The following is an 86,470-nucleotide window of genomic DNA, read 5'->3' as shown; positions in this document are numbered from 1 at the left end:
TTTTCAACTCAGCGTTGCTGAGTCTTTTCTTGCTGCCTAGTCTAAACTCCAGTATCTCTCCTAGCGCTGAAACTCATTCACCTACCCTCAAGCCATCAGAGGATATAGATGAGAACTCTGCACCAGCAGATTTGGAGAATTGGGAGTTAACCCCAGATGAACTGGCAAAACGCTTACAACGTAAACCACGTTCACTTCTAGAGATATGGTACACAAAACCTGCTGAATTTCCTCAATGGTCACAAAAACGAGATCCTGATGGCATAGCTTGGGAACGCAGTGACAGGAAAAAAGGGCGTTCTTGGTTATTTATTCCAGTTCTAGAATCCAAACAAGAATAATTAAGTCTGAATCTCTGTTCGCAAGCGCAAAATCTGATTGAAAAAATTTGCTCCTCAGAACCATCTCGTCGGGTAGGAGGTGGACGAAAAAATGTTTCTGGGCGTTATCCCAGTCGAAGATGAGAGTCACTATTCAATTTGAGTCTCATCGCGTCGAACTTCCTACTATCTACAAATTTGAGCATGATGAGGAAGTTTTAGAGTTTTACGACCAACCCCCTCTAATCAAGTTGGACTATCAAGGGAAGAATGGGCTAAATCTAGGAGTTTTGCACACACCAGACTTTTTTGTAATTAGAAACGATTGTGTTGGGTGGGAGGAATGTAAAAAATTTACCCTAGTGAAGCAGCTATTAGCTAAACCAGGATGTTTTCGTGACAAAAAAGTTCGCGTTGCCCTTAAAGCAGCACGAAGGGAAATCGGTTTGGAACCATAAGCTTGCTATTGTGACAAAGTTATGTGTAAAATCACAGAGCCCTTACACAGCCTATATTATTAAATGGACGTAACTGGATTCGAACCAGTGACCTCTACGATGTCAACGTAGCGCTCTAACCAACTGAGCTATACGTCCTTAACCACACGAATAATAAACATAGCATATATTTTACAGCAACGCAAATATTACTGTAAAATTGAGCATAAACACGATGCTGCTGGTCTTATCACAACCTATTTGAAGCAAATATCTATTGTTTGAGCCTGTTTTGTGCCGATAACAGTAGTGTTTGTGCTTCTGCGTAGGCTGTTGTCCCTGATTTGATGGTTTTCAGCTGATTGATAATGCCTTGTATTTGACCTTTTAGCTGCTGAGAGTCTGAGGGAGGTGCAGTGATTAAACTTTGAATTTGCTCATTGGCTTGTTGTAGGGATGTTTTTGACTCAATTTCAGCTTGCAGTCGAGTTTCAATAATTCCTAAGTTGGTTTGGTATGTCGCTAGCAACTTCTGCGCTTCTAGATAACCTGGTTCTTCTACACGAATTCTTTGCAGTTGCTCAATTGCTGTTGACCACAATTTGGCAATTTGTCTCCACTGTGTATCTGTATGCGGTGGATTTTGGGATGCTTGAGCAGCGGCTAGGGCAAATTCTTTAGCACCCTCAATTAACCTACCACTATGAGGATCAACAACACTCTGGAGTTTTCCTTGGTAGAACGCTAACAATTTCTGTGCTTCTAAATACCGAGGATTTTCTAAAGGAACTTGGTTAATGCGGTTAACGGCCTGTTGCCATAATTGAGATGCTGTTTGGGGTTGTTGTTGCTTGGCTTTCTCCGCAGCCAAATCAAATTCTTGGGCGGCGGTGATGAAATTACCAATACGTGCATTTTCAAAATCACGTTTATAGGCTTTGAGTTTGCTTTGTGCAGTTTTTGCGGCTAATGTTCCTTGGGGAATTTCTGCGAGTTGGTCAATTCCTTCTTGCCAAGAGGCGATCGCCTGTTCTCTATCTTTGGTACTATTAGCCTGCTCATACTGCTGTTTTGCAGCTTTTAGTATCTGTTCGCCTTGATTGAATGGTGTAAAAGCATTTTGGTCTTGAAAAACAATGGCATCTATCCGTGCTACCCGCTGACGAGCTGTTTCAAATTCATCTAGAGTAAACCTCCAACTGCAACCAAATAAACCACAATAAGCCTGAGGATAGTATCCTAAAAACCAAACTGGTAATTTTTCCAGATTTTTTTTTGCTGCTTGAACTTTCTTTGCACCCCGATTAATATCAGCAGGGCTAGTAGCTTTATTCACTAATTGGTCTGCTTGCTCAAGGTTATCAATTACTCCTCGATAGTGATAATCCATACTCATGTAGCTAGGCAATAGTAAAATTGGTATGGTTTTAGCTACAGGCCAACGAATCATGGGATAAGGCAAGTTAATGATCCATAATATCCCGGCTGAACTGCTTACGAGGATGGTTGCCCATTTTATTTTGGCAAAAATACCAGGTGGTTGATTCGCTCGTGCAGCTTGCTTAAGAGTACTCTCACTAAATTGCGGATATATATCTATAACTGTATCGCGCAGTTCATCTAACCCAGCAGGAGAGCCTTGTTGCGATCGCAGTTTTTTTAGTCGTTTAATGACAATTTCCTGCTCAATTTTACCCACTTGGTCATTACCACTGCATTTTTGAACTTCATCATGCAAAATTTGCCAAGCTTTTTTATTAAGACAATACATAGATATTATCTGTAACTTATAAATTTATTGTTCCCATTTTCCACGAAAAAAATATACTACTAGTATGTATACAAAAAATCTCTTAGACTCTTATCTCATAAGGTAATTTGCATTGTTTATACTTAGACTTTAAATCTGTTATACGTAAGTAATAAATTATGCTTATGTGTTAATTATAGGTTTTCAATAAAACTAGATATTTAAAAGCTGTAGAAAGTATTGTTAAAATTTATAAGGTTAATAAGAAAATATTTGCTGAATAATGACCACTGCTTTAATTACTGGTGCTTCTAGTGGTATTGGCAAAGCCTTTGCCCAAGAATTAGCTGCACGCAAGATAAATCTTGTGCTTGTTTCTCGTTCTGAAGAAAAACTACATCAGCTAGCAAAACAACTACAAGAGCAATATCAAATTCAAGTAGATGTGATAGTCAAAGACTTAACTGAAACTGATGCATCAGATGTTGTTTTTGATGCGACTAAGACAAAAAAGTTAACAATTGATTTATTAATCAATAATGCTGGCTTTGGTGACTATGGTGACTTTGCCGAAAGAGACAGAGAACGACAAATCAAAATCGTACAACTCAACATTTTGGCGTTAGTAGATTTAACGCATAAATTTTTGCCTTTAATGCGGCAACGTCGTTCCGGTAGCATTATTAATGTATCATCAATTACGGCATTTCAACCAATACCATATCTTTCTGTATATGCAGCGAGTAAAGCTTTTATTCTCAGCTTCAGTGAAGCACTGTGGGCAGAAAATCGTTTCTATGGTGTGCGTGTCTTAGTCACTTGTCCTGGGCCCATAGAAACTAACTTTTTTACCGAAGCTAACTTTCCTGCAACTTTGCTAGGAAATGTAGACAAAGCTTATTCTTCTAAAGAAGTTGTTTATCAATCATTACAAGCACTAGAGAATGGTCAGCCAACACTGATAATGGGTGACATTACTACTCAAATCAGAAGTACATTAGCTCGATTAGTACCACGAAAAATTCTTTTGAGTCTCTTGGCAAAACAGTTTAAAAATTAAAAATTATTGAAGTAAGTTAGAAGATAAATATACATTGCTTAGTTCAATATCAAAACTATTTTCTTGACTAATCTTATGCTAATTCACAAAATATTTGCGACAAATGTAGTTTGGATTGAGGTAAATTCACCTAGTGTTCGGGAGGCATAATCCAACGCCAAAACATACGATTTTATTAGATTTTACTGCGTTCTAGCCAACCTACTCATCCATAACATTCTTTTTGCAAATCGGTATCACTCATCGACAATATCATATTACAACTTATTTAGACACATCCTCGAGAGAGATGAACTTAAGCAAGCGGAAGTGTAAATTAATTTTGGTGTGTCGAATAACTGCTTTCTATGGAGGTTTAGCATTTGGCTAAACCTTTTTTGTGGTCATCAAGAAATGCCATATCAGTTCAAAGAATCTTTGTATACTGCCTATTGGATGATGAATCATTAAGTTCTGAAAGTTAAATTATTCTAATAGATTCTACTTCTACTTTAGGGCTTGGGTTCATACCAAGCCTTTTTTGTATATAAATTCTATTTGATTTGCAAACAACAAGAAACTCAGATACTGGATTTCTTGCAAATCATAGGTACGCGTTTCGTAGTAAGGACTTCAGTCCTTATTAGAGGACTAAAGTCCTCACTACAGACCTTTAATTATTTACACCATTCTACTTAACTATAGATAGAGGAACTTAAGTAAGAGACTATTTAAACTAACAAGATATGGTAAACTCTTGGTATGTATGGGCTTGGCTAACAGTCAAGCCTCTTTTGTAAAAAAATATATGCCTTACATAATCAATAATAATTATAAAAATATATGTTTCACTAATTAAAAGAAACAATTTTATCTTTTTAGACTCTTGATTGATGGTAGAAAATATATACTCTGGAACAAAAACCAGGGTATTTTTTGTATAAAAAAAGGATTTTGAGGAGAGATAAATTAATATTCATAAAATAACATCTCACCAGAGTATGAATAAAACTATTATAGATATTCATGTTATGCTAGCTTTGTATAATTTTATGTATGTGCAATATTAAATATCAGTTTTTAAAGGATTTGTACATAACTTTAAGGTAGATGAATTAATATTCAATTAGATATAAATTGTCTAGATATGGTAAACACCTGGTATATACAAAGGCTTGGCTCTTGTCCAAGCCTTTTTCATCAAGATAACGCAATTAAGCAAGCGTTATGCGTGGTAAGGTTTAACGACCTTATGGCCTATGAAAAACTACAAGTGAAAAACATGGTTAGAAGCGGAATGCAGGGAGCATCAATAGAACTTATATTTACTCTGCAATATTAACTAAAGTTTCAACTTGAGAAGAAGCTAAAGTTGGTGCTGTAAAGATACGTGAGTACAAACTTGCGGGTTGCTGACGTGCCACAACTGGTAGAACTTGACGAGCATGGGCTGCTAATTCTACTGTTTTCACATCATAAGTCTGCGTAGCCAACTTGGGATAGAAACCAATGCCGATGATGGGAATTATCAAACAAGCCGTGATTAACAATTCGCGGGGTTTGATATCGGCAATTACAGCATCTAAATGTAATTCTTCGCTTTGCTGACCGTAAAACACTTGGCGCAGCATGGATAGCAAGTAAATTGGTGTCAAAATCACGCCAACAGCTGACAACACGATGACTACAACTTTGAAGCTGGAACTGTAAACATCGCTGGAAGCAATACCGAGGAACACCATCAATTCGCCGACAAAACCACTCATTCCGGGTAAAGCCAGTGAAGCCATTGAACCAATAGTAAATACAGCGAAGGTTTTAGGCATTACTTTAGCCATACCGCCCATTTTGTCCATCATCAAGGTGTGAGTACGTTCGTAAGTTACACCAGAGAGGAAGAACAAGCTAGCAGCAATTAAACCGTGAGAAACCATCTGTAGTACTGCACCGCTAGCACCAATTTCGGTGTAGGAGGCAATGCCGATTAAGACAAATCCCATGTGGGCAATTGAAGAGTAAGCCAAGCGGCGTTTGAGATTTGTTTGGGCAAAGGCACAGCAAGCACCGTAGACAATGTTTACTACACCCAAAACTGCTAAAACGGGAGCAAAGTAAACATGGGCATTAGGTAACATTTCAACGTTGATGCGAATCAGTGCATAACCACCCATTTTTAACAACACACCAGCCAAAATCATGGAACCAGGTGCAGATGCTTCACCGTGGGCATCAGGTAGCCAAGTGTGTAAGGGGAAGATTGGCATCTTCACACCGAAGGCAATTAAGAAACCTGCATAAGTTAACAATTCAAAAGCTTTGGGGTATTGCTTCATTCCCAGAGTTGCCATGTCGAAAGTGACGGTATCTCCAGAGAATGCCATTGCAAAACCAGCTACCAAGATAAATATTGATGCGGCTGCTGTATAGAGAATAAACTTAGTCGCGGCATAACGGCGTTTTGGCCCTCCCCAGATGGCAATCAGTAAGTAAACAGGTACTAACTCGATTTCCCACATTAAGAAGAACAACAGCAAATCTTGGGCGACGAATACGCCGATCTGGGCGCTATACATCACCAACATCAGACCATAAAACAATCGCGGCTTGTTGGTAACTTTCCAAGCCGCGAAGATTGCGAGTGTGTTAATTAAGCCTGTTAACAGGAGTAAGGGCATCGATAATCCATCAACCCCTACTGACCAATTCAATCCTAACTGGGGAACCCAAGGATAGTTTTCTACGAGTTGCAGTGTGGAGTTTTGAAAATCGTAGCTATGCCAAAAAGCATAAATCATCAGGGCAAAGTCGGCGATCGCAACTCCTAGACCATACCAGCGAACGGTTTTGCCTTCTTTATCTGGGATTAAAGGGATGGCTAAGGCAGCCACCAAGGGCAATAAAATTATGGCTGACAGCCAGGGAAATTCAATAGCATTCATCACTTCTGACAATCAATTTACCTTTTTACTTTTAATTACATTATATTAAGGAATCGTTACTTTTGTAAATGTAAATTATCCCTAATTGCTATTTTTCGAGAAAATTTTAGGAATAAATACTCATTGATTCCTGTCAAAACCATTTTAATTGTAAATTTTTGCAACGTCAACAAAAAAACAATAAAAAAGGCGGCTAAAACCACCAATTTAAGCTATAGTTTCTAGGATTTTGGATAAATACCGACAATTTTACACAATTCGGTTAACAATAGACCAGACTTCCCCATCTGAGCGAACATAAGGAACGGAAATGGTCTTAAACCCAGTAATAAAAGGCTTGTAGTAGACGTGCCAATACATGGGACTGAGGTAATCAGCACAAGATTTGAGCAGGCGGATTTCTGTTGCTAGTTCCGCAGCAAGTTGATTAATGCGTTCGGCGTGAACCTGAGCGACTTCTCTGGCTTCTTCTAACTCTTGCTCTTGGGTAAGTTGTCTTGATTCTGTTTGCCAATTTTTTAATTCAGCTTGTTTGTATTGTCGCTGTATTTCCAAGGCCGCGATCGCATCGTCTATACCCTTGAGTTCTACCGACAATTGGGGATTTTCTCTGGCTTGGCGGCGATAAGCTTCAACCATTGCCGACGGTGAATCATTTTCCCTAGATAATAGATTATTAGCTGAATCATGATCGCCAGATAATACATTATCAATAGTTAGCGCCGCCCGTTCTTGCTGGAGAGCCTGAATTTGTGAGTTCAGGGTTGTGATTTCTGTATGAATTGGATTAATCATTGCGGTTTATCCTTCGTAGCTTGCACCTTGGGTATCCAGAGAAAGCGATCGCACTGTTGCTGTAATTCCTGTTGATTGCCAAGCTGATAACATGGCTGACTCTACAGATGGGGAATGCAACTTATCTACTAAAGCTAACAGTGTTGGCCCTGCACCGCTAATCACCATGCCATACGCACCAGCATTCACCGCAGCTGCATTCACAGCATTGTAACCAGGAATCAAAGCTTGACGATATGGCTGATGCAATCTATCTTGCAAAGCCGTCCTTAACCATTCTCCCTTACCAGTTTCCAAGCCGCGTAATAATAACCCTAGATGCGCTGTGTTAAAAATTGCATCTGCACGACTGACTGCGGTGGGTAGAACTTGTCGCGCTTCACTGGTGGAAAGCTCAAAATCAGGAATGGCTAGTACTGGGACGATATTTTCATTCCAGGGAATATCGCAAATCTCCCAACCATCATCACTGGTAGCAGCCAAACAACATCCCCCCAACAGTGCTGGTACTACATTATCAGGATGTCCTTCCATAGCGATCGCTAATTCCATCACTTGTAACTGAGTCAAAGGCGCACCCGCTAATTGATTCGCACCAACCAAGCCGCCGACAATGGCTGTAGCTGAACTACCCAAACCTCTCGCCAAGGGTACACCCAACTCAATCTCCATTTTTACCGATGGCGGTGTTTGCCCTATATATTGATAGCACTTGACAAAAGCCTGATAGAGCAAATTACTTTCATCGGTTTGCACCCGTTCGGCTTCTGCACCTGTGACATGAATAATCAATCCACCCTCATCTAGGCGAGTGAACTTGAATTTGTTGTACAGAGTTAAAGCTGCACCAATACAGTCAAAACCAGGCCCTAAGTTAGCTGTAGTGGCGGGAATGGTAACAGTGATACTAGAAATAACAGACATCTGCAAATACTCTCCAATCATCAACCAGCATCTCATGTAAAGGGTTGATTTGCTCATGAGTCTTGCTAATTGCGGCAAGGTATGGTTTGTAAAACAGAATATCTGAGTAAGCGATCGCTGATAAATTCTTTAACGAAGTTTCTCAATTATGTGTAAAACTGCTTTGAATGAGTTTAATTGACCGCGAACTAACTCTCGACACTAAACACGTTGCCAAGCATCTCCCAGATACTCCTCAAATGCAACAGCTACTCCAAAAAGAAGGCAGCGCTCATATATTTATTGATGAAGTGACAATATATATAGTTGCTCAAGCAATCATAGAGAAAGGGGAATTTACAGGGTGCATTCGCGGACATGAACGCTGTGGAATATGCTTTGACGAACCAATTGGATATCGTGTCAGTTGTGACGGAGATAAATTCCCACTTTATTACGCTGAAATGAAAGTAAAAGGAAACAAATACCATGTTATCCCACGCACAAAACCTGGCAGATAACTGGGACTTCACAGAGCTATGGATCGATCCCACAGCTTCACTTCCATACGTTCTGATTTTATTAAGTGACAGTTCCGGTAAAAGCTGTGTTTACGATCCAAATCAGAATTATCAATTGGTATTTTCTAGTGACACCTACGAAGAAGCAAAACTTTGGCTACTTGAAGATGAATATGAACGAGTCGAAGGAAGATTAACAGCTTCAGTTGCAGCATGACAAGCGTCTTGTTAAACTTTACCAACTTACTGTGGGTGATTTTTTGACAGGGTGAGCAATACTCACCCTACTTTCTGCTAGAAGTTCTCGAAGTTAGCGATCGCTATCAAGTTTATCTACAAGTCTTTTGCCATAAATCACGGCTGCAATAGTCACAGTATCATCTTGAATTCGATAAATAATTCGATAAGTGTATGCAAACTTTTCCCTGATGTTATCTTTACTAAATTCTGGCGCTACTCGACCTGAAAAGGGCGATTCATTCAAATGTCGAGTTACATCAAGTATTTCCTGAACCACTGTAGCAGTATAAGAAACCGAGTCACGAGATATATATGTAGCGATCGCTTCTACATCTTCTAATGCTTTTTTAGACCAGACTACTTGATCAGCCATTTGCTCAAAAGTTCTTTAGCTTCTTGTTGGCTAAGGGTTTTTTCTGTATCAGCTACTCCCAGTCCATGACGAACTTTCTCGATGACATATAGATGATACTGGATATCTTCAATTGAGCAGTCATCTGGTAGTTGCTGCAAAAGAGATTGTACTTGTGCTTTTGTGGTAATCATAGGCTATTTTAGTAATTTAGTTTTTGAGACTAGGCAATGCCTAGCCTAATGACTTTTAAAAGTTCTCGAAGTTTGCGATCGCCTGCTTCATTTTATCTACCACCTCATCTACAGGTATCGCGCCCAACTCCCCAGAAGCACGGGTACGGATACTCAAACTATTAGATTCTACTTCTTTAGCGCCTACTACCGCCATTACAGGTATTTTTTGCTTCTCAGCATTGCGGATTAATTTACCCAGGCGATCGCCACTAGTATCGACTTCGGCACGGATACCGGCAGCTACCATTTTGGCCGCTACTTGTTTGGTAAAATCTAATTGTGCTTCTCCTACTGGTAACAATCTGGCTTGCACTGGCGCTAACCACAAGGGGAAATCACCAGCGTACTCTTCAATCAAAATCCCAATTAGCCGTTCTAGGGAACCAAAAGGCGCACGGTGAATCATTACGGGACGTTGGCGAGAACCATCTTCGGCTACATATTCCAAATCAAACCGTTCTGGTAAGTTGTAATCTACTTGGACAGTTCCTAATTGCCATTCCCGTTCTAAAGCATCACTGAAGATAAAGTCTAGTTTGGGGCCATAAAACGCCGCTTCCCCAATCCCTTCAAAGTAATTCATTCCCAATTTTTCCACAGCACGACGAATCGCGCCTTCAGCTTTATCCCAAACTTCATTGGAACCGATATACTTATCACTGTTGGGATCTCGGAAACTGAGTCTAGCTTTAAAGTTCTTCAGTTGCAGACTTTTGAATACCGACAAAATCAAATCTACAACGTTGAGAAATTCGTTGTCTAGCTGTTCTGGAGTCACAAATAGGTGGGAGTCATCTACGGTAAAACCGCGTACCCTGGTTAAACCGCCTAATTCTCCTGATTGTTCGTAGCGGTAAACAGTACCAAATTCCGCAAATCTGATGGGTAATTCCCGATAGGAACGTAATTCACTCTTGTATATTTGGATGTGAAACGGACAATTCATCGGCTTGAGAACGAAGCCTTGTTCTAGTGCGGCGGCTTCCTCGTCATCCGACATCAAAGGAAACATATCTTCCTTATATTTTTGCCAGTGTCCAGAAGTCTTAAATAAATCTACTCTGGCTATATGTGGTGTCACTACAGGTAGATAACCACGTTTTAGCTGTTCCTGCTTAAGAAAATCTTCTAAGACACTCCGTAACAAAGTACCTTTGGGTGTCCACAAGGGTAAACCCGGCCCCACTTGTTCGGAAAATATAAATAATCCTAGTTCTTTACCAAGTTTACGGTGGTCACGCCGCAAGGCTTCTTCTTTACGCCGCTTATATTCAGCCAGTTGTTCTGGACTTTCCCAAGCAGTAGCATAGATGCGTTGTAATTGTGCCTTGGTTTCATCCCCGCGCCAATAAGCACCAGCCACACTTTCCAATTCAATAGCTTTAGGGTTTAATTGGCTGGTATTTTCGACGTGAGGCCCGGCGCACAAATCCCACCATTCCTCACCTAAATGGTAAATTGTGATGGGTTCTTCTTTAATATCTCCGAGGATTTCTAGTTTGTAAGGTTCTTTGATTTCCTGAATCCGTTGTTCGGCTTGTTCTCGGCTGACTTCTTCCCGAATCACCGGCAATTTGCGATTAATAATTTTCACCATCTCTTTCTTGATGGCCTTTAGATCATTTTCGCTAAATGGTTCTGGACTATCAAAGTCGTAATAAAAACCGTTTTCAATCCAGGGGCCAATTGTAACTTGCGCCTTGGGAAACAGCTTTTGTACCGCCATTGCCATCACATGGGAAGCTGTATGACGAATCTTTTTTAATTCTTCCGATTCGCTGGTGCGCGGTAAATAAATTTTTTCCGGTTGTTCTGACTGACTAAGAGATGAGTTTGGCGACATCGGCTGCTGAACCATTGGCGAAGTGATTGCAAAAAGATAATTTTAGTAGTTGATGCTAGGAAAAATCTACCCAAGGATTGGGGAATAGAGGCTAGGGGCTTTTACTCAGCACTCAGCACTTTCCTGTACTGCTTCAAATATAACGATTTTGATTACTTTAAATTAAATATTCCCGTTGAATTAATCCTGTTCTCATAAACCTTAACTGCTGAGGGTAAAATACTCAGCGCCACATTCGAGGATTATTCACCTTTGATTTAACTAGTTATCTCCAGTCAGCTACGCTAACGCAATGCCGAAAATCCTTTGGCTTCATGCTCCGTATAGCTTTTTTGTGTCCTGAAGTTTACACAAAACTTGCGCTAATCTTAACTTTAGTTTATTTCGTAGTCATTATTACAGATTTTTCGACAATCTATCCTTAGAGAGAGCATATAATAATGTTAAATATTGTAAATAACGTTAATATTAGTAGAGGAGTTAGAAATATACTTTTTATTTATGCGAGACTCAAATTTACCAGGGGCTGATCTGCTGAAAACGGTATTAGAACCTCTACTAGAGGATTTTCAGTATTGGTTTGCGCGATCGCGTGAATTGTTAGAAACCGAGCAACTATCGTTTATGAGTCACGAAGAGCAATCTGATTTTCTCTTGCGAGTTAAACAAGCGCAAAACGAAGTCAACACAGCCAAGATGTTGTTTACCGCAACCGATGGACAAGTCGGGATTGATATGAATACCTTAATGCCCTGGCATCAACTGGTAACGGAATGCTGGAATACTTCAATGAAATTTCGTCAAGCACGCGAACTGTGAGGGTTGGCTATGGCTGCTTGACCAGATCAGGCTGATTGGGACAACGAACGGTAAGACATATGTATACAAGTCGCATTGTTCGGAAAAAATCCTTAACATTATTTTTATTATCAAATAATGTATCCTATGCTACCGTAGTTTGAATAACGGTTAAATTTTTTTCCAATCTAAATATAAACGCATCTTGGTAATTAAGATAAAAGTCCTCGTTGCCATTCAAAACACCAACGAAGTACAGCGTTAAAGTATCAAATTTTAAAAATTGCTGCCCCTGGAGGAAAATCTGATGTTACACCTACTTTACATTCTTGCTTTTACAATCCTTGCTGTTATAGCCGTTGCCAACTTAATCCGCAACTTGATTATGTTTAGTTTTGATCGAGAGAGATCTTATCCATCTCAATATTCGCCTAGAGGTAATCAGGGTAATGTTGCCTATTTTTCGGCAAAAAAACAGTTTATTCCCCATCCAGAATTATTAGATAATGCAGGCAACTTAATTAAAGAGCCTCTATTAGTAATGCGTTCAGTCAACGTTGAAGATGCGCGTCAACAGCTAGATGCTCTTTATGAAGCTTCTCCAGGACAGAAAAGCGATCGTCAAGAAGAGGCTTAATATAATTTTTAGAATTCGTAGGGTAGAGATTTAGCATCGCTAAACTCCTTAAAAATTTAAAATGTCAGTATAAATGAAAGCGATCGCAATTGGTACTTAACAACCAGGCGATCGCTTTCTAATTTATGTCACCAATGGGTAAGGGTAAAATTATAAATACTAAACAATAACCATTATGAGCGATGTCTCGGTCGTCGTAGTTGTTGCGAATTAATTGGCCCGAGAATTTGATTGAGTTTACGCAGCTGTTCAGATGTACCCATACAAATTAGCGTGTCTCCCGGCATTAAAATTGTCTCCCCTGTGGGGCCACCAATTAAAATGCCATCAACTCGGCGAATGGCCAGAACTAAGGCCCCAGTTTGCGATCGCAGTCTAGCCTTGTGTAAACTTTGACCCACCACCGGACAAACATCGGAGTCAATCAAAAATTCTTCCATGTATAATTCACGACCAGCGCCAGTAATCACACCATCCATGAAATCTAATACTTGGGGTCTGAGAGCCGCCGCCGCCATGCGCTTACCCCCTGTAATATAAGGAGAAATCACAGCATCTGCACCACCGCGCTGTAATTTTTTTAGAGCTTCCTCTGTACTGGCGCGGGCGATCGCCCGAATTTTGGGATTAAGTGTTTTTGCTGAAAGTACAGTATATAAATTTTCGGCATCAGATGGTAAAGCCGCCACAATACAAGTCGCCCGGTCAATACCAACTTGCAATAGGGTATCATCCAGTGTGGCATCACCTTGAAAAGCCACATAACCGATTGCCTGTGCATCTTGCACTGATTCTAAATCAGAATCAATTATGACAAACTCCACACCTTCCGCCTGAAATTCCTTGGCAATTTGCCGACCAGTACGACTAAATCCACAAATAATATAATGTCCTGATAAGGATTCCATTAAGCGCCTTTGCTGCTGGAGACGAATACCTTGTTGAAAGTAGCCTTGAATCAGAGCTTCTGTTAATCTATTGACAATGTAACCGATATTGATTACACCCAATACAATCAAAGCTATAGTAAATAACCTGCCACGGCTACTGAGCGGGTTTATTTCGCCATATCCCACGGTAGCTAAGGTAATAACCGTCATGTAAGCTGCGTCTTCCCATGACCATCCCTCAACTAACCAATACCACAACGTACCCAAGAGGAAGACACCACCGAGGGATATCATTCCTAGCATTAACTCTTTTTGAATTTGTCGGTATTTTTTCTCAAGTGTAGAATACACAATTTTTATTTACTACTGCCCAGCCGGGGAGCATATTTAACTGTTAGCCTATAAAAAAGTATCAGATGTGATAAATAAAAAGTAATTTTTAATAATTTCTAGGAAACTAGTAAGTGAGTATAAGATTAAAGATTTATCAGGAGGCGCGGTAGTGAGCAGACAAACTCTCATTGAGGAAGTCACCATCCCCCCAAAGTCAGATTCTATGTCATCTAGCCCTTTTGACGCCGATAGCTTTAATGAAGCTGTCATGTCAACTTATGCCCGCTTTCCCTTAGCTTTAGATAGAGGTGCTGGATGCCGAGTTTGGGATACCCAGGGTAGAGAATACCTGGACTTTGTGGCGGGAATTGCCACTTGTACCTTAGGACACGCCCACCCAGCAATGGTAGAAGCAGTAACGCGGCAAATCAAAAAGCTGCATCATGTTTCTAATTTGTACTACATTCCCGAACAAGGTGAATTAGCCCAATGGATTATTCAACATTCTTGTGCCGATCGCGTATTTTTCTGCAATTCTGGAGCCGAGGCTAACGAAGCAGCCATTAAACTGGCACGCAAGTATGCCCACACAGTTTTAGACATTGACAAGCCAATTATTTTAACAGCCAATGCTAGTTTCCACGGTAGGACTTTAGCGACAGTCACCGCTACGGGACAACCGAAGTATCAAAAATACTTTGATCCTTTAGTTCCTGGTTTTGCATATGTACCATACAACGATATTAATGCCATAGAGGAAGCAATTACTGAATTAGATGAAGGTGATTATCGGGTAGCGGCAATTTTAATTGAACCGTTGCAAGGTGAAGGTGGTGTGCGTCCTGGTGATGTGGCTTACTTTCAAAAACTGCGGCAAATTTGTGATGAAACTGGCGTTTTGTTGATGTTCGACGAAGTGCAAGTGGGTATGGGACGCAGTGGTAAGTTATGGGGTTATGAACATCTGGGTGTAGAACCAGATATCTTTACCAGTGCCAAAGGTTTAGGTGGTGGTATCCCCATTGGCGCCATGATGAGTAAGAAATTCTGTGATGTCTTCCAACCAGGAGAACACGCCAGCACCTTTGGTGGTAATCCCTTTGTCTGTGGGGTGGCCCTTGCTGTCTGCCAAACTTTGGAAACAGAGAATATTGTGCAGAATGTAGAAGCTAGAGGAGAACAGTTACGCGCTGGATTAAACGCCCTCGCCGCAAAGTATCCTAACTACATTACAGAAGTCCGGGGTTGGGGTTTAATTAATGGGATGGAGTTGCAAGCAGATATTCAGCTAACCGCCGCTGATATTGTGAAAGCAGCTATTGATGAGGGTTTGTTGCTAGTACCAGCCGGGCCCAAAGTTGTCCGGTTTGTCCCACCGTTGATTGTCACAGCCGCCGAAATCGATTTGGCATTGCAAGCTGTTGACAAGGCGATCGCCTCTGTAGTCAATTAAGTCAAAAATCTACTAGGGTGCGTTTGAGATATTGGTCTTCGCGCACCTTACCTCTATTTTAGAAAGAATGTGTCAAACCAACCCAACCCCCGATATTAAAATGACGGCTTAATCGCCAACTTTCTTGCACTCCCTAGGAATTAGCGGTGATGCCATCGCTATCCTTATTAAACGGGTGGTTGGCTAATTCACTGCCAGTCCCCGTATTGGTATTGTTGTATGAGCGCACACAAGTTAAACTAACAGCTACTGAAGAACAAATAAATTCACACAACGTCAAGAGTAATTACTGAATTATACAAAGTCATCCGAAATAATTAGTGAAATTTTATGGAGTTGTCGAGACGGAAGTGATTTGAGTAACTTGGTTTTGAGCATTTAAGATTAACTCAGTCACTGCTAGATAATAAATTTCATTCCCATCATCAAAGGGGCCTCCATACAAAATTATTTTATCTTTGGTTTCTTCAGTTTTTTCAAAAGCATCTTGACTGTTGACAGCAGCTTGGACAATACTCATAGCTCTATTTCTATCGATACCGGATGTGAAATGAATATCAATAGCAAAAGATTCAGTGCTAGAAACTTTGAGGTAAACTATGCCATCAGCAAATTGATAAGGTTTCAAAATAGTACAATAAGGCTGTTGCTGAGTTTTTTTACAGATATTTTCCCATGTCGGCAAATAAGCAATGAGTTCTGGTTTAATTGGTGATTCACTAAAACTAGTATCTGTGTCAAGTGTCTGACAGCCATCGTCACAATGTGGAGGATTTGAGAGAAGTTTTGGTTGTTCGGGAGGAACCTCTGCAATTGATTTTGCTTGCTTAGGAGAAGAATGGGAAATTGGTGGTGTATCAGCTTGTGAGTTTTGGAAACAGGCCGTCAGCGTTGAGGCGAAAGCGATGATAATAACAATTCCTAGTTTTTTCATGATGTAAAAGAATTAAATGAATGAACTACAGAGGAATATATAAACTTTTTTGTTTTAGCTTCCTTCGGTTTTTATTTGAATAATTGTTTGATTTATAAATTGCAAATCAAGGAATAGATTATTAATCGTTGTCGTTAGTTCTTCTAGTTGTTTGTGAAGATTGTTGGCATTTTGTTGGTGGGTATACTTACGCATCAAAGCTTCACGAGCCAAGTCTTCACTACGTTTTTTCATAGCTAATAAGGCTATTTGATGGCAAGATGCGATTTTGTTTTGAGTTTGTTGATAATATGCTTGTAATCTTTTTTGATTGGCTTTGGCAGTATGAATATTTTCTATGATGCTTTGTTTGACTTGGTTGAGAGATTCAATAATTGGTTTTGAATCATTATCGTGATTTCCATCCAAGAGCTTGAATACACCATAAGCACCTAGTCCTACCACTGCACCAGCCGCCGTCACAGGAGCCATACCTATGCTAAATCCCGTTCCGACTGCTAGTAATCCCATATTGCCAATGGTGCTGGAAACTCCTACACCACCTGCTGCTCCTAATGCAGCTGCACCTAACGCTAGAGAGTCTCGGTTTTCTATTCCCTTTTTCGCTCCGTAAGCGGCTGTACCAGTAACGGCTCCTACAGCTAATAAATGAGGCGCACCAATACCAATAGCTGTTCCGGCGGCGGCTAGTCCCATTCCACCCACTGTTTCCGATACGACAGCACCAGCGGCTAATCCGCCACTTACGAATGCTGCTTTTTCAGCTGTCTGGAAATCTACTTTTTTGAAGTTGCGTAGTGTACTGTTCACATTTGCATGGACAATACCATTGATGCGTTTACTTAATCCCATAGTTTTGTTTTTATTACCGTGATAATACGTAAAAATGCAGTATATAATACTTTAATTTAGTCTAATTCATATATAACTGAAATCTTGATTTTTGCGTTGAAATTTTGTGTAAGATACAGCATTCCGCTATCTTAAGTTTTGAGATAACAAATTGCGCTTAACATGACTTCAGTTTTTCCTCACAAAAAAGCCAAAGCCCTCAAACCTACCAGCCGTCGCCCTGCTAAAGAACTTTGTAGCGAGTGCGGACTGTGTGATACATATTATATTCACTATGTCAAGGAAGCCTGCGCCTTTATTAATCAGCAGATAGGCGACTTAGAAGAACAGACGCATAGGCGATCGCGTGACCTCGACAACGACAATGAACTTTACTTCGGTGTGCATCAAGACATGATGGCGGCCCGGAAACAGCAGCCCATCGAAGGCGCACAATGGACGGGTATCGTTAGTAGCATTGCCATTGAAATGCTCAATCGCGGCCTAGTTGAAGGTGTGGTTTGTGTGCAGAACACCAAAGAAGACCGCTTTCAACCCATGCCTGTTATCGCCCGTACCCCAGAAGAAATACTGGCAGCAAGGGTAAATAAACCTACACTATCGCCCAACCTTTCTGTTTTGGAACAAATAGAGCGATCGGGGATGAAGCGATTATTGGTAATTGGTGTGGGTTGCCAAATTCAGGCACTTAGGGCTGTGGAAAAACAACTAGGTTTAGAAAAGTTGTATGTCTTAGGTACACCTTGCGTAGATAATGTTACCCGCGCTGGGCTGCAAAAATTCTTAGAAACCACCAGCCGATCGCCTGAGACAGTAGTACATTATGAATTCATGCAAGATTTTCGGGTGCATTTTAAACATGAAGATGGTTCCACGGAAACAGTACCATTCTTTGGTTTAAAGACGAATAAACTTAAAGACGTCTTTGCTCCTTCCTGTATGAGTTGCTTTGATTACGTCAACTCACTGGCAGATTTAGTTGTGGGTTATATGGGCGCACCCTTTGGTTGGCAGTGGATTGTAGTCAGGAATGATACAGGAAAGGAAATGTTGGACTTGGTGCAAGACCAGTTAGATACTCAGCCTGTAATGTCCCAAGGGAATCGCAAAGAAGCGGTGCAACAGAGTATTCCGGCTTACGATAAGGGTGTGACTTTACCTATGTGGGCGGCGAAACTCATGGGTGTGGTGATTGAGAGAATTGGGCCTAAGGGTTTGGAGTATGCGCGATTTTCCATTGATTCGCACTTTACGCGGAATTATTTGTATGTGAAGCGGAATCATCCACAGAAGTTGGAGGAGCATGTGCCGGAGTTTGCGAAGCGGATTGTTGGGCAGTATAAGTTACCGGAGTGAGTTTCACGCAAAGACGCAAAGGCGCAAAAGGAATTGCAAGGTCTTTGCGTCTTTTTGGATGATTTTATAAGTTGTTGACGACACGGGAAATACCGTCTTTGATGAGTAAGGCGCCAAAGTTGATGAGTAAGCCAAGGCGTTTGTTGGCAAGGATTAGATAGGTGAGTAGTTGCTTTTTATGGACTGGGTGAACTGCTTCTACGGATTTAAGTTCGATAATCACCTTACTTTCAACAATAATGTCGGCTCGAAAACCTTCTGCCAAATTTACTTGTTCATAAACCACTGGAATAGCTTGCTGTCTTGTTACCTTCAACCCCCGCTTTTCTAACTCATAAGCCAGAACAGACTCATAAACAGATTCCAACAAACCAGGCCCCAACTTCACATGAACCTTAAAGGCAGCATCCACAATCACCTTCGCTATCTCATTCTCCGTCATCTTTCTCTGCGCCTTTGCGACTTTGCGTGACACAATCTTAACTCATGTAACTTCTGACACCGCCAGCATCGCCGCCTCTAGTGCGATCGCCACATGAGTCCAGTGAGTCCCACCTTGGCAATAAACCACATAAGGCTCTCTTAAAGGCCCATCCGCCGAAAACTCCAAAGTACTCCCCTCAATAAACGTCCCCCCAGCCATCACCACCTGGCTCTCATACCCCGGTATATTATCGGGAATAGGGTCTAAATAAGAACCCACAGGTGAATGCTGTTGTATCGCCTTACAGAAAGCAATTAGCTTGGCAGCAGAACCCAACTTAATCGCCTGAATCACATCCCCACGAGGCGCCAGGGGTGCAGGATTCACCGGATAACCCAACTTATCAAACACATAACCAGTCAAATGAGTCCCCTTCATCGCCTCCCCTACCATCTGGGGAGCCAAAAATAAGCCTTGAAAAAGCAGGCGGTTTTGGTCAAAGGTCGCACCACCATAACTACCAATACCAGGAGCAGTCAAACGACAAGCAGCCGCTTCCACTAAATCAGCCCGACCGGCAACATAACCACCGGCGTTGACAATCGTCCCCCCAGGATTTTTAATCAGCGACCCCGCCATTAAATCCGCACCCACATTTGTCGGTTCTTTGGTTTCAATAAATTCGCCGTAACAGTTATCTACAAAACAGACAGTATTGGGGTTTTGTTGTTTAACTAGATGAACGATTTTTTCGATATCCGCAATTGATAAACTCGGTCGCCAGGAATAGCCGCAAGAACGTTGAATTAATACTAAACGCGTATTCTCAGCCACACTATGAGATAAGGTTTGCCAATCTATAGTTCCTTCTGGAGTTAGCTCCAATTGACGGTAATTTATGCCAAACTCAATAAGGGAACCTTGACCTTGACCCCGTAAACCAATGACTTCTTCCAGCGTATCGTAAGGAGAACCGACCACTGCTAACATCTCATCTCCAGGACGGAGAACACCAAATAAAGCACAGGCGATCGCATGAGTTCCAGAAACAAACTGTACTCGCACAGCCGCAGCTTCAGCACCCATGACTTCGGCAAAAACTTTATCTAAAGTTTCTCGTCCTAAATCATCGTGACCATAACCACTAACACCAGCAAAATGGTGTGCGCCTACACGGTGATTACGAAAGGCATCCAAGACTCTTTTCAGATTATGCTTGACCTGAGCGTCAATTCCAGAAAAAATTTCTATCAATGCCTGTTCTGCTTGTTGCAGCTGTTCCAAGCTGTTCATTAGTTCCTCTTTCAAAAAAAATTATAGATATGCGGATTTTCCAATCGCGCAGATTAGGCTGGACAATTTCAATTCGGGTTATTGCATGACAATTGCTACTTCAACTAAACTTCAAGTTAACTGGGTAAATACCCTGTTTTTCGTTTTTCTGCACATCGGCGCTCTTTTTGCCTTTGTTCCTGGTAACTTTAGCTGGGCAGCCGTTGGTGTGGGTTTGTTTCTTTATTGGGTGACAGGTGGTCTAGGTATTACCCTGGGATTTCACCGCCTGGTTACCCACCGCAGTTTTCAAACTCCCAAATGGCTGGAATATTTCTTGGTTTTTTGCGGGACATTGGCCTGTCAAGGAGGGCCAATTGAGTGGATAGGGACACATCGCATTCATCATGTACATTCTGATACCGAACCAGATCCCCATGATTCCAATAAAGGCTTCTGGTGGAGTCATATGGGTTGGTTAATTTATCATTCTCCCTCTCACGCTGACGTTCCTCGCTTCACCAAAGACATTGCAGAAGACCCAGTTTATCAGTTTTTACAGAAATATTTCATTTTGATTCAGGTGGCACTGGGTTTATTACTCATGTACCTTGGTGGCTGGCCTTTTGTGGTTTGGGGTATATTTGTTCGCATTGTCTGGGTTTACCACTGCACCTGGCTTGTAAACAGCGCCACCCACAAATTTGGTTATCGCAGCCATGATTCAGGCGATCGCTCAACTAACTGCTGGTGGGTCGCCGTGCTAGTGTTCGGTGAAGGCTGGCATAATAACCACCATGCTTTTCAATACTCAGCTCGTCACGGGCTGGAATGGTGGGAAATCGATTTAACTTGGATGACCATTCAATTGCTGCAAGTATTTGGTCTAGCGACTAATGTAAAGTTGGCCGATAAAAAGCAGTAATTTTTCAAGATATAGTCAATAGTGGATAAATTACAGAATTTGTTCACTATTGGCGAAAAAGTAATTTCTACCAACAACTAATAACCATTCACTCTCTCGGAAAATATTGACCACAGCTACTAAAAATAGTGCGCTTGTGTAGCTTAGGTTGCTATAATCCGAGACGCTAATGTTAAGAAATTTTGCGCCAAGTCGCTGTTTTCGGTGACTTGACAGTAACGCGTGTTGTTTTCCAGGTGTCCATGACTACATCAATAATCAACAGCCAAAAATTAGGCGATGACCTCGGCGATCCCAACCTGAAGTTAAAAGATATTATCAAAAGCTTGCCACGGGAATGTTTTCAAAAGAACCGTCGTAAAGCTTGGACACAAGCCTTGCTCAGTGTCTCTATGGTTGCCTTGGGCTACTATCTACTGACAATCAGTCCTTGGTTTCTCTTGCCCTTAGCTTGGATTTTTACAGGTACTGCTTTAACAGGTTTTTTTGTAATCGGCCATGATTGTGGTCACAGATCTTTTGCCAACCGTCGTTGGGTAAATGATTTGGTGGGACACATATTTATGATGCCTTTAATTTATCCGTTTCACAGTTGGCGGATTAAGCATAACTATCACCATGCTCACACCAATAAATTGGATGAGGATAATGCTTGGCATCCCATTAGAACACACGTGTTTGAAAATTGGACCCCCTTGAAACAATATGCCTTTGAAGGCTTCATGCGTAAGCGCCTATGGTGGGTAGGTTCCATTGGACATTGGGCAGTAGTGCATTTTGACTGGCGAAACTTCAAAACCAAAGACCAATCAAGTGTCAAGCTTTCGGTGGCTGTAGTAGTTGTATTTGCTGCGATCGCATTTCCTCTGTTGATTGCTACAACTGGTATTTGGGGATTTGTCAAATTTTGGCTACTCCCCTGGATGGTTTACCATTTTTGGATGAGTACCTTCACCATCGTTCACCACACCACCTCAGATGTGCCATTTGTGGCAGCAAACAAGTGGAATGAGGCTTTAGCACAGCTATTTGGTACCATTCACTGCGATTATCCCCGGTGGGTAGAAATCCTGTGCCATGATATCAATGTCCATGTTCCGCATCATATTTCTACTGCTATTCCTTCTTATAATCTGCGGATGGCTTACAGTAGCATCAAGGAAAATTGGCAGCCTTATCTACATGATGAATGTCAGTTTTCTTGGTCTTTAATGAAGCAAATTACAGACGAATGTCAATTGTACCAAACTGATATTGGTTATCAAACTTTCAACGAATATTACGCAGGAAAATAAATAGCATTGCCAGTAGTTGGCCTATGAGCGTATTTGCTGTTTGCAATATCGTTTATTATCCTGTAAATTGAATAGATTCTGGTAATTGTTTATCTAATTAAATTGTTAGGTGAATTACCAGAATTATCTTCTTGCGTATTAGTCAAAGCTGATACTAAAGATATGTCAAAAAAATCTGATTTATATCCCACAAAAGAATCCAGTGCAATCAAATACCATTGCTTTTAATAATCCTGACGACTGTAATTTGTCTGAAGAAAAAACCCAACTTCCCTTTACTCTTCAGGATTTGAAAGCTGCAATACCTGCTGAATGTTTTCAGCCTAGTGTGACCAAATCCCTATTTTACTTTTTTCGTGACATCCTGATTATCAGTGTGCTGTATGCAGTAGCACATTATCTGGATTCTTGGTATTTTTGGCCTGTTTTCTGGGTCATGCAAGGAACAATGTTTTGGGCTTTGTTCGTAGTTGGGCATGACTGCGGACATCAATCTTTTTCTAAGCATAAATGGCTCAATGATTTAATTGGACATTTATCTCACACACCGATATTAGTTCCTTATCACGGTTGGAGAATTAGCCACAGAACTCACCACAAAAATACTGGCAATCTAGATAATGATGAGAGCTGGTATCCGGTGACGGAATCACAATATAAGGAAATGCCCTTGATGCAAAAGATAGGCAGATATTATGTCTTTCTTTTGGCTTATCCTGTATATTTATTTAAACGTTCTCCGGGTAAGGAAGGCTCTCACTTTTCGCCAAGTAGCCCACTTTTTAAGCCATCTGAAAAATGGGATATCATCACCAGTACTGTACTCTGGATTGGCATGGTAGGTTTGCTGGGTTTCCTTACCTATCAATGGGGTTGGATGTGGTTACTAAAATACTACGCCATGCCTTACATTGTGTTTGTAATTTGGCTAGATTTGGTGACCTTTTTGCATCATACAGAGCAAGATATTCCTTGGTATCGTGGAGAAGATTGGACTTTTCTTAAAGGTGCAATTTCTAGTATTGATAGAGATTACGGTTTTATCAATCACATCCATCACGATATTGGTACTCATGTTGCTCACCATATCTTCCTCAATATGCCTCACTACAATTTACTAAAGGCAACTGAGGCGATTAAACCAATTATGGGTGAATATTTTCGTAAGTCTTCAGAACCTATTTGGAAATCCTTATGGCGTTCTGCTATTAGCTGTCGTTTTGTTCCGGATACAGGTAGTAAGGTTTACTACACTTCGGATCAGAAGTAGATGACTAGCAAATGAAAATCTGGTGTTATGTAGTCCGCTTGTGCGGACTTTTTTTTGTCTCACGCATTCGCCTTTAGGCGTTCCCGTTGGCGCAGCCTCTCGTAGAGATTTGCTAGTTGAGTCAGCCATAATATTGCTAATTTTTCATCAATGGGGCGATTCTCTTTTTGTTCCATATACTGGCATAAATCCAACCCCTCAATTTTCTCCATCACTAAACAATGCAATGGTGATTGGCTATTTCTCGGTAAAAAGGTAAAGTATTCTTCTGCTTTCGGTATCCCTGGATGATTTAGCTGTCTTAATACTGTGGCTTCTTGCTGAAATAGTGATACGGCTTTAGCATCATCTAAGGTCAACACTTTTAAAACTTTGAGGCTGTTATTGTGGCTAACCTCAAAAGTCTTGCCAAAACCACCTTCCCCCAACTGGCGAATAATTCGATATCGCCCTTGTAATAGTAATTCTGAACCACAGGCTTGACAGAAAAGAATATTGTCGGCGTTTTTAGGAGTCGCACAGTGAGGATTAATGCACAGGCTCATAGTTTTGGCAAGTAAAAGATTTATCTCATTCTTTATCTTGCCCTATTTGTAATTTAAAATACCTCAACAACCAAAATATCGCCTGTGATTTTAAAACCGTCCATTCCCCTGAACAATGTGTTTAACCGTGGTTAGAGTTTCCAAACTAATAAATCCCCTGCGGTGTCCTTTTTGATTAGACATACCGAGAAATACTGAGTCTCCCCGTGAAGGGTTACGCGAAAAACGCGGCGAGGTGTTTATATATGTCGAAGCGCTGTTCACACCCAAGGCAAACTGGCGACTTTCTTGATAAGATTCCGTGACAATAGAGTCAGCATGACCGCTACTATATTGATTAATCCAAGCGATCGCATCTTCTAAACTATCTACTAATTTAAAGGCTACGGTTTTTGTTAAGTAAGCGCTACCCCATTCGCCTTCTTTCACTAGATGTAAATGGGGGAATGCTTCTACTAGTTCTTCATCGCCTTTGATTTCAAAGCCTTTTTCCTTCAAGCTGTTCCACAGCACTGCTAAAGATGATGGTAAGGCTTGGCGATGAATCAGTACTTTTTCAATGGCATTTACTGGATCTGGTTCGCTTTCATGGCTATCCATAATCATCCAGCGAATCATGTCTAAACTGCTGTTGAGTGACCAGTAAAGGTAGCAGTTACCCATTGCTGATTTTAAGACTGGACAAGTTGATTGTCGCATCACCTGTTGGACTAAGGTCGAACGTCCGTAGGGTATGACTAAATTCACATACTTGTCTTGGGTGACTAAATCACGAATGGAAGCACCATGTTCGGCTGTAATTAGTTCCACACAGCCTGATGGCAAACCAACTTCCTCAATGGCGTTTTGCAAGACGTTAGCGATCGCCTCGTTGGAATGACTAGCTTCTGTACTACCCTTGAGAATAATACTATTGCCAGTTTTAATAGATAAACCAGCTGCGATCGCCCCTAAATCGGGAAATGCTTCATAAATAAACCCAATCACACCCAAAGGCATTAACTGAGTGTAACTTTGGGAATCTTCTAGTTGATAGTCAGCATTCCTCACCCGCCGCAACGGATCTGATAATTCCCCTAACCTTTGGAGAATTTCTACTGTGGTTTCTAGCCTTGTAGGAGTGAGCTTCAGCCAATCTAAAATTAACTCTGGCACAGCCATTTCTTTACTGGCTTCCAAATCCAAAGTATTGGCTTCCAAAATGTCGTCAAATGAGCCTTCCAGAGCCTCAGCCATTGCCAACACAGCGCGACTGCGGTCTGCTCCCTTGGTGAATCCCAATTTTAGGGAAGCTTGATAAGCGCGTTGAGCGCTCGTAATTGGTTCGGGGTAATCATCTAAAACTTCAACGGTCATGGAATTAACGTCTGTAGGTAAGCCAGACCATTAGTGCTGGCAAAATAGCCAACAGCACCGCCACCATCGCCCAAGCCATAATGCTGGAACTATTTGCCAATCGCAGTGCTAATGGTAACCATATAATCACTAGCACGAAAATAATGCCCAGCGCTATAGGTAGGTAGCTTTCTCCTAACCGAGTCGGCACAATATGCCAACTATTTCCCGTCCAGCGCCAAGCTCGCTTGTAGGGATAGGTGGTTGAAAGCTGTTCTAGGACATGACCATTATCTTCTACTACAAAAATTTGCTGACAGCGATCGCAACCAAATGCTTCTGTCAGGGTAATCGGAACTAATTGTCCTTTGCGACGGCAAGGACAGGGATATTCCTTATTAAAGTCAATTTTTTCTGGTTTTTGTGGTTGCACAAGCGTTCTACTGACTTGAGCGTGTTTTTCATGTTGCGTGAGCAAACCGTTTGCCCATGTCTGGGTTTTGGTTTATCTCTAATCAGCTTTTTTATCAATATCAAAGGCGATGCTAACATTGTGATGATTAGCAATGCTAGATAAAGCTAACCATTACCATTATTTTTGTCTTCTTTGAGTGCTGGCCATTTTGTTGAATAATCTACTTCTGTTCATGTGATTTAGATTTTGGGCATTTACTGTGCTGGCATAACTGGTACATTTCTAAGCTTACGTGGCGAACATTCCTAACACAAGTTTTTTGGAAAGGCTACACCTACGGGCAACAGATACCAGCAAACCCTAATTTTTTGGGGACACTACTATTAGTATCAACTTTTTACGATTAAATCAGGATTGCGGTGATATTTCATCAATCACGACATCAAGCAGTGACTCTTACTCCAGGTAGATGGCGGCTGACTTCAGTACTGAACTATGTTTTGCACCTGACAATAACCACCTTGAATCAAGTGTAGTACACCCTACAAAATAAAAAATAACCACAGACACAAAAGTTGCAGTTACAATCATTGACTTGGATGTTAGGTTCTTCGTAAGCGGGTAACGCGATTCGAACGCGCGACATTCACCTTGGCAAGGTGACGCTCTACCACTGAGCTATACCCGCATTTCTCATGTAAACTCTATGTTCTCAGATTTATTTTTGTTTGTCAACCCCTAATTTTTGAGTGCTGAGTCAATTTACCCAGCACTTGAGGATAAGCCTCAGCCTAGTTCTTCAGACTCCGCAGCTAAATTGCCTAAACTGTTACCCTGAAAGGATGCTGGCAAAGATTGGGTATTCCGGGGATATGACTCATTGAGGTTAGAGCGCAATTGCCGCATTAAACTAGCCATTTCTAGGGCATTCATGGCGTAATCCCAACCATGATTACCTTTAATACCTGCTCTTTCTAAAGCTTGCTGCATGGTATCCACTGTCAAAATGCCAAAAATCACCGGTACTCCTGTTTGAAAACTAGCGGCGGCAATGCCTTTAGATACTTCAGCAGACACATAATCAAAATGGGGCGTTTGTCCGCGAATTACTGCACCCAAACAAATTACAGCATCATAATTATGGGAAAGTGCTAGTTGACGAGCGACCAGAGGCACTTCAAAACTTCCCGGTACCCAAACATAGTCCACCTGATTACCGTGGGGGTCTGGGTCTACACCGTGACGTTTCAAGCAATCTTGACATCCCTCTAGCAGTTTGCCTGTTACCAGGTCATTGAATCGACCGATAACCACTGCTAAACGCAAAGGTTCCGTTTGTGTAAAAGTTCCCTCGAAAACTGCCATGACTGCCTCTTATCAAATATAACTCTGGCCAATATACATTTCTTCTTTAAATGCGGAAGAGCAGGAGAGCACAATTAGGTAAATAGAACAAGCAAATCTTGTTCTTGGCTCTTCTGCTCCTGTAGTCACTATGCTATTTGTCGGTATAAGAAAGCGAAATCGCCTAAACGACAAAAAAGTTTAATACACCAACTAACAGTACCAAAGCAATCCAAACTCCGGAACCCAGCCACAGGAGCTTTTTAGATTCCACCCAATTTTGGGGGGTAGCATAAGCAACAGGTACGCCAACCACCAAAACAAAGGACATGGCAACAAGAGCTATTAAAGCGAATTGGAATATTATGGTCATTTTTGCTTCTCCCAAGACAGCGCAATACTAAAAATAGAATATCCTAAAGGACGACACTAACAGTTTTTCCTTATTTGTTAAGCTAGCAGAAATCGCGTCACTATAGATAGTCAGTGATCAAAGACTATTGACTAAAGACTATGGACTTAATTCTTTGCCATACAACTGCTGATTTTGATGCTTTAGGAGCGGCAGTCGGGCTAACATGCTTACTACCAGGAAGTAAAATTGTCCTCAGTGGTGGCGCACATCCACCCGTCAGAGATTTTTTGGCGTTACATCGAGATGAGTATCCTCTGATTGAAAGACGTGCGGTGAATCCCGAAAAAATTCGTTCTATCAGAGTTGTAGATACACAACAGCGCGATCGCCTGGGTAAAGCTGCTGAGTGGTTAGATTTACCCCATTTAAAAGAGATCATAGTTTATGACCATCATTTAGGGCAAGAATTAGATATCCCAGCGACACAATCCTACATTGAATCTGTGGGAGCCACGACCACTTTAATGGTGGAACAATTACAAAAACAGCAAATTTCCCTAAATTCATCCCAAGCTACAGTTATGGCTTTGGGGATTCACGTTGATACTGGCTCGTTAACTTTTGATAGTGCCACACCACGGGATGCTTTAGCTTTGGCTTGGTTGATGCAACAAGGAGTTAGTTCGTCGGTAATTTCGACTTACCTTGACCCTGGGTTATCGCCACAATTACAGCAGTTATTAACTGAGGCGCTGGAAAATTTAGAATCTTTTGGTTTGCATGGATATACTATTGGTTGGGTAATATTAAAAACAGAAAATTTTGTCCCAGGGTTATCAAGTTTAGCGTCACAACTGGTGGAATTAACCGAAGTCGATGCCTTACTTTTAGCCAACGAATATAGCCAAGGACAGGATGATTCACGTTTATCAGTAATCGGGCGATCTCAAATTCCCGGCGTTCATCTCAATGTATTATTTGAACAGTTTGGTGGTGGTGGACATTCCCAAGCCACATCGCTGAGTTTACGGGGAGTCGATACCCAAGAAATAGTCCAACAACTCCTAGAAGGAATTAAAACCTCAATTCCCCATCCACCCACAGCCAGGGATTTGATGTCATCCCCTGTGCGGACAATTCGCCCAGATACTACCATTTCCGAAGCGCAGCGCATCTTATTACGGTATGGACACTCTGGTTTATCGGTAGTTGATACCCAAGGGCAATTAATCGGAATTATTTCTCGACGGGATATTGATATTGCTTTACATCACGGATTTAGTCATGCACCAGTTAAAGGCTACATGACGACAAACTTGAAAACAATTACACCAGATACCATCCTGCCGCAAATTGAAGCACTGATGGTGACATACGATATTGGGCGCTTACCCGTTTTAGAACAAGGGCAATTAGTGGGAATTGTCACTCGTACAGATGTGTTGCGAGAATTACATCAAGCTGATGAAGAAGGAAGATGGCGAGATGAGGAGATGGGGGAAACAGAAGTTAAGCTTCCATCTTTGGCTGAGTTACAAAATCGTCTCACACCTCAGTTGTGGCAATTACTAACTACAGCATCACAAGCAGCTGAAAAACGGGGTTGGCATTTATATTTAGTCGGCGGTGCAGTGCGGGACTTGCTGCTAGCAGAATCAGCCGCAGGTACATTAATGATTTCCGATATTGACCTGGTAGTTGATGGCTTTCATAAAACAGCAGATGTTGGGGCTGGTGTAGAATTAGCCAAAGCACTGCAAGAACTTTACCCAGCCGCGCGGTTAGAAATTCATGGGGCTTTTCAAACTGCGGCTTTATTGTGGCATAAAGACCCAGAATTAGATTCATTGTGGGTAGATATTGCCACAGCCAGAACAGAATTTTATCCTTACCCAGCCGCAAATCCGGAAGTTGAAGCTAGTTCTATTCGTCAAGATTTGTATCGTCGTGACTTTACAATTAACGCCTTAGCCTTACGCCTCACCTCTCCCCGCCCTGGAGAATTACTCGATTTCTTCGGTGGTTTACTAGATTTACAAGCCAAGCACATTCGAGTATTACACGCCAACAGCTTTATTGAAGACCCCACCCGCATTTATCGTGGTGTCAGGTTTGCTGTGCGTTTTGGCTTTGAAATTGAACCACAAACAGCAGAGTTTATCCACTATGCCATTAACAGTGGCGTTTACGATCGCACTGCCCAAACTAATACTAAAACCCCAGCCCTACAAACTCGGCTGAAGACAGAATTAAAACACATTCTAGAAGCCCGATATTGGCAAGTTGCTTTACAGTTACTCGATAACTTAGGGGCGTTAAAGTGCATTCATCCTACCCTAGAGTTAAATACAGAACTTTTACGACAATTGCGATTGTTAGAACGTTGTCTACAGCGATTTGACCCCCAATTAACTTTGATTCATTGGCAAATGCGGCTAGAAGTGTTAATTGCCAACTTAGCACCCAAATATCGAGCTAAAGTCGCTCAGAATTTGCAATTACATGAAGATGGCATCAAACGTTTACAAGACTTAGCTAAATCCCAAACTGAGGTGATGGAATTATTACCCAATTGTCAGCGTCCCAGTCAAGTAGTGAAGTTGCTCAGAAATCATGATTTACCCATGCTGATTTTAATCGCCTTACAAAGTCCGCGAAATATCAGACGGCAGATATGGCATTATTTAACAAGTTTGGCCAATGTACAGCCAATATTAAATGGTAATGATTTAAAGCAATTAGGTTATAAACCAAGCCCCCAATATCGACAAATTTTAGATGAGTTACTTGCAGCTACCCTGGATGAAGTAATTAAAAATAAAGAAGAAGCTGAAGAATTTTTAGCCCAGCATTACCCTAGGTAAGCTCATCTAATTTGGTCTAGTGTGAACTTGACAAATCAAATAAAAGCACGCTTGAAACTACTATCCCAAACAAGAATCCTCATTCTTCACTTAGTAAATCAGCCCGCAAATCCTCAAGAGTACCATACTGGGCTGTACCTGTTTTAATGGCTTTCAGGGTTTGTGCAGCATTGGTGGCAATTTCTCGACGCCGTTTTTCAATGCGTCTTTTAGAAATTAATTCAAGTAGTAAATCTTGCTCTTCGTTTGAAAGAGCTTCCACATATTCAATAACTGTCTGAAAAGATGCTCATAGACAGTGTTGTTATTTTTGCAAAAGTTGATACGTTTTCATTTTATAATATTTCTCTATTTCTTATCTATTTGTCCCCCAGCCATCAATAAACTAATTTCTTCTATCGTCGCCGTGTGTGCATCCACAATAGCGACAAAATCACCTCTATAAATTACTCATGTTTGGCAATTTGGGCTTTTGCTTGCTGCCATAAAGACTCTAACTCATCCAAACTGTAATCAGATAAGGGGCGATCAACAACCGCTTCCATTTTTTGTAATCGTTGCACAAAACGCTGATTTGTCCCCTGTAACGCCGCACCAGGGTCAAGATTATGCCAACGCGCCAGTTGTATAATTGCAAATAATAAATCCCCCAACTCCGCTTGTTGTCGTTCCGGTGTTTCCTCAGCCAAAGCCTGTTGAAATTCCCCCAACTCTTCGTGAAACTTAGCCCAAACTCCATCAATATTTTCCCACTCAAACCCCACAGCCGCAGCCTTTTCGGAAATTTTCATCGCCGCCATTAACGGAGGAAGAGTCCGGCCATAACGACCGAGTTTAGTGCTGAGTTGATGCTTCTCTGGAATTTCCGCCTTTTCTGTGGCCTTAATTGCCTCCCAATTTTGCCGCACCTCATCCACGTTTTGCACCAACACATCACCAAACACATGGGGATGACGACGAATCAACTTTTGGGAAATTCCTCTAGCCACCTCCGCCATGCCAAATAAACCAGATTCCCCAGCGATTTGGGCTTGTAAAACCACCTGTAATAATAAATCCCCCAACTCCTCTGCGATCGCCTCCTGTTCACCTCCTTGAATCGCATCCACCACCTCATAAGCCTCCTCAATCACATAAGGAATCAAACTTTGGGGCGTTTGTGCCAAATCCCAAGGACAACCCCCATCAGGCGATCGCAATCTAGCCACCACTTCAATCAATTCTTGTAAAGCCGCCAAACTCTCATCCATAAAAACCTCCGTGTATCTTTGTCTTGAAAAGTTTACTCAACGGAGGGAACCCCCGCACGTAACTTTTCGCTGCGCTTACCTTAGCGTACCTCTGCGTTCAAAAATTACTTCTTCCTCCTCCTGGGAGTTTTCTTCACCTTCCTACGAGGAAGCAAACTCCGAACCCCTTGTTTTTGTAACCGCTTATAAGCCGAACCTCCCCAATCACTGAGAGAATGACTCATCGCACCGAGTTCCAAACCCAAAAACAAAGCCAGGTATTCAGTACTGTAAACCACAAGCGATCGCCCCAAAGCCACACCCAAATCCTGCCAAGTCAAAGCCAAAAATCCCAGCTTTTCCCCAATCACAATCGTCACAATCGTCACAATCGCCAGCAAACAGCCCAGATAAATTACCCGTACAGTTGTGCCAATAATCGGCCCATGAGAAATAACAGAACGATGGCGGAGATTTTTTTGATAAGGTAACCAAATACAGCGCAAAAAGCCCCAGCGTTGGAACTGACGCGAGTAAATATCCAAATCGGGGCCAAACATCAAACCGCTAAACATAAACCCGCTAGCAACCAACAAAGTTAAATTGCTATTGCGAGTTTGCCATAAAGTTACACCAGCGATTAACGGCAGAGTATATAAAGTGATGCGATCGTGCGTTCGACCAGAGGGCATTTGCAGTGCTAAGTGCTGATTACTGAGTGATTATAAGATAAAAAAATATTTTTCCCAAAATGACTTGCGCCCTGAGAAATATTTTGCTATATTGTTTAATTGTGAGCTGCAAACGCAAACACAAGCGGGTGGTTAGCTCAGTTGGTAGAGCGCCTGCCTTACAAGCAGGATGTCATCAGTTCGAGTCTGGTACTACCCATATATTAAAAAGTCGTCTTTATGGCGGCTTTTTTAGTTTAAATACATAGTATATAGTCACTAATTATTTATCTCAGTGACTTATTTTTTTGTAAAAAGCAGAATTATCGGGGGAGGGAGTCGGACATAAGCCGGGTTCTGTTCTTACAGGTATTTTAAAGCACCTTTAAGGGCAGTTATCTATCTGGGACGCCTGTTACCAGACGCCTCGAGCGGCTCTACTTTTGGAAACTGGTAAAAGACCAACCATAGCTTCCTTTACCTTGCTCCCAACCGGGGTTTACCGAGCCAGCGCCTCTCGACGCTGCTGGTGCGCTCTTACCGCACCTTTGCACCCTTACCAAGACTGGGGAGTGGTGAGTTGGCAATGGTGAATTGGGTGTTTTTCCCTACTCCCCTTCGGGTTCGCCAGTCGCTCATGGGGGAAACCCCCAAGACCGCGCTGGTCTCACCTACTCCCTACTCCCAATTCCCTCATTTTTGGCGGTATCTTTCTGTGGCACTATCCTCACGATCGCTCGCACTGGACGTTATCCAGCAAGTTTGGTCTTTCGGGAGCCCGGACTTTCCTCAAACCAATCATTGTGATTGATCTGCAACCGCCTGCGCCTACTCCCTCCCTAATTCCAGTTTAACTGTCTGGTGCGGATTATTTCTTTTTATTCCAAGGTAAGGCGTAAGTCCAGGGTAATTTTTTGACTGTAAAAGGACAATTGATAATACACATGGGAGGAACGTTTACACCAGGTGTTAGACCTACACGTACCTCAGAAATGCGTAGCACTAGCTGGAGCGAAAATCCTAGTTCTATTCTTTGATTCATAAAGTCGTTATATATTTTTTTTTGCGGTGGCCCAGCTTTGCTTAACCCGCTAATATTCATAATGGGTTTTTTGGCTGAGTAGGTTCCGGCTACAGGATCACGCTCAAAAACATCTTCTGCTGTGACTGTCTCAGAAAGTGTTTTCTGAGGAGCAATCAGACTAGGACTTTGGGATACAGCTAAGTCACGGGTTAAGTCGGGTGATTTGCGAATGACTCGGCGTGATTGCTTGTCGTCAACCAAAGAGCTATTGTCCCAGTCAACGTATACAGCAATGTTTTCCGATTTATTCTCAATACTTACAGATAAGTCTTTGAGGTCGTCTATGGCATATGAAGGTTTAAATTTAAAAGCAATCCCGATCTGGTCTTGGAGATTTTGTTCTTTTAGTTGGTCATCAACCATACCCTTTTTAAAATCAAACCTCACTTGATCATCAATGGATTCGACCATCCGATTAAAGACGTAAGATACGCCAATAATATAAAGGGTCAAAATAACTAAATTTTGGTCGCCACTCCTCATAAATTAGAATATTAACTCCCTAGAATAATTTTGTATATTTGACTCATGAGCTACTGCCAATCCTGCTTAATGGTTACAGAATTTTGGAGCCAGCCTCGTCGCCAAAAAAAGAATAGCAAACCCAACGCGATCGCAGCCATTCCTGCCAAGCAAATTGGGTAACCCCAATACCAATTCAGTTCAGGCATATTATATGGGGATTTTTCGGGATTGAAATTCATGCCATATATTCCCGCTACAAAAGTTAAGGGAATAAAAATAGAAGAAACCACTGTTAACAGTTTCATGATTTCATTCATTTTGTTACTTACTGACGACAAATAAACTTCCATCAATCCAGATGCCAATTCCCGATAATTTTCTACCATATCCATTACTTGTACTGCATGGTCATAACAATCTCGCAGATAGATTTGCACTTCTGCTCCTATAAGTTCGCTGTTATCCCGAATTAAAGAATTAACTGCATTCCGCTGGGGCCAGATAGTACGACGTAGTTGCAGCAATTCTCTCCTGATTTGATAAATTTGTTGTAGTGTTTTGCGGGTAGGGTTAAGTATGACTTCCTCCTCTAATTCTTCCAGTCGCTCCCCATACAGTTCTAGAACTGGGAAAAAGCCATCAATAATTGCATCTAAAAGAGCATAAGCTAAATAATCGGCCCCCTGTTTACGAATGATCCCTTTACTTCTATCAATTCTTAATCTCACTCCTTCAAAGCAATCATATTCTGGTTCTTCTTGTACTGTTAGTAGATAATGTTTCCCTAAGACAAAACTCACTTGCTCACTGTGAAAACCAAAGGTTTTTTCCATTGGCACTACCATTTGAGCAATTATGAGTAACTGGTCTTCATAATCTTCAATTTTAGGGCGTTCTCCCATGTTGACTACATCTTCTAAAACTAGAGGATGTAAATCAAAAACTTTTCCCAATCGTTGTATGATGTCTTGATTACCTAATCCTTGGACATCCACCCAAGAGACAGATTCCTGGTCTAGATAAGTGGTACACTCTTCAGGATTTTCTATTTGTTTACGAATAAAATTATTTTGGTTATAGTCAAACAAAATAATGTTGGGAGCCTCAGCATTTTCATCAATAATGATAGTTCCCGGAAGAGTTCCTGGTTGGTGATAAAATTCCTTTTCATAGAACTTCTTCACTGCTTTTGGTATACGACGAAGTTTTCTGATCATGCATTTTTTCCTAATATTTAGGGGTCATTATTTAATGGTCAAAAACTATCTATTTGGAAATTTGCATAGTTAATGGTTAGAAAAGCATCTGTATTTATTTGGTCTATTGTCAGAAATTTTACAATATTGAATATCAAGATGGTAATTTATAGTTAACTTTGATGTAAATTTGTCAAAAAAAACACCCGTATGCAAGCGGTTATCATATTATTCCATTGCCTTTGAATCAGCAAGGGTATAAAAAAACAGTTTGCCTTGTGACAGCAAACTGCTAAGAAAATATTTATGTGTGGTAGGAAGGACTAGAACATACCCATGCCGCCCATGCCGCCCATGCCACCCATGCCGCCCATACCGCCCATACCGCCCATACCGCCCACGCCGCCCATATCAGGGGCAGGCGCTGCGGATTTCTTCTCTGGTTTTTCTACAACGATCGCTTCGGTAGTAATGACCATACCAGCAATGGAACCAGCATTTTGCAATGCTGAACGCACTACTTTAGCAGGGTCAATAATACCAGCCGCAATCAAGTCCTCGAATTTTCCAGTGGCGGCGTTGTAACCAATATTGAAATCGCTGGTCTTGACTTGAGCAACAATCACAGAACCTTCGTCACCAGCATTCTCTGCTATTTGACGCAAAGGAGCTTCTAATGCTCTTTTGACAATATCTGCGCCAATTTTTTCTTCTTCGTTGAAGTTGGCTTTAATTGCGTCTATTTTGGTAATCAAGTTAATTAAGGTTGTTCCACCACCGGGAACGATACCTTCTTCTACAGCCGCTTTGGTGGCGTTGAGTGCGTCTTCGATCCGCAGTTTGCGGTCTTTGAGTTCAGTTTCTGTGGCTGCACCCACTTTAATGACTGCGACACCACCAGCCAACTTGGCAATGCGTTCTTGTAGTTTTTCTTGATCGTATTCGGAATCGGTTTCTTCTAATTGTTTCCGAATTTGAGCAATCCGCTTTTGTAACTCTGGTTTGGTGTCACCAACAGCCACAATTGTGGTGCTTTCTTTGTCAATGGTGATTTTGCGGGCTGTTCCCAACATTTCCAAGGAAGCAGTGTCTAGGCTTAAGCCAATTTCTTCGGAAATCCACTGTCCATCGGTCAGGATAGCAATATCTTGTAACAAAGCTTTGCGGCGATCGCCAAATCCTGGTGCTTTAATAGCAGCAACATTTAGCACACCCCGTGCTTTGTTGACTACCAGTGTTGCTAAAGCATCTCCTTCTACATCTTCAGCAATAATCAGTAAAGGTTGACCCAAACGGGCAACTTTTTCCAACACAGGTACTAAATCTTGAATGCTGCTGATTTTCTTGTCGGTAATCAGGATGCGAGCATTTTCAAACTCGACTATCTGGCGATCGTTATTGGTGATGAAGTAAGCGGAAATATAACCCCTGTCAATTTGCATCCCTTCTACGACTTCCAGTTCGGTTGTCAGAGATTTGGATTCTTCAACAGTGATTACACCGTCTTTGGTGACCTTTTCCATAGCTTCGGCAATCATCTGGCCCACTTCTTCATCGTTACCAGATGAAACAGTAGCTACTTGCGCGATCGCACTTCCTTCTACTGGCTTGGCCATCTGGGCAATTTCTTTTACTAGGGCTTCAATGGTTTTGTCGATTCCCCGTTTCAAGCTAATGGGGTTAGTACCAGCAGCGACGTTCTTCAAACCTTCTTTAATTAAGGCTTGTGCTAAAACTGTGGCGGTTGTGGTGCCATCACCAGCTAAATCCTTAGTTTTGGAGGCTACTTCTTGGATGAGCCTAGCACCAGTGTTTTCTAAGGGGTCTTCTAATTCAACTTCTTTGGCAACGGTGATACCATCGTTGACGATTTGTGGCGCGCCAAATTTCTTTTCTAAAAGGACGTTGCGACCTTTGGGCCCCAAGGTAATTTTTACCGCATCAGCCAGGGCGTTTACACCCCTTTCTAACGCTCGCCGTGACTCTTCATCAAAGGAAATAATTTTTGCCATGTTTAATTTCTCTTGCGCTTCCATTAGACAATTTAGCACTCACAAGGCTAGAGTGCTAATCAAACTAGCACCTCAGATTATAAATGGAAATAAAAAAATTGATTAATATTACAGTTGATGCTCATATTTATTGGCAGTAATGGTTGAATTGGGGGATGAACTTATCTAACTTTCTGAAATCCCTCGGCATTGCCGACCCTAGCGGCTCCGGCTGGTTGGCAGTAGTATTTACGTTTCTCTTGGCTTGGTTAGTCACCTGGCGCTTGATTCCCACAGTACGTAAATTTGCCTTACGGGTAGGTTGGGCAGACCAACCCAACGCACGACGACTCAATCGAGAACCTTTGCCAAATGCAGGAGGTTTGGCTATTTATGCGGGTGTGATTGCTGCAATGGTGCTAGCGACTCTTTTGCGACCCATCGCCCTGCAAAATGTATTAGCTCAGGTCTTAACTATTTTACTAGGCGGTTCAATCCTAGTATTGGTCGGTTTTATCGATGATCAGTTCGGTTTACCCCCCTCGGTGCGCCTATGGACACAAATTGTCACGGCATTGTTGCTGTATGCTAACGGCATCAGTATCGAGGTTGGTTTCAACACCCCCATTGATCCATTCCTTTCCATGACGCTAACTGTGCTTTGGGTAGTAGGCATTACTAACGCCATCAATTTGATGGATGGCATGGATGGATTGGCAGGGGGAGTCAGTTTTATCACTGCCATGAGTTTGTTAGGGGTTGCAGCCCAATTTCCCAACCGGGCAGCGGCTATTTTAGTTCTGGCTGCCTTAGGGGGTGGTGCCTTAGGCTTTTTGCGCCATAACTTTCATCCTTCACGCATTATTATGGGTGACGCGGGAGCATACTTTTTTGGTTATGTGTTGGGTGCAACTAGTATTTTAGGTAACTTGCAAGAAAGTACTGTCTTTGCCTTAGGGCCGACAGCTTTATTTGTTCTGTTACCAGTGGTGGACACAACACAAGTATTTATCCGCCGGCTATTGGCAGGCAAAAACCCTCTGAGTACTCCTGGTAAAGACCACTTACACCACCGCTTACTTGCCTGGGGATTCTCTCAGCCTCATGCTGCATTAACCCTTTGGTCTGTGACTTTATTTTTTAATTTGCTGGCCATGAGAATACAAGGGATGAGTTTAGTGGTAATAATTTCTACCGCTATTAGTATTATTTTCTTGTTGAGCTTTACGATTTGGCAAAGAACTAGCCAAAACTCTTGAGTTTTTTTATGTTTGTTTAAACACGAACTTTAAAAGTAAAATTACTGAAACAAGCTGCAATGTAGGGGACAAATATTTTGCGCCCCTACTAATTTTTGTGGTGAAAATATGTGAAAGGATAAAAAATTACAACTCACAAGACTGGGAAGGATTCTCCGAATCAAATTGCCCAAAACTAATTAATGCTAAATGCTCAGGATTTCGCATCAACTCCTTGGCCAACAAAAAGCCAGTAACCGTCCAGGTTTGATATCTCCTAGCTTTTTTACCAATTAATAACCCCCGCGTACCATCGTAATATTCCGGCCAATGGTCTACACTTAACCGTGCTTGGGCAATTTCCAAAGCTTGTTTGCCAATATAGCTTCTACCTGTTTTTTGAGCCGCCGCAATCAAAGACCACAATAATACTGGCCAACTACCACCATTATGGTATGACCACGGAATATTTCTAGGGTCACAGCCAGTAAAAATTCTGTACTCCTCTTTTTCTACAGCCGGAAAACAGATTTTCATCGGCATTTCTCCCACTAAGTCATCCCACTGTTCCTCAATGAGATTCATAATTGCTTGAGACTGTTGTTCGCTTGCTAAAGAGGAAATAATAGCCATCATATTTCCCAATGCAAAGAAACGAGTATCTAATTGCGATGGGCCAACATTACCTGCTAGGTAACCACCATGTTTAGGCAACCAAATCGCCAAATTAGCATAGGGAATTGAATCAGGATAGATATTAAATTGATTAACTGCTGACTCTCCGTATTCTTCACCTTTAAAGCGATAAATCTGATTCAATCGCTTCATATCAATCCAATAATGATGGCGAATATGATCTCTTAATAAAGGTAAGCGGTTATCAATGCCAATGACAATTTCTTCATCACCTGCACAAATCAGTAACTTTCGCGCCGCCCGCAACGCAGCATAAAATAAAGCTTGAATTTCCAAAGGATAACCATAGATACCCATGCGCCGATAAATCATACAAGCGCCATCGGGAACTAACAGCGTCGGGTACATCTCAAACCGCGTCGCCAAGCAAAGTTCCATAATTAACATGATTCCTTGCTGGAATTCGGGCTGCAAGGCGAAACTAATATCTTTTGTGGATTTTACATAAGCGTATAGTATGATAACCCACCACAGACAAGAATCAACAGGTGTAACTCGGGCGATCGCGTGTTCGCCAAAATCCGCTTCTAAGTATTCTTGCCCATTCTCTGAGACAACTTTGAAGCTGGCTGGTATCAAACCTTGACCGGGAGTATAAGCATCTAATTGGCTTTTTTTAGGCTGTAACTTTAAAGTTTCTTCTAGAAAATTCCGAACAATATCATATTTACCTTTAATTAGAAAAAGTAAGGCTGAAGAAGCAAAATCTCTGATAAAACAATGGTCATGATGCAAATCGCCTAGTGAAGCGTCACAGGTAGCAACCGTACCTACAGGACGACCTTGATAATAAATAATCGACTTTTTTAAAATTTCCCACGCCTGTTTCTCTAGGTCATCAACTATTATCAATTCCTCTCTTTCCATTGCGAGAAACGCTCCATTTTGATGGGATTTTGGCAAGAGAAAAATTAGATTTAACTCCGCCATTTCAGTGTATTTTCTTGGCGATGGATATAGACCAACTTAACTTTTTGCCACGTTTAATTGGGGGCGATATTCCACCGTCCATATTCTCAGGATAACCCAAGTTTCTCATTTACCTTATTGTCCCATAGGCTCCATATTCAAAGTGATCACAAAGAGCAATTTAGAAAATTAAAAAGCCCCTAATAACTACAAAGGGGCAGTAACTTTAACGTTTATTTTGAACAATTTACACCCTGCAATTGGAGTATTGCTACTTTAATGAGACATAAACGGATCTACACTGCCAATTTCAAATTCACACGCTCTAGAAATTACTTCTGGAGATAATTCATCAAAACTAACTAATGATAAATAAATAGGATTATCCATCAGTTCTTTAGCTAACAAGAAACCAGCTATTGTCCAGGTTTGATATTTCCTAGCTTGTTTACCAATCAAACGCCCCTTCTTGCCATCATAATACTCTGGCCATTCATCTTCACATAGGCGTGCTTTGGCAATTTCAATCGCCTTTTTTGCCAAACCTATTTTATTAGTTTTAACAGATGCTGCTGCCAACATCCACATTAAAACAGGCCAACTACCAGCATTATGATATGACCAAGGAATGTTTTTCGGGTCACATCCTGTGACAATTCTGTATTCTTCATTTTCTAAGGCTGGGAAACAGATTTTCATCGGCATATCTCCCACCAAATCGTCCCATCGTTCCTCAATGAGAGTCATAATGGCTTGTGACTGTTCTTCGGTGGCTAAATCAGAAATAATCGCCATCAAATTACCCAGCGCAAAGAAACGCGTATCTAACTGCGATGGCCCCACATTCCCAGCTAAATAACCGCCTTTTCTCGGTAGCCATTTATCTAATTCATAGTAGGGTAGAGAATCTACATAGATATTAAATAAATTGACCGCGGCTTTGCCATATTCTTCACTCTTGAAGCGGTAAATTGCATTCAGACGATTAATATCGATCCAATAATGCTGGCGAATATGCGCGCACAATAGCGGTAGGCGGTTATCAATGGCGGCTACGATATCTTGATTACCTTGGCAAATTAGCATCTCCCGCGCCGCCCGCAAAGCCGCATAAAATAACACTTGCAGTTCCAAAGGATGCCCATAAATGCCCATCCGACGGTCAATCATACAAGCACCGTCAGGAACCAACAGCGTGGGATACATATCAAAACGATTCGCCAAGCAGATTTCCATAATTAACCGGATACCGTTTTGGAAATCAGGTTGATAGGCTATGGAATAATCTTTGGTGGCCACTATATAAGCACGCAATAAAATAATCCACCACAGACAAGAATCTACTGGAGTAACTCGGGCGATCGCGTGTTCGCCAAAATCTGCTTCTAAGTATTCTTGCCCATTAACAGATACAACTTTAAAACTAGCCGGAATTAACCCTCGTCCGGGCTTATATGCGTCTAATTCTCTTTCTTTTGGCTGCAACTTTAAAGTTTCTTCGAGAAAATTACGAACAATATCTGTTCTACCTTTAATCAGAAAAATTAAAGCTGACGAGACAAAATCTCGAACAAAACACTGGTCATAATTCAGTGCTTCCACAGACACATCATAAGCAGCTACAGTCCCAATGGGGCGACCTTGATAATAGAGAATTGACTGTTCTAGCGCTCTCCATGCTTGTTCTTCTATATTCTCATCCGTTAGTAATTCATTTATTGGCATCGCCATAGTAACTCCATTGAGGGGGTGAATGTGTAGTGGATGCACCTTCATTAATTACTGCTATTTTTAGCATAACAAAAGCTATGTTTCTCATAGCATAGTTATTTAAAAAATAACCTATAAACAATCGATTAAGTTGATAGTTTATCAGCCAATAATCTATTTTAAAAAATGATATTTTGGGTGATTTGCAGTTAGCTGTTTTTCACCTCAAGCAATACCGTCATATCTCAGAACAATCACATAAGATATATTTCTAGATTATTCGTCCCTTCGTCTGTACATCAGGAACTTTACCTACCCAAACAGAAATATATCTCCGGTATTGTTCAAGGTGTGCTATTTAAAGTATTCGCAGTATATTTACTGAATCTTGACTTAGACTTGAAAATTGCTAATTAGATTATTCCCCTATAAGTTAATAATTTATAATGTTTTTTCAGAATATGCAATACGAACGCGGAAAAATTTTCTAAGTCAATATTCCTAAAGAAGTATATGTTGTAGTCTATTTATCTATCAAGCAATGAATAATGATGAGATTGAAGCACGCAGGAAAATATAATAGTTACTAAATGAAAACGCAAGAATATTCTTAATTTTGACTATAAGACGAAAAAAGCCAATATTTAGCGAATTTAAATAGATATGTAAGTATCACAGAAAATTGGATGCTCCCGATGGAGGAGAGGTATAATTGTGCTTATAAACTAAAAGGGTGTTTTTAAAAGTATATATACTTGCCAAAAAGTTGAAGTTCCTGAGATTTAATGCATTGTTGTGGCAACATCCACACCATTAGTCTTCAACTGACCATCTTCCATATAAATAATGCGATCAGCTATATCGAGAATGCGGTTGTCGTGGGTAACTAGCAATATCGTACAACCTTGTTCTTTAGCAAGTTTCTGCATAAGTTCCACAACATCACGCCCAGATTTTTTATCTAATGCGGCTGTGGGTTCATCTGCCAAGACAATTTTGGGATGACTAACTAAAGCACGAGCGATCGCTACCCTTTGTTTTTGTCCTCCTGAGAGATTTTCGGGATAATAATTGACGCGATCGCCTAAACCCACAGTTTCTAGCATGGCGATGGCTTTGGCGTTGACATCTTGTTTTAAGTATTCTTCATGCAACTCTAAAGACATTCTCACATTATCTTTAGCTGTCAAAAAGGTCATGAGGTTATGTGCTTGAAAAATATAGCCAATTTGGCGGCGTAACCGCGTTAATTGCCCTTTATGAGCGCCACATATTTCTTGTTCCAAAATTTTTAAACTACCTTCTTGTGCCGAGCGTAGTCCACCCATTAAAGTTAACAAAGTGGTTTTTCCTGAACCAGAGGGGCCAGTCATAATCACAATATCACCAGCGTTAATCTCTAAATTGATATCAAATAACACTTGTTTACGCAGATTGCCACCACCGAAGTAATGATTCAAATTGCTAACAGCAATTACTGGTTCTACAGCAGCGATAGATACAGGTTTTTGCAACATGAGATTTTAAATGTGAGGGGTTAGAGGTTAGAGGTTAGAAGATAATCAGTAATCAATGCCTAAAAAACATCAGCAGGGTCAGCAGAACGTAACTTCCGCATGGCGATCGCTCCTGAAAAACTACACATAATGATTGTTAAAATAAACACCGTTATAGCTCGATCTACTTTCATGCTGATGGGTAGCATGGTGGCTGCGTAGGTTACTTGATACAACCCAAAGGAAAGGAAAAATGCCGGGATAAAACCTAAGATGGCTAAGAATAACGCCTCTTGGAGTAAGACTCCCAACAAATAGCGATCGCTATAACCCATTGCTTTGAGGGTGGCATATTCTGGCAAGTGTTCGGAAACATCAGAATACAGAATCTGATAGACAATGACGATGCCGACAATAAAGCCGACTCCCACACCTAAGCCGAAAATAAACCCAATACCTGTACCTTCTGCCCAATATTCTTTTTCTGTTTGGGCAAATCCTTCGGGAGTGAGGACGATGACATCCTTGGGTAAACCGGCGGCTAGCTGCGATCGCACTGTTTCTGGATCAGCATCCGGTTTGAGGGTAATTAAGCCCACTTCTATGCGATCGCTTTGACGATCGGGAAACAGTTGTAAAAATGTCGAATCACTGGTAATTACATTGCCATCAGCCGCAAAGGAAGCACCGTTACTAAACACGCCCCGCACATTCACGGCTTTATTATTGAGTTCCGTTTGAAAGTTACCCTTTTCTTGGAAAATCTGACCAACAGCCCCATATTCTGGGCGACCAGCTTGATCAAACAGAACTTGATGCAACTGTTTGAGATGATCCTGATTTTGTTGCACTTGGGGAAATTTGAATGCAGACTGCGCCGGGTCAATACCCCAAACCAAGATAGCCCGGTCAAGACGCGTTTCTGGATTACGCCATTGTCCAGTGCCAATATAAACAGAATTTACTGACTGCACACCTTCATAACCCAATGTTTGATAAAGTCTTTCCCTAGAAAAGCTTTTTACCGAAAACAAAGTTTGAAATTGAGGATTAATCAAAACCAAATCTGCTTGTAAATTGCGATGAGGTTGGATAGCCGCATCAAATAAAGCACTTTCAAAACCCAGCTGAATAAACATCAGCATATCGGCAAAAGTAATACCTGCCACTGCAACGACGAGACGAGTTTTTTCTTTCATTAACTGTCGCCAAGCCAGCGGTGTTTTACGGAATAGGTTGGAAAACATCTTGCAAGTGTCTCAATATCAAAGTTAGTTAAAAGCTTGCTGTCTCAGTCTGTTGTTCAAGTTGATACTCTCGCATTAATAGAAATAATGGCAAGGCAAGAGAAACGCCAACCAAAAGATTAGCAGCAATATAAATCCAGAGATTTGACATTTTTAGACGTGTGCCTTCCCCGTATACAAATACCCAAAGAACTAGGGATGAAACAATTACATCCATGCCAAAGAAAGCAGAAATTTTGTTAGCAAATAGCTGTTCAAAAAAAAGCTGAATATCAAGGTTGTGTTCTAGCAAAAATGGCACGAATTGAGAGTAAGGCAAAACTGTTCCGGCAATACAAAGCAGAATATATATAACTTTCAACATGATGAAATTACCTGAGTTTTTAATTAATCTGGGCAACAAAGAATTTACAATTCAATAGCTGTCTGCACCTGCAAATTAGTCAAACCGGCAACTCGTTGACTATCTTCGGGGTTGAGGCGAATTTTGACTTCAATCACGCGGCTATCTAAGTTTTCTCCTGGTTGGTTACTAAAAACGTTTTGGCGATTTACTTGTAAACCTATCTGAGAAATTGTTCCTCGCAGTTCGCCGTTAAATGCTTGACTGGTAACTGTTGCTGGCTGTCCTAATTTAATTTTGCTGATGTCTGTTTGATAAACTTCTGCTATAGCAATCATTTGTTCGGTTTGGGCTAAGTCTGCAATCCCGGCATCACGAATTTTTTCTCCGACTCGTGTATGAATTTTGAGAATTTGTCCGGCTATTGGTGCTTGAATACTTGTGGCTGCTAAGTTGGTTTCGATTTGTTTAAGTGCAGCGATGGCATTTTCAACTTCACTCTGGGCTGCTTGTACATCTACCGGACGGACTTCGGACAGACTGTTAAGTGTAGCTTGGGCTTCGTTAATTTGTTTGTTACTAGTGGCTTGAATCCGAGTCAGGGCCGCATTGGCTTCAGCTAGTTGCCTACTAGCGGTGGAATTAATACGATTGAGAACTGCTTCGCCTTCGTCTAGTTGCTGTTGGGCAGTTTCTAAGCTTAAGCGTTTACTATCAAATAAAGAATTAGAAATTGCCCCCGCCAAAGATAGTTGCTGATAACGTTGATATTCAGCCTCGGCATTATTTAATTCTGCTTTGAGTTTTTTCATCGTTGCTTCTTGAGCAATTCTATCCCCTTGCCATTGTGCTTCTATGCGGGCGATCGCTTCTTGTTGAGTTATTGTGTCTCCTTGTGACTGGGCTTGTAAGCGTTCAATACTTGCCTGTTGTGCCTGAATGTCCCCGGTTTTTGCCCCTGCTTTCACTTGCGCGAGTTTGGCTTGGGCAACTCTTACTTGTTTTTCTGCCTGGAGTACAGCAGTTTGTAAGCGTGTGCGTGAGTCTAAAATTGCCACTACCTGCCCAGGTTTGACCATATCGCCTTCCTGGACTAAGATTTGAGCAATGCGATCGCCATCTAACTCCAACGGTGCGGAGAGGCTAATTACCTCTGTTTCTGGTTCTAGTCTTCCTAAGGCCGTGACTCTGCGAACTGTTGGTGAAGTTTCTACTAGTTCAGAAGAGGCTGTTTGACCCATTTGTCCAAACTGAGAAATCCCATACACAGCCATTCCCCCTGTAATTGCCGTGGCGGCTATTACTAATACAATTAATGTTTTATTGGGAGTTTTAAATAAGCGATTTTGCACCATTTTTTTACTCAATAGGTGTATATTTCCACGCCAAAATCTTAAAGTTTCTTAGTCAAAAAAATATCTTCCGGTTGGTTATTATCTTTCTCCTGTAAATACAGAGTTAACATTTTTCCTAATAAGGCACATTGTTCAGAGAAATCAATTGTTTCATTCCCCCATAATTTTTCTAGAATTAAACCATTGACAAAACTCAATACAAAAGAAGCCAACACTGCATCTTGAATGCCCAAAAATTCATAGACTGCCTGTTGGTATCTTTGATTTGCTAGTTTAAAAACACTATTACTGCGGATTTTTTCTGGGTCTTGATGTTGACAAAAATCAACCCAAATGTAAGTCCACTTAATAAAATAATCTTCGTTTTTGATTAAATATTTACCCAAAGCTGCCATTGCTTCGCGCAGTGTTTGAGATCCTTGCATCTCAGCCAATGCTGAACTGACATCCTGCTTGCTAATCTCCTCGACTAATTGTTCAAACAAAGCTTGTTTACTGGGAAAGTAATGATAAAGCGTACCAGTAGACACGTTTAAGCTTTGCGAAATTTGTCGCATGGTGACCGAACCATAACCTTTTTCGGCAAATAAATCAAAGCATTTTCCGAGGAGTTCTTGGCGATATTGGTCATGGTCAACTATCTTAGGCATGATTGGATTTATTTATATCGAACGCTCGGTATTTTTAATATAACAGTAATTAGCAAAGAGACGTCAAAAATTAGATTAATCTCCAACACCTCTGCAAACAGAGTCAGATTTGGTAGTATTTTTGCCTGTTAATTAGCTGAACACTAGGAGGCTACTTGTAGTGATTGTCAATTGATGGTGTATACATACACCAATTTAGGCGTGACAGCAAAATATGTCAATATAACTTGATAAACTACTCGTCTAATGCGTGTTTTTGCAAATCATCTAGAGAACAAACCTCTAAGGCTCTAGCATGAGTGGCGCCAAGAACAACAGGAGGTGCAACACCGGCGTCTAATGCTTCTTGCCAACGAGCGGCACATAAACACCAGCGATCGCCTGGACGTAATCCCGGAAAATTAAATTGGGGAACGGGTGTGCTGAGGTCATTCCCCTGCAATTGGGTAAACTCTAAAAATTCTGCTGTCACTTGGGCGCAAATAACGTGCATCCCAAAATCCTGTCCACCTGTACTACAAAACCCGTCGCGGTAATACCCAGTCAAAGGAGAAGTACAGCAACTCTCTAAGTTTGTACCTAGTACGTTTTTTGCGTCTGCCATATTCGTTTCCTGATCCTTTCGGTAATTGTAATATGAACCTTGAAAAAAGGTGTTGGTGTAGCCCGCCCCAGGCATCACTTAAATCACTTAGGATTCTCGTAATACGTATCCTACGCCCCGTACTGTTTGAATTAGGCGCTTGTGATTTTCGTCTTCTATCTTCAGGCGTAAATAGCGAATGTACACTTCTATCACATTCGATTCCCCCATAAAGTCGTAACCCCAGACATTCTCTAAAATTTGTTCACGGGTTAACACTTCGCGGGGATGCTCCATTAAGTATTTTAATAATTCAAATTCTTTCATTGTCAAATCAATTGTCCGTCCGTTGTGTATGGCGCGACGGGTGGCTATATCTAAAACCAATTCTCCGAAACGTAATTGTTCGGTGGTATCAATATCAGGTTTTAAATAAAGGCGAATTAATTTCAAAAAGTCTTCTGAGCGATAAGGCTTAATTACATAATCATCAGCCCCAGCTTCTAGACAGGCTACACGGTCATCTACTGTATCCCTGGCCATCATTACCAACACAGGGGCGCACATACCAGCGTTTCTAAGATTTTTACACAACGAGAGTCCCGATTCTCCTGAGAGCATCCGGTCTACAACAATTAAAGCAGGTTGGCTATCACGGCAGTATTGCAAACCGCTAGCCGCATCATGAGCCAAAATCGGCTCATAGCCAGCTTCTTGTAAATCAAAAGCCAGCTGATTTGCTAGGCTTTCATCGGTTTCAATCACCAGAACACACGGACTATGAGCAATTGTCATAAGAATTGGGGATGTGGGATGTGGGATTTTCAAATAATCAATCAGCTATCAGCTAATGGATACAGCCTGAATTAATACCCTGCCGAAATTATTTGAGCAGGTTCAGGTATCAGCCATCGAGTTCTCCAATGCAATTTTAATCACTAGTTCCCAATTCCATCCTTATACCAGTAATTCTGGAAAAATTACTAAACAAGGAAAAAGAAAGATTTTCTTTCTCACCAAGACCCCATTACCCAATGTCCCATACTTAAGGCAATTCTACCGAAGTAGGTTTGGCGATATGTGGTAAACCCCAACCTAGTTTTTCTCGTAAAATCCGGAAAAATTCGGGTGGTTGTAGACGAATGAATTTGACACTGTAATGCGATCGCTCTAAATATACTCGATCCTCCGGAAATATATAACACCCGCCATTACCATCTACCACCATCACTAATCGCGGGATATTGACTGGGTAGATACTCACTGTTTCTGTATCGGGAAACACTAATGCCCTAGAAGCTAAAGAATGGGGGCAAATGGGTATCAACTGCAAAACGGAAACACCAGGAGTTACCACCGGGCCACCAGCACTCAAGGAATAAGCTGTAGAACCTGTAGGAGTAGAAACTATCACACCATCTGCGGCAATATCTACTGGCGCATGACGCCCTACAGCAATTTCAAAATGGCACATCGAGGTTAATGGTTCTCGATGTAAAACCATTTCATTTAAGCAGAGGGCTTCCCACAGTACACAATCACCGCGAAACACTTTGACGGTGAGCATGGCTCGTTCTTCAATTTCATACTCACCTGTGATGGCCTGTTCTATGGCTTGGGGTAGTTGATTCAGATAAGTTTCCGTCAAAAATCCCATATGACCAGTATTCACCGTTAGCAGGGGAATACCAATAGGAGCAACCTGACGAGATGCTGCTAAAACAGTGCCATCTCCTCCTAAAACCACAGCGAACTTCATTTGGGAGTCAAAACCAGGGGGTGTCAGTCCATCAACTGGCGTGTGGCATACAGGACTCTCTGGGTTAGAGTAGCCCAATATGCCGCCGATGCTACTAGTGATACATACATCCCAACCAGCAGCGGTTAGCTGGTCTTTCAGTTCGATAGCGATGCGACCCGCTATCGGTTTAACGTCATTGTATATAATGCCTGCTTTCGGCACACTTAAATATCCAAGTTTTAACGATGCTTTTTACTTATGTCATCCTGACATATTTTGGTCAGTGTAGTCATTAGTCTGCCAAAAAATCACTGGGAATCCCATGTTTATCAGCAGATAAGGATAGTGAGGGAAATTTGACCAAAAGATAAGGTTTAAAGCCGAGCGGAATTGTGGGCCATTTTTCTCCCCTACCCTCTGCTTTTTCACCATCTCTCTACCCTCTATTGACTATTAACTTTGGAAGATTGCTTAAAGGGAGTTTTTTTTGGTTTTTGGTCTTTCTTTCTAGATTTATTTTTATCGTAGTCTAGCTGTTTGAGCTTCTTCATAATGCGACTGAAATACTCTTGCAGGTAGCTTTCGAGAGTTGTGGTTTGTTGTTGGTCTAACCCAAAGACTTGGTATACTTCATCCATCGGGGCATTTAACGGTTTACCACTAGCTAAGACTTCTGTAAACTCCAATCTGTCAGCAACATTCCATCCCCACTGAAAAAAGCGGATGATGCGGCGCACGGTACGCAGCAGGTTAATTGGCATCCGTGTGACTCTAGCTTCTTTGCCAGACAAGCGTTCACACAAGTTAATAATTTCCTCAGCACTCCAAGCACGAGTACCAACTACAGGGAAAGCTTGTTTTTCTGTGGCTGGGACACTCAAGGCGCGGATAGCAAACTTAGCAATATCTTGAGTATCCATATAGGCAATAGGCGAAGAATCACCAGTTACCCAGACTGGTTGATTTTCCAAAATGGGGATGCCATATTGACCAATTAACCCTTGCATAAAGCCAGCTAACCGTAAAATTGTGTAATTTATCCCAGATTCAGCTAAAAATAGTTCTGTGCATCGCTTAATTTCCATCAGCGGCACTTCTGGATACTTCTCGGCATCAAGAATAGAAAAGAATATAAAACGCTCAACACCAGCAGTTTTCGCTGCTTGAATTAATGCTACTTGTCCGTCCCAATCTACTTGTTTAATAGTCAGTGAATCTGTCGCCCGCGATGTAGCAGCATCAATGACTGCGGTGACACCTTCCATCGCTTCTGTGAGGCTCTGGGGGTTACACAAATCTCCGCGGACTAATTCGGCACCCCATTCTTTGAGAAAAGCAGCTCTTTTGGTACTCCGTACAAGACACCGTACCTTATATCCCTCATCGATGGCACGACGAGCTACTTGTCTTCCTAAGGTGCCTGTTGCACCGACGATTAATAAAGTCATGAGGGTACTAATAAATTGTTAAGTTTTATTAAATGAATATTAACAGAATTATCTCCGTAAACAAAAGTTTACGTTTTTTTCAGAAACTAAATTTGGAGGCTGGAGACTGGGAAGATGAGAAGAAAGCCTTGTTTCTAGCTTCTAGCCCCTAGCCCCTAGCCCCTAGAAAATAATTATTCCTCTGCGCCTTGAATTTTCAGTAATAAAGCGCCTAAAGCCCAACCTACAAAAATTAAACCGAAAGATAACAGTGCTGCATTTAAAATTTCGCCGCCCATTGATGTGATTCTCCTTTGCGTATGGTTTGAAGATTTCCTGAGTCTGAGGCTGTTTTATTAGATCGGGAGCAATTACTCTCATCTAATGTTCACCAGTCATTTGATCCAGGTATTTGAATTTTACGTCTACCAATGTCCTGATGCAGACTCCGGTAAACTAGCTCTACAACAGCTACTGTTGGATTAGTCCTGTGTAAATAATTTTAAACCAGTTTTATCTTCAATCCCTAATTTAAGGATAGGGAAGTATTGTCGTCAACAGATTATTAAGCAATGATATGTATCAAATAAACAAAAATAACTCGCCAAATATACATAAAAAGCATCGCCCCCGCTTGGCGTTGACACTAGGAGATCCAGCAGGAATTGGGCCAGAGGTAATTTTAAAAGCTTTGGCAGATACGACAGTTAGTCATAATTGTGACGTAACAGTAGTAAGTAGTAAGGATTTGCTATTAGAGATTTATGAGAAGCTGAATTTAGCAGGTTTAATAAATCCCAGCGAACTGCAAGTTATGGATGTGCCATTAAATCAGGAAATTGCCGACAACATTATTATTGGTACCGGAAATGCGGCTAGTGGTGCAGCTAGTTTTGCTTATATGGAATACGCGATCGCCTGCACATTAGCTGGTAAATTTGATGGTATTGTTACCGGGCCCATAGCTAAATCGGCCTGGAAAGCAGCCGGATATCATTATCCAGGACAAACGGAACTCTTGGCAGAGAAATCAGGTGTTAACCGTTTTGGGATGTTATTTGTCGCGCGATCGCCTCATACTAATTGGACAATCCGCACTTTACTTGCAACTACACATATTCCCCTAAGTCAAGTAGCCAAGACATTAACACCACATTTATTGACGAAAAAACTAGATTTACTGGTGGAGTGTTTAAAATCAGACTTTGGCATAGACAATGGGAGAATTGCGATCGCAGGTTTAAATCCCCACAGTGGCGAACAAGGACAACTGGGAAATGAAGAACAAGATTGGTTGATTCCCTGGTTAGAAAAAGAACGGCAAAATCGTCCTCATTGGCAGCTAGAGGGGCCAATACCACCAGATACAATGTGGGTTAAACCTGGTCAAGCTTGGTATGGCAATTCTGTTGTTAAAAATCCCGCAGATGGGTATTTAGCGCTTTATCACGATCAGGGTTTAATTCCTGTAAAGTTGATGGCCTTTGACCGCGCTGTTAACACTACTATTGGTTTACCTTTTGTGCGGACTTCCCCAGATCATGGCACAGCATTTGATATTGCAGGTAAAGGAATTGCTGACGCGACAAGTATGCAAGCAGCCATAAAGTTAGCGGCTGAGTTAGTTAGTCAAAGGTTAAGTAGAACGACTTGAAAAAACCAAACTATGTAAAATAATGTAAATTTACCTAAAATCAGTTCGTAGTCAGGACTTTAGTCCTGATTTGAGAACTAAAGTTCTCACTACAAACCTTTAATTATTTACCCTGTTCTACTTAGCAGTGAAATAGTATTATTCTTCCATCATCAAGTTGCTTTTAATTAAGCCTTTTTGCATAGCCATAACCACAGCTTGGGAGCGATCGCTTACTTCTAGTTTATGTAAAATAGCATGAACATGAACTCTCACTGTTCCACGAGTAATATATAGTTCTAGGGCAATTTGTTGGTTAGTCTTTCCGGCTGCCAAAAAAGACAAAATTTCTTGTTCACGTTGAGTCAAAGGATTAGTAGGTTTGGTAATATTTTCCAAATATGGCTCAGAGTTAAAAGTAGAACGAATTTCATTTGTTGCTGTTTCATCCCACCAGGATGCACCCACAGCCACAGAACGCAGTGCTAATACTAATTTTTCCGCAGCAATTCCTTTAAGGCAATAACCTTGAGCGCCAGCTGCAATCAAACGCGAAATCAGGGTTTTTTGAGAATGAGAAGTTAAAACTAAAACTGGTAAACGAGGATTTTGCTGCTTGATTTGTTTACACGCCTCAAGTCCGCCAATACCTGGTAATCCCACATCTAACAACACCACATCCAGAGTGTGTTGACTAACTAACTCAATAGCAGTTTCACCATCTTCAGCCTCAGCAACAATCTCCAGCCCAATTTCTTCCTGCAATCGCACGCGCAAGCCTAAACGAAATAGTTCATCATCCTCAACTAAGAGAATTTTGATGGGGGTAGACAGCATCTCACGCAGTTAGAGAGGACTGGAACGGGGATACAGGGAGCTTAAATGCAAACATAGCTCCAACGGGTAATATGTTCTCTGCCCAGATTATACCGCCGTGGGCTGTAATAATTTGACGAGATAGATAAAGTCCTAATCCTGAACCTTTGGTTTGGCGTTGGCTATGTCCTTGATAAAATCGCTCAAATAAATGGGAAAACTCTTCAGGCTGCATACCCGCACCTGTATCCAAAATTTTCACAACTTGATAGGCAGATTGGGATTCTAACACGACTTCCACACGGCCATTGCGAGGCGAATGGTTGATGGCATTGACTAAGAGATTGATGATGACTCGTTGCAGTTGTAAAGCATCACCTTTCACCCACAAAGATTGTCGCCAATCAGATGCACCATAGTTAACTGAAAGATATACACGCCGATTTGCCGCTAACTCAGTCAGAGTGCTAGCTACTTCTTCTGTCAGCATAGCTAAATCTACAGGTGCTAAGTTAAGTTCTAAACCTTCAGTATCATTACGATATATATCTAATAAAGTTTGTAACAATTGCAGTGAAGTTTGATGACTACGCGCCATTGTGGCTAAAACTTTTTGCTGTGCTGGTAGTATGGGGCCAAACTTTTGAGCTTCAAAGGCTTTGAGAGTTTCAATTGCTCCTAATAAGGGCGTTTTCAGGTCGTGGGTGAGTGTAGAAGCAAAATCTTCTCGGACTCTGACTAATTCCTCTTGTGCTTCTAGTTTGGCACGAGTTAAGGCGATCGCATCTTCAGAAAGACGCAGGCGATCGCTCAACATACCTGTGACAATCAACGCCAGCGAGGCGATCGCTCTACTCGCAATTGTCGAAGCATTGATGATTTCGCCTGCTGGTACTACAAGATTCAACATGGTTAAAAACACAGCCGCAAGAGTGGCTTGAAAAGTCGCCCGCCTCCCCAACCAGGAGTTTGTCAATAAAATCGGGCCTGTATAGAGATACCCGAAAACGTAAGGAATGGGCGTAGAGAACTCCAGAACAATCACAAATATATATAAACCAGCAATGAATAAATATTTGCCCAAACGCGATTCTTGATTAAAACGTTTAGTTATAAGATGTCTCATTTCATAAATTAAGTATTGCTAATTAAATATCTTTTTTTGCTTTTATTTGAGCGTTACGACTCTCAAAAATATTATCTGACATCCCTATTGAATTTATTCTATTGTATTTCCTCTAGTAATGTTTTTTCCTAGAGTGTTTAGCTAAAAATAAACACCCTTCTAAACATCATAAACGATTGCGTATACCTGAAGTAAACACTAAATATAGAAAAATAAACCCCAGCTTATACCCTTCTAATACTTGTTTTAATTGAAAAATTAGCTGATGATATCAATTGTTACAAAGTTGGAGAACTAAAAAGTATGTTCTCTATTAATCAGATAAATGCTGACATGGCATTAGGTTTAATAAGTACAAAAATCATGAATAATAGCTGTCATTGTGGCATTGTCTTAACCAGCTTAAAATTACCAGAAAAATGCTTTGCTTTGGGAATTATTCGAGATAACAAAATCATCCTAACCAGTGCCGAACCAATAATTTGGTGTGAAGATTACATCCTGGCTGTAGCTCTAAATGCAGCCTCAGTTCCAGAGCTAAAATTTGTCCTAAATAAAACGCATCCGGTTCACTACTCATCCCAAGAATGTCCAATTAAAAGTCTTAAATAACTTATCGGGAGCCTTCTTAATTCATGTTACAAGGATGGATACAAATTACTTTAACCTTACTAATAGTCATTGCCACAACTCCCTTACTGGGAAGGTATATGGCACGAGTATTTATGGGAGAACAAACACTACTCGACCCCATAATTAATCCCTTGGAAAGAGTAATATTTGCCATTAGTGGAGTACGTCCCCAAGAAAATCTCACAGGCTGGAAATATGCCAAAGAATTGCTGTGTAGCAATCTCATTATGGGGATTTTTGCCTACTTCATCCTGATGTTTCAAGGATGGTTGCCACTAAATCCCACAGGGTTAGATGCACCAAGTTGGGATTTAGGACTGCACACCACCATTTCCTTTCTCACCAACACCAACCAACAGCATTACTCAGGTGAAACAACCTATACATATAGCAGCCAAGTATTTGCCCTCGGTTTTTTTATGTTCACTTCGGCTGCAACGGGTTTAGCAGTTGCGATCGCCTTTATTCGGGGTTTAACTGGCAGACCATTAGGTAACTTTTACACTGACCTAACCCAATCAATCACCCGGATATTATTACCAATATCAATAGTTGGCGGATTGCTTTTACTATTAGCAGGTGTACCAGAAACCTTAGAGGGGCCAGCCACAGTAACCACCTTAGAAGGCGCAACTCAAGTAATTGCCCGTGGCCCAGTTGCCCATTTTGAAATTATCAAGGAACTGGGAGAAAACGGTGGTGGTTTCTTTGGAATTAACTCAGCCCATCCCTTTGAAAATCCCAATGGCTTTTCTAACTTATTAGAAACCTGCATCATGGTTGCCATCCCCGCATCCCTAATTTATACCTACGGTGTATTTAGTAATAACCGTAAGCAAGCATGGTTAGTATTTTGGATGGTATTTATCATTTTTGTTTTCTTAGTAGGAATTACAACAGTAGGCGAATTTCAAGGAAATCCCCTAGTTAATCCCCTCTTAGGAGAACAGCAACCCAACCTAGAAGGAAAAGAAGTGAGATTTGGTTGGGCGCAAACAGCACTCTGGGCAGTCATGACCACAGCCACAATGTGCGGTGCTGTCAACGGAATGCACGATTCCTTAATGCCGACCGGCGGATTTGCCACACTCTTTAATATGTTCTTGCAAATCATTTGGGGAGGACAAGGAAGCGGCACAGCTTTTCTATACATCTACTTAATTTTGGCAGTATTCCTCACAGGCTTAATGGTGGGAAGAACACCGGAATTTTTAGGACGCAAAATCGAGAAAAAAGAAATCGTCCTTGCCAGCGTCGTTCTATTAGTTCATCCTTTCGCCATCCTGATTCCCTGGGCCATAGTCTTCGCCTTTCCTGACACCCTCTCAGGTATTAGCAACCCAGGATTTCATGGAGTTTCCCAAGTAGTTTACGAATACGCATCCGCCGCCGCCAACAACGGTTCAGGATTTGAAGGATTAGGTGATGACACACTTTGGTGGAACCTCAGCGCCACAGCCAGTATGTTGGCGGGGCGTTATATACCAATTATTGCACTGCTACTTTTGGCAGATAGTATGTCTCGTAAACAACCTGTTCCTATGACCACAGGTACTTTGAGAACAGACACCAGACTCTTTACAGGAGTCACAAGCGGAGTAATTTTAATCCTGGGCGCACTTACATTCCTCCCCGCCTTAGTCTTAGGCCCCATAGCAGAAGCATTCCAACTAGCGACAGGAGGGTGAATCAATTCAAAATTCAAAATATCTCCTTTGGAGACGCTGCGCGAACAAAATTCAAAATAAAACCTCATTCCTCTCCGCGCCTTTGCGCCTTTGCGTGAGAAAACAAAATTTAATTTATTCACCCCAAAATGCAAACAACTACACAACCGCGAAAAAAACGCAAACATAAACCCCAAACCAAACCAAGCGGACTCTACACAAGAGCATTTCAACAAGCATTTGCCAAGTTGTCTCCACGTAACATGATAAAAAATCCAGTCATGTTCGTAGTTTGGCTAGGTACTATCGTCACAGCACTGATGACAATTGCACCTAACATATTTGGCCCCACACCAGGAGAAAATCCGCGATTATTCAACGGACTTATCACCCTAATTTTATTCTCAACCCTTGTCTTTGCTAACTTTGCCGAAGCCGTAGCCGAAGGAAGAGGTAAAGCTCAAGCTGATGCCCTGCGATCGGCAAAATCCGATGCCAAAGCCAAAAAAATTCTCCCCGATGGTTCCCTCCAAGAAGTAAGTTCCACAGCCTTACGGCGCGGTGACACAATCAAAGTAACTGCTGGTGATATCATCCCCGCCGACGGTGAAGTAATTCAAGGTGTGGCTTCCGTGGATGAATCGGCAATTACAGGAGAATCAGCACCAGTATTAAAAGAACCAGGTTCAGACATTGCCAGTTCAGTCACCGGAGGAACCCGTATCACCTCCGACGAACTCATAATTCGGGTGACTAATGACCCAGGAGAAGGCTTTCTTGACCGAATGATTGGTTTAGTAGAAGGTGCTTCCCGCAGCAAAACACCCAATGAAATTGCTTTAACAGTATTGTTGGCAGTTCTTACGCAAGTATTTTTAGTTGTGATTGCCACACTACCTACAGTGTCAGTCTACGTTAAATCACCAATAAGTATTGCCGTCCTCATCGCCTTACTAGTAGCCCTAATTCCCACCACCATCGGCGGCTTATTAAGTGCTATTGGTATTGCCGGCATGGATAGAGTCGCCCAATTTAATGTCATTGCCACCTCTGGGCGTGCAGTAGAAGCCTGCGGAGATATTAACACCCTGATTTTAGACAAAACAGGTACGATTACCTTGGGAAACCGCTTGGCAGAAGAATTTATTCCTGTAAATGGTTATGCAATGGCAGATGTAGCGCAAGTTGCCCTAGCATCGAGTGTGTTTGATGAAACCCCAGAAGGCAAATCAATCGTCAAACTCGCAGAAAAATTAGGGGCAAAATTAGATTTTGACACCAAGCAAGCAGAAGGGATTGAATTTTCTGCCAAAACCCGCATGAGTGGTACTGATTTATCCAATGGGGTAGAAATTCGTAAAGGTGCAGTAGATGCCATTAAAGGCTTTGTTCGTTCTCGCCAGGGAAAATTAACGCCGGAACTAGATACTGCTTTTGAGCGAATTTCTCGCTTAGGTGGTACTCCCTTAGCACTTTGCAAAAATAATGATATCTACGGTGTAATTTACCTCAAAGACATCATTAAACCGGGGATTCGGGAACGATTTGACCAAATGCGACGCATGGGAATTAAAACTATCATGCTCACAGGAGATAACCGGATTACTGCATCTGTAATTGCCGCAGAAGCCGGAGTTGATGACTTTATCGCCGAAGCCACACCGGAAGACAAAATCGAAGTCATTAAAACGGAACAAGCCCAAGGAAAACTTGTAGCCATGACTGGAGATGGCACAAACGATGCCCCAGCTTTAGCCCAAGCAAACGTAGGCGTGGCTATGAATACAGGTACTCAAGCAGCCAAAGAAGCTGCTAACATGGTAGACCTAGATTCTGACCCCACCAAGTTAATTGATATCGTCACCATTGGGAAACAATTACTAATTACCCGTGGCGCACTCACCACCTTTTCCATAGCCAACGATATCGCCAAATACTTCGCCATCCTTCCCGCCATCTTCTCAGGAATTGGCGTTAGCGCTCTCAATATAATGGGTTTAGCAAGTACCCAATCAGCAGTTTTATCAGCCCTAATTTATAACGCCTTAATCATTCCCGCACTCATCCCCCTAGCACTAACTGGCGTAAAATTTCGACCATTAACCGCCGACCAACTCTTACAACGCAACATTTTCATCTATGGATTTGGCGGCGTAATAGCACCCTTCATAGCCATCAAAATCATAGACCTTTTCATCACAACCATAGGACTAGCCTAATAGACATCTCCGCGCCCCTCTGCGTTAACCTTTGCGCCCCTTTGCGTTTAAATCATGAAAAACTTATCTCTCTTTCTCTTCCTCACCCTTTCCCTCAACGTATTCCTAGCACAAACCGTATACGCAGCCACCCCTGACGAAATATCACGCGCTGCATCCTACGCCATTGGACTTTTAGGAATAGCCACTTTAGCCGTCAGCACTTATTTATTCCTTGTCATTTTTCAACCGGAGAAATTCTAATGAACCAAATTACTAAAGCCATTCGTTCCACCTTAGCCTTGTGGATATTAACAGCCTTCCTTTATCCCTTATTCATGCTGATTTGTGGACAGATAGCCTTTCCCTTCCATGCCAATGGTAGCTTAATCACCAACAATCAAGGTACAGTCATCGGTTCAGCCTTAATTGGTCAACCCTTTGCAGGCGATCGCTATTTTTGGAGCCGCCCTAGTGTTATTGACTACAGCACCAGCCCCGAAGTAGCTACCACTGGTGTGTCAGGAGCCAGTAACCTCGCGCCCAGTAACCCCGAACTTCTCCAACGTATTCAACAAGAAGCCACACGACTACAACAAGCTAATATTCAACCCACTGCTGACTTACTTTATACCTCTGGCTCTGGTTTAGACCCACACATCAGCCCTGAGTCCGCCCAAGCTCAGATATCACGGATTTCTGCTGTCCGTAATGTGGATACCCAACAAATTGAAACCCTCATCTCTCAAAACACTGAAGGTAGATTCCTCGGTATATTTGGTGAACCTGGAGTTAATGTTTTGCAGCTTAATTTGGCTTTGGATGCTTTATGATTCATTCTCATACCTCCTCCCCTGATAGTTCTTATATTCGTCCTCAACGACGCGGGAAACATAAAATCTTTATTGGTATGGCTCCTGGTGTCGGTAAAACTTACAAAATGCTGGAAGAAGCACATCAACTCAAACAAGAAGGAATTGATGTAGTTATCGGGATCTTAGAAACTCATGGACGAAAAGAAACAGCCATAAAAGCTGATGGATTAGAGGTAGTTAAGCGCAAAGCCATTATCCATCAAAACGTTACTCTGCAAGAAATGGATACAGATGCCATTATCCAACGTTACCCTCAACTTGTTTTAGTGGATGAACTTGCTCATACCAACATTCCCGGTTCCCCAAGAGAAAAACGCTATCAGGACGTAGAGGTAATTTTAGCAGCAGGAATCGATGTCTATTCCACTGTGAATATTCAACATTTAGAAAGTTTAAATGACCTAGTAGCAAGAATTACAGGTGTCGTGGTGCGAGAGCGCATTCCTGATTACTTACTCGATGAAGCTGATGCTGTTGTTGTCATTGATGTTACCCCAGAGACTTTAGAAGAACGCCTACAAGAAGGCAAAATTTACGCCCCTGATAAAATCGAACAATCCCTAAAAAACTTTTTTCAGCGTCGTAATCTCATCGCTTTAAGAGAACTAGCATTACGAGAAGTTGCAGATACAGTTGAGGAAGAAGCAAATACTGCCAACTTTGTAGGACAAAACTGCAATATTCACGAACGAGTTTTAGTGTGTGTATCTACTTATCCTGATTCAGCGCAGTTGTTACGTCGAGGCGCACGCATTGCTAATTATATGAATGCGCGACTCTATGCTGTATTTGTAGCAAATCCTGAACAATTTTTGACTAAAGAAGAAAGTTTGCACATCGATACTTGTGAGAGATTATGCCGCGAGTTTGGGGGTGAATTTTTATATGTCAAAAGCCAAAGTGTTGCTAAAGAAATTGCTCAAGTGGCAGCAGTTCATCACATTACACAAATTATTATTGGTGAAAGCCAGCAGCCCAAATGGAAAAGATTTTTTAAAATGTCTTTTACTCAACAAATCATAGATTTAATTAGAGATAAAAATATCGATTTACACATTATATCTACTGAAAATTAAGCCTTCCGCCTTGCAGTACTAATACAGTGCAGCAAAACTACGGTGTACACACAAGTCCAAGTAAAGTAATAAGAGCAGGAGTTGTGGGGAGTAAAAAGCGGTGGAAAATTAGAATATTAAAAGAAATCAGCCATCCACGGAGAATTACCTGTAAATATTTGTGTGGCTGTTCCTAGTGCCGTTGCTGTAGCGTCGATTTTGCCACTTAGTTGTAATTGCTGGGGTGTGAATAAACCTGTGTATAAAGGGGCTAAGTTTTTAATATCTAACTGCAACGCACCTTTCCCACCTTTGGTAACTTTTCCTCGTCCATTAGCTACAGATAATATAAATTTGCCGTTGTTGGCAGCCAACAAGTTATCTTGAATTTCTAAATGTAATTCAGCGTCAATTCCTAAGGGATAACCCCGCATCTCCAACGCCTTAACGACATTTATTATCCGCAGCATCCAACGCTCTTGATTTTTAATTTTGGCAGTTTGTTCTGGTAGTAGCAATGTTAAAAAATCAACGACAGAACTTTTCCATTGCACTTTGTCAATTTGGGAACGATGATTAGCAACAAACTTCCAAAAAGTTCGTACCGCAGCAGGTGTCAACATTGCCCAATCTCTGACTCGTAAAATTGCGCCATCCTTGGTGCGCTCTTGAGTAAATATAATGTAGCCTTGGGGTTGGTCTATCTCACCAATCAAATAACCATAGACTGTTTCTTGATTATCTGGTTGAGTCAATCCTTGCCAGATAGCCGGATGTCGGTCTATATATCCATCAGTGAGTTTTGCTTGCGGCTGATATAAGTCGTAAAAAATAGCATGATTTTTGGCAATTACAGGTTGCAATGGTAACGATTTATCTTGCAACTGAATACTGTCAGGAGAAATTTCCCAAGTACAATAACTACCGCCTTGTTCGTAACCGGCTTTGCGATATAGGCGTTGAGTAGCGGGATAAAGCACCGAAATTGGCACTTCTTTGTCAGAGAGTTCTTTCACAGCTTGTTCGATGAGGGCGATCGCAGCACCATCACCACGGTATTCTGGAGCAATACCCACCGCAGCAATTCCCGTCATGGGTACACGCTGACCACCCCACCACTGACCCATCGGGATCGTTGCTAGTCCACCGACAATTTGCTGGTCTTGATAAATAGCGCGCAAATTGTTTATACCAATACGCGGCATATAAATAGCGCTATCTCCAGCAGACATGATAAAACACTGTTCGAGGATATATCCTAGTTGCTGAACATCCTCTTTACTACTAGGAGTAGCGTATTTAAATTGAATTGGCATAATGGGAGGTAGTTGGGAAATGTTCTTTTCTTTTCTTCTTTTTGTGTTCTACAGCCCTTAAGGGTATCGCTGCGTGCGTGTTCTTTGCGGTTTATTAATCTTTTAATATCTCCAACAACTGCGCCTCAGTCAACTGGGCAATCCCTAAAGCCTGTGCCTTTTCTAACTTAGAACCCGCATCTTCTCCTACCAGCAAATAATCAGTTTTCTTACTCACCGAATTAGTCACCTTCCCCCCAGCCTTTTGAATTAAATCCTTAGCCTCATCTCGTGATAATTTGGGCAGCGTCCCGGTAATTACAAAAGTCTTACCTGTTAATTTTTGATTACCAGTATCCACACTTATTTCTTCCGTAGCCGCTAATTGCAACCCTGCACCTTGCAAACGTTCAATTAAAACTTGATTAGCCTCAATGCGGAACCACTGGTATACAGACTGGGCAATTTCGGCACCAATACCGTAAATACCCTCAATATCTGATTGTTTAGCTGTCGCCAATTGTTCTACTGTGGGATACTTCTGAGTTAATAATTGGGCATTGACACTACCCACATGGCGGATACCTAAACCATACAATACCCTTGACCAAGGTTGGTTTTTTGATTGAGCGATCGCATCTATTAATTTCTGTGCTGATTTTTGCCCCATTCTTTCCAATCCACACAACTTCTCGGTTGTCAAGTTGTATAAATCAGCAACGGAATGCACCAACTCTCTATCTACCAGTTGATGGACTAATTTTTCCCCCATGCCTTTAATATCTAAAGCATCCCGACTCACCCAATGTTCGATTTCTCCTTTGAGAATTGCTGGACAGGAAGCATTCACACATCGAGTTACAGCTTCCCCTGATTCTCGTACCACAGGTTGACCACAGACTGGGCAATGGGTAGGCATTTCAAAGGGTTGGGTATCATCAGGACGCAGTTCTGTTAATACCCGCACCACTTCGGGGATAATTTCTCCAGCTTTGCGAACAATGACAGTATCACCAATTCTGATGTCTAATTGGATAATGCGATCGCTATTGTGTAAAGTAGCGCGGGAAACCGTCGTCCCGGCTAATTGGACTGGGCGCATTTCTGCCAACGGAGTTAACGCCCCAGTTCTGCCCACATTTACAGCAATATTTTCTACACGGGTGGGTGCTTCTTCGGCTGGGTATTTCAAAGCCACCGCCCACCGGGGGAATTTTTGCGTAAACCCTAGTTGTTCTTGCAACTTAAACCGATTGAGCTTTACCACCACCCCATCGGTCATGTAGGGTAAATTCAGCCGTTCTGTATCCCAGTATTTGTAATAGTCAGCCACTTCTACTAAAGAGCCACACAATTTATGCTGGGAATTAACTCGAAAACCCATTTTTTCCAGTAACTCCAAAGCTTCCCATTGGGTATTAGCTACAGCCGCGTCATCCATCCCGGAAATGTGCAAGGTGTAAGCAAAAAAATCTAAACGCCGTTGGGCGACAATGCGGGAGTCTAATTGCCTGAGTGTACCAGCTGCGGCGTTGCGGGGATTAGCAAATAACTGTTCACCTGCTTTTTGTCGTTCGGCGTTGATTTCTTTAAATACTTCCAACGGTAAAAACGCTTCACCTCGGATTTCCACCTTTCCCCAACTTTCGCAACCATCAAAATTCAACCGCAAGGGAATTGAGCGAATTGTCCGCACATTTTGGGTGATGTCTTCACCCGTTACGCCATCACCCCTAGTTGTACCCCTAACTAAAATGCCATTTTCATAAGTCAACGCCAAAGCAGAACCATCAATTTTCAGTTCTGCAACATATTCCATCGCATCTACTTGTGGGACTTGTCGCCGCCAACGCTGATCCCATGTTTGCAACTCATCAAGATTAAACGCATTTTCCAAGCTGTACAGGGGGATATTGTGTCGTACAGACGTAAAATGTTTTGCTGGCTTTTCACCCACGCGCTGAGTAGGACTATCCGGTGTTAATAACTCTGGATACTGAGTTTCTAATTCATGCAATTCACGATACAGTTGGTCATAGATAGCATCCTCCATTATGGGTGCATCTAAGACGTAATAAGCATAGCTAGCTTGCTGCAACAACTGGCGCAGTTCTTCAACGTGTTTTAGTTCCGACTGAATCTGTATCATGAGACTAATTGCCAAATATCCAGCAAATAAACAGACTTGATCAGTATGCGATTAGCAGACGTACTTATCCAGGTTACTTGGTTTCAGGCAAATCGTCGCATTCCTGAATAGGTCTCACATTTACTGTCGTCTATAACTTTAGTTTAGCGGCCCAGCACTACTTGAGACTTTCTGGGCGGACTTAGCAATTGTTTAAAAAATTCCTATGGATTTGGAGAATTATTATTGCCCAAATATTTGGCTTTTAATTCTGCCAATTCCTCATCTATAGCACTTTGAGGAGTAGGCTCAGAAGTGGGATTTGGTGAATTTACTTGCTGCTGTTGGGGTTTACCACCGCCCAAAAACTGGGTTTTCATTTCTTCTAGTTCCAAATCAATTTGGCTAGGAGTTTTAGTAATCACAGTAGGTGGTGGCTGAATTGCAGGTTTTGCTGATATTTGTGGAGTAGCGACTACCTGCTGTTTTTGACTTAAATCTTGGATAACTTCATCTGCTGTTTGATAACGCTGAACGGGGATACTGACTAACATCTTGTCGAGAATGCGACTCAATTGAGGACTCACAGGAGGTTGTAAGTATTGCTGCCAAATCCAAGCGTCATTATTTATATCATAGGAATCAAAAGGCGATCGCTGGGTTAACAGATGAATACAAGTAGCGCCTAAGCTGTAGATATCACTGGCGAAAATTGCCCTACCCCTCATTTGTTCTGGGGCGACATATTCGGGAGTACCAATACTTGTACCAGTTTGATTTAAGGCTGTACCAGTAGCAGATTTAGCAGCACCAAAGTCTACTAATACTAATTTGCCATTGGAATTGCGTAAAATATTTTCTGGCTTAATATCGCGGTGAATTACTTGTCTAGCATGACAAAATTGCAGTACTGGTAATAAATCATGGAGTAATTGCCATATCTGCGTTTCACTAAAAGCCCCATATTGTGCCAATTCCTGGGCTAAATTTTGCCCATCGATAAATTCTTGTACGAGATACTGCCGATCATCGTGGGTAAAATATGCCAATAAATGGGGAATTTGAGGATGTTGACCTAATTCCTCTAACTGTATAGCTTCTTGGTTAAATAACTCCACAGCTTTTTGTAAAGTATTTGTACCTTGGGCTTGGGGGTAAAATTGCTTAATAACGCAGCGCGGTTTCGAGGGTTTATCCTCATCCACAGCTAGAAAGGTTCTACCAAAGCCACCTTGTCCGATAGGTTTAATGGCGCGGTAGCGTTCTTTGAGGAGTAACTTGGAACCACAACTCAGGCAAAAATTGACATCACCAGGGTTTTCCGGCTTGGGACAACGGGTATTTAGGCAATAACTCATGGAGGGTTGGCACTCTTACTATCTTTATTTTGCCCCTTCCTAGACAGCAGTATCTAACTAATGTTAAGAGATATTTTCAGTGCTGCCTGTACTAAGGGTAATATATCTGAGGGCAATGTTCCTAACTGCCTTTGAAACACCGATGCATTGACCGTGGCAATTTTATCAGTTCTAATTAAAGATGTCTTTTTTAAACCCGTTTGTGAAAAATTAGGATGTTTATCTGAAATCAAAACCCAACTTTCTCTTAGTTCTCCAACAGGAATTTTGGAAAAAATACCTAGTATAATTAGTTCGTCTCTATGTGCAGCCAATATAAAAGCTGGTCTAAGTTTTGTAGAAGTTAAATCACTAAAAGGAAATCGAACTAGCCAGATTTCTGGTGTTTGAGGACTAATCATGATAAATATCTTCTTCAGGGTCATTCCATTCCTGAAATCCAGTTTCTGCTAGTTGCATCATTTTAACATTGTCCAGTCTTTCTTCAATTTCTGATATCAGTTCCATCAGTTCTTCAACTGGTAGCTGAAAAATCATTGTTTTGAGTTCTTCAATCGTTAAATTACTGGTCATTATAAACAATCCTAATTATAAGGTAGTAGTTTTAGAGGATGTTTGAAAAGTGGTAGGCTGTGATTTTAGTCACTTATTGATCCCCCCTACCCCTCTTTTCAAGGGCGGAAAGCCTCTCAAAGTTCCCCTTTTTAAGGGGGATTTAGGGGGATCTAAAAGTATTTGATACATCACTAAGGACTTTTAAAACAACCTCTTAGCCTCTCCTTAATTTTAGCCGTGGCTTGTCTAAGTAGAACAGGGTAAATAATTCAAGGTTTGTAGTGAGAACTTTAGTTCTCAAATAAGGACTAAAGTCCTTACTACAAACTGATTTTCATTAAATTTACATTACTTTACATGGGTTGTTTTTTCAATTCGTTCTACTTATGTTGCAGATCATCCAGCCAATCTGTAAAAGGAACTTTGCCATTAGCTGTAATGTAACGCCTAATCTCCCTTGGTTGTGCTTCCATAAGTTCAGGAAAAATTACCCCAACTTCTCCACTTGACTCCGCATCAACCTTTGCACACTCACTAAAGCTCGATTTAACTCAAAATTCCGTCTTTGAGGATTTTGTAAATACGCTTGCTGTTCTTCTTCAATTAACTTCACATCTTGAACTACTAAACCATCAAGTAACTTTTGCGCTGCACCAAACAAACTATTTTTGACAAACCGCCGAAACCACACAGGTAATTTATGTAATCTCCAAAAGGCATTTAATGAGGTGAAATGAATCAAATAAGCTTTGGTTTGAGTTTCATTTATCGGACACAATAAACAATAAATTTTAAAATCTTGCCCCAAAGTAGAAACCCAATGGGGATAGACATAACTCACATTCAATGGTTCAGGATGTAATTTTCTCAACGCTGGAAAAAATAACTGGGATATCGACCAAATTTTATCTATTTTGTAATAGCTTTGCGCTATATAATGAGCATCTACACGATTATCATCTTCATCGATATCTTGCAAGGATGCTGCTGCCCAAGCTTGTAAATCGTTATGTAAATGCCCGTGATACATATCCATCAAGTTTTCAATTAAATAAGAATAATGGGCATGACAATTAATAATTGAAACTGTGGCAATATAATTAAGGTGTTCCCATTCTGGTAAACCCATCGGTTCTATAGCAGGTTCTCCATTTCCTGGAAATAACCAAATAAAACCGTCTTGTTCTTTGACTGGGTAACGACGAATTTGACAACTTGGTAATTTTTGATTTGCTGCTAGGTAGGGAACAGCCGCACATTCACCGGATGAGTTGAAGCGCCAACCGTGATATGCACATTCTAATTCGTTACCAATTACCTGCCCGTGACTGAGTTTAACTTGGCGGTGGGGACAACGGTCTTCTAAGGCGTGAATTGTCCCTGCACTATCTCGATAAAGTGCGATCGCCTGTTGCCAAATTACCACAGCTATAGGCTTATTTGTCACTTCACTACTACGTGCCACCACATACCAGTGATTTAAATTAATACCCAATTGACGAACATCACGACTGGGCAAAGTTTGGGGAAAAGAGGACATATTTTAGCACATCCTTAAACTTTCGAGGTGGTACACCTTTGCGGGAATGCAGGTGCAGTAAGAGTTATCTTACAGGTAATTTTTAGCAAAATAAAACGTAAGATTTATTACTGTAATAATTAATATCCCCAGATGTAGGTATGACTGATGACCAGAGTATTACCTCAGGAACTACAACTAAACCTTCTGCACAAGCTATAAAGTATGTGTAGATGAAACATTAACTATATTGAGCCAAAAATCTGTATGACAAGCTACCAAGAAACCCTACTTAGCAACGGACTAAACGTGGATACTGTAACCGTCAACCATGTGGAAGTCATTGAAAGTGTCATCGGTACTCTAGAACAAGATGAGAGTGCGATGGTGAGTCATAGCCCAGAGGGTGGCTATCTCTGGAAGTTTAATTACGGTACTGTGGAAGTATTTGTCCAACTCACGGGAACCAGTGATGAAGATACCATCACAGTTTGGTCGGCGGTACTAAACTTACCTGCGAAAGATGAACCTAAATTAATGCGACATCTTTTGGAAATGAACTGTTCTAGTACTTTAGAAGCCCGTTTTGGGATCATTGATAATCGGGTAGTTGTCATATCGACACGTATCTTAGAAGAGTTATCACCAGCTGAAGTCTCACGCTTGATTACCATTGTGGCAACTATTGCTGATGACAACGATGAAGTTTTACAATCTCAGTTTGGTGCTGCTTAACGTAACCCATATCAGTGTTAAATTCAATTGAAAACTTTCATAGTCAGCAGGTTTGGCGACTAATTCCCTTGCTAGACGCTGCTGGCGATGTGCAGATGGCGATTGACCGTTGGTTGTTAGAACAGCACCAATCTGGACAACACCCCCCGACTCTGCGATTTTATACATGGTCGCCACCTGCCATTTCCCTCGGCTATCATCAACGTCAATATCCTGAATTTTGGACAAATTTGCTTTGGCGGGGTCAAAAATTAGATTTAGTCCGCCGTCCTACTGGTGGTAGGGCGGTACTGCATCAAGGTGATTTAACTTATGCTGTGATTACTTCGGGAATTAGTGGGAGTCGCCTTGAGATATACGCAAAAATTTGTGAGTTTTTAATTCAAGGATGGCGATCGCTTGGCGTGGAATTGGGCTACGGTACAACTGGGCGAGGCTATATCCACAATCCTAATTGTTTTGGCACGGCTACAGGTGCAGATTTAGTATTATCAGATGGGACTAAACTGATTGGTAGTGCCCAGTTGCGACGAGGTGAGGTGATTCTGCAACATGGTTCTATCCGTTTAGAACCCGATATTGAATTGTTTTCTCAAGTTTTTGGTGAAGCATCTGCGACATCTGTGCAATTACCTGTAAATTTGGATTTAGATCAAATTATGAATGCTTTAACTAACGCTGCTTGTGATTGTTTTGCCATGCAGATAAATGTGCAGCCTCTCTCTCAGTCTGAATGGGAAGAAGTTTTAGCAATATAAAAGTTAAAATTTAAATTATTACCCTAGTTATTAAAATCTCTTTAACAGGAGTATCTCATGGTTTCCTTTACCCTGCCACTCAACTTGCAAATATCACCTAATTCTTTAAACCAAGGAGAACAAGCTATTCGTATAGAATTAGCTCTACAGTTATATGCACAAAATATTTTTACTTTTGCTCAAGCGCGTCACTTAGCTAACCTATCTGTATGGGAATTTCAGCAAATTTTGGGACGGTCTAAAATTGAACGCCATTATAATGAAGCAGATTTAGCTCAGGATATTGAAACTATTAATGTAGGTTTTTAGTAGTTGTGACAGTTGTTTGTAATGCTACACCTTTAATAAATTTTGCAGCTATTAATCGTCTAGATATCTTGAAAGCTGCATTTGGTCAAATTGTTATTCCTCAAGCAGTTTGTGATGAAACAACTGTGGCCGGATTTCCAGCATCAGAATTTGTGTTGCAAGCAATTTCCGCAAAATGGTTGCAAGTTCTTCCCATCTCAAGCATAGCGCCTAATATACCACCAGAATTAGATGAAGGTGAACGCGAAGCAATTAGTCTTGCACTAGAAACTAGTGAAACACAAATTTTATTAGATGAACGTGAAGCACGTCAAGTAGCTCAAAGCTTAGGATTACAAGTAGTTGGGACTTTAGGTATTCTCCTATTAGCGAAAAATAGAGGAATAATTACACAAGTTCAACCAGTGTTAGATGCCATGATTGATCATGCCCAATATTGGGTGAGTCACTGTCTTTATAAAGAGGTATTACTACAAGCAAGAGAATTAGTTGAATAAGCCAAATGTGTGATCTATTCCATCACTAAATACTTACTCAGACAGCCACTAGATTTTGAAATTATTGTCATCACTACCACTAGCTAAAGTACTGCTATTTAGGATAAAAGCGAATAAATATGGTTTGCTGCTATAGTATTATTATTTCAATATTCATACTGTAATGCCAACTAATATAGTCATTTTAATCGCTGCATTAATTGTTGCATTGATCATCTTCCAAGCAGTTCTGAAAACATTAAAAACATTTATTAGTAGTGCGATCGCTATTTTTGCAATTCTCGTTATTTTGAATATGTTTGGCTTTAGTCCCGACGATTTAATTCAAGAAATTACTAATTTACCAGAAATTTTAAGGCAGATGCTAACTGGGGAAAATTGACAGTGTAACCGCCGATAAAACCTAACTATCGGCGATTAAAAGTTCCTAATTTAATTAATTTGTAGTTGACTTGGCAATAACCCCAAGTTGTAAACCTGGTGGGTAACTACCCTCTTCTTTGATCCGCTGAATCTCTGCATCAGTTATGCGTAAATTTAACTTTTCTGCCAAAGCGCGCACAATATCGCCCCGGTCAATGACACCAGCTACAGCACCCGCGGGCGAAAGCACAGTAATTCGAGGTAGTTGTTCATTTTCTAGCTTGTTGATGACTTCAGCCAGAGGCGTAGATTCGGCAACAGTGGGGATTTCTGTCAAGGGATGCACTATACTTTGCAGAGTTTGGTTTTCCCATTCACTTCTTTCTACTAAGCGTAAATCGTCAATAGCTACCATACCCCGGTAACGCCCATCAGACGCAGCAAAGTAAATACTTGGGGCGTTGCTGTCCAAAAGAAAGGAGTCGGCAAAGGAACGTAAACTCTGGTCAGCATCAACTACACGAAAATCACGGGTCATGGCTGTGCTGGCTTCTAAACTGAGTAGAGTTTCTTGTAATGTGGTTACACGGTCATAGCTGTTGGCGTTACGCACAGCAAACCAACCTATCAACGCAATCCACAAACCAGTGAGTAACTCCCTAGTAAAGAAATCTACAGCAAAACCCAAGGCGATCGCACTGTAACCTAAAATTTGCCCTGCCCTCGCTGCCCAATGTACAGCTTGAAAGCGATCGCCTGTGATTTTCCAGAGTGCTGCTTTTAACACTTGCCCCCCATCTAGAGGTAAGCCGGGAATCAAATTAAATAGGGCGACAACTAAGTTAATTCTCGCTAAATCTGTAACCATTTCACTGATGGGGCTAGCATCGGGTGTAATATTATTAGCTAGACTCAGCAACAAGAATAGAGCAATGCTGACTAAAGGCCCGGCGATGGCTACTTGAAAAGCTTTTCCGGGAGTTTTCGATTCTTCTTCGATGGCAGCAATCCCACCAAATAGAAATAAGGTAATAGAATTAACTTTAATACCTTGCGATCGCGCTGCCAAACTGTGACCTAATTCGTGCAACAACACCGAAGCAAATAGCAGCAGTGCCATCACCATTCCAGCACTCCAAGCGATCGCAGTTCCCCATTCTTGGTAAGCTACCCCAAAGTTAAGGGTGGCTAGCCCTAAAATTACAAACCATAGCGGGTCTAAAAATAGGGGAATGCCAAATAAAGACCCAATTTTCCAATTTGTTTGCATTACTTTTTCCTAATACTAGAGTACGTCTTTAAGCTCAATATTTTCAAAAATTCATAGTACAAATTTCGGTGTATTTTTATACGCTAAAATAACGTTTAGACAATTATTACTTATGGAAGAGTACAGCATAGTTTCCATAAAATACTCATTTATCACCCAGAACACCCCTGTAGTAAAGAAATGAAGAATTACGAAAAAGCTGCCCTCACATCTAGATTGACATACTATAAACCCCCAGCACGAACGTCTGAGGGTGGGGATTTCCGACTGTCATCTTTGACTTGTCTCGACTCCTGACAATCTTGGCTGAGTTGGAGAGAAACAAAATTAAATAGTGCAGCCAAGATTGGGCAATCTCAAAACCATTCCATCTGTTGAGGAGATAGGGAGATAGGAAGATAGGGGATAAGGAAGATTTTTTCTTGTCCCCTAGTCCCTAGTCCCTAGTGCCTAGTACAGTAGGGCGTAAATAGAGATAACCTTTCAAACAGTTAAAAAGCCTAGAATAAAAGCCTTTTGACTTTTAACTTTTGACTTTTAACTTTTGATTTTTGACTTCTGCCTTGCGGTACTAGCCCCTTTAAACCTACAGACGACCGATATTAGTTAGTCCTAAAACAATACCAACACCGATAATATGACCGAAAGCCATCGCACCGATGAATGTGGGGACACTAACTGGTAGGACAGGCAATTTGGGACCAACTTGGGGTTGCTCAATTTTGGTAGAAAGCAAAAGCACTACGAAACAACTGATGCTAATAATGATAGCGACCGTAGGACTCCACGCGGGAGTTGGGGGAACGGTGGATTGCACTGCTAGTAAGGTTGATGAAATCATACTGGTATCTCCTAAATGACACAATTAATGTAGACCTCCAAAATTATAAAGTTCTACAGGAAACAACCGAACAGTTTTAGTAAAACTTAGACCTTTTTTCAGTCCCCAATATCTCAAATTTATATGCGGGTTAAAATTTGCGGCATTACTCAACCAAAACAGTCTGTAGCGATCGCATCTCTAGGCGCAACTGCACTAGGGTTTATTTGTGTACCTACTTCACCCCGATACGTTACCACAAAGCAAATTCGGGCAGCAGTGGCACCATTACCGAAAAATATTGATAAAATCGGTGTCTTTGCTAATCTCAGCATTCCCGAAATCGTCCAGATAGTTATGGATTCTGGGTTAACTGGTGTTCAGTTACACGGTGATGAGTCCCCAGAATTTTGCTATCAGTTGCGTCAAAGTTTACCAAATATAGAAATTATTAAAGCTGTAAGGGTACGCAGTTTAGAGCAGCTGAATCAAGTCTTTAATTACATTAAGTACGTAGACACTTTACTACTTGATGCCTACCATCCCCAACAGTTAGGCGGTACAGGACAAACTCTAGACTGGCAAATGCTACAGCAGTTTAAACCCAGTTGTCCTTGGTTGTTAGCAGGGGGACTGACGCCAAATAATGTTGTAGATGCCTTAAATCAAGTGCAACCCGACGGTATAGATTTATCTAGTGGTGTAGAACTTGAGCCAGGTGATAAGGATTTAGATAAGGTAGCATTGCTGTTTGAGAAATTAAGAAGTAGGGAGTAGGGACAAGGGGACAAGGGGACAAGGGGCAATAAATTGAAGTCAATACCAAAATTTTTGTTTTCATCCCCCATCCCCCCATCTCCTCATCTCCCCACTTCCTAAAAGAACGCCGGTTGGTGACGAATCAAGTTAAAAAATTCTTCGCGGGTTTTTTGTTCTTCCTGAAATGCACCAACCATGGCGCTGGTGACTGTCCAGGAACCGGGTTTTTGCACGCCACGCATGACCATGCACATATGGCTGGCTTCCATCACTACTGCAACACCCTGAGGTTCGAGAATGGTTTGGATTGCTTCGGCTATTTGCCGGGTTAGTCTTTCTTGGACTTGTAAGCGGCGGGAGTACATTTCGACTATGCGGGCTAGTTTACTTAGTCCTACTACTTTTTGGTTGGGGATATAAGCAACGTGCGCTCTCCCCATGAAAGGCAGCATGTGGTGTTCGCAGAGGCTAAAAAAGTTAATATCTCTGACTAATACCATCTCGTTATGTCCTTCATCAAAGATGGCATCGTTGAGGAGTTCTTCTAAAGATTGGTTGTAGCCACTGGTGAGAAATTGCATGGCTTCTGCTACACGTTTGGGTGTTTTCAGTAGCCCTTCGCGTTCTGGATCTTCTCCAACTCCTACTAGTATTGCTCTAACGGCATCCATCATTGCTTGTTTTTCTTCTTCTGAAGGTGAATGCAAATCTGGTTGTCTGCCGTTGTGGGTGTTACGGTCTGGTTTAGGGCTGATGGCTTCTGCTAAGTCGGGAATTAAGGGAGATTTTGAGCTGTTGGCACCGTTGGAACTGGCAATAGTCATGATTTAATTTTTGGTTATGTTTGGAATTATGGGGATTTTTCGGGCTTACGCCCCGCTGCGCTAACACGCAAAGGCAAGCCAGTGCGTTGGGGAGACAGTGCGGTGGACGGGTTTCCCGGCATAAAGCAACTGTCCTCGGCTCCGCCGACTTGTAGCAACTGGCGCGCAAAGAGTTAATTAGAGAGCGCCTGCGCTAGGCATTAGGGTCAATTCGTCGATGACGGCTTGTTGTGGTAGTAAGGCTGTATGCAGAATTGTTTGCGCTACAATTTCTGGGGTTAACATTTTGGAGCGGTCAAGGTCGGCGTTGACGGTTTCTGTGTCCCACAGTTCGGTATTGACAGCACCGGGACAAATGGCGGTGACACGTATGCCGTGGGCGCGTTCTTCTTGGGCCAGGGTTTGAGATAGGGTCATTAAGCCGGCTTTGCTGACGCTGTAAGCTCCCCAACCGGGAAAAGGTTGTTTAGCAGCTATGGAGGCGACGTTGATGATTGTGCCTGTGCCGCGTTCGCGCATTGAGGGTAAAATGCCCATGATGCACTGAAAGATGCTGGTCAGGTTTAAGTTAATTATTTGCTGCCAATCTTCTAAGGGGGTTTCACTTAAGTTGGCTGTGTATGCCATGCCGGCATTGTTTACCAAGATATCTATACCCCCAAAATCAAGGGCGATCGCCTGGATTTTTGCTTTTACTTGCGACACATTAGCTAAGTCTACGGCGTAGGCGGTGGCTGTCACTCCTGTATGCCTGGCTGCTGCTGCTACTGTCTCCAATTTATCCACAGAACGGCTCACTAAGGCGACATCAATTCCCGCCTTGGCGAATTCTAAAGCTGTTGCTTTGCCAATTCCACTACTGGCCCCAGTGATTAGGGCACGTCGTTTCTCAACACTCATGCGCTCTCCCAATTTTTTGGCAGTTCCGAAAGCTTTTTTCTAGACAATTATCTAAATCTTACGAATGGGGTAGATTAAATTAACCTTAAATTCCCATGATTTCTGGTTGATAACTGCTATTTTTTTCTGTTAACGTGGGTATTTTTGCCCGTCAGTTGTTTCCCAAGTTAGGACAACAAATCTTTAGCCTGGGAATTTATATCATATTTTCAATCTTGATTATTGAAATATCAGATCAACCGCTCATGAAATCGAGTCGATTGGCTGACAATATAAATGCCTATGGCTGACTAGATTGTTCAAAATCTTTACGTAGCCATAGGCAATTATAGCATTGCTGTTGAATTAATCCGTTATTTCCCTCGGTGTTAGTGGGCAACTTCGGTAAAAACGCCAATTTTGCGGAATTTATCATAGCGCAGTTGGCGGCGTTCTTGAGATGTTAACCGACTGAGTTCATCCAGATTTTCCAACAAAGCTTGCTTGAGAGTTGTGGCAGCTTGTAGGGGGTCGGAATGAGCGCCACCAACGGGTTCTGGCAATATTTGGTCGATGATACCCAGATTTTTCAGGTCGTGAGAAATAATTTTGAGGGCCACCGCGGCTTGGGGAGATTTGCTAGCATCTTTCCACAAAATAGCGGCACAGGCTTCAGGAGTAGCTACGGTATAAACGGCGTGTTCAAACATCATCAGGCGATCGCCTACGCCAATACCTAAAGCACCACCAGAACCGCCTTCGCCAATAACTGTGCAGATAATTGGCACATCAAAGCAAAACATTTCCCGTAAATTGTAGGCGATCGCTTCCCCTTGACCTTGATGTTCGGCTTCGATACCTGCCCAAGCACCAGGGGTATCGATAAAGGTGATAATCGGCATACTAAATTTATTGGCGTGTTCCATTAAACGCAATGCTTTACGGTAACCACCAGGGGAAGCCATACCGAAGTTACGGGCCACATTATCTTTGGTGTCGCGGCCTTTTTGATGACCTAACATCACCACTGGTTGTCCGCCCAAACGACCTACACCACCAACTAAAGCAGGATCGTCACCACCACAGCGATCGCCATGCAACTCCATCCATTCATCACTAATGGACTGAATGTAATCAAGAGTACTCGGGCGACGAGGATGACGAGCTACTTGCAGGCGCTGAGACGGGGACAAAGTACTGAAAATTTCTTCCCGTAGCTGCATGGCCCGTGTTTCTAATTTACGAATTTCACCAGAAACATCGACGCCGTTTTCTTCTGCAAGTTGCCGAATTTGATCAATTCGGTTGCCCAGTTCTGCTAGTGGTTTTTCAAAATCTAACAGTAGCGGTTTGCGCTCGGTAGTTGCCATCGTACAAGTTATGAGTGTTGATTGTGGAGTTGTTCAAGGTGGGTATAGTAGTACACTGGTATTAATTCATGAGTAATTAACTCACGACTAACGTCTCAACTAGCAGTGGTCTAAATCCGTGTTTCACTGATGCTTGACCAATCTGCTCCATTTTGTCTACGGTAATCTGATTGCGCCCCCAAGAAAAGTTCGTGTATAACTTCTCAAATTCCAGCAGCATTGATTCCGCAAAACAAGCAAACAACTGGCGTGCTGGCACATCCATATTGACTATTTTCATAATTTTCCAGTCAATATCTAGAGAATGCTCGACAATTCCACCATTTAGCACATGTACGCCAGGGTGCTGAATTTTTGTAGCTAAGTTTTTAGGATAGCCACCATCAATTAGCAAACAGGGCTGCTTCAAACCTTTAAAGTCAATTTCTACACCTTTGGGCATACTGGCAACCCACACGACAATATCAGCTTCGGGGAGTGCTTCATCCAAAGCCATGATTTTGCCTCGTCCCAGTTCATCTTGTAATTCTTTGAGACGTTCATGGTTGCGGGCTATTAGCAAAAGTTCCTTGACATCTGTTTTGGCATCTAGCCAACGGGTGACGGCGCTGCCAATATCACCCGTGGCCCCACATACAGCAACAGTCGCTTTCGACAAATCAATTCCTATTTGTTGTGACGCTTGCTCCACCTGCTGACAAATAATGTAAGCAGTGTGAGTATTTCCTGTGGTGAAGCGTTCAAACTCTAGTTTGATGTTGCGGACTTGGCTAAACTGCTCTAATTTAAAGTTTTCAAAGATAATTGAGGAAAATCCCCCTAAAGCCGTGATATTAATACCATGCTTTTGAGCATGGGCCATAGCGTTGAGAATTTTACGTGTTGCGGCTTTGATGCGGCGATGGGCCAGCATCTCTGGCAAAAAGCAAGATTCTACATACCGCCCTTCAATTGTCTGCCCAGTCACACTGGTAACTGTGATATTATCAACAATTTGCGGTGGGGCGCTGCACCAAAAATCCAACCCTTGATCGGCATATTCTGGGTAACCCAATTCTTTAGCTACCGCTTGAGCGTGTTCTAAACTTGTCAGATGTCCAATTAGACCAAACATGTATTGATGTATTAGGCGTATGCTTTGTCGAAAGCGTTAAATGGTGGGGAAAATACCAATTCGTAATTCGTAATAGAGCCTACGGCACGCTAACGCGTTAGCGGAGCTTTCGCTTTAGCGATACGTAATTCGTAATTCGTAATTAAAAAAGCCAGACTTTATCCTAGTTTCCTGGTTTATATCTGTGGAATGCTTTTGGCAAATTGGTATGACTCAGAAAAAAAAGTAAACAAAGCGTCAGATGTCTTCGGGGTAACTCAGATAGTGCTGAGGATGTTGTCGCAAGTATTTTGCACTGGAAATAGCCTTTTTAGGCAATCAGCACCTAACTACTTCTTAAGCTGCTGTGAGTCCGTAGGCTGACATCCGCATGATGTCTCTGGTGCTAAAGCCAATGTTACTTAGAGCTTCACCGTATTGAATCATGAAATCTTCTACTAAAGCTTCTTTTTCCATTGCTAGGGTGTGGGCATCATTTTCTACTTTGTTGAGCATTTTCCAAACTATGGGTAAGTTTTGGCGATTAGCTGCTTCTAATTCTGCCTTGGCTTCGGCAAAATGTTCTTTCAACCACACTTCTCCAAAGTTGAGATGACTATATTCATCTTTTACCACTCCTTCAGTGATTTTACGAGCAAAATCATCGGCAACGGGAATGTAGATGTTGTATGCGGCGATCGCAAAACATTCAATAATCAAAGACTGAATCAGTAAGCAAGTGACTACTTTGCCCTCAGCCGCCGCTGTTTGGAAGTTTTCGTGTAGTCCAGAGAAAAACTCTTGAGCGAATTGCATATCCGGCGTGACTGAGAGATTGCGCCCACAAGCTTCAAAACCTTTTTTGTGGCGACTTTCCATTTTCGATAAACGAATCAGCTCATCTTTATCTGCCGGCAGCAGTTCTGCTAATCTGATGTAATTTTCATAGGCTTCTTGTTCTCCTTCAATGACGATGGCATTGATGCGACTGTAGGCATCTTTGTAAGTTTCGCTCTGGAAATCAAGATTTAATTCGGGCGCAAGCTGCTGCATGGTATGTTTACTCCTGTAAACTTGAATCATTTGATACAAAAATTCAATTTTCCCTATTAATCTTAGGGTAATGATCACTATGGTTTAATTTAACTTAACAAGTCACTATGTTATAGATTAGCTCTTGCAGGGGACGATGCTCTAGTACTTAAAACAAAGCTTTAACGCATAACTCATGTCCAAATCAAACTGGAATCCAAAATCTGGCAACTTTTTGAGGCTAGGAGTGCTGCTATTGGGGGCATTTATTGTCCTACTACCGCTGCTTGTGGTCTTTCTCACCTCTTTTTCCCCTCCGGGAGGGACTGTAGAAGGTTTAACCAAAAATGACTGGACTTTAGCTAATTACCGCGATGCTTGGGAACGAGGTAAATTTTTAATTGCGTTTGCTAATTCTACCTTAGTGGCGATCGCGGTGACGGCTTTTCAAATGGTCACTTCGGCATTGGCTGGTTATGCCTTGGCCCGGTTGAAGTTTCGGGGCAAACAAGCGCTGTTACTGGTTGTTTTGGCTACGTTGGTCATTCCTTTTCAATTATTGGTGATACCCATCTTCTTGGTGTTGAAGTGGGGACACATGATCAATACCTACTGGGCGTTGATTTTACCAACTGCTGTCAACGGCTTTGGTATTTTTTTGTTACGTCAATATTTCCAGACAATTCCCGTAGAGTTGGAAGAAGCCGCAACTATCGATGGGGCGAACCGACTGCAAATTTTGTGGCAAGTTATGTTACCTTTAGCCCGTCCAGCACTGGTGACGCTGTTTTTGTTCACCTTCATTGCTGAATGGAACGATTTGTTTAAGCCGTTGGTATTTACCACAAGACCGGAATTAAGAACGGTGCAGTTGGCTTTAGCGGAGTTTCAAGAGCAATTTACCAATAACTGGCCGTTAATGATGGCGGCTGTGACTATAGCGACTGTACCGGTGATGGTACTATTTCTCATCGGTCAACGTCAGTTTATTCGGGGTATCGCTGCGACTGGGATTAAAAATTAGGGAGACGAGGGAAGGCGATCGCCCTCGGACAATCATCTGCGATCGTCTTTTCTCTACGGATAAATATACTAAATTAACCGCTATAGCTTAATCTTTAAGTGATCAATCACACAACAAGAACGTAAAAATCCTTTCTCCTAGCCTATTTGAGAAAATCACCCAAAAAATAATATGTAGTTTTGTAAACTATTCCGTAATCTCCGCAAGCCAAAATGAAGCACTCATTAGTAAATCAAACGATAAGTTTATACATCGTACAAGCTTGTAAGGAGAAAATTCATGGAATCTCAAAACCTACAACAGGAGTTAACTGAGGATATGCAAGATGAAACTGCAACTCTCGAAAATGAAGGTAATTCCTTAGAGTTAGATTATAGTAGCAACACTGATGAAATTGAATCTAAAGATGCTGTTGAGGGAGAAAAAGTTCAGCATCTGACAGGTGTTATTCCATCGCAGAAGCAACTACAAAAAACCTGCTGGTACGATGAAGATGGTAATAGAGTATGCATTTAAGTCTTGATATTAGGTCAACTTAATTGATACTATTTTTACCTTGAATCATCAGAAATATTTTTAATTGAAAAAAATCTGGTATTTTCTTAGAGGCACAACAATATTGTTGTGCTTTTACAGTGTTTTATTTAAACTGAGATTTTTGTAAATTTTGGTAAACAATAAAACTTAACACACCAGATTCAATATGCAAGTATGAGTAATTTTGGTAACTTGTTTAAAAGTATAGGGTATGCCATAAGTGGTGCAATAATTTGCAATGGTAACTTTGCCATTGCCCAAATCACTCCAGATGGTACTCTACCTAGTAATTCTGTCATAACAACACAGGATAATACCAAAACTATTGAAGGTGGAACTCGTGCTGGCATGAACTTATTCCACAGCTTTGACGAGTTTTCAGTTCCTAAAAATATGACAGTTGAGTTTAAAAATACTGCGGATATTCAAAATATTATTAGCCGAGTTACAGGTAATCATATTTCTCATATTGACGGTATTCTCAGAACTAATGGCACCGCCAACTTGTTTTTGATTAATCCTCATGGCATTATTTTTGGTTCTCATGCTGCATTAGATATCGGAGGTTCATTCGTGGCGAGTACGGCCAGTAGTCTGAACTTTGCTGATGGTAGTAAGTTTAGTGTTGCAGATACCCAAACAACTCCTCTACTCACAGTCAGCGTACCTGTTGGCTTACAATTTGGCGCTATTGCCAATCCCATCCACAATCAATCTCAAGCATCACCAAATGTTGCCAGTAACGCCGTTGGTTTACAAGTGCAACCAGATAGAACCTTAGCACTTGTAGGTGGTGATATCATTCTAGAGGGTGGAAATTTAACAGCAGCATCTGGACGAATTGAGTTAGGAAGTGTCGCTGCTAATAGTCTAGTCAGTTTGAATCCAACGCCTCAAGGTTGGATTTTGGGATACGAAAATGTCCAAAATTTTCAAAATATTCAACTAATTCAGCGAACTGTTGACGGTTTGAATATTCCATCTCAGGTAGATGCTAGTAACAGCGAAGGGAATAAAGGCAATATCCAAGTACAGGGCGATATTGTTGAATTAATCGGTTTTCCTGTTCGCTTAAGAACTCAGGCTACAGGTACAAAAGATGGTGGAGACATAACTATTAATGCCAGAAAATTAAGTATTCGGGATGGTGCAGCAGTATCTACCTTGACTAGAGGTACGGGTGATGGAGGAAACTTAACTGTAAATGCTTCTGAAACAGTAGAACTAATTGGTGCTTTTTCCTTCCCCAATACTGATGAAGTAAGAACTAGTGGATTATTGAGTTCAACTACTGTTGCGGGAAAAGCAGGTGATATCATCATCAATACAGGTAAGTTATTCATACAAGATGGGGCAGAAATAGCAACAGATTCTGTTGCATCGTTTAGGAATTTTCAATTAATCCCAGGTACAGGAGCAGGCGGAGATTTGATTGTGAACGCCTCCGAACACATAGTACTAATTGGCACAGCAAGAAACGTCAGTGTGATTAGTGGTTTATTTGCCTCAACCAACACTTCTGGAGATGCCGGACAGGTAAAAATCACCACAGGGCAATTAATGATCCGGGATGGGGCGGAAATCAGTGTCAGTAGTAGAGTTGGTCAGGGTTACACATATCCAGGAAATACACCCATTCTAGGAAAAGCCGGTGAATTAAATGTAACTGCTAACTCTATACTATTAGACGACCAAGGCAAACTTTCATCTAATAGTGCATTAGGCCAGGGTGGAGATATTACACTACAGGTGCGAGATTTGTTACAAATGCGTCGCAATAGTCAAATTTCTACTAATGCGGGTACAGCAGAACCTGGTGGAGATGGTGGAAATATCATGATAAATGCACCTAATGGCTTTATAGTTGCTGCACCTTTAGAAAATAGCGATATTACTGCTAACGCCTTTTCTGGAGCCGGTGGTAAAATCACCATCACTGCTAAAAGTATATTTGGATTTGTGCAACGCGATCGCGCTGACTTACTAACAAGCGATATCACTGCCTTTTCTCAGCAAAACCCCTCATTAAATGGCACTGTAGAAATTAACACACCAGAAGTTGACCCCAGTAATGGATTAGTAGAACTCCCTTTAAATTTAGTTGATGCCTCCCAGCAAGTTACCAGTGGTTGCTATGCCAGGGGAGGACAAAGAAGTTCATTTGTAGTCACAGGACGTGGAGGAATCGCCTCTAGTCCCACTGAAACTTTAATGAGTGATACGGTGCTAGCCGATTGGATTCCATTAGAAACTGGAAGTGAAAATCGTGCCAGTGGTATGCAAACACCAATTCACATAGAAGCTACTTCTGTCAAGCCAAAAACTCGAATTGTGGAAGCCCAAGGGTGGTTAAAGGATACGAATGGTGATGTAATTCTAGTCGCGCAAGCCCCCACTGTAATGCCCCAGGTGTCTAGCCGTGCGTCCTGTGCTGCGGATTAGGTGGAAGATGAGGGAGAGGAGCAAGTATTTTTGTTTGTCCCCTTGTCCCCTTGTCCCCTTATCCCCTTGTCCCCTTATCCCCTTGTCCCAATCCCTAACTCATCTCCTGAATTTGTAACCGAATTGTATGTTCCGTCCCGCCACTCAATTGCAGTTCCATGACTTCACCACCGAGGGGTTCGATGCAAGTGAGGAGCGATCGCAGGTGGGGTGTACTAGCACCAGTATCTACATATAGCCGGTCTGCTAAGTTAGCGATGCGTTTCCAGGTCATGTATAACTTGGCAATGGTTTGTTCTATCTGGGATGCCTGATTTACTAGGTCGGCGGCTATACTTAAACAGCCGATTCGTTGGGCTTCTTCTAGAGCTGTTTCTATATCAATATCTTGCTGCGTTAAAGCTTGGACTTGGGCGGCAGATTTGAGATATCTGGCTAGGTGACGCGCTTCTGTGGTTGCTTGCTTGATGGTATCAACATCGGGATTGGCGGCAATTTCCTTTTGAATAAATTGCTGGTGCGATTCTGGCAGTTTTTCCATTTCCTTCACCAGAGGGGCAATGTAGCGCGGAGGTAGGGAGTTTTCGGCGGCTTTTACCTTGACTTCTTCTGGTAGTAACTCCGAGGACATCGCTGTCCATTCGTCGGTGAGTTGGCGGACTTCTCTTCTAGTGATGCGATCGCCTTTTTGGGCAGATTCACTCACCATTTGTTGCACTTCGGGTACAGCTTTAGAAGTTTCCACAAATGCACGTTTACTAAAGTTATTCACCGCGCTAGGGTCAAGTCTGCCTTCTTCTAGCAGGGTATCAGCACTATTAGCTAATTGAATCCAGGAATAAGCTTGACTTTTACTGATTTCCCGTTCCTTTAACCATCGAAGGAAGCCAGTACCCCGACCATCGCCACCTCTTTTCTCCCGGTCGCGGATAGCCCGTAAAATTCGTCCCCGCCAGATTTCGGTTTGCAAATCGAAGCGATCGCATACTTGCCACGCTACATCTAGTTGTTGTTGAAAATCTGACTCTAGAATCTGTTCATCTTCTGGATCTGGTAGTTCAAAGCTAAGGTCTGCTGGTTGTTGCAACGCAGCCGCAAGGTCATTAATAGAGTCGGTATCTTGCACGATTGATAACTGACGAGGGTATGCGATCGGCTTATTATTACATATTGATAATCTCAGAAGCGATTTTCTTCAGACATTGGTGTATAAGTTAAACTACCGTTGATTAACTTCTCGCACTTCACAAATATGTCCCTCACAGCCAAAGCTACCGCCCCTACTCGCGTCATCGGTTTAATCAGCGGCACTTCCGTAGATGGCATAGACGCGGCCTTAGTAGAGATTTCGGGTACAGATTTGGATCTCAAAATTGAGTTGCTAGCAGGAGAAACATATCCTTATACCCCCGTCCTTAAAGACAAAATTTTAGCGCTGTGTGCTGGGGAAGCCATCTCAATGGCAGAATTGGCAGAAATAGATGATGCGATCGCCTGCGCCTTTGCCCAAGCCGCCCAAAACATTCAAATTGGTCACCCATCAGCAACCTTAATCGGTTCCCACGGACAAACCGTTTACCACAAACCACCCCTGCGGGGAAGTCAAAAGTCAACAGACTTTTATTCCTCCCTCGGTTACAGCCTGCAAATAGGACGCGGTGCTTTAATTGCCCATCTCACAGGAATCACAACTGTCAGTAACTTTCGTGTTGCTGATATTGCTATTGGGGGTCATGGTGCGCCTCTGGTGCCGAGAGTCGATGCTTTTTTACTCAGTCATCCCCAAATAGGACGTTGCATTCAGAATTTAGGGGGAATTGGCAATGTTGCTTACATTCCACCACGTAGTGATCATAATTGGCTAGAAAAAATTCGTGGTTGGGATACTGGCCCGGGAAATAGTTTGTTGGATTTAGCAGTACAGCATTTATCAGCTGGTGCTAAGACTTACGACGAAAACGGCAATTGGGCAGCTAGTGGTACTCCTTACCATCCCTTAGTCGAAAAATGGCTGCAACAAGATTACTTTCAATTACCACCACCTAAATCTACTGGTCGTGAGTTATTCGGTGTGGCTTATTTACAACAATGTCTTCAGGATGCCGAATCATCCCAACTCAGTCCAGCTGACTTGTTAGCAACACTCACAGAACTCACTGCTGCTTCCATAGCTCACAGTTATCAGACTTTTTTACCGCAAATGCCCCAGCAGGTACTACTATGTGGCGGTGGTAGTCGCAATCTCTATTTAAAACAAAGGTTACAGTCGTTGTTACCATCAGTACCAGTAATGACTACTGATGAAGTCGGCTTAAATGCAGATTTTAAAGAAGCGATCGCCTTTGCAGTTTTAGCCTACTGGCGACAGTTAGGTATTCCCGGCAACCTCCCTGCTGCCACTGGTGCGCCTTGTGAAGTGCTGTTGGGGGAAATTATAGTAGGGAGTAGGGAGTAGGGAGTAGGGAGTAGGGAAAATAACCAATGACCAATGACAATATATCTTTAAGTCTTAGGGGTATTTGGAACAAGACAAGGAACATATAAGGTGGCTCATACTTTTTTATTGGAACCAGGACGCTGGACAATGCAAGGCAGTTGGTTGGAGCGTCATGGTATGCCAATCAGCGTTAAGGGTATGACCTTAGTTGCGTGGAATCGAGATAACTGGTTCACTATGGCAACAAAGCTGATTTTTCCCGGTAGCGATCGCGCGGAAATCTCTTTGCAATATCGGGGACGTTTGCATGATGGAGAGCGTCAGTATACTTTTTTACTCCAGCACAACCTTTGGGGACAAGTTGAAGGTGAGGGTTGGATTGGTCTAGATACCATTGTGCAGCGTTACTGGGTAATAGGCGATCGCCAACGTCGTAGTGGCTTTGAAACTATGTACCGCATTTCCGAAAACTCATATTATCTCAGCAGTGGTGTGATGGCTGGACATGTTTTAACTAATACACTAGAAGCCAGCTTAGAACGTCAGTCAATATAGAATATTGGATATTGGTTATTGAGTGCTTTTAGCGTAGCCAAATATGAATAAATAATCCCCGCCCCAGTTCCTAGCGCCCAATCTTAGTTTTCGAGATATCTAGTTAGTCAAATTTGGGCAAACTAAAAATATACCAGCATCAAGTGCATGATGGAACAAAAATCAAGGTGCATCTACTCGTTCCGTCTGTTTGCAGGCACTTTTGCAGACAAACACTGACCATCTGCCTATTGAACAGGCATCACTGACGATTATTGAACATTGGAGTCGAATTTTTTATGTCAGACCCCAACATTGGTCGCTTACTTGGCCAACGCTATCAGCTTCAAGAGTTAATTGGTACTGGAGCTATGGGCCGTGTTTATCGTGCCAAGGATATTTTGTTGGGCGGCGTACCTGTAGCTGTTAAGTTTCTGTCTCTGTCCATACAAAATAAAAAGATGCGGTTGCAAGACCGCTTTGAGCGCGAAGCAAAAACTTGTGCTTTACTAGGGCAAAAAAGTATTCACATTGTCCGAGTCATGGACTACGGTGTAGACGAAAATAACACGCCGTTCTATGTCATGGAATACTTGCAAGGAGATAGCCTTAACCAAATTATCCGCCAAAAAAATCTCTCTTTGCCCAGATTTTTGAGTATGGCGCGGCAAATTAGTTTGGGGTTAAAGTGCGCTCATGACGGTATCCCTGTGGATGGTGCGATTTACCCCATTATTCATCGTGATATTAAGCCCAGCAATATGTTGGTGATTCAAGACCCTAGTTTTGGGGAATTGGTCAAGGTGCTAGATTTTGGCATTGCTAAGTTACTACAGTCCAATGGCGACCAAACAAAATACTATTTAGGGACACTGGCTTATTCTTCTCCCGAACAGATGGAAGGGAAGGAATTAGACAATCGCGCCGATATTTATAGTTTGGGCGTGATGATGTTTGAGATGCTGACAGGCGAAATGCCTTTGGTCACACCAACTCATTCTTTTGGGGCATGGTATAAAACACACCACAGTCAACCACCACGTACTTTTGCTGAGGTGGCCCCTGGATTGCCAATTCCTCAGGAAGTCCAAAATTTAATCATGAGTTGTTTAGCTAAAGCACCAAGCGATCGCCCTCAAAGTATTGGTGATATCCTCCAGGTTCTAGAATCTTTCTTAACGGGTGACAAGGCAGTTGAAGATGAGATGTGGCAACAATTTGAGAAA

General features: G+C 41.8%; 83 protein-coding genes, 3 tRNA genes, 1 other RNA gene and 1 pseudogene. 34 read left to right on the top strand and 54 right to left on the bottom strand.

Annotated elements, in window-relative coordinates:
* Both ACM0OS_RS06335 and ACM0OS_RS06330 read left to right on the top strand, forming a co-directional pair.
* Positions 1–341, top strand: a pseudogene (locus ACM0OS_RS06335) (hypothetical protein); the annotation flags it as partial.
* Positions 342–460: 119 nt separating this feature from the next.
* Positions 461–778 (top strand): hypothetical protein, encoded by a 318-nt coding sequence (locus ACM0OS_RS06330; protein ID WP_414542319.1) that lies wholly within the window; start codon positions 461–463, stop codon positions 776–778.
* A 64-nt stretch (positions 779–842) separates the two neighbouring features.
* On the opposite strand, the gene ACM0OS_RS06325 is transcribed toward ACM0OS_RS06330, so the two are convergent.
* A tRNA-Val gene (locus tag ACM0OS_RS06325) sits at positions 843–916 on the bottom strand.
* A gap of 115 nt (positions 917–1,031) precedes the next feature.
* Entirely contained in the window at positions 1,032–2,528 is a 1,497-nt protein-coding gene (locus tag ACM0OS_RS06320; protein WP_414542318.1) for a hypothetical protein, read from the bottom strand.
* Between the two features lie 262 nt (positions 2,529–2,790).
* Between ACM0OS_RS06320 and ACM0OS_RS06315 the strand changes: the two genes are divergently transcribed.
* Positions 2,791–3,567 (top strand): SDR family NAD(P)-dependent oxidoreductase, encoded by a 777-nt coding sequence (locus ACM0OS_RS06315; RefSeq protein ID WP_414542317.1) that lies wholly within the window; start codon positions 2,791–2,793, stop codon positions 3,565–3,567.
* 1,304 nt (positions 3,568–4,871) lie between these two features.
* Here the strand turns inward: ACM0OS_RS06315 and ACM0OS_RS06310 are convergent.
* From ACM0OS_RS06310 to thrB, 3 genes are all read right to left on the bottom strand, one after another.
* Positions 4,872–6,485 carry an NAD(P)H-quinone oxidoreductase subunit 4 gene (locus ACM0OS_RS06310; protein ID WP_414542316.1) on the bottom strand — a complete coding sequence of 538 codons (1,614 nt, stop codon included), beginning with the start codon at positions 6,483–6,485 and terminating at the stop codon, positions 4,872–4,874.
* A gap of 249 nt (positions 6,486–6,734) precedes the next feature.
* Positions 6,735–7,280, bottom strand: a complete 546-nt coding sequence (locus ACM0OS_RS06305) for a hypothetical protein (protein ID WP_414542315.1) — start codon at positions 7,278–7,280, stop codon at positions 6,735–6,737.
* 6 nt (positions 7,281–7,286) lie between these two features.
* Positions 7,287–8,204 (bottom strand): homoserine kinase, encoded by a 918-nt coding sequence (gene thrB / locus ACM0OS_RS06300; protein WP_414542314.1) that lies wholly within the window; start codon positions 8,202–8,204, stop codon positions 7,287–7,289.
* A gap of 167 nt (positions 8,205–8,371) precedes the next feature.
* On the opposite strand from thrB, the gene ACM0OS_RS06295 reads away from it, so the two are divergent.
* The gene (locus ACM0OS_RS06295) at positions 8,372–8,704 is read left to right on the top strand and encodes a DUF6972 family protein (protein ID WP_414542313.1); all 333 of its coding nucleotides are present in this window, start codon (positions 8,372–8,374) and stop codon (positions 8,702–8,704) included.
* Entirely contained in the window at positions 8,673–8,921 is a 249-nt protein-coding gene (locus ACM0OS_RS06290) for a hypothetical protein (RefSeq protein ID WP_414542312.1), read from the top strand. The genes ACM0OS_RS06295 and ACM0OS_RS06290 overlap by 32 nt, the downstream gene beginning before the upstream one ends.
* Before the next feature lie 93 nt (positions 8,922–9,014).
* Here ACM0OS_RS06290 and ACM0OS_RS06285 read toward each other — a convergent pair whose 3' ends face one another.
* From ACM0OS_RS06285 to thrS, 3 genes are read right to left on the bottom strand one after another with little or no spacing between them, the layout of a single operon-like run.
* The gene (locus ACM0OS_RS06285) at positions 9,015–9,317 is read right to left on the bottom strand and encodes a type II toxin-antitoxin system RelE/ParE family toxin (RefSeq protein WP_414542311.1); all 303 of its coding nucleotides are present in this window, start codon (positions 9,315–9,317) and stop codon (positions 9,015–9,017) included.
* Complete coding sequence (locus tag ACM0OS_RS06280) at positions 9,302–9,490, bottom strand: hypothetical protein (RefSeq protein ID WP_414542310.1); 189 nt, start codon at positions 9,488–9,490, stop codon at positions 9,302–9,304. Before ACM0OS_RS06280 ends, ACM0OS_RS06285 begins: the two co-directional genes overlap by 16 nt.
* 55 nt (positions 9,491–9,545) lie before the next feature.
* Positions 9,546–11,390, bottom strand: coding sequence for a threonine--tRNA ligase (gene thrS / locus ACM0OS_RS06275; protein ID WP_414542309.1), 1,845 nt, complete (start codon positions 11,388–11,390; stop codon positions 9,546–9,548).
* Positions 11,391–11,876: 486 nt separating this feature from the next.
* Between thrS and ACM0OS_RS06270 the strand changes: the two genes are divergently transcribed.
* Complete coding sequence (locus ACM0OS_RS06270; RefSeq protein WP_414542308.1) at positions 11,877–12,194, top strand: DUF2605 domain-containing protein; 318 nt, start codon at positions 11,877–11,879, stop codon at positions 12,192–12,194.
* Positions 12,195–12,480: 286 nt separating this feature from the next.
* On the top strand, positions 12,481–12,810 hold the full coding sequence (locus ACM0OS_RS06265) for a DUF2973 domain-containing protein (protein WP_414542307.1): 330 nt from the start codon (positions 12,481–12,483) through the stop codon (positions 12,808–12,810).
* A 173-nt stretch (positions 12,811–12,983) separates the two neighbouring features.
* Here ACM0OS_RS06265 and ACM0OS_RS06260 read toward each other — a convergent pair whose 3' ends face one another.
* Positions 12,984–14,051 carry a potassium channel family protein gene (locus ACM0OS_RS06260; RefSeq protein ID WP_414542306.1) on the bottom strand — a complete coding sequence of 356 codons (1,068 nt, stop codon included), beginning with the start codon at positions 14,049–14,051 and terminating at the stop codon, positions 12,984–12,986.
* 151 nt (positions 14,052–14,202) lie between these two features.
* On the opposite strand from ACM0OS_RS06260, the gene ACM0OS_RS06255 reads away from it, so the two are divergent.
* Positions 14,203–15,486 carry an aspartate aminotransferase family protein gene (locus ACM0OS_RS06255; RefSeq protein ID WP_414542305.1) on the top strand — a complete coding sequence of 428 codons (1,284 nt, stop codon included), beginning with the start codon at positions 14,203–14,205 and terminating at the stop codon, positions 15,484–15,486.
* Between the two features lie 328 nt (positions 15,487–15,814).
* Here the strand turns inward: ACM0OS_RS06255 and ACM0OS_RS06250 are convergent, their stop codons facing one another.
* Positions 15,815–16,420, bottom strand: a complete 606-nt coding sequence (locus tag ACM0OS_RS06250) for a hypothetical protein (RefSeq protein ID WP_414542304.1) — start codon at positions 16,418–16,420, stop codon at positions 15,815–15,817.
* Between the two features lie 54 nt (positions 16,421–16,474).
* Positions 16,475–17,272 (bottom strand): PspA/IM30 family protein, encoded by a 798-nt coding sequence (locus ACM0OS_RS06245; protein WP_414542303.1) that lies wholly within the window; start codon positions 17,270–17,272, stop codon positions 16,475–16,477.
* A 162-nt stretch (positions 17,273–17,434) separates the two neighbouring features.
* Between ACM0OS_RS06245 and ACM0OS_RS06240 the strand changes: the two genes are divergently transcribed.
* Entirely contained in the window at positions 17,435–18,628 is a 1,194-nt protein-coding gene (locus ACM0OS_RS06240; RefSeq protein ID WP_414542302.1) for a Coenzyme F420 hydrogenase/dehydrogenase, beta subunit C-terminal domain, read from the top strand.
* A 64-nt stretch (positions 18,629–18,692) separates the two neighbouring features.
* Here ACM0OS_RS06240 and ACM0OS_RS06235 read toward each other — a convergent pair whose 3' ends face one another.
* On the bottom strand, positions 18,693–19,070 hold the full coding sequence (locus tag ACM0OS_RS06235) for a GxxExxY protein (RefSeq protein ID WP_414542301.1): 378 nt from the start codon (positions 19,068–19,070) through the stop codon (positions 18,693–18,695).
* Positions 19,071–19,112: 42 nt separating this feature from the next.
* Positions 19,113–20,345 carry an aminotransferase class I/II-fold pyridoxal phosphate-dependent enzyme gene (locus ACM0OS_RS06230; RefSeq protein ID WP_414542300.1) on the bottom strand — a complete coding sequence of 411 codons (1,233 nt, stop codon included), beginning with the start codon at positions 20,343–20,345 and terminating at the stop codon, positions 19,113–19,115.
* A gap of 85 nt (positions 20,346–20,430) precedes the next feature.
* Between ACM0OS_RS06230 and ACM0OS_RS06225 the strand changes: the two genes are divergently transcribed.
* The 3 genes from ACM0OS_RS06225 to ACM0OS_RS06215 all read left to right on the top strand — a co-directional run bounded on the left by ACM0OS_RS06225 (position 20,431) and on the right by ACM0OS_RS06215 (position 23,814).
* Positions 20,431–21,249: an acyl-CoA desaturase gene (locus ACM0OS_RS06225; RefSeq protein ID WP_414542299.1), complete on the top strand. Its 819-nt coding sequence runs from the start codon at positions 20,431–20,433 to the stop codon at positions 21,247–21,249.
* A gap of 242 nt (positions 21,250–21,491) precedes the next feature.
* Entirely contained in the window at positions 21,492–22,544 is a 1,053-nt protein-coding gene (locus tag ACM0OS_RS06220; RefSeq protein WP_414542298.1) for a fatty acid desaturase, read from the top strand.
* A gap of 202 nt (positions 22,545–22,746) precedes the next feature.
* Positions 22,747–23,814 (top strand): fatty acid desaturase, encoded by a 1,068-nt coding sequence (locus ACM0OS_RS06215; RefSeq protein WP_414542297.1) that lies wholly within the window; start codon positions 22,747–22,749, stop codon positions 23,812–23,814.
* Between the two features lie 59 nt (positions 23,815–23,873).
* On the opposite strand, the gene ACM0OS_RS06210 is transcribed toward ACM0OS_RS06215, so the two are convergent.
* The 6 genes from ACM0OS_RS06210 to psbZ form a co-directional block, all read right to left on the bottom strand.
* Positions 23,874–24,359 carry a 4-Cys prefix domain-containing protein gene (locus ACM0OS_RS06210; RefSeq protein ID WP_414542296.1) on the bottom strand — a complete coding sequence of 162 codons (486 nt, stop codon included), beginning with the start codon at positions 24,357–24,359 and terminating at the stop codon, positions 23,874–23,876.
* A 90-nt stretch (positions 24,360–24,449) separates the two neighbouring features.
* Positions 24,450–25,715: a glutamate-5-semialdehyde dehydrogenase gene (locus ACM0OS_RS06205; RefSeq protein ID WP_414542295.1), complete on the bottom strand. Its 1,266-nt coding sequence runs from the start codon at positions 25,713–25,715 to the stop codon at positions 24,450–24,452.
* Between the two features lie 4 nt (positions 25,716–25,719).
* Positions 25,720–26,127 carry a hypothetical protein gene (locus ACM0OS_RS06200; protein WP_414542294.1) on the bottom strand — a complete coding sequence of 136 codons (408 nt, stop codon included), beginning with the start codon at positions 26,125–26,127 and terminating at the stop codon, positions 25,720–25,722.
* Positions 26,128–26,725: 598 nt separating this feature from the next.
* Positions 26,726–26,797: transfer RNA gene (locus ACM0OS_RS06195), tRNA-Gly, on the bottom strand.
* 98 nt (positions 26,798–26,895) lie between these two features.
* A complete protein-coding gene (ribH, locus tag ACM0OS_RS06190) occupies positions 26,896–27,474 on the bottom strand; it encodes a 6,7-dimethyl-8-ribityllumazine synthase (protein WP_414542293.1) in 579 nt (192 codons plus the stop codon).
* A gap of 163 nt (positions 27,475–27,637) precedes the next feature.
* Positions 27,638–27,826 (bottom strand): photosystem II reaction center protein PsbZ, encoded by a 189-nt coding sequence (gene psbZ, locus ACM0OS_RS06185; protein WP_414542292.1) that lies wholly within the window; start codon positions 27,824–27,826, stop codon positions 27,638–27,640.
* A gap of 140 nt (positions 27,827–27,966) precedes the next feature.
* Between psbZ and ACM0OS_RS06180 the strand changes: the two genes are divergently transcribed.
* Positions 27,967–30,672, top strand: a complete 2,706-nt coding sequence (locus ACM0OS_RS06180; protein WP_414542291.1) for a CBS domain-containing protein — start codon at positions 27,967–27,969, stop codon at positions 30,670–30,672.
* A gap of 79 nt (positions 30,673–30,751) precedes the next feature.
* Here ACM0OS_RS06180 and ACM0OS_RS06175 read toward each other — a convergent pair whose 3' ends face one another.
* The 3 genes from ACM0OS_RS06175 to ACM0OS_RS06165 form a co-directional block, all read right to left on the bottom strand.
* Positions 30,752–30,934 carry a hypothetical protein gene (locus ACM0OS_RS06175; protein WP_414542290.1) on the bottom strand — a complete coding sequence of 61 codons (183 nt, stop codon included), beginning with the start codon at positions 30,932–30,934 and terminating at the stop codon, positions 30,752–30,754.
* Positions 30,935–31,118: 184 nt separating this feature from the next.
* A complete protein-coding gene (gene mazG, locus ACM0OS_RS06170; protein WP_414542289.1) occupies positions 31,119–31,922 on the bottom strand; it encodes a nucleoside triphosphate pyrophosphohydrolase in 804 nt (267 codons plus the stop codon).
* A 104-nt stretch (positions 31,923–32,026) separates the two neighbouring features.
* Positions 32,027–32,593: a metal-binding protein gene (locus tag ACM0OS_RS06165; RefSeq protein WP_414542288.1), complete on the bottom strand. Its 567-nt coding sequence runs from the start codon at positions 32,591–32,593 to the stop codon at positions 32,027–32,029.
* A 126-nt stretch (positions 32,594–32,719) separates the two neighbouring features.
* Between ACM0OS_RS06165 and ACM0OS_RS06160 the strand changes: the two genes are divergently transcribed.
* Positions 32,720–32,792 (top strand) — tRNA-Val (locus ACM0OS_RS06160).
* 110 nt (positions 32,793–32,902) lie between these two features.
* Here ACM0OS_RS06160 and rnpB read toward each other — a convergent pair.
* The 4 genes from rnpB to groL all read right to left on the bottom strand — a co-directional run bounded on the left by rnpB (position 32,903) and on the right by groL (position 37,329).
* Positions 32,903–33,408: RNase P RNA component class A (gene rnpB / locus ACM0OS_RS06155), an RNA gene on the bottom strand.
* 32 nt (positions 33,409–33,440) lie between these two features.
* Positions 33,441–34,139 carry a hypothetical protein gene (locus tag ACM0OS_RS06150; RefSeq protein WP_414542287.1) on the bottom strand — a complete coding sequence of 233 codons (699 nt, stop codon included), beginning with the start codon at positions 34,137–34,139 and terminating at the stop codon, positions 33,441–33,443.
* A 50-nt stretch (positions 34,140–34,189) separates the two neighbouring features.
* Positions 34,190–35,338 carry a magnesium/cobalt transporter CorA gene (gene corA / locus ACM0OS_RS06145; RefSeq protein ID WP_414542286.1) on the bottom strand — a complete coding sequence of 383 codons (1,149 nt, stop codon included), beginning with the start codon at positions 35,336–35,338 and terminating at the stop codon, positions 34,190–34,192.
* A 302-nt stretch (positions 35,339–35,640) separates the two neighbouring features.
* Complete coding sequence (gene groL, locus ACM0OS_RS06140) at positions 35,641–37,329, bottom strand: chaperonin GroEL (protein ID WP_414542285.1); 1,689 nt, start codon at positions 37,327–37,329, stop codon at positions 35,641–35,643.
* A gap of 155 nt (positions 37,330–37,484) precedes the next feature.
* Between groL and ACM0OS_RS06135 the strand changes: the two genes are divergently transcribed.
* Complete coding sequence (locus tag ACM0OS_RS06135; RefSeq protein WP_414542284.1) at positions 37,485–38,567, top strand: MraY family glycosyltransferase; 1,083 nt, start codon at positions 37,485–37,487, stop codon at positions 38,565–38,567.
* Between the two features lie 126 nt (positions 38,568–38,693).
* Here ACM0OS_RS06135 and ACM0OS_RS06130 read toward each other — a convergent pair whose 3' ends face one another.
* The 12 genes from ACM0OS_RS06130 to ACM0OS_RS06075 all read right to left on the bottom strand — a co-directional run bounded on the left by ACM0OS_RS06130 (position 38,694) and on the right by ACM0OS_RS06075 (position 51,002).
* Complete coding sequence (locus ACM0OS_RS06130) at positions 38,694–40,109, bottom strand: glycoside hydrolase 100 family protein (RefSeq protein ID WP_414542321.1); 1,416 nt, start codon at positions 40,107–40,109, stop codon at positions 38,694–38,696.
* 318 nt (positions 40,110–40,427) lie between these two features.
* Positions 40,428–41,876: a glycoside hydrolase 100 family protein gene (locus tag ACM0OS_RS06125; RefSeq protein ID WP_414542320.1), complete on the bottom strand. Its 1,449-nt coding sequence runs from the start codon at positions 41,874–41,876 to the stop codon at positions 40,428–40,430.
* A gap of 767 nt (positions 41,877–42,643) precedes the next feature.
* Complete coding sequence (locus tag ACM0OS_RS06120) at positions 42,644–43,378, bottom strand: DevA family ABC transporter ATP-binding protein (protein WP_414542283.1); 735 nt, start codon at positions 43,376–43,378, stop codon at positions 42,644–42,646.
* A 59-nt stretch (positions 43,379–43,437) separates the two neighbouring features.
* The gene (devC, locus tag ACM0OS_RS06115) at positions 43,438–44,604 is read right to left on the bottom strand and encodes an ABC transporter permease DevC (RefSeq protein ID WP_414542282.1); all 1,167 of its coding nucleotides are present in this window, start codon (positions 44,602–44,604) and stop codon (positions 43,438–43,440) included.
* Between the two features lie 28 nt (positions 44,605–44,632).
* Entirely contained in the window at positions 44,633–44,968 is a 336-nt protein-coding gene (locus ACM0OS_RS06110; protein WP_414542281.1) for a DUF2834 domain-containing protein, read from the bottom strand.
* Between the two features lie 44 nt (positions 44,969–45,012).
* On the bottom strand, positions 45,013–46,302 hold the full coding sequence (locus ACM0OS_RS06105) for an ABC exporter membrane fusion protein (RefSeq protein WP_414542280.1): 1,290 nt from the start codon (positions 46,300–46,302) through the stop codon (positions 45,013–45,015).
* A gap of 38 nt (positions 46,303–46,340) precedes the next feature.
* Positions 46,341–46,952 (bottom strand): TetR/AcrR family transcriptional regulator, encoded by a 612-nt coding sequence (locus ACM0OS_RS06100; RefSeq protein WP_414542279.1) that lies wholly within the window; start codon positions 46,950–46,952, stop codon positions 46,341–46,343.
* A gap of 235 nt (positions 46,953–47,187) precedes the next feature.
* Positions 47,188–47,556 (bottom strand): DUF2237 family protein, encoded by a 369-nt coding sequence (locus ACM0OS_RS06095; protein ID WP_414542278.1) that lies wholly within the window; start codon positions 47,554–47,556, stop codon positions 47,188–47,190.
* 87 nt (positions 47,557–47,643) lie between these two features.
* The gene (nblR, locus tag ACM0OS_RS06090) at positions 47,644–48,330 is read right to left on the bottom strand and encodes a response regulator transcription factor NblR (RefSeq protein WP_414542277.1); all 687 of its coding nucleotides are present in this window, start codon (positions 48,328–48,330) and stop codon (positions 47,644–47,646) included.
* A gap of 250 nt (positions 48,331–48,580) precedes the next feature.
* Positions 48,581–49,498, bottom strand: coding sequence for an NAD(+) kinase (locus ACM0OS_RS06085; RefSeq protein ID WP_414542276.1), 918 nt, complete (start codon positions 49,496–49,498; stop codon positions 48,581–48,583).
* A gap of 221 nt (positions 49,499–49,719) precedes the next feature.
* Complete coding sequence (locus tag ACM0OS_RS06080) at positions 49,720–50,724, bottom strand: SDR family oxidoreductase (RefSeq protein WP_414542275.1); 1,005 nt, start codon at positions 50,722–50,724, stop codon at positions 49,720–49,722.
* A gap of 173 nt (positions 50,725–50,897) precedes the next feature.
* A complete protein-coding gene (locus tag ACM0OS_RS06075; RefSeq protein ID WP_006199111.1) occupies positions 50,898–51,002 on the bottom strand; it encodes a PetM family cytochrome b6-f complex subunit 7 in 105 nt (34 codons plus the stop codon).
* Positions 51,003–51,280: 278 nt separating this feature from the next.
* Here ACM0OS_RS06075 and pdxA point away from each other — a divergent pair, with 278 nt between their 5' ends.
* Complete coding sequence (pdxA, locus tag ACM0OS_RS06070) at positions 51,281–52,357, top strand: 4-hydroxythreonine-4-phosphate dehydrogenase PdxA (protein ID WP_414542274.1); 1,077 nt, start codon at positions 51,281–51,283, stop codon at positions 52,355–52,357.
* 138 nt (positions 52,358–52,495) lie between these two features.
* Here the strand turns inward: pdxA and ACM0OS_RS06065 are convergent, their stop codons facing one another.
* The gene (locus tag ACM0OS_RS06065) at positions 52,496–53,173 is read right to left on the bottom strand and encodes a response regulator (protein ID WP_414542273.1); all 678 of its coding nucleotides are present in this window, start codon (positions 53,171–53,173) and stop codon (positions 52,496–52,498) included.
* Position 53,174: 1 nt separating this feature from the next.
* Positions 53,175–54,278: a sensor histidine kinase gene (locus ACM0OS_RS06060; protein ID WP_414542272.1), complete on the bottom strand. Its 1,104-nt coding sequence runs from the start codon at positions 54,276–54,278 to the stop codon at positions 53,175–53,177.
* 303 nt (positions 54,279–54,581) lie between these two features.
* Here ACM0OS_RS06060 and ACM0OS_RS06055 point away from each other — a divergent pair, with 303 nt between their 5' ends.
* From ACM0OS_RS06055 to ACM0OS_RS06030, 6 genes are all read left to right on the top strand, one after another.
* Positions 54,582–54,890 (top strand): hypothetical protein, encoded by a 309-nt coding sequence (locus ACM0OS_RS06055; protein ID WP_414542271.1) that lies wholly within the window; start codon positions 54,582–54,584, stop codon positions 54,888–54,890.
* 23 nt (positions 54,891–54,913) lie between these two features.
* Positions 54,914–56,599: a potassium-transporting ATPase subunit KdpA gene (gene kdpA, locus ACM0OS_RS06050; RefSeq protein WP_414542270.1), complete on the top strand. Its 1,686-nt coding sequence runs from the start codon at positions 54,914–54,916 to the stop codon at positions 56,597–56,599.
* A gap of 128 nt (positions 56,600–56,727) precedes the next feature.
* Positions 56,728–58,797 carry a potassium-transporting ATPase subunit KdpB gene (gene kdpB, locus ACM0OS_RS06045; RefSeq protein ID WP_414542269.1) on the top strand — a complete coding sequence of 690 codons (2,070 nt, stop codon included), beginning with the start codon at positions 56,728–56,730 and terminating at the stop codon, positions 58,795–58,797.
* A gap of 54 nt (positions 58,798–58,851) precedes the next feature.
* A complete protein-coding gene (locus ACM0OS_RS06040) occupies positions 58,852–59,040 on the top strand; it encodes a potassium-transporting ATPase subunit F (RefSeq protein WP_414542268.1) in 189 nt (62 codons plus the stop codon).
* Positions 59,040–59,609: a K(+)-transporting ATPase subunit C gene (kdpC, locus tag ACM0OS_RS06035; RefSeq protein WP_414542267.1), complete on the top strand. Its 570-nt coding sequence runs from the start codon at positions 59,040–59,042 to the stop codon at positions 59,607–59,609. Before ACM0OS_RS06040 ends, kdpC begins: the two co-directional genes overlap by 1 nt.
* Positions 59,606–60,727, top strand: coding sequence for a sensor protein KdpD (locus ACM0OS_RS06030; RefSeq protein ID WP_414542266.1), 1,122 nt, complete (start codon positions 59,606–59,608; stop codon positions 60,725–60,727). Before kdpC ends, ACM0OS_RS06030 begins: the two co-directional genes overlap by 4 nt.
* 116 nt (positions 60,728–60,843) lie before the next feature.
* Here ACM0OS_RS06030 and eis read toward each other — a convergent pair whose 3' ends face one another.
* From eis to ACM0OS_RS06000, 6 genes are all read right to left on the bottom strand, one after another.
* A complete protein-coding gene (gene eis, locus ACM0OS_RS06025) occupies positions 60,844–62,022 on the bottom strand; it encodes an enhanced intracellular survival protein Eis (RefSeq protein ID WP_414542265.1) in 1,179 nt (392 codons plus the stop codon).
* Between the two features lie 94 nt (positions 62,023–62,116).
* Entirely contained in the window at positions 62,117–64,150 is a 2,034-nt protein-coding gene (gene ligA, locus ACM0OS_RS06020; RefSeq protein WP_414542264.1) for an NAD-dependent DNA ligase LigA, read from the bottom strand.
* A 203-nt stretch (positions 64,151–64,353) separates the two neighbouring features.
* Positions 64,354–65,487: a protein kinase domain-containing protein gene (locus tag ACM0OS_RS06015; protein ID WP_414542263.1), complete on the bottom strand. Its 1,134-nt coding sequence runs from the start codon at positions 65,485–65,487 to the stop codon at positions 64,354–64,356.
* A 53-nt stretch (positions 65,488–65,540) separates the two neighbouring features.
* Positions 65,541–65,888: a type II toxin-antitoxin system PemK/MazF family toxin gene (locus ACM0OS_RS06010; protein ID WP_414542262.1), complete on the bottom strand. Its 348-nt coding sequence runs from the start codon at positions 65,886–65,888 to the stop codon at positions 65,541–65,543.
* Positions 65,881–66,060: a hypothetical protein gene (locus tag ACM0OS_RS06005; RefSeq protein WP_414542261.1), complete on the bottom strand. Its 180-nt coding sequence runs from the start codon at positions 66,058–66,060 to the stop codon at positions 65,881–65,883. Before ACM0OS_RS06005 ends, ACM0OS_RS06010 begins: the two co-directional genes overlap by 8 nt.
* A 469-nt stretch (positions 66,061–66,529) precedes the next feature.
* On the bottom strand, positions 66,530–67,582 hold the full coding sequence (locus ACM0OS_RS06000) for a Rieske 2Fe-2S domain-containing protein (RefSeq protein WP_414542260.1): 1,053 nt from the start codon (positions 67,580–67,582) through the stop codon (positions 66,530–66,532).
* Between the two features lie 246 nt (positions 67,583–67,828).
* Between ACM0OS_RS06000 and ACM0OS_RS05995 the strand changes: the two genes are divergently transcribed.
* The 5 genes from ACM0OS_RS05995 (at position 67,829) to ACM0OS_RS05975 (ending at position 70,242) form a co-directional block, all read left to right on the top strand.
* Positions 67,829–68,296: a YbjN domain-containing protein gene (locus ACM0OS_RS05995; RefSeq protein ID WP_414542259.1), complete on the top strand. Its 468-nt coding sequence runs from the start codon at positions 67,829–67,831 to the stop codon at positions 68,294–68,296.
* A gap of 14 nt (positions 68,297–68,310) precedes the next feature.
* On the top strand, positions 68,311–69,054 hold the full coding sequence (locus ACM0OS_RS05990) for a biotin/lipoate A/B protein ligase family protein (RefSeq protein ID WP_414542258.1): 744 nt from the start codon (positions 68,311–68,313) through the stop codon (positions 69,052–69,054).
* A 57-nt stretch (positions 69,055–69,111) separates the two neighbouring features.
* Entirely contained in the window at positions 69,112–69,363 is a 252-nt protein-coding gene (locus tag ACM0OS_RS05985; RefSeq protein ID WP_414542257.1) for a UPF0175 family protein, read from the top strand.
* Between the two features lie 5 nt (positions 69,364–69,368).
* Positions 69,369–69,860, top strand: a complete 492-nt coding sequence (locus ACM0OS_RS05980; RefSeq protein ID WP_414542256.1) for a DUF3368 domain-containing protein — start codon at positions 69,369–69,371, stop codon at positions 69,858–69,860.
* 163 nt (positions 69,861–70,023) lie between these two features.
* Positions 70,024–70,242, top strand: a complete 219-nt coding sequence (locus ACM0OS_RS05975) for a hypothetical protein (protein ID WP_414542255.1) — start codon at positions 70,024–70,026, stop codon at positions 70,240–70,242.
* 54 nt (positions 70,243–70,296) lie between these two features.
* Here ACM0OS_RS05975 and ACM0OS_RS05970 read toward each other — a convergent pair whose 3' ends face one another.
* Together ACM0OS_RS05970 and psaK are read right to left on the bottom strand one after the other, a co-directional pair.
* Entirely contained in the window at positions 70,297–71,493 is a 1,197-nt protein-coding gene (locus ACM0OS_RS05970) for a site-2 protease family protein (protein ID WP_414542254.1), read from the bottom strand.
* A gap of 586 nt (positions 71,494–72,079) precedes the next feature.
* Entirely contained in the window at positions 72,080–72,334 is a 255-nt protein-coding gene (gene psaK, locus ACM0OS_RS05965) for a photosystem I reaction center subunit PsaK (protein ID WP_414542253.1), read from the bottom strand.
* A 123-nt stretch (positions 72,335–72,457) separates the two neighbouring features.
* On the opposite strand from psaK, the gene ACM0OS_RS05960 reads away from it, so the two are divergent.
* Positions 72,458–73,090 carry a phosphoribosylanthranilate isomerase gene (locus tag ACM0OS_RS05960; RefSeq protein WP_414542252.1) on the top strand — a complete coding sequence of 211 codons (633 nt, stop codon included), beginning with the start codon at positions 72,458–72,460 and terminating at the stop codon, positions 73,088–73,090.
* Positions 73,091–73,188: 98 nt separating this feature from the next.
* Here the strand turns inward: ACM0OS_RS05960 and folE are convergent, their stop codons facing one another.
* From folE to ACM0OS_RS05935, 5 genes are all read right to left on the bottom strand, one after another.
* Positions 73,189–73,896 carry a GTP cyclohydrolase I FolE gene (gene folE, locus ACM0OS_RS05955; protein ID WP_414542251.1) on the bottom strand — a complete coding sequence of 236 codons (708 nt, stop codon included), beginning with the start codon at positions 73,894–73,896 and terminating at the stop codon, positions 73,189–73,191.
* Between the two features lie 177 nt (positions 73,897–74,073).
* Positions 74,074–74,796 carry an SDR family oxidoreductase gene (locus ACM0OS_RS05950; protein WP_414542250.1) on the bottom strand — a complete coding sequence of 241 codons (723 nt, stop codon included), beginning with the start codon at positions 74,794–74,796 and terminating at the stop codon, positions 74,074–74,076.
* A 368-nt stretch (positions 74,797–75,164) separates the two neighbouring features.
* Positions 75,165–76,145 (bottom strand): acetyl-CoA carboxylase carboxyltransferase subunit alpha, encoded by a 981-nt coding sequence (locus ACM0OS_RS05945; RefSeq protein ID WP_414542249.1) that lies wholly within the window; start codon positions 76,143–76,145, stop codon positions 75,165–75,167.
* A 76-nt stretch (positions 76,146–76,221) separates the two neighbouring features.
* A complete protein-coding gene (locus ACM0OS_RS05940) occupies positions 76,222–77,259 on the bottom strand; it encodes a long-chain acyl-[acyl-carrier-protein] reductase (RefSeq protein ID WP_414542248.1) in 1,038 nt (345 codons plus the stop codon).
* A 336-nt stretch (positions 77,260–77,595) separates the two neighbouring features.
* Entirely contained in the window at positions 77,596–78,291 is a 696-nt protein-coding gene (locus ACM0OS_RS05935; RefSeq protein ID WP_414542247.1) for an aldehyde oxygenase (deformylating), read from the bottom strand.
* A 175-nt stretch (positions 78,292–78,466) separates the two neighbouring features.
* Between ACM0OS_RS05935 and ACM0OS_RS05930 the strand changes: the two genes are divergently transcribed.
* The 3 genes from ACM0OS_RS05930 (at position 78,467) to ACM0OS_RS05920 (ending at position 82,273) form a co-directional block, all read left to right on the top strand.
* On the top strand, positions 78,467–79,294 hold the full coding sequence (locus ACM0OS_RS05930) for a carbohydrate ABC transporter permease (RefSeq protein ID WP_414542246.1): 828 nt from the start codon (positions 78,467–78,469) through the stop codon (positions 79,292–79,294).
* A gap of 279 nt (positions 79,295–79,573) precedes the next feature.
* Positions 79,574–79,810 (top strand): hypothetical protein, encoded by a 237-nt coding sequence (locus ACM0OS_RS05925; RefSeq protein WP_414542245.1) that lies wholly within the window; start codon positions 79,574–79,576, stop codon positions 79,808–79,810.
* 195 nt (positions 79,811–80,005) lie between these two features.
* Positions 80,006–82,273 (top strand): filamentous hemagglutinin N-terminal domain-containing protein, encoded by a 2,268-nt coding sequence (locus ACM0OS_RS05920; protein WP_414542244.1) that lies wholly within the window; start codon positions 80,006–80,008, stop codon positions 82,271–82,273.
* A 94-nt stretch (positions 82,274–82,367) separates the two neighbouring features.
* On the opposite strand, the gene ACM0OS_RS05915 is transcribed toward ACM0OS_RS05920, so the two are convergent.
* Positions 82,368–83,399, bottom strand: coding sequence for a hypothetical protein (locus tag ACM0OS_RS05915; RefSeq protein WP_414542243.1), 1,032 nt, complete (start codon positions 83,397–83,399; stop codon positions 82,368–82,370).
* A gap of 126 nt (positions 83,400–83,525) precedes the next feature.
* Here ACM0OS_RS05915 and ACM0OS_RS05910 point away from each other — a divergent pair, with 126 nt between their 5' ends.
* The 3 genes from ACM0OS_RS05910 to ACM0OS_RS05900 all read left to right on the top strand — a co-directional run.
* A complete protein-coding gene (locus ACM0OS_RS05910) occupies positions 83,526–84,728 on the top strand; it encodes an anhydro-N-acetylmuramic acid kinase (RefSeq protein WP_414542242.1) in 1,203 nt (400 codons plus the stop codon).
* Between the two features lie 90 nt (positions 84,729–84,818).
* Positions 84,819–85,265, top strand: a complete 447-nt coding sequence (locus ACM0OS_RS05905; RefSeq protein WP_414542241.1) for a hypothetical protein — start codon at positions 84,819–84,821, stop codon at positions 85,263–85,265.
* A gap of 278 nt (positions 85,266–85,543) precedes the next feature.
* Positions 85,544–86,470 (top strand): serine/threonine protein kinase (locus ACM0OS_RS05900; protein WP_414542240.1); only part of this gene is annotated, 927 nt, incomplete at its 3' end.

It is taken from the genome of Nostoc sp. CCY0012 (assembly GCF_963920855.1).
Taxonomy (GTDB): Bacteria; Cyanobacteriota; Cyanobacteriia; order Cyanobacteriales; family Nostocaceae; genus Cyanocohniella.
This window is presented reverse-complemented; position numbering and strand designations above follow the sequence as displayed.

Excerpts from the sequence above, each read along its gene's own strand:
- ACM0OS_RS06330 (WP_414542319.1), top strand. The coding sequence starts at position 461 with ATGAGAGTCACTATTCAATTTGAGTCTCATCGCGTCGAACTTCCTACT.
- ACM0OS_RS06320 (WP_414542318.1), bottom strand. The coding sequence starts at position 2,528 with ATGTATTGTCTTAATAAAAAAGCTTGGCAAATTTTGCATGATGAAGTT.
- ACM0OS_RS06315 (WP_414542317.1), top strand. The coding sequence starts at position 2,791 with ATGACCACTGCTTTAATTACTGGTGCTTCTAGTGGTATTGGCAAAGCC.
- ACM0OS_RS06310 (WP_414542316.1), bottom strand. The coding sequence starts at position 6,485 with ATGAATGCTATTGAATTTCCCTGGCTGTCAGCCATAATTTTATTGCCC.
- ACM0OS_RS06305 (WP_414542315.1), bottom strand. The coding sequence starts at position 7,280 with ATGATTAATCCAATTCATACAGAAATCACAACCCTGAACTCACAAATT.
- thrB (WP_414542314.1), bottom strand. The coding sequence starts at position 8,204 with ATGTCTGTTATTTCTAGTATCACTGTTACCATTCCCGCCACTACAGCT.
- ACM0OS_RS06295 (WP_414542313.1), top strand. The coding sequence starts at position 8,372 with ATGAGTTTAATTGACCGCGAACTAACTCTCGACACTAAACACGTTGCC.
- ACM0OS_RS06290 (WP_414542312.1), top strand. The coding sequence starts at position 8,673 with ATGTTATCCCACGCACAAAACCTGGCAGATAACTGGGACTTCACAGAG.
- ACM0OS_RS06285 (WP_414542311.1), bottom strand. The coding sequence starts at position 9,317 with ATGGCTGATCAAGTAGTCTGGTCTAAAAAAGCATTAGAAGATGTAGAA.
- ACM0OS_RS06280 (WP_414542310.1), bottom strand. The coding sequence starts at position 9,490 with ATGATTACCACAAAAGCACAAGTACAATCTCTTTTGCAGCAACTACCA.
- thrS (WP_414542309.1), bottom strand. The coding sequence starts at position 11,390 with ATGGTTCAGCAGCCGATGTCGCCAAACTCATCTCTTAGTCAGTCAGAA.
- ACM0OS_RS06270 (WP_414542308.1), top strand. The coding sequence starts at position 11,877 with ATGCGAGACTCAAATTTACCAGGGGCTGATCTGCTGAAAACGGTATTA.
- ACM0OS_RS06265 (WP_414542307.1), top strand. The coding sequence starts at position 12,481 with ATGTTACACCTACTTTACATTCTTGCTTTTACAATCCTTGCTGTTATA.
- ACM0OS_RS06250 (WP_414542304.1), bottom strand. The coding sequence starts at position 16,420 with ATGAAAAAACTAGGAATTGTTATTATCATCGCTTTCGCCTCAACGCTG.
- ACM0OS_RS06245 (WP_414542303.1), bottom strand. The coding sequence starts at position 17,272 with ATGGGATTAAGTAAACGCATCAATGGTATTGTCCATGCAAATGTGAAC.
- ACM0OS_RS06240 (WP_414542302.1), top strand. The coding sequence starts at position 17,435 with ATGACTTCAGTTTTTCCTCACAAAAAAGCCAAAGCCCTCAAACCTACC.
- ACM0OS_RS06235 (WP_414542301.1), bottom strand. The coding sequence starts at position 19,070 with ATGACGGAGAATGAGATAGCGAAGGTGATTGTGGATGCTGCCTTTAAG.
- ACM0OS_RS06230 (WP_414542300.1), bottom strand. The coding sequence starts at position 20,345 with ATGAACAGCTTGGAACAGCTGCAACAAGCAGAACAGGCATTGATAGAA.
- ACM0OS_RS06225 (WP_414542299.1), top strand. The coding sequence starts at position 20,431 with ATGACAATTGCTACTTCAACTAAACTTCAAGTTAACTGGGTAAATACC.
- ACM0OS_RS06220 (WP_414542298.1), top strand. The coding sequence starts at position 21,492 with ATGACTACATCAATAATCAACAGCCAAAAATTAGGCGATGACCTCGGC.
- ACM0OS_RS06210 (WP_414542296.1), bottom strand. The coding sequence starts at position 24,359 with ATGAGCCTGTGCATTAATCCTCACTGTGCGACTCCTAAAAACGCCGAC.
- ACM0OS_RS06205 (WP_414542295.1), bottom strand. The coding sequence starts at position 25,715 with ATGACCGTTGAAGTTTTAGATGATTACCCCGAACCAATTACGAGCGCT.
- ribH (WP_414542293.1), bottom strand. The coding sequence starts at position 27,474 with ATGGCAGTTTTCGAGGGAACTTTTACACAAACGGAACCTTTGCGTTTA.
- psbZ (WP_414542292.1), bottom strand. The coding sequence starts at position 27,826 with ATGACCATAATATTCCAATTCGCTTTAATAGCTCTTGTTGCCATGTCC.
- ACM0OS_RS06180 (WP_414542291.1), top strand. The coding sequence starts at position 27,967 with ATGGACTTAATTCTTTGCCATACAACTGCTGATTTTGATGCTTTAGGA.
- mazG (WP_414542289.1), bottom strand. The coding sequence starts at position 31,922 with ATGGATGAGAGTTTGGCGGCTTTACAAGAATTGATTGAAGTGGTGGCT.
- ACM0OS_RS06165 (WP_414542288.1), bottom strand. The coding sequence starts at position 32,593 with ATGCCCTCTGGTCGAACGCACGATCGCATCACTTTATATACTCTGCCG.
- ACM0OS_RS06150 (WP_414542287.1), bottom strand. The coding sequence starts at position 34,139 with ATGAGGAGTGGCGACCAAAATTTAGTTATTTTGACCCTTTATATTATT.
- corA (WP_414542286.1), bottom strand. The coding sequence starts at position 35,338 with ATGATCAGAAAACTTCGTCGTATACCAAAAGCAGTGAAGAAGTTCTAT.
- groL (WP_414542285.1), bottom strand. The coding sequence starts at position 37,329 with ATGGCAAAAATTATTTCCTTTGATGAAGAGTCACGGCGAGCGTTAGAA.
- ACM0OS_RS06135 (WP_414542284.1), top strand. The coding sequence starts at position 37,485 with ATGAACTTATCTAACTTTCTGAAATCCCTCGGCATTGCCGACCCTAGC.
- ACM0OS_RS06130 (WP_414542321.1), bottom strand. The coding sequence starts at position 40,109 with ATGGAAAGAGAGGAATTGATAATAGTTGATGACCTAGAGAAACAGGCG.
- ACM0OS_RS06125 (WP_414542320.1), bottom strand. The coding sequence starts at position 41,876 with ATGCCAATAAATGAATTACTAACGGATGAGAATATAGAAGAACAAGCA.
- ACM0OS_RS06120 (WP_414542283.1), bottom strand. The coding sequence starts at position 43,378 with ATGTTGCAAAAACCTGTATCTATCGCTGCTGTAGAACCAGTAATTGCT.
- devC (WP_414542282.1), bottom strand. The coding sequence starts at position 44,604 with ATGTTTTCCAACCTATTCCGTAAAACACCGCTGGCTTGGCGACAGTTA.
- ACM0OS_RS06110 (WP_414542281.1), bottom strand. The coding sequence starts at position 44,968 with ATGTTGAAAGTTATATATATTCTGCTTTGTATTGCCGGAACAGTTTTG.
- ACM0OS_RS06105 (WP_414542280.1), bottom strand. The coding sequence starts at position 46,302 with ATGGTGCAAAATCGCTTATTTAAAACTCCCAATAAAACATTAATTGTA.
- ACM0OS_RS06100 (WP_414542279.1), bottom strand. The coding sequence starts at position 46,952 with ATGCCTAAGATAGTTGACCATGACCAATATCGCCAAGAACTCCTCGGA.
- ACM0OS_RS06095 (WP_414542278.1), bottom strand. The coding sequence starts at position 47,556 with ATGGCAGACGCAAAAAACGTACTAGGTACAAACTTAGAGAGTTGCTGT.
- nblR (WP_414542277.1), bottom strand. The coding sequence starts at position 48,330 with ATGACAATTGCTCATAGTCCGTGTGTTCTGGTGATTGAAACCGATGAA.
- ACM0OS_RS06080 (WP_414542275.1), bottom strand. The coding sequence starts at position 50,724 with ATGACTTTATTAATCGTCGGTGCAACAGGCACCTTAGGAAGACAAGTA.
- ACM0OS_RS06075 (WP_006199111.1), bottom strand. The coding sequence starts at position 51,002 with ATGGGCGGCGAAATTTTAAATGCAGCACTGTTATCTTTCGGTTTAATT.
- pdxA (WP_414542274.1), top strand. The coding sequence starts at position 51,281 with ATGTATCAAATAAACAAAAATAACTCGCCAAATATACATAAAAAGCAT.
- ACM0OS_RS06065 (WP_414542273.1), bottom strand. The coding sequence starts at position 53,173 with ATGCTGTCTACCCCCATCAAAATTCTCTTAGTTGAGGATGATGAACTA.
- ACM0OS_RS06060 (WP_414542272.1), bottom strand. The coding sequence starts at position 54,278 with ATGAGACATCTTATAACTAAACGTTTTAATCAAGAATCGCGTTTGGGC.
- ACM0OS_RS06055 (WP_414542271.1), top strand. The coding sequence starts at position 54,582 with ATGTTCTCTATTAATCAGATAAATGCTGACATGGCATTAGGTTTAATA.
- kdpA (WP_414542270.1), top strand. The coding sequence starts at position 54,914 with ATGTTACAAGGATGGATACAAATTACTTTAACCTTACTAATAGTCATT.
- kdpB (WP_414542269.1), top strand. The coding sequence starts at position 56,728 with ATGCAAACAACTACACAACCGCGAAAAAAACGCAAACATAAACCCCAA.
- ACM0OS_RS06040 (WP_414542268.1), top strand. The coding sequence starts at position 58,852 with ATGAAAAACTTATCTCTCTTTCTCTTCCTCACCCTTTCCCTCAACGTA.
- kdpC (WP_414542267.1), top strand. The coding sequence starts at position 59,040 with ATGAACCAAATTACTAAAGCCATTCGTTCCACCTTAGCCTTGTGGATA.
- ACM0OS_RS06030 (WP_414542266.1), top strand. The coding sequence starts at position 59,606 with ATGATTCATTCTCATACCTCCTCCCCTGATAGTTCTTATATTCGTCCT.
- eis (WP_414542265.1), bottom strand. The coding sequence starts at position 62,022 with ATGCCAATTCAATTTAAATACGCTACTCCTAGTAGTAAAGAGGATGTT.
- ligA (WP_414542264.1), bottom strand. The coding sequence starts at position 64,150 with ATGATACAGATTCAGTCGGAACTAAAACACGTTGAAGAACTGCGCCAG.
- ACM0OS_RS06015 (WP_414542263.1), bottom strand. The coding sequence starts at position 65,487 with ATGAGTTATTGCCTAAATACCCGTTGTCCCAAGCCGGAAAACCCTGGT.
- ACM0OS_RS06010 (WP_414542262.1), bottom strand. The coding sequence starts at position 65,888 with ATGATTAGTCCTCAAACACCAGAAATCTGGCTAGTTCGATTTCCTTTT.
- ACM0OS_RS06005 (WP_414542261.1), bottom strand. The coding sequence starts at position 66,060 with ATGACCAGTAATTTAACGATTGAAGAACTCAAAACAATGATTTTTCAG.
- ACM0OS_RS06000 (WP_414542260.1), bottom strand. The coding sequence starts at position 67,582 with ATGTCCTCTTTTCCCCAAACTTTGCCCAGTCGTGATGTTCGTCAATTG.
- ACM0OS_RS05995 (WP_414542259.1), top strand. The coding sequence starts at position 67,829 with ATGACAAGCTACCAAGAAACCCTACTTAGCAACGGACTAAACGTGGAT.
- ACM0OS_RS05985 (WP_414542257.1), top strand. The coding sequence starts at position 69,112 with ATGGTTTCCTTTACCCTGCCACTCAACTTGCAAATATCACCTAATTCT.
- ACM0OS_RS05975 (WP_414542255.1), top strand. The coding sequence starts at position 70,024 with ATGCCAACTAATATAGTCATTTTAATCGCTGCATTAATTGTTGCATTG.
- ACM0OS_RS05970 (WP_414542254.1), bottom strand. The coding sequence starts at position 71,493 with ATGCAAACAAATTGGAAAATTGGGTCTTTATTTGGCATTCCCCTATTT.
- psaK (WP_414542253.1), bottom strand. The coding sequence starts at position 72,334 with ATGATTTCATCAACCTTACTAGCAGTGCAATCCACCGTTCCCCCAACT.
- ACM0OS_RS05960 (WP_414542252.1), top strand. The coding sequence starts at position 72,458 with ATGCGGGTTAAAATTTGCGGCATTACTCAACCAAAACAGTCTGTAGCG.
- folE (WP_414542251.1), bottom strand. The coding sequence starts at position 73,896 with ATGACTATTGCCAGTTCCAACGGTGCCAACAGCTCAAAATCTCCCTTA.
- ACM0OS_RS05950 (WP_414542250.1), bottom strand. The coding sequence starts at position 74,796 with ATGAGTGTTGAGAAACGACGTGCCCTAATCACTGGGGCCAGTAGTGGA.
- ACM0OS_RS05945 (WP_414542249.1), bottom strand. The coding sequence starts at position 76,145 with ATGGCAACTACCGAGCGCAAACCGCTACTGTTAGATTTTGAAAAACCA.
- ACM0OS_RS05940 (WP_414542248.1), bottom strand. The coding sequence starts at position 77,259 with ATGTTTGGTCTAATTGGACATCTGACAAGTTTAGAACACGCTCAAGCG.
- ACM0OS_RS05935 (WP_414542247.1), bottom strand. The coding sequence starts at position 78,291 with ATGCAGCAGCTTGCGCCCGAATTAAATCTTGATTTCCAGAGCGAAACT.
- ACM0OS_RS05930 (WP_414542246.1), top strand. The coding sequence starts at position 78,467 with ATGTCCAAATCAAACTGGAATCCAAAATCTGGCAACTTTTTGAGGCTA.
- ACM0OS_RS05925 (WP_414542245.1), top strand. The coding sequence starts at position 79,574 with ATGGAATCTCAAAACCTACAACAGGAGTTAACTGAGGATATGCAAGAT.
- ACM0OS_RS05920 (WP_414542244.1), top strand. The coding sequence starts at position 80,006 with ATGAGTAATTTTGGTAACTTGTTTAAAAGTATAGGGTATGCCATAAGT.
- ACM0OS_RS05910 (WP_414542242.1), top strand. The coding sequence starts at position 83,526 with ATGTCCCTCACAGCCAAAGCTACCGCCCCTACTCGCGTCATCGGTTTA.